General features: G+C 51.3%; 105 protein-coding genes, 2 tRNA genes, 1 other RNA gene and 4 pseudogenes. 49 read left to right on the forward strand and 63 right to left on the reverse strand.

Features of this window, described 5'->3' with window-relative positions; translation table 11 throughout:
• Nucleotides 1-40: 40 nt before the first annotated feature.
• The 3 genes from J4650_RS07615 to actS all read right to left on the reverse strand — a co-directional run bounded on the left by J4650_RS07615 (nucleotide 41) and on the right by actS (nucleotide 2,220).
• On the reverse strand, nucleotides 41-1,144 hold the full coding sequence (locus J4650_RS07615) for an integrase arm-type DNA-binding domain-containing protein (protein ID WP_023993954.1): 1,104 nt from the start codon (nucleotides 1,142-1,144) through the stop codon (nucleotides 41-43).
• A gap of 164 nt (nucleotides 1,145-1,308) precedes the next feature.
• A tRNA-Gly gene (locus J4650_RS07620) sits at nucleotides 1,309-1,382 on the reverse strand.
• A gap of 79 nt (nucleotides 1,383-1,461) precedes the next feature.
• Nucleotides 1,462-2,220: an amidase activator ActS gene (gene actS / locus J4650_RS07625; RefSeq protein ID WP_000244328.1), complete on the reverse strand. Its 759-nt coding sequence runs from the start codon at nucleotides 2,218-2,220 to the stop codon at nucleotides 1,462-1,464.
• Nucleotides 2,221-2,484: 264 nt separating this feature from the next.
• Between actS and idi the strand changes: the two genes are divergently transcribed.
• Nucleotides 2,485-3,030, forward strand: coding sequence for an isopentenyl-diphosphate Delta-isomerase (gene idi / locus J4650_RS07630; RefSeq protein ID WP_023218751.1), 546 nt, complete (start codon nucleotides 2,485-2,487; stop codon nucleotides 3,028-3,030).
• Nucleotides 3,031-3,105: 75 nt separating this feature from the next.
• Here idi and lysS read toward each other — a convergent pair whose 3' ends face one another.
• The 5 genes from lysS to xerD all read right to left on the reverse strand — a co-directional run bounded on the left by lysS (nucleotide 3,106) and on the right by xerD (nucleotide 9,208).
• Nucleotides 3,106-4,623, reverse strand: a complete 1,518-nt coding sequence (lysS, locus tag J4650_RS07635) for a lysine--tRNA ligase (protein ID WP_124234960.1) — start codon at nucleotides 4,621-4,623, stop codon at nucleotides 3,106-3,108.
• A 9-nt stretch (nucleotides 4,624-4,632) separates the two neighbouring features.
• A protein-coding gene (gene prfB, locus J4650_RS07640) for a peptide chain release factor 2 (RefSeq protein ID WP_010989230.1) occupies nucleotides 4,633-5,731 on the reverse strand; the annotation gives its coding sequence in 2 pieces (ribosomal slippage) (nucleotides 4,633-5,655 and nucleotides 5,657-5,731; 1,098 coding nt in all).
• A 104-nt stretch (nucleotides 5,732-5,835) separates the two neighbouring features.
• Complete coding sequence (gene recJ, locus J4650_RS07645) at nucleotides 5,836-7,569, reverse strand: single-stranded-DNA-specific exonuclease RecJ (RefSeq protein ID WP_000813387.1); 1,734 nt, start codon at nucleotides 7,567-7,569, stop codon at nucleotides 5,836-5,838.
• 5 nt (nucleotides 7,570-7,574) lie between these two features.
• The gene (gene dsbC / locus J4650_RS07650; RefSeq protein ID WP_000745614.1) at nucleotides 7,575-8,288 is read right to left on the reverse strand and encodes a bifunctional protein-disulfide isomerase/oxidoreductase DsbC; all 714 of its coding nucleotides are present in this window, start codon (nucleotides 8,286-8,288) and stop codon (nucleotides 7,575-7,577) included.
• Nucleotides 8,289-8,311: 23 nt separating this feature from the next.
• Complete coding sequence (gene xerD / locus J4650_RS07655) at nucleotides 8,312-9,208, reverse strand: site-specific tyrosine recombinase XerD (protein ID WP_000434302.1); 897 nt, start codon at nucleotides 9,206-9,208, stop codon at nucleotides 8,312-8,314.
• A gap of 112 nt (nucleotides 9,209-9,320) precedes the next feature.
• Here xerD and fldB point away from each other — a divergent pair, with 112 nt between their 5' ends.
• A complete protein-coding gene (gene fldB, locus J4650_RS07660; RefSeq protein WP_001055885.1) occupies nucleotides 9,321-9,842 on the forward strand; it encodes a flavodoxin FldB in 522 nt (173 codons plus the stop codon).
• Nucleotides 9,843-9,894: 52 nt separating this feature from the next.
• Here the strand turns inward: fldB and J4650_RS07665 are convergent, their stop codons facing one another.
• Together J4650_RS07665 and sdhE are read right to left on the reverse strand one after the other, a co-directional pair.
• Complete coding sequence (locus J4650_RS07665) at nucleotides 9,895-10,308, reverse strand: protein YgfX (RefSeq protein WP_000244761.1); 414 nt, start codon at nucleotides 10,306-10,308, stop codon at nucleotides 9,895-9,897.
• Nucleotides 10,289-10,555: an FAD assembly factor SdhE gene (sdhE, locus tag J4650_RS07670; RefSeq protein WP_000351186.1), complete on the reverse strand. Its 267-nt coding sequence runs from the start codon at nucleotides 10,553-10,555 to the stop codon at nucleotides 10,289-10,291. Before sdhE ends, J4650_RS07665 begins: the two co-directional genes overlap by 20 nt.
• A gap of 249 nt (nucleotides 10,556-10,804) precedes the next feature.
• Between sdhE and ygfZ the strand changes: the two genes are divergently transcribed.
• Nucleotides 10,805-11,785, forward strand: coding sequence for a tRNA-modifying protein YgfZ (ygfZ, locus tag J4650_RS07675; RefSeq protein ID WP_023260866.1), 981 nt, complete (start codon nucleotides 10,805-10,807; stop codon nucleotides 11,783-11,785).
• Nucleotides 11,786-11,900: 115 nt separating this feature from the next.
• Here the strand turns inward: ygfZ and J4650_RS07680 are convergent, their stop codons facing one another.
• Together J4650_RS07680 and yqfB are read right to left on the reverse strand one after the other, a co-directional pair.
• On the reverse strand, nucleotides 11,901-12,560 hold the full coding sequence (locus J4650_RS07680; protein WP_000250289.1) for a hemolysin III family protein: 660 nt from the start codon (nucleotides 12,558-12,560) through the stop codon (nucleotides 11,901-11,903).
• A 163-nt stretch (nucleotides 12,561-12,723) separates the two neighbouring features.
• Entirely contained in the window at nucleotides 12,724-13,035 is a 312-nt protein-coding gene (gene yqfB / locus J4650_RS07685; protein WP_001182976.1) for a N(4)-acetylcytidine aminohydrolase, read from the reverse strand.
• A 157-nt stretch (nucleotides 13,036-13,192) separates the two neighbouring features.
• On the opposite strand from yqfB, the gene bglA reads away from it, so the two are divergent.
• Nucleotides 13,193-14,626 carry a 6-phospho-beta-glucosidase BglA gene (gene bglA / locus J4650_RS07690; RefSeq protein ID WP_001230139.1) on the forward strand — a complete coding sequence of 478 codons (1,434 nt, stop codon included), beginning with the start codon at nucleotides 13,193-13,195 and terminating at the stop codon, nucleotides 14,624-14,626.
• Nucleotides 14,627-14,673: 47 nt separating this feature from the next.
• Here bglA and J4650_RS07695 read toward each other — a convergent pair whose 3' ends face one another.
• The 8 genes from J4650_RS07695 to J4650_RS07730 form a co-directional block, all read right to left on the reverse strand.
• Nucleotides 14,674-15,567, reverse strand: coding sequence for a transporter (locus tag J4650_RS07695; protein WP_000819375.1), 894 nt, complete (start codon nucleotides 15,565-15,567; stop codon nucleotides 14,674-14,676).
• 455 nt (nucleotides 15,568-16,022) lie between these two features.
• Entirely contained in the window at nucleotides 16,023-18,896 is a 2,874-nt protein-coding gene (gene gcvP, locus J4650_RS07700) for an aminomethyl-transferring glycine dehydrogenase (protein WP_023993953.1), read from the reverse strand.
• Nucleotides 18,897-19,058: 162 nt separating this feature from the next.
• Nucleotides 19,059-19,448, reverse strand: a complete 390-nt coding sequence (gene gcvH, locus J4650_RS07705; protein ID WP_001295377.1) for a glycine cleavage system protein GcvH — start codon at nucleotides 19,446-19,448, stop codon at nucleotides 19,059-19,061.
• A gap of 25 nt (nucleotides 19,449-19,473) precedes the next feature.
• Nucleotides 19,474-20,568 carry a glycine cleavage system aminomethyltransferase GcvT gene (gene gcvT, locus J4650_RS07710; RefSeq protein ID WP_000068733.1) on the reverse strand — a complete coding sequence of 365 codons (1,095 nt, stop codon included), beginning with the start codon at nucleotides 20,566-20,568 and terminating at the stop codon, nucleotides 19,474-19,476.
• 454 nt (nucleotides 20,569-21,022) lie between these two features.
• Entirely contained in the window at nucleotides 21,023-22,225 is a 1,203-nt protein-coding gene (gene ubiI / locus J4650_RS07715; RefSeq protein ID WP_001192144.1) for an FAD-dependent 2-octaprenylphenol hydroxylase, read from the reverse strand.
• A gap of 125 nt (nucleotides 22,226-22,350) precedes the next feature.
• Nucleotides 22,351-23,529 (reverse strand): 2-octaprenyl-6-methoxyphenyl hydroxylase, encoded by a 1,179-nt coding sequence (ubiH, locus tag J4650_RS07720; RefSeq protein WP_023993952.1) that lies wholly within the window; start codon nucleotides 23,527-23,529, stop codon nucleotides 22,351-22,353.
• Nucleotides 23,526-24,842, reverse strand: a complete 1,317-nt coding sequence (pepP, locus tag J4650_RS07725) for a Xaa-Pro aminopeptidase (RefSeq protein ID WP_000193682.1) — start codon at nucleotides 24,840-24,842, stop codon at nucleotides 23,526-23,528. The genes ubiH and pepP overlap by 4 nt, the downstream gene beginning before the upstream one ends.
• Before the next feature lie 25 nt (nucleotides 24,843-24,867).
• The gene (locus J4650_RS07730) at nucleotides 24,868-25,446 is read right to left on the reverse strand and encodes a YecA family protein (RefSeq protein WP_023993951.1); all 579 of its coding nucleotides are present in this window, start codon (nucleotides 25,444-25,446) and stop codon (nucleotides 24,868-24,870) included.
• Nucleotides 25,447-25,612: 166 nt separating this feature from the next.
• On the opposite strand from J4650_RS07730, the gene zapA reads away from it, so the two are divergent.
• From zapA to J4650_RS07745, 3 genes are all read left to right on the forward strand, one after another.
• Nucleotides 25,613-25,942 (forward strand): cell division protein ZapA, encoded by a 330-nt coding sequence (zapA, locus tag J4650_RS07735; RefSeq protein ID WP_001276011.1) that lies wholly within the window; start codon nucleotides 25,613-25,615, stop codon nucleotides 25,940-25,942.
• A 41-nt stretch (nucleotides 25,943-25,983) separates the two neighbouring features.
• A non-coding RNA gene (ssrS, locus tag J4650_RS07740) (6S RNA) lies at nucleotides 25,984-26,167 on the forward strand.
• 20 nt (nucleotides 26,168-26,187) lie between these two features.
• Nucleotides 26,188-26,784 carry a 5-formyltetrahydrofolate cyclo-ligase gene (locus J4650_RS07745; RefSeq protein WP_001524863.1) on the forward strand — a complete coding sequence of 199 codons (597 nt, stop codon included), beginning with the start codon at nucleotides 26,188-26,190 and terminating at the stop codon, nucleotides 26,782-26,784.
• Between the two features lie 380 nt (nucleotides 26,785-27,164).
• Here J4650_RS07745 and serA read toward each other — a convergent pair whose 3' ends face one another.
• Complete coding sequence (gene serA, locus J4650_RS07750) at nucleotides 27,165-28,397, reverse strand: phosphoglycerate dehydrogenase (RefSeq protein WP_001151627.1); 1,233 nt, start codon at nucleotides 28,395-28,397, stop codon at nucleotides 27,165-27,167.
• 266 nt (nucleotides 28,398-28,663) lie between these two features.
• On the reverse strand, nucleotides 28,664-29,323 hold the full coding sequence (rpiA, locus tag J4650_RS07755) for a ribose-5-phosphate isomerase RpiA (protein ID WP_000189741.1): 660 nt from the start codon (nucleotides 29,321-29,323) through the stop codon (nucleotides 28,664-28,666).
• Between the two features lie 153 nt (nucleotides 29,324-29,476).
• Between rpiA and argP the strand changes: the two genes are divergently transcribed.
• The gene (gene argP / locus J4650_RS07760; RefSeq protein WP_000828348.1) at nucleotides 29,477-30,370 is read left to right on the forward strand and encodes a DNA-binding transcriptional regulator ArgP; all 894 of its coding nucleotides are present in this window, start codon (nucleotides 29,477-29,479) and stop codon (nucleotides 30,368-30,370) included.
• 265 nt (nucleotides 30,371-30,635) lie between these two features.
• Here argP and J4650_RS07765 read toward each other — a convergent pair whose 3' ends face one another.
• The 6 genes from J4650_RS07765 to epd all read right to left on the reverse strand — a co-directional run bounded on the left by J4650_RS07765 (nucleotide 30,636) and on the right by epd (nucleotide 36,804).
• Nucleotides 30,636-31,382, reverse strand: coding sequence for an oxidative stress defense protein (locus J4650_RS07765; protein WP_000669854.1), 747 nt, complete (start codon nucleotides 31,380-31,382; stop codon nucleotides 30,636-30,638).
• Between the two features lie 93 nt (nucleotides 31,383-31,475).
• Entirely contained in the window at nucleotides 31,476-32,111 is a 636-nt protein-coding gene (argO, locus tag J4650_RS07770; protein ID WP_000626863.1) for an arginine exporter ArgO, read from the reverse strand.
• Nucleotides 32,112-32,298: 187 nt separating this feature from the next.
• Nucleotides 32,299-33,159, reverse strand: coding sequence for a small-conductance mechanosensitive channel MscS (locus J4650_RS07775; RefSeq protein ID WP_000389833.1), 861 nt, complete (start codon nucleotides 33,157-33,159; stop codon nucleotides 32,299-32,301).
• 232 nt (nucleotides 33,160-33,391) lie between these two features.
• Nucleotides 33,392-34,471 carry a class II fructose-bisphosphate aldolase gene (fbaA, locus tag J4650_RS07780; RefSeq protein ID WP_000034386.1) on the reverse strand — a complete coding sequence of 360 codons (1,080 nt, stop codon included), beginning with the start codon at nucleotides 34,469-34,471 and terminating at the stop codon, nucleotides 33,392-33,394.
• Between the two features lie 101 nt (nucleotides 34,472-34,572).
• Nucleotides 34,573-35,736: a phosphoglycerate kinase gene (gene pgk, locus J4650_RS07785; RefSeq protein WP_000111274.1), complete on the reverse strand. Its 1,164-nt coding sequence runs from the start codon at nucleotides 35,734-35,736 to the stop codon at nucleotides 34,573-34,575.
• 21 nt (nucleotides 35,737-35,757) lie between these two features.
• Nucleotides 35,758-36,804: an erythrose-4-phosphate dehydrogenase gene (gene epd / locus J4650_RS07790; protein WP_000218338.1), complete on the reverse strand. Its 1,047-nt coding sequence runs from the start codon at nucleotides 36,802-36,804 to the stop codon at nucleotides 35,758-35,760.
• A gap of 373 nt (nucleotides 36,805-37,177) precedes the next feature.
• Here epd and J4650_RS07795 point away from each other — a divergent pair, with 373 nt between their 5' ends.
• Genes J4650_RS07795 through J4650_RS07815 form a run of 5 tightly spaced genes read left to right on the forward strand, consistent with a single transcriptional unit; the run spans nucleotide 37,178 to nucleotide 40,230 of the window.
• Nucleotides 37,178-37,603 (forward strand): PPC domain-containing DNA-binding protein, encoded by a 426-nt coding sequence (locus tag J4650_RS07795; protein WP_000218564.1) that lies wholly within the window; start codon nucleotides 37,178-37,180, stop codon nucleotides 37,601-37,603.
• 25 nt (nucleotides 37,604-37,628) lie between these two features.
• The gene (locus J4650_RS07800; RefSeq protein WP_000124001.1) at nucleotides 37,629-38,207 is read left to right on the forward strand and encodes an ECF transporter S component; all 579 of its coding nucleotides are present in this window, start codon (nucleotides 37,629-37,631) and stop codon (nucleotides 38,205-38,207) included.
• On the forward strand, nucleotides 38,208-38,915 hold the full coding sequence (locus J4650_RS07805) for an energy-coupling factor transporter transmembrane component T (protein ID WP_020839035.1): 708 nt from the start codon (nucleotides 38,208-38,210) through the stop codon (nucleotides 38,913-38,915).
• The gene (locus J4650_RS07810; protein WP_001524843.1) at nucleotides 38,903-39,580 is read left to right on the forward strand and encodes an energy-coupling factor ABC transporter ATP-binding protein; all 678 of its coding nucleotides are present in this window, start codon (nucleotides 38,903-38,905) and stop codon (nucleotides 39,578-39,580) included. The genes J4650_RS07805 and J4650_RS07810 overlap by 13 nt, the downstream gene beginning before the upstream one ends.
• A complete protein-coding gene (locus tag J4650_RS07815; RefSeq protein ID WP_023993950.1) occupies nucleotides 39,574-40,230 on the forward strand; it encodes an ATP-binding cassette domain-containing protein in 657 nt (218 codons plus the stop codon). Before J4650_RS07810 ends, J4650_RS07815 begins: the two co-directional genes overlap by 7 nt.
• Nucleotides 40,231-40,273: 43 nt before the next feature.
• Here the strand turns inward: J4650_RS07815 and tkt are convergent, their stop codons facing one another.
• Nucleotides 40,274-42,265: a transketolase gene (gene tkt, locus J4650_RS07820; RefSeq protein WP_000098651.1), complete on the reverse strand. Its 1,992-nt coding sequence runs from the start codon at nucleotides 42,263-42,265 to the stop codon at nucleotides 40,274-40,276.
• A gap of 275 nt (nucleotides 42,266-42,540) precedes the next feature.
• Between tkt and J4650_RS07825 the strand changes: the two genes are divergently transcribed.
• Nucleotides 42,541-43,299 (forward strand): M48 family metallopeptidase, encoded by a 759-nt coding sequence (locus J4650_RS07825; RefSeq protein WP_000701824.1) that lies wholly within the window; start codon nucleotides 42,541-42,543, stop codon nucleotides 43,297-43,299.
• A gap of 100 nt (nucleotides 43,300-43,399) precedes the next feature.
• Here J4650_RS07825 and speB read toward each other — a convergent pair whose 3' ends face one another.
• The 6 genes and pseudogenes from speB to J4650_RS07855 form a co-directional block, all read right to left on the reverse strand.
• Nucleotides 43,400-44,320 (reverse strand): agmatinase, encoded by a 921-nt coding sequence (speB, locus tag J4650_RS07830; RefSeq protein ID WP_000105550.1) that lies wholly within the window; start codon nucleotides 44,318-44,320, stop codon nucleotides 43,400-43,402.
• 204 nt (nucleotides 44,321-44,524) lie between these two features.
• Nucleotides 44,525-45,216 (reverse strand): annotated as a pseudogene (locus J4650_RS07835) (alpha/beta hydrolase).
• A gap of 213 nt (nucleotides 45,217-45,429) precedes the next feature.
• The gene (locus J4650_RS07840; RefSeq protein WP_000965536.1) at nucleotides 45,430-45,903 is read right to left on the reverse strand and encodes a YhcH/YjgK/YiaL family protein; all 474 of its coding nucleotides are present in this window, start codon (nucleotides 45,901-45,903) and stop codon (nucleotides 45,430-45,432) included.
• A gap of 38 nt (nucleotides 45,904-45,941) precedes the next feature.
• The gene (locus J4650_RS07845; RefSeq protein ID WP_000104231.1) at nucleotides 45,942-46,949 is read right to left on the reverse strand and encodes an Ldh family oxidoreductase; all 1,008 of its coding nucleotides are present in this window, start codon (nucleotides 46,947-46,949) and stop codon (nucleotides 45,942-45,944) included.
• Between the two features lie 13 nt (nucleotides 46,950-46,962).
• Nucleotides 46,963-47,979, reverse strand: coding sequence for a zinc-binding alcohol dehydrogenase family protein (locus J4650_RS07850; RefSeq protein ID WP_000853911.1), 1,017 nt, complete (start codon nucleotides 47,977-47,979; stop codon nucleotides 46,963-46,965).
• A 2-nt stretch (nucleotides 47,980-47,981) separates the two neighbouring features.
• Entirely contained in the window at nucleotides 47,982-49,454 is a 1,473-nt protein-coding gene (locus J4650_RS07855; protein ID WP_023993948.1) for a mannitol dehydrogenase family protein, read from the reverse strand.
• 649 nt (nucleotides 49,455-50,103) lie between these two features.
• Here J4650_RS07855 and J4650_RS22935 point away from each other — a divergent pair.
• Nucleotides 50,104-50,373: pseudogene (locus J4650_RS22935) on the forward strand (hypothetical protein).
• Nucleotides 50,374-50,687: 314 nt separating this feature from the next.
• Here J4650_RS22935 and J4650_RS07865 read toward each other — a convergent pair.
• The 6 genes from J4650_RS07865 to J4650_RS07890 all read right to left on the reverse strand — a co-directional run bounded on the left by J4650_RS07865 (nucleotide 50,688) and on the right by J4650_RS07890 (nucleotide 55,228).
• Entirely contained in the window at nucleotides 50,688-51,488 is an 801-nt protein-coding gene (locus tag J4650_RS07865; RefSeq protein ID WP_001576357.1) for a FadR/GntR family transcriptional regulator, read from the reverse strand.
• Nucleotides 51,489-51,642: 154 nt separating this feature from the next.
• Nucleotides 51,643-52,374, reverse strand: coding sequence for a hypothetical protein (locus tag J4650_RS07870; RefSeq protein WP_000032796.1), 732 nt, complete (start codon nucleotides 52,372-52,374; stop codon nucleotides 51,643-51,645).
• A gap of 143 nt (nucleotides 52,375-52,517) precedes the next feature.
• Entirely contained in the window at nucleotides 52,518-54,494 is a 1,977-nt protein-coding gene (gene speA, locus J4650_RS07875; RefSeq protein ID WP_001278580.1) for a biosynthetic arginine decarboxylase, read from the reverse strand.
• Between the two features lie 8 nt (nucleotides 54,495-54,502).
• Nucleotides 54,503-54,634, reverse strand: coding sequence for an acid stress response protein YqgB (yqgB, locus tag J4650_RS07880; protein WP_000729109.1), 132 nt, complete (start codon nucleotides 54,632-54,634; stop codon nucleotides 54,503-54,505).
• Between the two features lie 85 nt (nucleotides 54,635-54,719).
• A complete protein-coding gene (locus tag J4650_RS22940) occupies nucleotides 54,720-54,869 on the reverse strand; it encodes a hypothetical protein (protein ID WP_001751809.1) in 150 nt (49 codons plus the stop codon).
• A gap of 59 nt (nucleotides 54,870-54,928) precedes the next feature.
• Nucleotides 54,929-55,228 carry a hypothetical protein gene (locus J4650_RS07890; protein WP_001540882.1) on the reverse strand — a complete coding sequence of 100 codons (300 nt, stop codon included), beginning with the start codon at nucleotides 55,226-55,228 and terminating at the stop codon, nucleotides 54,929-54,931.
• Between the two features lie 55 nt (nucleotides 55,229-55,283).
• Between J4650_RS07890 and metK the strand changes: the two genes are divergently transcribed.
• From metK to ruvX, 8 genes are all read left to right on the forward strand, one after another.
• Nucleotides 55,284-56,438, forward strand: a complete 1,155-nt coding sequence (gene metK, locus J4650_RS07895) for a methionine adenosyltransferase (RefSeq protein ID WP_001062140.1) — start codon at nucleotides 55,284-55,286, stop codon at nucleotides 56,436-56,438.
• Between the two features lie 492 nt (nucleotides 56,439-56,930).
• On the forward strand, nucleotides 56,931-58,325 hold the full coding sequence (gene galP / locus J4650_RS07900) for a galactose/proton symporter (protein ID WP_001113171.1): 1,395 nt from the start codon (nucleotides 56,931-56,933) through the stop codon (nucleotides 58,323-58,325).
• A 78-nt stretch (nucleotides 58,326-58,403) separates the two neighbouring features.
• Nucleotides 58,404-58,901, forward strand: a complete 498-nt coding sequence (locus J4650_RS07905) for a SprT family zinc-dependent metalloprotease (protein WP_000856775.1) — start codon at nucleotides 58,404-58,406, stop codon at nucleotides 58,899-58,901.
• Between the two features lie 95 nt (nucleotides 58,902-58,996).
• On the forward strand, nucleotides 58,997-59,704 hold the full coding sequence (gene endA / locus J4650_RS07910) for a deoxyribonuclease I (protein ID WP_023993947.1): 708 nt from the start codon (nucleotides 58,997-58,999) through the stop codon (nucleotides 59,702-59,704).
• A 76-nt stretch (nucleotides 59,705-59,780) separates the two neighbouring features.
• Complete coding sequence (gene rsmE / locus J4650_RS07915) at nucleotides 59,781-60,512, forward strand: 16S rRNA (uracil(1498)-N(3))-methyltransferase (protein ID WP_023993946.1); 732 nt, start codon at nucleotides 59,781-59,783, stop codon at nucleotides 60,510-60,512.
• A gap of 19 nt (nucleotides 60,513-60,531) precedes the next feature.
• Nucleotides 60,532-61,479, forward strand: coding sequence for a glutathione synthase (gshB, locus tag J4650_RS07920; RefSeq protein ID WP_023232636.1), 948 nt, complete (start codon nucleotides 60,532-60,534; stop codon nucleotides 61,477-61,479).
• A gap of 215 nt (nucleotides 61,480-61,694) precedes the next feature.
• Nucleotides 61,695-62,258, forward strand: a complete 564-nt coding sequence (locus tag J4650_RS07925; protein WP_001053173.1) for a YqgE/AlgH family protein — start codon at nucleotides 61,695-61,697, stop codon at nucleotides 62,256-62,258.
• A complete protein-coding gene (ruvX, locus tag J4650_RS07930; protein ID WP_000017096.1) occupies nucleotides 62,258-62,674 on the forward strand; it encodes a Holliday junction resolvase RuvX in 417 nt (138 codons plus the stop codon). Before J4650_RS07925 ends, ruvX begins: the two co-directional genes overlap by 1 nt.
• Nucleotides 62,675-62,720: 46 nt before the next feature.
• Here the strand turns inward: ruvX and J4650_RS07935 are convergent, their stop codons facing one another.
• Together J4650_RS07935 and J4650_RS07940 are read right to left on the reverse strand one after the other, a co-directional pair.
• Complete coding sequence (locus J4650_RS07935) at nucleotides 62,721-63,407, reverse strand: IclR family transcriptional regulator (RefSeq protein WP_023993945.1); 687 nt, start codon at nucleotides 63,405-63,407, stop codon at nucleotides 62,721-62,723.
• Between the two features lie 131 nt (nucleotides 63,408-63,538).
• Complete coding sequence (locus tag J4650_RS07940) at nucleotides 63,539-64,519, reverse strand: type IV pilus twitching motility protein PilT (RefSeq protein WP_001055658.1); 981 nt, start codon at nucleotides 64,517-64,519, stop codon at nucleotides 63,539-63,541.
• A gap of 17 nt (nucleotides 64,520-64,536) precedes the next feature.
• Here J4650_RS07940 and J4650_RS07945 point away from each other — a divergent pair, with 17 nt between their 5' ends.
• Genes J4650_RS07945 through hemW form a run of 5 tightly spaced genes read left to right on the forward strand, consistent with a single transcriptional unit; the run spans nucleotide 64,537 to nucleotide 67,843 of the window.
• Complete coding sequence (locus J4650_RS07945) at nucleotides 64,537-65,241, forward strand: YggS family pyridoxal phosphate-dependent enzyme (RefSeq protein ID WP_000997790.1); 705 nt, start codon at nucleotides 64,537-64,539, stop codon at nucleotides 65,239-65,241.
• A gap of 18 nt (nucleotides 65,242-65,259) precedes the next feature.
• Complete coding sequence (locus tag J4650_RS07950) at nucleotides 65,260-65,826, forward strand: YggT family protein (protein WP_001094848.1); 567 nt, start codon at nucleotides 65,260-65,262, stop codon at nucleotides 65,824-65,826.
• Nucleotides 65,823-66,113, forward strand: a complete 291-nt coding sequence (gene yggU / locus J4650_RS07955; protein WP_001277205.1) for a DUF167 family protein YggU — start codon at nucleotides 65,823-65,825, stop codon at nucleotides 66,111-66,113. Before J4650_RS07950 ends, yggU begins: the two co-directional genes overlap by 4 nt.
• 7 nt (nucleotides 66,114-66,120) lie before the next feature.
• Entirely contained in the window at nucleotides 66,121-66,714 is a 594-nt protein-coding gene (locus J4650_RS07960; RefSeq protein WP_001174769.1) for an XTP/dITP diphosphatase, read from the forward strand.
• Nucleotides 66,707-67,843 (forward strand): radical SAM family heme chaperone HemW, encoded by a 1,137-nt coding sequence (hemW, locus tag J4650_RS07965; RefSeq protein ID WP_023993944.1) that lies wholly within the window; start codon nucleotides 66,707-66,709, stop codon nucleotides 67,841-67,843. Before J4650_RS07960 ends, hemW begins: the two co-directional genes overlap by 8 nt.
• Before the next feature lie 91 nt (nucleotides 67,844-67,934).
• Here hemW and J4650_RS07970 read toward each other — a convergent pair whose 3' ends face one another.
• The 5 genes from J4650_RS07970 to trmB form a co-directional block, all read right to left on the reverse strand.
• Nucleotides 67,935-68,942, reverse strand: a complete 1,008-nt coding sequence (locus tag J4650_RS07970; RefSeq protein WP_000252197.1) for a DUF1202 domain-containing protein — start codon at nucleotides 68,940-68,942, stop codon at nucleotides 67,935-67,937.
• A 132-nt stretch (nucleotides 68,943-69,074) separates the two neighbouring features.
• Complete coding sequence (ansB, locus tag J4650_RS07975) at nucleotides 69,075-70,121, reverse strand: L-asparaginase 2 (protein WP_000394188.1); 1,047 nt, start codon at nucleotides 70,119-70,121, stop codon at nucleotides 69,075-69,077.
• Between the two features lie 188 nt (nucleotides 70,122-70,309).
• A complete protein-coding gene (locus tag J4650_RS07980; protein WP_000984827.1) occupies nucleotides 70,310-71,029 on the reverse strand; it encodes a DUF2884 domain-containing protein in 720 nt (239 codons plus the stop codon).
• 49 nt (nucleotides 71,030-71,078) lie between these two features.
• The gene (locus tag J4650_RS07985; protein ID WP_001107574.1) at nucleotides 71,079-71,405 is read right to left on the reverse strand and encodes a YggL family protein; all 327 of its coding nucleotides are present in this window, start codon (nucleotides 71,403-71,405) and stop codon (nucleotides 71,079-71,081) included.
• Nucleotides 71,405-72,124, reverse strand: coding sequence for a tRNA (guanosine(46)-N7)-methyltransferase TrmB (gene trmB / locus J4650_RS07990; protein ID WP_000786895.1), 720 nt, complete (start codon nucleotides 72,122-72,124; stop codon nucleotides 71,405-71,407). Before trmB ends, J4650_RS07985 begins: the two co-directional genes overlap by 1 nt.
• Before the next feature lie 154 nt (nucleotides 72,125-72,278).
• Between trmB and mutY the strand changes: the two genes are divergently transcribed.
• The 4 genes from mutY to J4650_RS08010 all read left to right on the forward strand — a co-directional run bounded on the left by mutY (nucleotide 72,279) and on the right by J4650_RS08010 (nucleotide 76,305).
• Nucleotides 72,279-73,331, forward strand: a complete 1,053-nt coding sequence (gene mutY, locus J4650_RS07995) for an A/G-specific adenine glycosylase (RefSeq protein ID WP_023993943.1) — start codon at nucleotides 72,279-72,281, stop codon at nucleotides 73,329-73,331.
• Nucleotides 73,332-73,358: 27 nt separating this feature from the next.
• Nucleotides 73,359-73,634, forward strand: coding sequence for an oxidative damage protection protein (locus J4650_RS08000; RefSeq protein ID WP_000091706.1), 276 nt, complete (start codon nucleotides 73,359-73,361; stop codon nucleotides 73,632-73,634).
• A gap of 112 nt (nucleotides 73,635-73,746) precedes the next feature.
• On the forward strand, nucleotides 73,747-74,832 hold the full coding sequence (gene mltC, locus J4650_RS08005; protein WP_000976289.1) for a membrane-bound lytic murein transglycosylase MltC: 1,086 nt from the start codon (nucleotides 73,747-73,749) through the stop codon (nucleotides 74,830-74,832).
• Between the two features lie 216 nt (nucleotides 74,833-75,048).
• Nucleotides 75,049-76,305 carry a nucleoside permease gene (locus J4650_RS08010; protein ID WP_001049804.1) on the forward strand — a complete coding sequence of 419 codons (1,257 nt, stop codon included), beginning with the start codon at nucleotides 75,049-75,051 and terminating at the stop codon, nucleotides 76,303-76,305.
• A 61-nt stretch (nucleotides 76,306-76,366) separates the two neighbouring features.
• Here the strand turns inward: J4650_RS08010 and J4650_RS08015 are convergent, their stop codons facing one another.
• Nucleotides 76,367-78,502: an ornithine decarboxylase gene (locus J4650_RS08015; RefSeq protein WP_000839737.1), complete on the reverse strand. Its 2,136-nt coding sequence runs from the start codon at nucleotides 78,500-78,502 to the stop codon at nucleotides 76,367-76,369.
• Between the two features lie 424 nt (nucleotides 78,503-78,926).
• Here J4650_RS08015 and J4650_RS08020 point away from each other — a divergent pair, with 424 nt between their 5' ends.
• The 3 genes and pseudogenes from J4650_RS08020 to J4650_RS22785 form a co-directional block, all read left to right on the forward strand.
• A complete protein-coding gene (locus tag J4650_RS08020) occupies nucleotides 78,927-79,634 on the forward strand; it encodes a DUF554 domain-containing protein (RefSeq protein WP_124234961.1) in 708 nt (235 codons plus the stop codon).
• 105 nt (nucleotides 79,635-79,739) lie between these two features.
• Nucleotides 79,740-79,815: transfer RNA gene (locus J4650_RS08025), tRNA-Phe, on the forward strand.
• Nucleotides 79,816-79,974: 159 nt separating this feature from the next.
• Nucleotides 79,975-80,205, forward strand: a pseudogene (locus tag J4650_RS22785) (Arm DNA-binding domain-containing protein); the annotation flags it as partial.
• A 293-nt stretch (nucleotides 80,206-80,498) separates the two neighbouring features.
• On the opposite strand, the gene J4650_RS08035 reads toward J4650_RS22785, so the two are convergent.
• Entirely contained in the window at nucleotides 80,499-81,404 is a 906-nt protein-coding gene (locus J4650_RS08035; RefSeq protein ID WP_001650656.1) for a LysR family transcriptional regulator, read from the reverse strand.
• Nucleotides 81,405-81,504: 100 nt separating this feature from the next.
• Between J4650_RS08035 and J4650_RS08040 the strand changes: the two genes are divergently transcribed.
• The 4 genes and pseudogenes from J4650_RS08040 to J4650_RS22790 all read left to right on the forward strand — a co-directional run.
• Nucleotides 81,505-82,128: an NAD(P)H-dependent oxidoreductase gene (locus tag J4650_RS08040; protein ID WP_023232633.1), complete on the forward strand. Its 624-nt coding sequence runs from the start codon at nucleotides 81,505-81,507 to the stop codon at nucleotides 82,126-82,128.
• A 25-nt stretch (nucleotides 82,129-82,153) separates the two neighbouring features.
• Nucleotides 82,154-82,417 (forward strand): YdgH/BhsA/McbA-like domain containing protein, encoded by a 264-nt coding sequence (locus tag J4650_RS08045; RefSeq protein WP_023994396.1) that lies wholly within the window; start codon nucleotides 82,154-82,156, stop codon nucleotides 82,415-82,417.
• Nucleotides 82,418-82,492: 75 nt separating this feature from the next.
• Complete coding sequence (locus tag J4650_RS08050; protein WP_023994395.1) at nucleotides 82,493-83,812, forward strand: ferric reductase-like transmembrane domain-containing protein; 1,320 nt, start codon at nucleotides 82,493-82,495, stop codon at nucleotides 83,810-83,812.
• A 383-nt stretch (nucleotides 83,813-84,195) separates the two neighbouring features.
• Nucleotides 84,196-84,300, forward strand: a pseudogene (locus J4650_RS22790) (IS5/IS1182 family transposase); the annotation flags it as partial.
• A 95-nt stretch (nucleotides 84,301-84,395) separates the two neighbouring features.
• Here J4650_RS22790 and J4650_RS08055 read toward each other — a convergent pair.
• Complete coding sequence (locus J4650_RS08055; RefSeq protein WP_023993940.1) at nucleotides 84,396-84,848, reverse strand: AAA family ATPase; 453 nt, start codon at nucleotides 84,846-84,848, stop codon at nucleotides 84,396-84,398.
• Between the two features lie 198 nt (nucleotides 84,849-85,046).
• Here J4650_RS08055 and J4650_RS08060 point away from each other — a divergent pair, with 198 nt between their 5' ends.
• The 7 genes from J4650_RS08060 (at nucleotide 85,047) to J4650_RS08090 (ending at nucleotide 99,691) form a co-directional block, all read left to right on the forward strand.
• On the forward strand, nucleotides 85,047-85,664 hold the full coding sequence (locus J4650_RS08060; RefSeq protein WP_023202708.1) for a DUF6088 family protein: 618 nt from the start codon (nucleotides 85,047-85,049) through the stop codon (nucleotides 85,662-85,664).
• Nucleotides 85,664-86,731, forward strand: a complete 1,068-nt coding sequence (locus tag J4650_RS08065) for a nucleotidyl transferase AbiEii/AbiGii toxin family protein (protein WP_023993939.1) — start codon at nucleotides 85,664-85,666, stop codon at nucleotides 86,729-86,731. The genes J4650_RS08060 and J4650_RS08065 overlap by 1 nt, the downstream gene beginning before the upstream one ends.
• A 183-nt stretch (nucleotides 86,732-86,914) precedes the next feature.
• Nucleotides 86,915-89,242 carry a TerB N-terminal domain-containing protein gene (locus J4650_RS08070; RefSeq protein ID WP_023994392.1) on the forward strand — a complete coding sequence of 776 codons (2,328 nt, stop codon included), beginning with the start codon at nucleotides 86,915-86,917 and terminating at the stop codon, nucleotides 89,240-89,242.
• 3 nt (nucleotides 89,243-89,245) lie between these two features.
• Nucleotides 89,246-90,562, forward strand: a complete 1,317-nt coding sequence (locus J4650_RS08075; protein ID WP_023993937.1) for an ATP-binding protein — start codon at nucleotides 89,246-89,248, stop codon at nucleotides 90,560-90,562.
• Nucleotides 90,559-92,757 (forward strand): DEAD/DEAH box helicase, encoded by a 2,199-nt coding sequence (locus J4650_RS08080; RefSeq protein WP_023993936.1) that lies wholly within the window; start codon nucleotides 90,559-90,561, stop codon nucleotides 92,755-92,757. The genes J4650_RS08075 and J4650_RS08080 overlap by 4 nt, the downstream gene beginning before the upstream one ends.
• A gap of 11 nt (nucleotides 92,758-92,768) precedes the next feature.
• Complete coding sequence (locus J4650_RS08085) at nucleotides 92,769-97,463, forward strand: hypothetical protein (RefSeq protein ID WP_023993935.1); 4,695 nt, start codon at nucleotides 92,769-92,771, stop codon at nucleotides 97,461-97,463.
• Nucleotides 97,460-99,691 (forward strand): hypothetical protein, encoded by a 2,232-nt coding sequence (locus J4650_RS08090; RefSeq protein ID WP_023993934.1) that lies wholly within the window; start codon nucleotides 97,460-97,462, stop codon nucleotides 99,689-99,691. The genes J4650_RS08085 and J4650_RS08090 overlap by 4 nt, the downstream gene beginning before the upstream one ends.
• A 372-nt stretch (nucleotides 99,692-100,063) precedes the next feature.
• Here J4650_RS08090 and J4650_RS08095 read toward each other — a convergent pair whose 3' ends face one another.
• The 4 genes from J4650_RS08095 to ripC all read right to left on the reverse strand — a co-directional run bounded on the left by J4650_RS08095 (nucleotide 100,064) and on the right by ripC (nucleotide 103,252).
• Nucleotides 100,064-100,444: a VOC family protein gene (locus J4650_RS08095; RefSeq protein ID WP_023993933.1), complete on the reverse strand. Its 381-nt coding sequence runs from the start codon at nucleotides 100,442-100,444 to the stop codon at nucleotides 100,064-100,066.
• A 64-nt stretch (nucleotides 100,445-100,508) separates the two neighbouring features.
• On the reverse strand, nucleotides 100,509-101,834 hold the full coding sequence (gene ripA, locus J4650_RS08100; protein ID WP_000982337.1) for an itaconate CoA-transferase RipA/Ict: 1,326 nt from the start codon (nucleotides 101,832-101,834) through the stop codon (nucleotides 100,509-100,511).
• Nucleotides 101,835-101,858: 24 nt separating this feature from the next.
• The gene (ripB, locus tag J4650_RS08105) at nucleotides 101,859-102,386 is read right to left on the reverse strand and encodes a (R)-specific enoyl-CoA hydratase RipB/Ich (RefSeq protein WP_001094308.1); all 528 of its coding nucleotides are present in this window, start codon (nucleotides 102,384-102,386) and stop codon (nucleotides 101,859-101,861) included.
• Between the two features lie 23 nt (nucleotides 102,387-102,409).
• A complete protein-coding gene (gene ripC, locus J4650_RS08110) occupies nucleotides 102,410-103,252 on the reverse strand; it encodes an itaconate degradation C-C-lyase RipC (RefSeq protein ID WP_001112897.1) in 843 nt (280 codons plus the stop codon).
• Nucleotides 103,253-103,343: 91 nt separating this feature from the next.
• Between ripC and ripR the strand changes: the two genes are divergently transcribed.
• The gene (gene ripR, locus J4650_RS08115) at nucleotides 103,344-104,222 is read left to right on the forward strand and encodes an itaconate degradation transcriptional regulator RipR (protein ID WP_000423170.1); all 879 of its coding nucleotides are present in this window, start codon (nucleotides 103,344-103,346) and stop codon (nucleotides 104,220-104,222) included.
• Nucleotides 104,223-104,269: 47 nt separating this feature from the next.
• Here ripR and J4650_RS08120 read toward each other — a convergent pair whose 3' ends face one another.
• Nucleotides 104,270-106,009: an arylsulfatase gene (locus tag J4650_RS08120; RefSeq protein WP_023993932.1), complete on the reverse strand. Its 1,740-nt coding sequence runs from the start codon at nucleotides 106,007-106,009 to the stop codon at nucleotides 104,270-104,272.
• A 68-nt stretch (nucleotides 106,010-106,077) separates the two neighbouring features.
• Nucleotides 106,078-107,262 (reverse strand): anaerobic sulfatase maturase, encoded by a 1,185-nt coding sequence (locus J4650_RS08125; protein WP_023203802.1) that lies wholly within the window; start codon nucleotides 107,260-107,262, stop codon nucleotides 106,078-106,080.
• 511 nt (nucleotides 107,263-107,773) lie between these two features.
• On the opposite strand from J4650_RS08125, the gene J4650_RS08130 reads away from it, so the two are divergent.
• Complete coding sequence (locus tag J4650_RS08130) at nucleotides 107,774-108,457, forward strand: LuxR family transcriptional regulator (protein ID WP_001275356.1); 684 nt, start codon at nucleotides 107,774-107,776, stop codon at nucleotides 108,455-108,457.
• A 103-nt stretch (nucleotides 108,458-108,560) separates the two neighbouring features.
• Here the strand turns inward: J4650_RS08130 and J4650_RS08135 are convergent, their stop codons facing one another.
• The 4 genes from J4650_RS08135 to J4650_RS08150 all read right to left on the reverse strand — a co-directional run bounded on the left by J4650_RS08135 (nucleotide 108,561) and on the right by J4650_RS08150 (nucleotide 112,494).
• Nucleotides 108,561-109,118: a DUF3156 family protein gene (locus J4650_RS08135; RefSeq protein ID WP_023993931.1), complete on the reverse strand. Its 558-nt coding sequence runs from the start codon at nucleotides 109,116-109,118 to the stop codon at nucleotides 108,561-108,563.
• Nucleotides 109,096-110,595 carry an APC family permease gene (locus J4650_RS08140; RefSeq protein ID WP_023993930.1) on the reverse strand — a complete coding sequence of 500 codons (1,500 nt, stop codon included), beginning with the start codon at nucleotides 110,593-110,595 and terminating at the stop codon, nucleotides 109,096-109,098. Before J4650_RS08140 ends, J4650_RS08135 begins: the two co-directional genes overlap by 23 nt.
• 208 nt (nucleotides 110,596-110,803) lie before the next feature.
• On the reverse strand, nucleotides 110,804-111,178 hold the full coding sequence (locus tag J4650_RS08145) for a cupin domain-containing protein (RefSeq protein ID WP_000542983.1): 375 nt from the start codon (nucleotides 111,176-111,178) through the stop codon (nucleotides 110,804-110,806).
• A 14-nt stretch (nucleotides 111,179-111,192) separates the two neighbouring features.
• Nucleotides 111,193-112,494: an FAD-binding oxidoreductase gene (locus tag J4650_RS08150; protein WP_001092825.1), complete on the reverse strand. Its 1,302-nt coding sequence runs from the start codon at nucleotides 112,492-112,494 to the stop codon at nucleotides 111,193-111,195.
• 161 nt (nucleotides 112,495-112,655) lie between these two features.
• On the opposite strand from J4650_RS08150, the gene J4650_RS08155 reads away from it, so the two are divergent.
• Nucleotides 112,656-114,140, forward strand: coding sequence for an NAD-dependent phenylacetaldehyde dehydrogenase (locus tag J4650_RS08155; RefSeq protein WP_023993929.1), 1,485 nt, complete (start codon nucleotides 112,656-112,658; stop codon nucleotides 114,138-114,140).
• Nucleotides 114,141-114,275: 135 nt separating this feature from the next.
• Here the strand turns inward: J4650_RS08155 and iraD are convergent, their stop codons facing one another.
• Nucleotides 114,276-114,656 (reverse strand): anti-adapter protein IraD, encoded by a 381-nt coding sequence (iraD, locus tag J4650_RS08160; RefSeq protein WP_026037004.1) that lies wholly within the window; start codon nucleotides 114,654-114,656, stop codon nucleotides 114,276-114,278.
• Nucleotides 114,656-115,141: an Hcp family type VI secretion system effector gene (locus J4650_RS08165; RefSeq protein WP_000338758.1), complete on the reverse strand. Its 486-nt coding sequence runs from the start codon at nucleotides 115,139-115,141 to the stop codon at nucleotides 114,656-114,658. The genes iraD and J4650_RS08165 overlap by 1 nt, the downstream gene beginning before the upstream one ends.
• Between the last annotated feature and the right edge of the window lie 202 nt (nucleotides 115,142-115,343).

Consider the following 115,343-nt stretch of genomic DNA (forward strand, 5'->3'; position numbering starts at 1 on the left):
CTTGGTTAACTTATTGATATTCATATTTTTATACATTTCCCTAAAGGGTGTAACTCCCATTCTGAATGCAAATAAACTGAGCCAGTTGTATCTCAATCCAGGCCGAATTAAATCCCTGCTCATGCAAAATGGTACTCATCGTGTGGCGGAATCCATGCCCCGTAACACGCCCAGCGTAGCCGATACGCCTGACCAACACAGTCAATGCCATATCACTCATCGGTTTCTTAGGATTATTACGTCCTGGGAACAGCAACGCTCCTGCTCCCGTCATGGGTTTAAGCTGATTAAGTAGGTCAATTGCCTGGCTTGATAACGGAACCAGATGAGGGCGGCGCATTTTCATGCGTTCCGCTGGTACATTCCAAACCTTTTTCTCAAAATCAAATTCCTGCCACTCCGCTTGCCTCAACTCCCCAGGCCTTACGCCCGTTAAAATAAGCAATTGCATCGCAATCTTAACAAGTACACTACCAGCATAGGTGTTGAGAGTCCGAAGAAACTCAGGCAATTCATCTTGGGTTAAAAAAGCATAGTGCTCTTTCTCATGAGGAATCACGGCGCTGGCTAGATCTGGTGCTGGATTGTACTCGGCCCTGCCAGTCACAACAGCATACTTCCAGACCTCTCCACAGCGCTGGCGAACCTTACGGACCTTCTCAGTTGCCCTTCTTGCTTCTATCTTTGAAAGAACTGCAAGCAACTCCATCGGCTTGATATCTTTGATTGGCCGGTGACCGATATAAGGGAACACATCCTTTTCAAAGGTTCTCAGCATCTCTTCGCGGCAGGAGACAGACCAGCGGTCATAGCGACGCTGATACCACTCCCGCGTGATAGCCTCAAAAGAGTTTTCTGCATCTTGTTGACGACTTAGTTTCTCAATTTTCCGTTCAAGAGAAGGATCGTTGCCAGCCGCTAATGTCCTTTTAGCATCCTCTCGCTTGCTTCTGGCTTCAGCTAAAGAAACATCGGGGTAAACGCCAATAGCGAGCAGTTTCTCTTTACCTAGTGAACGGTATTTGAGACGCCAGTATCTTTTGCCATTGGGATTAACCAGCAGGTAAAGACCACCACCATCAGCCAGTTTGTAGGGCTTCTCTTTAGGTTTTGCAGTTTCAACCTGACGAGCTGTCAGCTTCATTGGGGGTACCTCTCAGCAGCGGGTACAATTATACCCTCATCCATACCCCCACATTGAGCTTGACCCTGGGGGAGTACAATTGAGTTCAATAGACTAATAGAATGCTATAACTACTGATTTATCAAGGGGAAATTGAGTTTGGTAGACTTCAGGAGACTTGAGTCTGGAGCGGGCGAAGGGAATCGAACCCTCGTATAGAGCTTGGGAAGCTCTCGTTCTACCATTGAACTACGCCCGCTTTGAGATGCGTAAGGCATTATAAACCTTACGCTCTGGTTGGCAAGAGACTTACTGGCTGACTGGCGATTAATTCGCCGTCAGCACTTCGGTTTACTCCCCTGCGGCGGCAGATAACGCAGCGGATCGATGGCCGTCGCCCGGTAGCGAATCTGGAAGTGTAGTCTTACGGATGCGGCATCCGTGCTGCCCATCGTAGCGATTTTTTGCCCCGCTTTAACGCTTTGTCCATTATTAACCAGCATGGTGTCATTATGAGCGTAAGCCGTAATGTAATCTTCATTGTGCTTAATCATGATGAGATTGCCGTAACCGCGCAGCTGGTTCCCGACATAGACAACTTTACCCGCTCCCGCCGCATAAACAGGCGTTCCGCGCGCGCCCGCAATATCGATCCCCTTATTTCCGCCCTCCGCGGTGGAATAAGGTAAAATCACTTTACCGTTAGCAGGCCATACCCAACAACGCTGCCCCACCGGCGGCCAGGAGGATTTTGGCACCGAAGATGACGGTCTGACCGCAGCAGTTTTTGTTGCTGTTTTATTGCTGGTTTTGCGTGTTGAACTGCTACTCTTTGCGCTGCCGCGCACTTTAATTCGCTGCCCCACCTCAATAGTATAAGGCGGAGAAATGCCATTCAGGCGGGCCAGTTCTTTCACGCTGGTTCCCGTGGCGCGCGATATACGATACAACGTATCGCCGCGCTTAACGGTATAGACGGAGCCGGAATACGTTCCTGAGCCGGAATTACTGGAACACCCCGCCAGCAGCAGCCCTGTGCATAACAGCACCGCAATACCCAGGCTATTTTTGTTCAGGCGTCCTGCGCTCAAAACCATTCCTCACTCTATTGACAGACGCCTTATGATAGCAGCCAAATGCCGTATGCCCAATCCATTGACGCCGGAAAGGGGCCGCGTGGATGATGATGCCGCGAATATCCGATATGCCAGCATAATATCGACTCACGGCATGATGGCGCTCGTCTGCGTTCTGTCAGGGCCTGTTTTGGTAATGCCTTTCTTTCTGTTATGCGCTACGCTGATCGTCTGAGTATATGGCCTGGCCATGCTGCCGGGTCATTTTAATTTTCAGGAGCTTTCATGACTGAGGAACATGTCGTTTTATTGGATGAGCAGGATAAGCCTTCCGGCACACTGGAAAAGTATGCGGCTCATACGCTTAATACGCCTTTGCATCTGGCTTTCTCCTGCTGGCTATTTAACGAAGATGGCCAGTTGCTGGTAACACGACGGTCGCTGAACAAGAAAGCCTGGCCAGGCGTGTGGACGAATTCGGTTTGCGGTCATCCGCAACAAGGCGAAACCACCGAAGAGGCGATCATCCGCCGTTGTCGGTTCGAACTCGGCGTGGAAATTACCGATCTCACCCCCGTCTATCCGCACTTCAGCTATCGAGCGACAGATCCAAACGGTATTGTGGAAAATGAAGTCTGTCCGGTATTTGCCGCGCGGGCAACCAGTGTGTTACAGGTTAACAGCGAAGAGGTGATGGACTATCAGTGGAGCGAATTTAAAAGCGTATGGAAAAGCCTTCTCGCTACGCCGTGGGCATTTAGCCCGTGGATGGTCATGCAAGCGTCAGACGAACAAGCGCGTGAACGACTGCTCAATTACTGCCAGCGTTAAAAATTGCCTGATGACGCTACGTCTGAACGAAGAGATGCCGGATGGCGGCTAATGCCCCATCCGGCAATTTACATCTTATTTCACCGGACGCATCGCCGGGAACAGAATAACGTCGCGAATCGTGTGGCTGTTAGTAAACAGCATCACCATACGGTCGATACCAATTCCCAGACCCGCTGTCGGCGGTAAACCGTGTTCCAGCGCCGTCACGTAGTCTTCGTCGTAGAACATGGCTTCGTCATCGCCCGCCGCTTTTGCATTAACCTGATCCAGGAAACGCTGCGCCTGGTCTTCCGCATCGTTCAACTCGCTAAAGCCATTGCCGATTTCACGACCGCCGATAAAGAACTCGAAGCGGTCAGTGATTTCCGGGTTCACATCATTACGACGCGCCAGCGGAGACACTTCAGCCGGATATTCGGTGATGAAGGTCGGCTGAATCAGATGCGCTTCAGCGACTTCGTCAAAGATCTCGGTGACGATACGGCCCAGACCCCAGCTTTTCTCGACGTGAATGCCGATGCTTTCAGCAATCGCCTTCGCGGAATCGAAGTTGTCCAGATCAGCCATATCCGTTTCCGGGCGATATTTCTTGATCGCTTCACGCATGGTCAGTTTTTCGAACGGCTTACCGAAGTCAAACACTTCATCACCGTACGGAACCTGGGTGGTGCCCAGAACATCCTGCGCCAGCGTACGGAACAGAGACTCCGTCAGCTCGATCAGGTCTTTGTAGTCCGCATACGCCATATAGAGTTCCATCATGGTGAACTCAGGATTATGGCGCACGGAGATGCCTTCGTTACGGAAGTTACGGTTAATTTCGAATACGCGTTCGAAGCCGCCAACCACCAGACGCTTGAGGTACAGTTCCGGCGCGATACGCAGGTACATGTCCAGATCCAGCGCGTTGTGATGGGTGATAAACGGACGGGCAGACGCGCCGCCTGGGATCACCTGCATCATCGGGGTTTCGACTTCCATAAAGCCGCGAGCAACCATAAACTGGCGAATACCGGCCAGGATCTTCGAACGGGTTTTGAAGGTGTTACGGGATTCATCGTTAGAGATGAGATCCAGATAACGCTGGCGATAGCGCGCTTCCTGGTTCTGCAGGCCGTGGAATTTATCCGGCAACGGACGCAGCGCTTTCGTCAGCAGGCGCAGTTCGGTGCAGTGGATAGACAGCTCGCCGGTTTTGGTTTTGAACAGCTTACCTTTCGCGCCGAGGATATCGCCAAGATCCCACTTCTTGAACTGCTCGTTGTAAACGCCTTCCGGCAGATCATCGCGCGCCACATACAGCTGAATGCGGCCGCCTACGTCTTGCAGGGTAACAAAAGAGGCTTTACCCATAATACGGCGAGTCATCATACGGCCCGCGACGGACACTTCAATATTCAGCGCTTCCAGTTCTTCAGCTTCTTTCGCGTCAAACTCTGCGTGCAGTTGGTCTGAGGTACGGTCACGACGGAAATCGTTCGGGAACGGGATACCCTGCTCACGCAGTGCAGCCAGCTTCTCGCGACGTGCCTTCATTTCATTGTTAAGATCGACTACCTCGTCAGCGCCCTGTGCGTTTTGTTCAGACATGTTGATTCCTCATAGCCCTGCTTTCAAACTTGCTTCGATAAATTGATCCAGACTACCGTCCAGTACCGCCTGTGTATTGCGGGTTTCCACCCCAGTACGCAGGTCTTTAATGCGGGAATCGTCCAGGACATAGGAACGAATCTGGCTTCCCCAGCCGATATCGGACTTAGTGTCTTCCATCGCCTGTTTTTCAGCGTTCTTTTTCTGCATCTCCAGTTCATAAAGCTTCGCTTTCATCTGCTTCATGGCCTGGTCTTTGTTTTTGTGCTGCGAACGGTCGTTCTGGCACTGCGTCACGATCCCGGTGGGAATATGGGTGATACGCACGGCGGATTCCGTACGGTTAACGTGCTGACCGCCTGCGCCAGACGCGCGATAGACGTCGATACGCAGATCCGCCGGGTTAATGTCGATATCGATATCGTCGTCCACTTCCGGATACACAAATGCGGAGCTAAACGAGGTATGACGGCGACCGCCGGAGTCGAACGGGCTTTTACGCACCAGACGATGTACGCCGGTTTCAGTGCGCAGCCAGCCATAGGCATATTCGCCGGAGATTTTGATAGTCGCGGACTTAATGCCGGCGACTTCCCCTTCCGACTCTTCAATGACTTCTGTCTTGAAGCCGCGCGCTTCCGCCCAACGCAGATACATACGCAGCAACATGCTGGCCCAGTCCTGCGCTTCAGTACCACCGGAACCGGCCTGAATATCGAGATAGCAATCGGCGCTATCGTACTCGCCGGAGAACATCCGACGGAATTCCAACTGCGCCAGCTTCTCTTCCAGCGTATTCAGTTCCGCGACGGCTTCGTTAAACGTCTCTTCGTCGTCAGCTTCTACCGCCAGTTCCAGCAGCCCGGAAACGTCGTCCAGCCCCTGAGTCATTTGATCAAGCGTATCGACGATCGCTTCGAGCGATGAACGCTCTTTTCCCAGCGCCTGCGCGCGCTCAGGTTCGTTCCAGACATCCGGCTGTTCCAGCTCGGCGTTTACTTCTTCCAGACGCTCTTTCTTAGCATCGTAGTCAAAGATACCCCCTAAGAACGTTGGTGCGTTCCGTGAGGTCCTGAATGCGGTTATTCACCGGGTTAATTTCAAACATGGTCTGATTTCTTTTATTTGACTTGTCAAAATGCGGTTATAAGGGCGAAATATTAGCGGATTTCGCCCCTTAATTACAGCGAAAGTGTTATTAAATCGCCCCGATCATAGCGGCCAAATATCATCGATAATAATCTGTAAACTACGGTTGCCGCGAAACTCGTTAATGTCCAGTTTATAAGCCAGTTCTACCTCCCGCACGCCGTTATCCGGCCAACAGGTCGTATCAATATTAAATGCGATGCCATCCAACAGCGGGCCGCCGCCGACAGGCTCCACCATCACCTTGAGGTGACGCTCGCCCACCAGACGCTGCTGTAGCAGACGGAAACGACCATCGAATAACGGTTCCGGGAACATTTGCCCCCACGGTCCGGCATCCCGCAACAGTTGCGCCACTTCCATAGACATCTCCGCCGCGCTTAATGGACCATCGGAGATCACCTCGCCTTGCAACAGGGCAGGATCGAGCCATTCCGTCACCAGCTCGCCAAAACGTTGCTGAAACTGCTCGAATTTATGCTCTTCCAGCGACAATCCCGCCGCCATCGCATGACCGCCGAACTTGATCATCAGATCAGGGTAAAGCGTATCCAGCCTTTCCAGCGCATCGCGCATATGCAACCCCTGAATCGATCGGCCTGAGCCTTTTAGCGTGCCGTCGCCCGCAGGCGCAAAGGCGATCACCGGGCGGTGAAAACGCTCTTTAATGCGCGACGCCAGAATTCCGACCACGCCCTGGTGCCATTCAGGATGATACATCGCCAGACCGCCCGGAAGCGTTTCACTACTGCGCTCAAGCTTTTCGCACAGGATAAGCGCTTCCGCCTGCATCCCCTGCTCTATTTCTTTGCGCGTCTGGTTAAGCGCATCCAGCTCGCTGGCCAGAACACGCGCTTCGCCGAGGTTGTCGCACAACAGTAACGCCACGCCAACGGACATATCATCCAGCCTGCCGGCGGCATTCAGGCGAGGCCCCAACGCGAAGCCTAAATCACTGGCGGCAAGCTGCTGCGGATCGCGATTCGATATCTCCAGCAACGCTTTAATTCCCGGACGGCATTTCCCGGCACGAATACGACTTAGCCCTTGCCAGGTCAGAATACGGTTGTTAGCGTCCAGCGGCACAACGTCTGCTACCGTACCCAACGCCACTAAATCCAGCAGCTCCGCCAAATTCGGCGGCGCAATGTTGCGCTCGTCGAACCATCCTTTGTCGCGCAAAAATGTTCGCAACGCCAGCATCAGGTAAAACGCCACGCCGACGCCCGCCAGCGACTTAGACGGGAATTCGCAGTCGCGCAGATTGGGATTAATAATCGCTTCGGCATCCGGCAACGTGTCGCCTGGCAGGTGGTGATCGGTCACGATCACCGGAATCCCCAACGTCTTTGCATGCGCTACGCCGGCGTGGGATGAAATGCCGTTGTCTACGGTGACGATAAGCTGCGCGCCGCGCGCCTTCGCCTGATCGACCACTTCCGGGCTTAAACCGTAGCCGTCCTCAAAGCGATTAGGCACCAGATAACTGATGTTGTCACATCCCAACGCACGCATTCCCAATACGCTTAGTGCAGTACTGGTCGCGCCGTCGGCGTCAAAATCGCCAACAACAATAATGCGGATACCTTCGCGAAAGGCGTTGTAGAGGATCTCCACCGCGTTATCTATGCCGCTAAGCTGTTGCCAGGGCAGCATTCCTTTCACGCTGCGCTCCAGTTCGCGGGCGCTACGAACGCCCCGGCTGGCATATAAACGTCGTAGTAATGGAGGAAGATCGGCGGGGAGTTCCGCCGTCTCATCAGCCTCGCGCCGACGAAGTTGTCTCTGTTGTTTCACGCGTATTATTTACCACTGGTCTGTTTTTGATGCTCATCAAGAAACGCTTTCATCTCTTTCGGTCCCTGATAGCCAGGCACCACATAGCCGTTACTCAATACAATGGCTGGCGTACCGCTAACGCCCAACTGCACGCCCAACGCATAATGATCAGCAATGTTCACGTCACAGCTTGCCGGTTTCACGCCCTTACCTGCCATGGCGTCATCAAACGCTTTGTTTTTGTCTTTGGCGCACCAGATAGATTTCATATCCTGCTCCGCCTGGCTTTCCAGCCCCTGGCGCGGGAAGGCCAGATAACGTACCGTAATCCCCAGCGCGTTATAATCTTTCATCTCTTCATGTAGCTTATGACAATAGCCGCAGGTGATATCGGTAAAAACAGTAATGACATGTTTCTCATCCGGCGCTTTATAGACGATCATCTCTTTTTCCAGCGCATTTAGCTGGCTCATCAGCAGTTTGTTCGTCACGTTTACCGGATGCGCGCCGCTCACGTCATACATCGGCCCTTGAATAATATGTTTGCCATCGTCAGTGACGTACAGTACGCCGCTGTGAGTGAGGACGGTTTTCATCCCTGCCACTGGCGAGGCCTGAATTTCCGTACTCTGAACGCCCAGCTTAGCCAGCGACTGACGGATAGCCGCATCATCCGCATGGGCCACGCCTGAAAACGCCGCCGCCAGTAAAGTGAACATCATAAAACGCTTTTTCATAAACTATCCTTTCCTGTCAGCACTCATGCCCGCGGATGGTGCTGTTGATGAAGTTGACGCAAACGCTCCGTTGCGACATGCGTATAAATTTGTGTCGTCGAAAGATCGCTATGCCCAAGTAGCATTTGTACAACGCGCAAGTCGGCGCCGTGATTCAGCAAATGCGTGGCGAAAGCGTGACGTAAAACATGCGGCGATAGTTTTTCGCTATCGATTCCAGCCAGTACCGCATAATGTTTAATACGGTGCCAGAAGGTCTGCCGCGTCATCTGCTGCGCACGCTGACTGGGGAATAATACGTCAATCGATACGCCATTGAGTAACCAGGGACGCCCATGCTCCAGATACGTTTCCAGCCAATATACCGCCTCTTCACCTAACGGCACCAACCGCTCTTTATTGCCTTTACCGATAACCCGCACCACGCCCTGCCGCAGACTGATATCGCTCATTGTCAGCCCCACCAGTTCCGACACGCGCAAACCGGTGGCATACAGCACTTCCAACATAGCTTTATCGCGCAACTCCAAAGGTTGATCAATAAGCGGCGCCTGCAAGAGCCGCTCAACCTGCGCCTCGCTAAGGTCTTTCGGTAAACGCTGCGGAAGCTTAGGCGAGGCCAACTGCGCGCTCGGATCATCCTCACGATACTTTTCACGGTACAGATGCTGGAAAAAGCGCCGCATAGCGCTTAACAGGCGTGCGGAGCTGGTCGCTTTGTATCCGCCCTCCACCCGTTCAGCCAGCAGCGTTTGTAAATCATCAGCCTGCGCCGTCGCAAGCGTTTTTCCGCGATGATGCAACCACGCAACGACCATCGATAAATCGCGACGATACGCGCTTAATGTATTTTCCGCCAGATTTCGTTCCAGCCACAGGGCATCCAGAAACTGCTCAATACGCGCTAAATCCTGTTCCATTCGCGCTCCCCACTTCACGCTGACTTTGGGTGCATTATGCCTCATTGTGCCGTGAATGCAGCGATTCTGTTACACTACCCGCAACGCTATAGCAGAATCGAGATGTAACGTAATGAACATGGGTCTTTTTTACGGTTCCAGCACGTGCTACACCGAGATGGCCGCAGAGAAAATTCGCGATATCCTCGGCCCGGAGCTGGTGACATTACATAACCTCAAGGATGACGCCCCCGCCTTAATGGAGCAGTACGACGTGCTCATTTTAGGCATCCCCACCTGGGATTTTGGTGAAATTCAGGAGGACTGGGAAGCCGTCTGGGAGCAACTGGACGATCTCAATCTGGAAGGCAAAATCGTTGCGCTTTACGGTATGGGCGACCAGCTCGGCTACGGTGAGTGGTTCCTGGATGCGCTGGGTATGTTGCATGACAAACTTGCCCTCAAAGGCGTTAAATTTGTCGGCTACTGGCCCACAGAAGGCTACGAATTTACCAGCAATAAACCGGTCATTGCGGATGGGCAACTGTTTGTCGGCCTGGCGCTGGATGAAACGAACCAGTACGATCTCAGCGATGAGCGTATACAGACCTGGTGTGAACAAATTCTCGGCGAAATGGCCGAACACTACGCCTGAAACCTTACTCGCTGTACTTCCCTCTCGACGGAACCGCGTTTACGCCGTTCCGTCAGTGTTGGCCTGATATCGGCTGCTGTAACAGTATCCGACGCAACTCACGCCATTCCGCTTCTTCCATGCTATCCGCCGCCAGCCATAAATGCTGATGACGTCCAGACTCTGCGCGTAAACGCAACACCATCCCGCTCTTCAGTAACCAGGGCGGACGCAAGAGCGTCCAGTCCTGCCCCTGCCAGCGTAAGCGCCCGTCCATGAGTAGCTTGATCTCTCCCTGGCAGGTATTAATCCTGCGCTGGCTACGTACACAGTCAAACACGACCAGCGACAGTAGTATCATCCATAACGGGGTATAACTCAGCGGCCAGGGCATCAATAAAATCACCGCAGAAACCAGCCCATGAATGAGCAATGAGATCCACTGAGCGCGCCATGAGACGCGTAAATCAGATTGCCACAGGACCACGTTCCCGATTCCGTGTCTGAATGAGTCGGACCATCTGTTCCAGTTCAGCGTCAGCCGGTTTACCGTGATTCATTAACCAGTTAAATAAATCCGGGTCATCACTCTGCAACAAACGGACAAAAATACGCTTTTCTTCATCACTTAAACTATCGTACTCATGTTCAAAAAACGGCATGATGGAAATATCAAGTTCGCGCATACCGCGACGACATGCCCAGTGAATACGTGCTTTATTGTGAATATCCATGTTCTTCCTGCCTCGCGAAAATGAAGTACCGGGCTATTGTAACGTGTTTTTGGCGTTGTTTTACGGGAATCTCAGTAATCTGGAACGCGATCGCGAAATAAAAGGCTGGGAATCAATATGTTCATCCGTTTTGGATACCGCCTCGCAAAACGATCAATCCGCTCTCAATGGGCTATTTAAAGCACTTGCAATGACCGATGGCTCTTTTACCATTAACCATTATTGTTGCAGCTAACCAGGACATTATTTATGGCTTTTATCTCCTTTCCACCACGTCATCCTTCATCGTCAGCCCGCCTGCCGCTGACGCTGATCGCGCTTGACGACTGGGCGCTGTCGTCCATTACCGGCGTAGACAGTGAAAAGTATATTCAGGGCCAGGTCACCGCTGACGTAAGCCAGATGACTGAACAGCAACACCTTCTCGCCGCCCACTGCGATGCTAAAGGTAAGATGTGGAGCACTCTGCGCCTGTTCCGTGAGCGCGACGGTTTCGCCTGGATTGAACGCCGTAGCGTGCGTGAAGCGCAATTAACGGAGCTGAAAAAGTACGCCGTATTTTCCAAAGTGGTCATCGCGCCGGATGACGAACGCGTATTGCTTGGCGTGGCAGGTTTTCAGGCCCGCGCGGCGCTGGCTAATGTCTTTAGCGTACTGCCCAATAGCGAAAATCAGGTGGTCAGAGACGGCGCCTCCACGCTGCTATGGTTTGAACATCCTGCGGAACGATTCCTGCTTGTCACCGATGTCGCGACGGCCAACATGTTAACAGAGAAGTTGCATGGCGAAGCCGAACTGAATAACAGTCAACAGTGGCTGGCGTTGGATATTGAAGCAGGCATTCCGGTGATTGACGCGGCGAACAGCGGTCAGTTTATCCCCCAGGCGACTAACCTACAGGCGCTGGGCGGCATCAGCTTCAAGAAAGGCTGCTACACCGGACAGGAGATGGTCGCACGGGCAAAATTCCGCGGCGCCAATAAACGCGCGCTTTGGTTGCTGGCGGGCAAAGCCAGCCGGGTACCGGAAGCAGGAGAAGATCTGGAGCTACAGATGGGCGAGAACTGGCGTCGTACCGGCGCTATTCTGGCGGCGACGCAGTTGGACGATGGTCAGTTACTGGTTCAGGCCGTCATGAATAACGATTTAGAAGCCGAAAGCGTCTTCCGTGTTCGCGACGATGCCAACACCCTGCATATCGTCCCGCTGCCTTACTCGCTAGAAGAGTGATATCACGTTAAAAGCCGGATAGCCTGATAGCGCAACGCCATCAGGCTCGCACGTGCTGCTCTCGTAGGCCGGATAAGGTACGACAGCGCCGCCATCCGGCACGGGCATCCGGGAATTACGCCTGTCCCACATACAAATAGATGGCCAGGAAGTGGCACACGCTGCCGCCCAGCACAAAGCCATGCCAGATGGCGTGGTTATAAGGTATGCGTTTGCAAACATAGAAAATTACGCCCAGCGAGTAAACGACGCCGCCTACCGCCAGCAGCGTCACGCCGCCTATCGCCAGCTTAATCGCCAACTGATAAACCACTATCAGCGACAGCCAGCCCATTGCCAGATACGTAACCAGTGAAAGCACTTTAAATCGGTGCGCAATCGTCAACTTGAAGAGGATACCGAATAGCGCCAGGCTCCAGATCACAATCATTAGTCCGCGCGCCAGCGGCGAATCCAGACCTACCAGCAGAAATGGCGTATAGGTTCCGGCAATGAGCAGATAGATAGCGCAGTGATCAAATTTCTTTAACCAGATTTTTGCCCGCTGATGAGGAATGGCATGATAAAGCGTTGAGGCAAGAAAAAGCAGGATCATGCTCCCGCCATATAAACTGTAGCTGGCGATAGCCGTCATACCCGCATTCGCCTCTACCGCCTGAACCAACAACAGCACCAGGCCGACAATACCAAATACCAATCCAATGCCGTGGCTAATACTGTTGGCGATTTCCTCAGCCAGCGAATATCCCTGCGTCATTAATGGTTTTTGCACCATAACTTACTCCGGAGAAACGTTCATAACGATGAACTGCGCCTCTAGCGTAACTGAGAATGGTTCCAGTGAACACATGTTAGCTAAAATAAATTCGCAAAATTAAATTTTGTTTATTATTCAATAAGTTAATTACAAAAACTCAACTAACACGCGTTCATATTTATCAAAGGCATTTAAAATCAATCACATAAAATTGCGTCTGGTTGGGATAGATTTCAGCAATGACCCGTTTCAGCTCATCAAGCGACATATTTTCCTGTTGCGCATGTTTTTCGTTCAGCGTATCCAGCGTCACAGTTGACGTTCCTGTCACTTCGATTGTGCAAAAATAGCCATCATCTTCGAACCGTCCCACGCGTAGCACATCGCCTGCTTTAAAGTGGGACTCGGAGGCATCACGAATAGTGATGGTTTTACGCCCTGCCAGAATGTCATTCTGGAAACGTTGAAAGAAAGTAATGTCGTTTGGCTGCATGTGGTTATCCCCTGAATATGGCCCCTTGAAGTGGATGTTACGATCTGAATGTGTTCTTGTCCCGACACGCGAGCATCCTGGAATTTTGCGTACGCTTTACATGCCATTTGGTGCAGAATGAATGATAACAGACTAAATAAATTGAGATTATGCAACAATGAGAAAACTCACCCTGCCAAAAGATTTTTTATGGGGCGGCGCGGTTGCCGCACACCAGGTTGAAGGCGGCTGGAATAAAGACGGTAAAGGCCCCAGCATCTGCGACGTGCTAACCGGCGGCGCACACGGCGTGCCACGCGAAATCACCCAGAATGTCGTTGCTGGCAAATACTATCCGAACCACGAGGCGGTGGATTTTTACGGACATTACAAAGAAGACATCCGTCTTTTCGCCGAAATGGGGTTCAAATGCTTCCGTACCTCTATTGCCTGGACGCGTATCTTCCCGAATGGCGACGAATCCCAGCCAAACGAGGCCGGTCTGAAATTCTACGACGACATGTTTGATGAATTACTCAAATACAACATCGAACCGGTCATCACCCTTTCCCACTTTGAAATGCCATTACATCTGGTACAGCACTACGGCGGCTGGACCAATCGTAAGGTCGTTGATTTCTTTGTCCGTTTTGCTGAAGTCGTGTTTGAACGCTACAAACATAAGGTCAAATACTGGATGACCTTCAACGAAATTAACAACCAGCGAAACTGGCGCGCGCCGCTGTTTGGCTACTGCTGTTCCGGCGTGGTGTATACCGAGCATGAGAATCCAGAAGAAACCATGTATCAGGTCTTACATCATCAGTTTGTCGCCAGCGCGCTGGCGGTAAAAGCGGCACGTCGTATTAATCCACAGATGAAAGTGGGTTGTATGCTGGCGATGGTCGCGCTGTATCCTTTCTCCTGTAAACCAGAAGATGTGATGTTTGCTCAGGAGTCGATGCGTGAACGCTACGTCTTTACCGATGTGCAGCTGCGCGGCTATTACCCGTCCTATGTGTTGAACGAGTGGGAGCGCCGCGGATTTAACATCAAAATGGACGATGGCGATCTTGAAGTGCTGCGCGAAGGCACCTGCGATTATCTTGGTTTCAGTTATTACATGACCAACGCGGTCAAAGCCGAAGGCGGTAGCGGCGATGCGATTTCCGGTTTTGAAGGCAGCGTACCGAACCCCTATGTTAAAGCCTCTGACTGGGGCTGGCAGATTGACCCGGTGGGCCTGCGTTATTCATTGTGTGAACTGTACGAACGCTATCAAAAGCCGCTGTTTATTGTCGAAAACGGTTTTGGTGCTTACGACAAAGTAGAAGAAGATGGCGGCATCAACGACGACTACCGAATTGACTACCTGCGCGCCCATATTGAAGAGATGAAAAAAGCGGTGACTTACGATGGTGTCGACCTGATGGGCTACACGCCGTGGGGCTGCATCGACTGCGTCTCGTTCACCACCGGTCAGTACAGCAAGCGCTACGGCTTCATCTACGTGAACAAGCACGATGACGGTACGGGCGATATGTCGCGTTCGCGTAAGAAAAGCTTCAACTGGTACAAAGAGGTGATTGCCAGCAACGGCGAGAAGCTTTAACTCCTGCACGTTACCCGCCAGTCGGCGGGTAACACTTTGAACGAGTCTTACCAGGTCTTACCTATTTTAAATTCCCAGCGTACATCTTCCATTTTGGTTGGCGACTTCGCTTCCTGCATTACCGGGAAGAAGGCTCCGGCACCAAACCATAATTTCAGTGAATCGACGGCAATATTAAATGACGGACCAACAACCCATTCGGTAGTTCCAGAATGGTTATTAATTACGCTGCCATTAGACAGTTTTTTCGTTCCAGAGGCATTATTGCTGTAGGCACTTTCCAGACCAAGATCCAACGGTAAATCGCTAAACATATACCGCACCTGGGTATTCCACTGGAATTCGTTACCTCGTTTCACGTCCTGGTTACCGCGCTCAAATGGTCCCTGATAGACAAAACCCATATCCCCTTTAATGTTAGGAGTAAATAATTTTGTTAAAGTGAGTGTTACTCTTCCTCCCCAGGCGCTATTCCCAGGCAAATGATTATCTCCATCTTGCCCGGTGGGTAGTAATACTGCCCCACCTACCGTAACCCAAAACGGATCACCTCTTCGCTGGCTCATTAAAGCATAATTGACCCCCACTGATTGGTCGCCCATTCCCTCTATGTGCTCAGGAGACAGATTGTCTCGTTTGTTATTGATATAGGAACCCACAGTTGATAATTCCAGTCTGTCGGTCAAACCGTAACGAATCTTCAATAACCATATCTGGGAGTAAACATCCGGACTTCCGTGCCCCTCGATTTGATGATCTTTATCGCGAAATGAGCTATTCACGGCGGTTAATAACTTTCCTTCCGGCAATACTGAACCACCAGAAATAGCGGTATTAACTGGTGCACCTAATAGATTACTGGGATTATTTTCTCCGTTAGCTGCCATTGCATTCATTAATAGAAAATATGTCATTAATGGCAGAAATATAAATCGTTTCATTATTCCCTCCAGGTATAAAAAACAAAGCGCTAAGTTAATAAATATTTACGTTATTTATGTTTATTTTTAATTTATAATTTAAATTAATAACTTGATGAATTTAATATACGGAAATTTTTGTAACTATATTGAGAGGTAAATAACGATTCCGGAGAGAAACTATTTGTAACTACATGTAAATATACTGTGTTGTTTTGATTAAATAACAGCAAGGTAAAAATGATGCACAATGAATCATTAGGCTCTAAAAAAGCGGTAATTTAATTCTGGCTAATACACTGATACAAACGCCAGGTTGCCTGACAGGAGCCAACGATTTACTGTAATATATTGAATTAGTAACACTTTGTAGCCTGAATAAGTCACTCACACTGCATCCGACATAAACAAAACGCACTTTATTAACAAGCTGAAAAGGCGCCGAAGCGCCTTTAGAAAACAGTCGAATCAGCAAATTACTGGTAGTCGCTAATCGGTACGCAGGAGCAGAACAGGTTGCGGTCGCCATAAACATCATCCAGACGTTTCACCGTCGGCCAGTATTTGTCTGCCACGCCTGCCGGGAATACGGCAACTTCACGGCTGTACGGATGCGCCCACTCGGCGACCAGTTCGCTCTGAATGTGCGGCGCGTTCACCAGCGGGTTATCTTCCAGCGGCCAGACACCCGCTTTCACCTGGTCAATCTCTGCGCGAATAGCCAGCATCGCATCGATAAAGCGATCCAGCTCAGCCTTACCTTCAGATTCCGTCGGCTCTACCATCAGCGTGCCCGCCACCGGGAACGACATGGTTGGCGCATGGAAACCGTAGTCGATCAGACGCTTGGCAATATCCAGCTCGCTGATGCCGGTTTCTTCTTTCAATGGGCGAATATCAAGAATACATTCGTGCGCCACACGGCCATCGCGACCAGTATACAGTACCGGATAGGCATCTTTCAGACGGCTGGCAATGTAGTTAGCGTTAAGAATCGCGACCTGACTTGCCTGCTTCAGGCCTTCTCCGCCCATCATGCGGATGTACATCCAGCTGATTGGCAGGATAGAGGCACTACCGAACGGCGCCGCAGAAACCGCGCCCTGACGGGTTAACATGCCTTCGATTTGCACCACGCTATGACCCGGTACGAACGGTGCCAGATGCGCTTTCACGCCGATCGGTCCCATGCCTGGGCCACCGCCGCCGTGCGGAATGCAGAAAGTTTTATGCAGGTTAAGATGCGAAACGTCCGCGCCAATAAAGCCCGGTGAGGTAATGCCGACCTGAGCGTTCATGTTCGCGCCGTCAAGGTAAACCTGACCGCCGAACTGGTGCACAACTTCACACACCTCACGGATCGTTTCTTCATACACGCCGTGGGTGGACGGATAGGTCACCATGATGCAAGAGAGGTTCGCAGCATGTTGTTCTGCTTTTGCCCGCAGATCGTCCAGGTCGATGTTGCCGTTCTTATCACACGCCACAACCACCACCTGCATTCCTGCCATATGTGCAGAAGCAGGGTTAGTGCCGTGAGCAGAGGCCGGGATCAGGCAGATATCGCGATGCCCTTCGTTGCGGCTTTCGTGATAGTGACGAATCGCCAGCAGCCCCGCGTATTCCCCCTGTGCGCCGGAGTTAGGCTGCATACAGACGGCGTCGTACCCGGTGAGTTTCACCAGCCAGTCAGAAAGCTGGCTAATCATCTGATGATATCCTTCCGCCTGTTCCGGCGGGCAGAACGGATGCAGTTCAGCGAATTCCGGCCAGGTGATAGGGATCATCTCGGCGGCGGCGTTCAGCTTCATGGTACAGGAACCCAGCGGGATCATCGCCTGATTCAGCGCCAGATCTTTACGCTCCAGCGAGTGCATATAGCGCATCATCTCGGTTTCGCTGTGGTAACGGTTAAATACCGGATGCGTCAGAATCGCATCGTCACGCAGCATACTTTGCTGAATGGAACGGCTATCAAGCGCCACGTCTTTATCCAGTGTTTCAATGTTCAGGCCGTGGCTGTCGCCCAGCAAAACATTGAACAACTGCGCCACATTCTCACGGGTGGTGGTTTCATCGAGCGTAATACCCACCGCGTTATGAATATCGCTGCGCAGGTTGATCTCTGCCGCTTCCGCACGCGCCAGTACCGCAGCTTTATCAGCTACTTCCACACACAGCGTGTCAAAGTAGTGCGCATGACGCAGCTTTAAGCCTTTCTGTTGCAGACCGGCCGCCAGAATATCGGTCAGGCGGTGGATACGATTCGCAATGCGTTTCAGTCCAACCGGTCCATGATAAACGGCATACAGACTGGCGATGTTAGCCAGCAGTACCTGCGAGGTACAAATGTTGGAGTTCGCTTTCTCACGACGGATATGCTGTTCGCGAGTCTGCATCGCCATGCGCAGTGCGGTATTGCCCGCCGCATCTTTTGAGACGCCGATAATACGGCCTGGCATGGAGCGTTTAAATTCGTCTTTGGCGGCAAAGAACGCCGCATGCGGGCCACCGTACCCCATCGGTACGCCGAAGCGTTGCGCAGAGCCGAAAACAATGTCCGCGCCCTGTTTACCCGGCGCGGTAAGCAGCACCAGCGCCATAAAGTCGGCGGCGACGCTGACAATCACTTTACGGGCTTTGAGTTCGCTAATCAGCGCGCTGTAATCGTGAATTTCGCCCGTGGAGCCAACCTGCTGCAACAGCACGCCAAACACATCCTGGTGATCCAGTGCTTTCGCCGCGTCATCCACAATGACGTCAAAGCCAAAGGTTTCGGCGCGAGTACGCACGACGTCCAGAGTTTGCGGATGGACATCAGAGGCGACAAAGAACCGGTTGGCATTTTTCAGTTTGCTGACGCGCTTTGCCATCGCCATCGCTTCAGCGGCGGCGGTCGCTTCATCCAGCAGCGAGGCGGAAGCCATGTCCAGCCCCGTCAGGTCCAGCGTCACCTGTTGGAAGTTGAGCAGCGCTTCCAGACGCCCCTGAGAGACTTCCGGTTGATACGGGGTATAAGCGGTGTACCAGCCTGGATTTTCCAGCATGTTGCGCAGGATAACCGGCGGTAGCTGCACGGCGGTGTAGCCCATGCCAATGTACGACGTGAAGCGCTTGTTACGCCCGGCGATGGCTTTTAATTCCGCCAGTGCGGCATATTCGGTTGCCGCCTCGCCAACCTGCGGCGGAGTCGCGAGCTGAATGTCTTTCGGCACAATCTGACCTGTCAGCGCGTTTAACGACTCGGCGCCAACCGCATTCAGCATCTCTTGCTGCTGCGCGGCGTCCGGTCCGATGTGGCGTTCAATGAAAGCGCCGCGGTTTTCAAGCTGGCTTAACGTCTGTGTCATGGGCGATGGTTCCTGAAACGTGCAGTGAATCGTGATTGTCTCTAACTCAGTTGCCCGGTGGCGCTGACGCTTACCGGGCCTACGCGTGCGAAAACGAATACGCAAAATCATTCGCGTTGCAGTGAGTAGGCCGGATAAGCATTAGCGCCATCCGGCACAACATTATTCGTCTTCTAACAATGCCTCGTACGCGGTGGCATCCAGCAGCGATTCAAGTTCGCTTTCATCGCTGGCTTTGATTTTAAAGATCCAGCCACCGGCATACGGTTCGCTGTTCACCAGCTCCGGGGAGTCGCTCAGCGCATCGTTTACCGCCACGATCTCGCCGCTTACCGGCGCATAAATGTCGGACGCCGCTTTTACGGACTCCGCCACGGCGCAGTCGTCGCCCGCGCTTACGGTCGCGCCGACTTCCGGCAGATCAACAAAAACCATATCGCCCAACAGCTCCTGAGCGTGTTCAGTAATGCCAACGGTGTAAGTGCCATCCGCTTCTTTACGCAGCCATTCGTGTTCTTTGCTGTATTTCAGTTCTGCGGGTACGTTGCTCATCAATTAATCTCCAAAAAAGGATGAATCACGCGACGGCTTTGCCGTTACGCACAAAAACAGGTTTAGTCACTTTTACCGGCATTTCACGGTTACGAATTTGTACAATCGCCGTCTCGCCGATGCCCGCCGGAACGCGCGCCAGCGCAATGCTGTAGCCCAACGTTGGGGAAAACGTCCCGCTGGTGATAATGCCTTCTTGCTGATTGCCCTGCGCATCGGTAAAACGCACCGGCAGTTCATTACGCAATACGCCTTTCTCGGTCATCACCAGACCGACAAGCTGCTCATGGCCTTTTTCACGCTGCATCTCCAGCGCCTCACGGCCAATAAAGTCGCGGTCAGCAGGTTCCCAGGCGATAGTCCATCCCATATTAGCCGCCAGCGGAGAGATACCTTCATCCATCTCCTGACCGTACAGGTTCATGCCTGCTTCCAGACGCAGCGTGTCGCGCGCGCCAAGACCGCACGGCTTCACGCCCGCCTCCACCAGCGCACGCCAGAAATCCGCCGCTTTTTCATTCGGCATGGCGATTTCATAGCCCGCTTCGCCGGTATAACCGGTGGTGGCGATAAACAGATCGCCCGCCTGAACGCCGAAGAACGGCTTCATACCTTCTACTGCATGGCGCTGTTCGTCAGTAAACAGAGTCGCCGCTTTTTCCTGCGCATTCGGCCCCTGTACCGCAATCAGCGACAGGTCGTCACGAACGGTAATGTCGATGGCATAAGGTTCAGCGTGTTGGGTAATCCAGGAGAGGTCTTTTTCGCGGGTGGCGGAGTTAACAACGAGACGGAAGAAATCTTCAGTGAAGTAGTAGACGATAAGGTCATCAATCACGCCGCCCGATGCGTTAAGCATACCGGAGTAGAGGGCTTTACCCGTCTTCGTTAGCTTCGCGACGTCGTTGGCCAGCAGATAACGTAGAAACTCTCGTGTGCGGCTGCCATGAAGATCGACAATGGTCATATGCGATACATCAAACATCCCGGCATCGGTGCGCACAGCGTGGTGTTCATCAAGCTGAGAGCCGTAATGCAGGGGCATCATCCAGCCATGAAAATCGACCATGCGGGCGCCGCATAGCGTGTGTTGTTCGTACAAAGGCGTCTGTTGGGCCATCTTTTCCTCGTTGAATTAGCGGGGGCTAACAACCATTTTCATGGGAAATCTTCGCCACGAAACCTGGCATCGACGCCCTTTTTCCTGCGCCGACGCAAACGTTCTCTTGCTCCTGAACTTACCACCGAACCAGGCGCTAAACCATAAGGCTGAATTTACCATCACATTAGCTTATGACTAAAAAACGCTAAAATCCCATCAGCACAAAAAACCACTATTACGCTAAATAACCGTCATAAAAAGGAAGCTGATACGATTTACCACAACATAAATTAATATTAAATGCGGAAAAAATGTCGAAAATCGCGTTCGCCAAAAATAGTGGCATTAGAAAATATAATGCGAAATAAGCGGTGAAATTAGATTATTTCAAACGAGGAAAGCCCCCCGGCGCGATAGCCGGGAAAGCAAAGTGTGACGGGTTTCAAACTCTTGCTGGCGTGCAGTCAGACGCTTAACGAAGCCATTGCGGAAGGTCGTTTAGCCCCATTGCCTGGCGAAGCAGTTGGGGTTTGACGCCGGGGAGCGTGTCCGCCAGTTTCAGTCCGATGTCGCGCAGCAATTTTTTTGCCGGGTTTTCGCCGGCAAACAGGTCACGAAAACCTTGCATCCCGGCAAGCATCATCGCCGCACTATGTTTACGGCTACGCTCATAACGACGGAGATAAAGATGTTGGCCAATGTCTTTGCCCTGGCGCTGAAGCCGGCGCAGATCGTCCACCAGTTCGGCCGCGTCCATAAAGCCGAGGTTGACGCCTTGCCCTGCCAGCGGATGGATGGTGTGCGCGGCATCACCGACCAACGCCAGACGATGCGCGGCAAACTGGCGAGCATAGCGGCCCGTCAGCGGAAAAACCTGCCGTTCGCTTTCCAGGCGGCATAAGCCCAGCCGATTATCGAAGGCGATAGTCAACGCCTGGTTAAACGCCTCGTCGCCGCTCTGTTGCATACGCTCCGCATCCTGCGGAGAAAGCGACCAGACAATGGAACACAGATGCGGATCGCTTAACGGCAAAAACGCCAGAATACCTTCACCATGAAACACCTGGCGAGCAACCGCGCCGTGCGGCTCTTCGGTGCGGATAGTCGCTACCAGCGCATGGTGACGGTAGTCCCAGAAAGTTAAGGGAATATCCGCTTTGTTACGCAGCCAGGAGTTGGCGCCATCCGCGGCAATCACCAGACGCGCGGTTAACATCGCGCCGTCTTTTAAAGTCAGGAAGGCGTCGTTCTCCCCCCAGGCGACCTGCTGTAACTCCGCTGGCGCCATTAAGGTGATATCCGCCGCTTGCTGCGCTTTTTGCCACAATGCGTAGTGAATGACGCTGTTTTCAACAATATGCCCCAGATGGCTATATCCCATGCTTGCGTCATCAAACGTAATACGGCCAAAGCTGTCTTTATCCCAGACTTCCATACCGTGGTAGCAACTTGCCCGTCGCGCCACAATGTTTGACCATACGCCAAGACGGGTAAGCAGTTTTTCGCTGGCGGCATTAATCGCCGACACCCGAAGCTGAGGCGGCGCATCGTTCGCCAACGGCTGGGGGACAACGTGATCCAGTACCGCAACGCGCAAACCGCTCCCCTGCAAGCCGCAGGCGACAGCCAGTCCCACCATGCCTCCGCCAACTATTGCTACATCAACACTTTGCACTATTTACTCCTGGAAACCGGAACAATCAAAACCGTAGGCCGGATAAGGCGAGGCTGCCATCCGGCATTTTTACGAACACGATGCCGGATGGCGGCGTAAATGCCTTATCCGGCCTACAGATCTGCTTAACGCGCAACCCAACCTAAGGTCCGCTGTGCCAGCGCATCGCGCGCAGGCGGTAATAATTCCATCGCCATTAAACCGATATTGCGCCCAATAACCAGCGGCGCCCAACGATTTGCAAACAGATGGACCAGACCGTTCGTTACGCCAATCGTCGTATCCCGGTCAACCTGACGACGCTGCTGATAGCGCGATAACACGTGCCAGGCGCCAATATCCTCGCCCGCGTCCTGTGCCGTGACCAGCGTTTCCGCCAGGCTCATGACATCGCGCAGACCGAGATTAAACCCTTGTCCGGCGATAGGATGCAACGTCTGCGCCGCATTGCCGACCACGACAGTCCGGTGAGTAAACACTTTCGCCGCCGTAGTAAGGGCAAGCGGATACGCGCTGCGCTTACCCGCCTGAGTAATTCGCCCCAGCCGCCAGCCGAACGCGGCCTGCAACGCATGACAAAACTGCGCGTCGGACCAGCTCAGCACCTCATCGCGCTGGTCGAGCGGGTGACACCAAACCAGCGAACATCGGCCATGCGACATCGGCAACATCGCCAGCGGGCCATTGGGGGTAAAACGTTCAAAGGCGCGTCCCTGATGCGGGATAGCGGTCGCGACATTCGCTATCACCGCTAACTGTTCGTAAGGCTCCTGATGCCAGTCAACGCCGCAGGCTGACGCCAGCGCGGAGTGGGTACCGTTAGCCGCCACCAGCACGCTGCCAGCTATCACATTGCCGTTTTCCAGAGTGACGTTAACCTGCTGTTGGGTACGCGACACGCTGGCTACGCGCTCCGGGCAGTGCAGCGTAACGCCTGGCGCTTTACGCAAGAGCGCAAACAGACGCAGCCCGATATCATGCAGCTCCGCAACGTGCCCCAACGCTGCCAGACTGTAGTCCTGCGCGTCGAGAGTCACAAATCCGGCATGGCCGCGATCGCTGACGTGTACGGTGTTGATTGCCGTTGCGCAATCGGAAATCGCCTGCCAGACGCCAATTCGCGCCAGTTGCTGGCAAGTGCCCGCCGCCAGCGCAATCGCTCTGGCGTCAAAGCCGGGATGATCGTCGGCTTCAGGCGCTTTCGCTTCAATCAGGTGTACCGGCAACGTCCCATGACTGAACTGAGAGATGGCCAGCGCCAGCGTCGCGCCTGCCATGCCGCCGCCAACGATAATGACGCTCATTGCTGCCGCGCCGCCGCCATTAATGCTTCAATGTCATCCGCCTTCTTCACAACGCCAGCGGTCAGGTTTTCATTACCGGTTTCGGTAATGACAATGTCATCTTCAATTCGAACGCCAATGCCGCGATACGCTTCCGGCACGTCGGCATCCGGCGCGATATAGAGGCCTGGCTCTACGGTCAGCACCATGCCCGGCTCCAGGGTACGGGAGCGATCCGGCCCATAAACGCCGACATCATGAACATCCAGCCCCAGCCAGTGGCTCAAGCCATGCATAAAGAAAGGACGATGCGCATTTTCGGCAATCAGTTGATCAACCTCTCCTTGCAAAATCCCCAGCTTCACCAGCCCGGTTATCATGATGCGCACGACTTCGCCGGTCACCTCCTGAATAGAGGTACCAGGACGGAACAGTCGCAGGCTGGTCTCCAGCGATTCCAGAACGATGTCATAAATTTCACGCTGAGCTGGCGTAAATTTCCCGTTCACCGGGAAAGTACGCGTGATGTCGCCCGCGTAACCTTTATATTCACAGCCCGCGTCGATAAGCACTAAATCGCCGTCGCGCATTTCACTTTCGTTTTCAGTGTAATGCAGGATACAGCCATTTTCGCCGCTGCCGACAATGGTGTTATAGGAGGGATAGCGCGCGCCGTGGCGATTAAATTCGTGGTGAATTTCTCCTTCCAGCTGATACTCAAACATCCCCGGACGGCATTTTTCCATCGCGCGGATATGCGCCAGCGCGCTAATTTCCCCGGCGCGGCGCAGGACAGCAATCTCTTCCGGCGATTTGAACAGGCGCATCTCATGGACGATCGGTCGCCAGTCAGTCATGGTGGCCGGCGCGGTCAGATTCTGGCGGGAGCCTTTACGCAGCTTCTCCAGCGCAGCCAGAACAATCTCGTCGGCATACGCATATTCGCCCTGCGCGTGGTACACCACATCCAGACCATTAAGCAACTGAAAGAGTTGCTGGTTGATTTCGCTAAACGCCAGCGCCCGGTCAACGCCCAGTTTTTCCGGCGCGGCATCCTGTCCTAAACGGCGACCAAACCAGATTTCCGCCGTCAGGTCGCGAACGCGGTTGAACAAAACGCTGTGGTTGTGGGTGTCATCACTCTTAATCAGTACCAGCACGGCTTCCGGTTCGTTAAAACCGGTGAAATACCAGAAGTCGCTACTCTGGCGATACGGATATTCACTGTCTGCGCTGCGCGTCGCCTCCGGCGCGGCAAAGATCAGCGCGGCGCTGCCGGGCTGCATTTGCGCCAGTAATGCCTGGCGACGGCGTTGGTATTCCTGCTGAGTCATGACATGGCCTCCATTTCGTTTTTTCTTAGTGTAGCGTCGGTTTACGCACTTCCGGCGCGGTCGGCTGTTGGCGCGTGAAAGTGTCATGACATAACAGCGCCGCAACACGGACATATTCGATGATCTCTTCGAGCGACATCTCCAGCTCTTCCTGATCTTCGCCCTCATCATAACCAAGCTGCGCAATATTACGCAGGTCGTCAATCGCTTCACCCGTTTCGCCGGTGACTTTATCAAGTTTAGGCTGCGTTACGCCGAGGCCAAGCAAAAAGTGGTTAACCCACCCGGCTAAGGCATCTGCGCGATCGAATACGCTGACATCGTCGCCTTCAGGCAGATAAAGCTGAAAAAGAAAGCCGTCGTCTTCCAGCGCGTCGCTGGTCGCCGCGTGCATTTTGCGCAGCGCCTGAGCAAGCTCATGCCCGAAGGCCAGACCTTCGTTCGTCAGGTCGTGCAACAGCGGCTGCCATGAGCTGTCGTTGTTGCCGCCGCAAATCATCCCGCTGATTAAACCATGCATTTCAGCCGGGGTCAGACCGGCCCCTTGTTGATTCAAAAACCGGTTCATTTCGTTGTAACCAGGCATTTCGTTCTGTATAGACATAAGCATTCGTCATCAAAGGGAGGATATTCATGATATGCTACCACTTTGGACCCTGGTGAACCAGAAAAGGGCTTGTATCTTCACACCAGGGTAGCTATAGTGTCGCCCCTTCGCGGACCCTGGGTCTGGAGACGAAGGCAGCGCAGTCAATCAGCAGGAAGGTGGCATGTCTGCACAACCCGTCGATATCCAAATATTTGGCCGTTCACTGCGAGTGAATTGCCCGCCTGACCAAAGGGATGCGTTGAATCAGGCTGCGGACGATCTGAATCAGCGGTTGCAAGATCTGAAAGTTCGCACTAGAGTCACAAATACTGAGCAGTTGGTTTTCATTGCCGCATTGAATATCAGCTATGAGTTAACTCAGGAAAAAGCGAAGACCCGCGATTACGCGGCGAGCATGGAACAACGTATTCGGATGCTACAACAGACCATCGAACAGGCGTTGCTTGATCAAGGTCGCATAACCGAAAAAACGGGCCAAAACTTTGAATAACACTTTTCGCTTTACTATGGTAAAGTGATTGTGAAAACAGAATTTCTCTGAGATGTTTGCAAGCGGGCCAGTCCCCTGAGCCGATATTTCATACCACAAGAATGTGGCGCTCCGCGGTTGGTGAGCATGCTCGGTTCGTCCGAGAAGCCTTAAAACTGTGACGACACATTCACCTTGAACCAAGGGTTCAAGGGTTACAGCCTGCGGCGGCATCTCGGAGATTCCCCTTCTGACTGGCGACAGCCATGACGCAACTTCCCGAACTCTCTTTATCACGACAAGAAATCCGCCGGATGATTCGGCAACGTCGCCGTGCGCTAACGCCAGAGCAGCAACGCCGTTTTGGTCAACAGGCCGCCGCCCGAATGCTCAGCTTTCCTCCCGTCGTGATGGCGCACACTGTCGCCGTGTTTCTCTCCTTTGATGGCGAACTCGACACCCAGCCGCTGATTGAACAGCTATGGCGAGCGGGCAAGCGCGTCTACCTTCCGGTTCTTCATCCCTTCAGCCCTGGCAACCTCCTGTTCCTGCACTATCATCCGCAGAGTGCGCTGGTGACCAACCGCTTAAAGATCCAGGAGCCACGGCTTGATGTCCGCGACGTATTGCCGCTGGCAAAGCTGGATGTGCTGGTAACGCCGTTAGTCGCGTTTGACGAAGGCGGGCAGCGTTTAGGCATGGGCGGCGGTTTTTATGACCGCACGCTACAAAACTGGCAGCAGCATAAGATCCAGCCCGTGGGCTACGCGCATGATTGCCAGTTAGTGGAAAAGCTGCCGGTTGAAGAGTGGGATATCCCTCTGCCTGCGGTGGTGACGCCGTCCAAAATTTGGGAGTGGTAGCCGTGTTTTGTCGATTGACAGCGTCGCTTTTTTGACCTAAATTTCTCGGTGAAGGGTGAGGGAGGCGAACCTCCCTCCTGCATACTCTCTGTTAATATGCTGGCGTAGCGATGATTAACAGGATCAGCAGCATGATGACGTATCTCATCATCGTCCCTTTCCTTTTTAGAGCCCCTGCTTCGCCAGGGGCTTTCCCGTTTCAGCGCTATGCTGAGCCCTTATCGTAAATTCCTTTGATTGCTGTACAACACGCAACGCTGCCTTTAATTACCAATTGCGGCAAGGCTCGAAAACAGAATGTATGCGTTACACGAAGAGATGTTGAGGCAGGGAAACCAGAGAAAGGATGGGCAGGTCATCTCCTGCCCATTTAGAGGAAATCAGTACAGCAGACGGGCGCGAATGGTGCCCGGAATCGCCTTCATCGCCAGCAGCGCTTTCTCCGCCACATCGCCATCGGCTTCTATATCAATTACCACATACCCCATTCGGGCGGAGGTTTGCAGATACTGCGCGGCAATGTTAACGCCCTGCTCGGCAAAAATCTGGTTAAGCGCGGTCAATACGCCTGGGCGGTTTTCGTGGATGTGCATCAGGCGACGACCACCGTGCAGCGGCAGCGACACTTCCGGGAAGTTCACGGCGGACAGCGTCGAGCCGTTATCCGAGTACTTAATCAGTTTTCCTGCGACTTCCAGACCGATGTTTTCTTGCGCCTCCTGCGTCGAGCCGCCGATATGCGGCGTCAGGATCACGTTATCGAATTCGCACAGCGGAGAGGTAAACGGATCGCTATTAGTGGCCGGTTCCGTCGGGAAGACGTCGATAGCCGCCCCCGCCAGATGTTTCGTCGCCAGCGCGTCGCACAAAGCCGGGATATCTACCACCGTACCGCGCGCGGCGTTAATCAGCAGCGAACCCGGCTTCATCAGGGCAATCTCTTTTGCGCCCATCATGTTTTTGGTGGAGGCGTTTTCAGGTACGTGCAGACTGACCACATCGCTCATATTCAGCAATTCAGACAGGTGCTGCACCTGAGTTGCGTTACCGAGCGGCAGTTTATTTTCAATATCATAGAAATAGACATGCATCCCCAGCGATTCCGCCAGAATGCCCAACTGCGTTCCGATATGGCCGTAACCGATAATGCCAAGCTTTTTACCGCGCGCTTCGAACGATCCCGCCGCCAGTTTATTCCATACGCCGCGGTGCGCTTTGGCGTTCGCTTCCGGCACGCCGCGCAGCAGCAGCAATAGCTCGCCAATCACCAGCTCCGCCACGGAACGGGTATTCGAGAATGGCGCGTTAAAGACCGGAATACCGCGTTTTGCCGCCGCATTTAAATCCACCTGGTTGGTGCCGATGCAAAAACAGCCAATCGCCACCAGCTTCTCTGCGGCGTTAATCACTTCTTCTGTCAGATGAGTACGGGATCGCAGACCGATGAAGTGGGCATCGCGGATGGACGCTTTCAACTGTTCAGCGTCCAGCGCGCCCTTGTGATATTCAATGTTGGTGTAACCTGCCGCACGAAGGCTTTCCAGCGCCTTTTGATGCACCCCTTCAACCAGCAGAAATTTAATTTTATCTTTCTCCAGCGATACCTTTGCCATTTCCCCGATCCTGTCTTTTTTTGCCATCTGATGTTGTGTGTGGATTTGCATCCGTCCTTCAACATATCAAAAAAAATTATCACGGCAATATGAACGTTTTCGCCAGCGTCGTGAAGGAATCGCATACAGCGGGAAATAGCAGATGAAAATACCGGGAATAACTTTTTCTTTGGAGGGATCGGCAGGGCAAACGATTAAACGTGATACATGTCACCAAATTTGCCCCGACCGAATTTTTTACGCGGCAGGAAATACGCCTGGCGGAATCATTTTACGATGGTTTTCACCCCGTCCGGCGTGCCGATCAGTGCGACATCGGCGCCACGATTGGCGAACAACCCTACGGTCACGACGCCCGGAATCGCGTTAATGGCGTTTTCCAGCGCGATGGGATCAAGGATTTCCATACCATAAACATCCAGAATCACGTTGCCGTTATCCGTGACCACGTTCTGACGGTACTCCGGACGCCCGCCCAGCTTCACCAGTTGACGAGCGACCGCGCTGCGCGCCATCGGAATCACTTCGACCGGCAACGGGAATTTGCCAAGAATATCCACCTGTTTAGAGGCATCCGCAATACAGATAAATTTCTCCGCCACGGAAGCAATAATTTTCTCACGGGTTAATGCCGCGCCGCCGCCTTTGATCATCTGCATATGACCGTTGATTTCGTCCGCGCCATCGACATAGATACCCAGGCTATCCACTTCGTTGAGATCAAACACATGAATACCGAGGCCTTTGAGTTTTTCAGTCGAGGCGTCCGAGCTGGAGACCGCGCCTTCAATCTGGCCTTTCATTGTGCCCAGCGCATCAATAAAGTGTGCGGCCGTTGAGCCTGTACCAACGCCCACAATGGTGCCGGGCTGTACATACTGAAGTGCCGCCCATCCTACCGCTTTTTTCAGTTCATCCTGCGTCATAGATCGTTTCGCCTGTGGTGTGAAAATACAGCCGCATTATAGAACATTGTCGGGAAAAATCTCCGTGTCCGTACACAGGCTACGGATTTCATCTGTACCGACGGCAAATTTATGTCATAGTGCGGAAAAAAATAACAGGAGCATGACACAACAATGAAACGTCCGGACTACAGAACACTACAGGCGCTGGATGCCGTTATACGTGAACGAGGATTCGAGCGCGCCGCCCAGAAGCTGTGCATCACGCAATCCGCCGTCTCACAGCGCATAAAACAGCTTGAGAATATGTTCGGACAACCTTTGTTGGTGCGTACCGTTCCTCCTCGCCCCACGGAGCAAGGGCAAAAATTACTGGCTCTGCTGCGTCAGGTTGAACTGCTGGAAGAAGAGTGGCTGGGCGATGAACAAACCGGCTCTACGCCGCTGCTGCTGTCGCTGGCGGTTAACGCCGATAGTCTGGCGACCTGGCTGCTTCCGGCGCTGGCGCCGGTGCTGGCGGACTCCCCTATCCGTCTCAATTTACAGGTGGAAGATGAAACGCGCACGCAAGAACGTCTGCGGCGCGGCGAGGTGGTGGGCGCGGTGAGTATTCAGCATCAGGCGCTGCCCAGTTGCCTGGTAGACAAACTGGGCGCGCTCGACTATCTGTTTGTCGCGTCAAGGCCGTTTGCCGAGCGCTATTTCCCCAATGGCGTTACCCGGTCGTCGCTGCTGAAAGCGCCCGCCGTCGCGTTCGACCATCTGGATGATATGCATCAGGCCTTTTTGCAACAGAATTTCGATCTACCGCCCGGCAGCGTGCCGTGCCATATCGTTAATTCATCCGAAGCGTTTGTACAGCTTGCGCGTCAGGGCACGACCTGCTGCATGATCCCTCACCTGCAGATTGAGAAAGAGCTGGAAAGCGGCGAGTTGATCAACTTAACGCCTGGTTTGCTACAACGCCGGATGCTTTACTGGCACCGCTTTGCCCCGGAAAGCCGGATGATGCGCAAAGTGACCGACGCGCTGCTGGAGTACGGGCACAAGGTGCTGCGTCAGGATTAGCCTCTCTATGAATGCCGGATGGCGGCGTGAACGTCTTATCCGGCCTGCATGACCCATTATTCCCTCGTCACTTCTTTGAAGTTCATCACAAAATCATTGCGTTCAGGCGGCAAAAAACGACGCGCCATTGGCTATTTTTTGCTGGCGACAAGGCGATTCAAAACGCTCACCGTATTAGCAAATCTTCATTTCAATGCGTAATACGGAGCAAAAAACGAGAACACCGGGAGAAAACGCGGCCTGGAAGCGCCCAGGCCGGGTGAGATTACTGCGTGCTGGCGGCCGTTGTCGACGTCTGCCCTGTTCCAGGTTCAAGCTGGAATACCACATCGACCTGATCGTCGAACTGAATGGTCGGCTGCTCGTAAGTTTCCTGCGCGGATACCGGCGCAGCATCTGCGGCTTTCATCATTCGCACCACCGGACTCGGCTGATAATTAGAGACATGGTAACGAACGCTGTAAACCGGCCCCAATTTGCTGTTAAAACCGGCTGCCAGCGCTTGCGCCTGATGAATCGCGTCATCAATGGCGGCTTTGCGGGCCTTGTCTTTATAGGCGTCCGGTTGCGCCACGCCCAGCGATACCGAACGAATCTCGTTCAGACCCGCCTTCAGCGCGCCGTCCAGCAGAGAATTAAGTTTATCTAACTGACGCAGTGTCACCTCAACGGTTCGCACCGCGCGATACCCTTTCAGAATGCTTTTACCGTTTTGGTAATCATAATCCGGCTGCGTGCGCAGATTCGCCGCGCTAATGTCTTTTTTCGCAATCTGATTTTGCTCAAGGAAGGAAAGATATTGCGCCACGCGCTCATCGGCCTGCTTCTTCGCCGTCGCCGCGTCCTTCGCCGCGACGTTCACTTCAATCGCTAAGGTGGCGATATCAGGCACAGCATCGACGCTTGCCGTACCGGAAGTCACGATGTGCGGGCCTTCCGGCAGTTCGCTTGCCTGCGCCGACATTGCACTTAAACCCACTAATGCCGCCAGGGCCATCACTTTGAACTTCACAGTCTCTCCTCCATATTGCAGTCATTGCCCTGATATACAGGGCGCATGCAGGCAAGCTTAGCGGATATCGGCCTGTTGTCCATCAGACAACGCTTAGTTGAAAAGCGCGTGCATATGCGCGACGCCTTCCCGCGCCAGTTGGAAGGCGATAAGCCACATCACCACCCCAACCAGAATGTTGATAATGCGTTGAGCTTTCGCCGTACGCAGTCGAGGCGCAAGCCAGGCCGCCAGTAGCGCTAACCCAAAAAACCATAAGAACGACGCGCTAATCGTGCCGAGGGCGAACCAGCGCTTTGGCTCCATAGCCAGTTGTCCGCCGAGACTGCCCAACACGACAAACGTATCCAGATAAACGTGCGGGTTCAGCCACGTTACCGCCAGCATCGTAGCAATAATTTTCCAGCGCCCCTGCTTCATAACCTCGGCGCTGGCCAGCTCCAGATTACTGCTCATTGCCGTTTTCAGCGCGCCAAAACCGTACCATAACAAGAACGCAACCCCGCCCCATGTGACCAGCGCCAGCAGCCACGGCGACTGCATCAGCAACGCGCTACCGCCAAAAATACCGGCGCTAATCAGGACTAAATCACTTAACGCGCAAAGCAGCGCTATCATGAGGTGGTACTGGCGACGAATTCCCTGATTCATCACAAACGCATTTTGCGGGCCAAGCGGAAGGATCATGGCGGCGCCAAGGGCAAACCCTTGAAAATAATAAGATATCACGTTAACTACCCTGAGCTGTTTTTCTTAAAGGCAGACTATAGCGCGGGAATATTATTAGCGGAAATTGATAATTTTAATCACTAATAAGAAAAGCTAATGAAGAGACTGAATAACGGATGGCGGCTACGCTTATCCGCTCAATAACCAGAGAATACTGGAGGCGGATAAGCGCAGCGCGGGAGAAAAATTACTCCGCGGCGTTATCTTTCACGCGTTTAAAATTGACGTCCATCTGCGGGTACGGGAAGCTAATACCAGCGGCGTCGAATTCACGTTTAATACGTTCCAGCACGTCCCAGTAGACATTTTGCAGGTCGCTGCTTTTACTCCAGACACGCACCACAAAATTAATTGATGAGGCGCCCAGCTCATTCAAACGCACCGTCATTTCGCGATCTTTTAAAATACGATCGTCGGACTCGATAATCGTCGTGAGCAGCTGTTTCACCTGATCGATATCCGAATCGTAAGCCACCCCAATAATGAATTCGTTGCGGCGAACCGGCTCACGAGAATAGTTGATGATATTTCCCGCGATAATTTTGCCATTCGGAATCACAATAATTTTGCCGTCTACCGCGCGCATTGTCGTGGAAAAGATTTGCACGTTAAGTACCGTACCGGCAACGCCGCCTAAATCGACATACTCACCGGCGCGGAACGGACGGAACATAACCAGCAATACCCCAGCCGCAAGGTTAGAAAGCGATCCCTGTAATGCCAGGCCAACGGCTAAACCAGCGGCGCCCAGTACGGCAATAACCGAGGCGGTTTGAACCCCCACGCGACCCAGAGCCGCAATCAGCGTAAAAGCGATAACCCCATAGCGCACCAGCGCAGAAAGAAAGTCGGCCACTGTCGCATCAATATGACGCGCACGCATCAGACGATTTACCGTATTGGAGATCACGCGCGCTACAATCAAGCCGATGATGATAATAGCGATAGCCGCAACAATATTCACAGCATAGCTGAGCAATAACGCCTGGTTGCGTACCAGCCAGGTGCCCGCACCATTTATGCTGTCGACAACATTCAAATCTTCCATTCAATATTCCTTGGTCATAGCAAAACAAGCAAATGAGATCATTCTCACGAAAAGAACTTTTTAAAGGTAAACAAAAACAGAGGAATATGCCATTTTTCGGCATCATCCCAAAACCAAAAAAGGCAGGTACACTGTGAGTTGGCCGGATGAAAGCGCTAACTAACGCCGCTCTCCGGAAATAACGATAAAAAAATGGCTTCCCGAGGGAAGCCATTTCAATCAGCAGACTATATTACAGAACGTCAATCGCGTTCAGTTCTTTAAATGCTTTTTCCAGACGAGCGATCATCGAAGTCTGGCCAGCACGCAGCCATACGCGCGGGTCATAGTATTTCTTGTTCGGCTGATCTTCGCCTTTCGGGTTGCCCAGCTGACCTTGCAGATACGCTTCGTTTTCTTTGTAGTAGTTCAGAACACCTTCCCAGGTTGCCCATTGGGTATCGGTATCGATGTTCATTTTCACTACGCCGTAGCTTACGGAGTCTTTGATTTCCTGAGCAGTAGAACCGGAACCACCGTGGAAAACGAAGTTCAGGCTGTTGTGCGGCAGGTTATGTTTCTTAGAAACATAGTCCTGAGAATCACGCAGAATGGTCGGGGTCAGAACCACGTTACCCGGCTTGTAAACGCCGTGTACGTTACCGAAGGAAGCGGCAATGGTGAAACGCGGGCTGATTTTGCTCAGCTCAGTGTACGCGTAATCAACGTCTTCCGGCTGGGTGTACAGGGCAGAAGCGTCCATGTGGCTGTTGTCCACGCCGTCTTCTTCGCCACCGGTGCAACCCAGTTCGATTTCCAGAGTCATGCCAATTTTGGACATGCGCGCCAGGTATTTGGAGCAGATTTCGATGTTTTCGTGCAGAGACTCTTCAGACAGGTCAATCATGTGAGAAGAGAACAGCGGTTTACCGGTAGCCGCGAAGTGTTTTTCACCCGCGTCCAGCAGACCGTCGATCCACGGCAGCAGTTTCTTCGCGCAGTGGTCAGTGTGCAGGATAACCGGCACGCCGTAGTGTTCAGCCATCTGGTGAACGTGATGCGCGCCAGAGATAGCGCCCAGGATTGCCGCGCCCTGAGGTACGTCAGTTTTCACGCCTTTACCCGCGATGAAGGACGCGCCGCCGTTGGAAAACTGAACGATGACCGGTGCTTTAACTTTTGCAGCGGTTTCCAGAACAGCGTTGATGGAATCAGTGCCCACGCAGTTAACTGCCGGCAGAGCAAAATTGTTTTCTTTTGCTACCTGGAACACTTTCTGTACGTCATCACCAGTGATCACGCCTGGTTTTACGAAATCAAAAATTTTAGACATGTTTCGTTGTCCTGTATCGTCGGGCTTTGGGGAAAAACACGGGCCGCCCTGAATGTCAGATCGGCGATAAATCAACGGGCAGGAATCCCTGCCCGTAACGATTACTTCTTAGCGCGCTCTTCGAGCATCGCTACGGCTGGCAGAACTTTACCTTCCACGAATTCGAGGAATGCGCCGCCGCCAGTAGAAATGTAGGAAATTTTGTCAGCAATGCCGAACAGGTCGATTGCCGCCAGGGTGTCGCCGCCGCCAGCGATGGAAAACGCTTCGCTATCAGCGATGGCATTCGCCACGATTTCAGTCCCTTTACGGAAGTTCGGGAACTCAAACACGCCAACCGGGCCGTTCCACAGAATGGTTTTGGCATTCTTGAGGATTTCAGCCAGCTGCTGAGCGGAAGCATCGCCGATATCCAGGATCTGCTCGTCTTCTTTCACGTCGTTAACGGATTTCAGAGTCGCTGGTGCGGTTTCGGAGAACTCGGTGGCAACGCGAACATCGGTCGGAACCGGGATATCGCAAGTGGTCAGCAGACGTTTTGCTTCGTCAACCAGGTCAGCTTCGTACAGGGATTTACCGACGCTGTGGCCCTGAGCGGCAACGAAGGTGTTGGCGATACCGCCGCCGACAATCAGCTGGTCAGCGATTTTAGACAGGGAATCCAGAACAGTCAGTTTGGTAGATACTTTAGAACCACCAACGATAGCCACCATCGGACGAGCCGGCTCTTTCAGCGCTTTACCCAGCGCATCCAGTTCAGCGGCCAGCAGCGGGCCTGCGCACGCAACATCAGCAAATTTGCCGATACCGTGGGTAGAAGCCTGCGCGCGGTGCGCGGTACCAAAGGCGTCCATCACGAATACGTCACACAGGGCGGCATATTTTTTAGACAGCGCTTCGTCGTCTTTCTTTTCGCCTTTGTTAAAGCGAACGTTTTCCAGAACCACCAGCTCACCTTCGGCCACGTCAACGCCGTCCAGGTAATCTTTGACCAGGCGAACCGGGTTAGACAGTTTGTCTTTCAGGTAGTTAACAACCGGCAGCAGAGAGAATTCTTCGTTGTACTCGCCTTCGGTAGGACGACCCAGGTGGGAAGTTACCATCACTTTCGCGCCCTGTTTCAGAGCCAGTTCGATGGTCGGCAGAGAAGCGCGGATACGCGCGTCGCTGGTCACTTTCCCTTCTTTAACAGGTACGTTCAGATCCGCACGGATAAAAACGCGTTTCCCGGCCAGATCCAGATCGGTCATCTTAATTACAGACATGGTGAATCCTCTCAATGATGCTTAAAGTTTTGTCGACGCTGACGCGTCGAGCCTGAAACCAACTGCGGCCATCGCTAACGTGGTGTCGAGCATCCTGTTAGCAAAGCCCCATTCATTATCGCACCAGACCAGCGTCTTGATCAGGTGGGCGCCACTGACCCGGGTTTGCGTGCCATCAACAATGGCGCTGTGCGGGTCGTGGTTAAAATCTATCGAGACCAACGGTGATTCCGTATAGTCAACTATACCATGAAATGCACCTTGTGCTGCTTTTTGCAGCAACTGGTTGACTTCACTGGCTTTTACTGGTTTTTTCACCGTTACGCTTAAATCGATCGCCGTCACATTAATGGTTGGAACGCGCACCGCAATCGCCTCAAAACGGTCGTTAAACTGCGGGAATATACGCGTAATGCCTGCCGCCAGTTTTGTATCTACCGGGATAATCGACTGGCTGGCCGCGCGCGTGCGCCGCAGATCGGAGTGATACGCGTCGATCACCTGCTGATCGTTCATCGCGGAGTGGATCGTCGTGACGGTACCAGACTCGATGCCGTAAGCATCATCCAACAATTTAATGACGGGAATTATGCAATTCGTGGTACAGGACGCGTTTGAGACAATACGATGTTCCGCACGCAGTTGGTTCTGGTTCACACCAAAAACGACGGTGGCGTCAAGATCGTTGCTGCCCGGATGAGAAAAGAGCACTTTCTTCGCGCCTGCGGCAATATGCGCCTCGCCATGCTCCCGGTTGCCATATACGCCCGTACAATCCAACACGACATCCACGCCCAGTTCGCGCCACGGCAGATCCGCCAGCGTTCTTTCATGCAGAATACGAATGACATCGTCGCCGACAAAAAGCTGCTCGCGCTCGTGGCGAACCTCCCATGCAAAACGCCCGTGGCTGGTATCGTATTTCAACAAATGCGCCATGCCTGCGGCATCCGCCAGCTCGTTGATGGCCACCACGGTAATTTCCGCCCGACGTCCGGATTCATACAAAGCACGAACCACGTTACGCCCGATGCGACCAAAGCCATTAATCGCTATGCGTACGGTCATAGGTCTCCTGCAAGGCTATCCCGATTCAGATGAGGCTGACAGAGTAATGCAGCTCATCGTCGAGTAAAACCTCACCTGTCGCAAACTGCGACTGATTGGTTAATTGTCGAACATTTAATTAACTGAAACGCTTCAGCTAGAATAAGCGAAACGGGGAATAAAAGGAATGTTTGTCCAGTCGAAGAAGACAGTTATCTGACCTGCATCACATTTCATGGCCGCTTACGCTGCAATTTATTCCATATTTAAGAATCACCAGTACATCCGTCAGATCTTTTCATCGTCGCGTCACAAATACTGATTTATATCAGAAAGCGCTGTCGCCAGCGTCTATATTATCAGCGCCACGTCCGAGTCTCGGAGTCCTGTAACGATGACTGTATCTCACCACAATGCCTCTACAGCGCGCTTTTACGCGCTTCGTCTGCTTCCCGGCCAGGAAGTGTTTTCCCAATTACACGCCTTTGTGCAACAGAACCAATTACATGCCGCCTGGATTGCAGGGTGTACCGGCAGTCTGACCGACGTTGCGCTGCGTTATGCCGGGCAAGAAGCGACCACATCGCTCACCGGCACGTTTGAAGTTATCTCGCTAAACGGCACGCTTGAATTGACCGGCGAGCATCTGCATCTCGCGGTATCGGATCCCTACGGGGCCATGCTCGGCGGCCATATGATGCCAGGGTGTACCGTGCGTACCACGCTGGAGCTGGTTATCGGCGAGCTGCCAGCGCTGACGTTCAGCCGTCAACCGTGCGCCATTTCCGGTTATGACGAACTGCATATTTCTTCCCGTTAATTGACGACTCTTTAAGAGGTACTTTATGGCGCGTCGCCCGTTTTCCAGCCAGTCTCTGGTGCTGATTGTCATCGCTATTGCCATCAATATGATTGGCGGACAGCTTATTAGCATGTTGAAGCTGCCTATTTTTCTCGACTCGATCGGCACCTTAATTAGTGCGGTACTGTTAGGGCCGTTCATCGGCATGTTGACTGGGCTTCTGACCAACTTGCTGTGGGGGCTGCTTACCGATCCTATCGCTGCCGCGTTTGCCCCGGTAGCGATGGTTATCGGTCTGGTCGCCGGGTGGCTGGCGCGCGCAGGCTGGTTTCGTACCCTGCCCAAAGTGATCGTCAGCGGGGTCGTCATTACGTTAGCGGTGACGCTGGTCGCCGTACCGCTTCGTACCGCACTTTTTGGCGGCGTTACCGGCAGCGGCGCTGATTTGTTCGTCGCCTGGATGCATTCAATGGGCCAAAACCTGGTGGAGTCAGTCGCGATTACCGTCATAGGCGCTAATCTGGTCGATAAAATTCTGACGGCGATCATCGTTTGGGTGCTGCTGCGTCAGCTACCGTTACGTACGACACGGCATTTTCCTGCGATGTCAGCCGTACGCTAAATGCATCCGTTTACCTCGTTAACCTTATGGGCGCTGGCGGCCTGCACCACGCTGCTACTCCCTGCGCAGACCGTGCTCCCGGTTTATAGCGCGGCGGCCTTCCTCTGTCTGCTGGCGCTGAAATCAACGCGGCGGCGGGCGAAGTATGTCGCCTGGCTGATGCTGTCTTTAGGATTTGGGCTATGGCTGGTACATGGCGGTTGGCTAACGGAATGGATAAGCGGGCAGCCTCGCGATCCGCAGCGCTGGATATATGCCGTTACGCTATGGCTACGTCTGCTGGCGATCGTGTCGACGTCGCAGCTATGGATGCAGTATGTGCCGGTTCAGCGGTTTATTCGCGCCCTGTTCGCTTCACGTCTGCCGCCCGGCATCGCTTACCTGTTCGCTGGCCCTCTGCTGGTCGTCGAACAGCTCAAACGACAACTGACGATCGTTCATGAAGCCCAGCGCGCGCGTGGCGTACCGCTGGATGAAGGCTGGTATCAGCGGCTACGGGCAATGCCTGCGCTGATCGTGCCGCTTACGCAAAATGCGCTTAACGATCTGACAATACGCGGCGCGGCGTTGGATATGCGGGGGTTTCGGCTGCATCGAGCCCGAACCACGCTGTGGGCGCCGAAAGATAGCATGTTACAACGGGTTGCGCGGTATGGCATGGTACTGCTAATACTGGCGGAAGCGGGAGTGTGGATATGGTTACGTTAGAGCAGTTTCGTTATCTTCCGTCCGATGCGACACGCCCGCCGGCATGTTTTGATTTCCACTATTCAACACCCGGAATAGTGGCGATAGTCGGCGATAACGGCAGCGGAAAAAGTACGCTGGCGCAACTGATGGCTGGCTGGTATCCGGATTATCTTCCCGGTGATATTGACGGCACAGGCTTACTGCTTGGCGTCCCTATCGGGCAGCTCCCGCTGGTAGAACAGTCGCCCACCATCCAGTTGGTGCAGCAATCGCCTTATTTACAGCTTTCCGGCTGTACCTTTAGCGTAGAGGAAGAGGTGGCGTTTGGCCCGGAGAATCTCGGCCTCCATGAAGCGGAGATTCTACGGCGCATTGACGAGGCGCTGACTCTGACAAACTGCCAGTCGTTACGCCATCGCCATCCCGGCACGCTCTCCGGCGGCGAAACGCAGCGGGTAGTAATTGCCAGCGCGCTTGCCATGCAGCCCAGACTGTTAATTCTTGATGAAGCCTTCAGTCGGCTGACGTCAGCGGCCACCGGGATGCTGCTGGAACGGCTACAACAGTGGGCGCTGGAACGTCATTCTCTCATTGTGCTTTTTGAGCGTAACCATTTTCCTTTTCTGACGCGATGCCAGCGGGTATGGCAATTGCGCGACGGAGCGCTAACCCCATTATGTTGACGTTAAATCAGGTCGCTTATCGCTGGCCGGATGCCGCAGCCGACTGTTTGCACGCTATCTCGCTTGAACTTCGTGACGGCGAATGGCTGGCGTTGACCGGCGATAACGGCGCGGGAAAATCAACGCTGTTACGGATTATGGCCGGCCTGCTTTCCCCCACTTCCGGCTCGGTAACGCTTAATGGAGGGCCGATTGCGCAGCTTAAAAATCGTCAACGCGCCGCCGCTATCGGCGTACTCTTTCAGGAAGCGGAAAACCAGATTTTCCACAGCAATGTCGCGCAAGAGGTCGCTTTTGGGCTGAAACTACAACGCTTATCGGCAGAGGAAATTTCACGGCGCACGCAGGCCGCGCTGCGGTTATGCCAGCTAACGGACGTCGCCGAGGCGCACCCGCTTGATCTGCACGCCGCGCAGCGCCGGATGGTGGCGGTCGCCAGTCTGGAGGCGATGGCGCCGCCGGTGTTATTGCTGGATGAACCCAGCCGGGATTTTGACGCCCACTGGCTAACCGTATTTGAACACTGGCTGGCGACATGCCGGGCACGGGGAACCAGCGTCGTGGCGATTAGCCATGACGCTGCGTTTACCCGGCGTCATTTTTCACGGGTGGTACGGCTGGAAAATGGCAGGTTGTCAAAGGGGGAATAAAAAACGGGTCGCCGAAGCGCCCCGTTTTATGCCGTATTAAGGATTACAGCAGTGCTTTCGCTTTGGCGATCACGTTGTCCACCGTGAAGCCAAACTCTTCAAACAACAGCTCTGCCGGGGCGGATTCACCGAAGGTGGTCATCCCGACAATAGCGCCGTTCAGGCCGACGTATTTGAACCAGTAGTCAGCGATACCCGCTTCAATCGCCACACGCGCAGAGACCGCCTTCGGCAGCACGGATTCACGGTAAGCCGCATCCTGCTTGTCGAACGCGTCGGTGGACGGCATGGAAACCACGCGCGCCTTCACGCCTTCGGCAGTCAGTTTTTCGTAAGCGGCAACCGCCAGCTCAACCTCTGAACCGGTCGCAATGAAGATAATCTGCGGCTGGCCCGCACAATCTTTCAGTACGTAACCACCGCGGGCGATATTCGCCAGTTGCTCTTCAGTACGTTCCTGCTGCGCCAGGTTCTGACGGGAGAGGATCAGCGCGGTTGGGCCATCCTGACGCTCTACGCCATATTTCCACGCCACCGCGGATTCCACCTGGTCGCACGGACGCCATGTGGACATGTTCGGCGTTACGCGCAGGCTTGCCACCTGCTCGACCGGCTGGTGCGTCGGGCCATCTTCGCCCAGACCGATGGAGTCGTGGGTGTAAACCATCACCTGACGTTGTTTCATCAACGCTGCCATACGCACTGCGTTACGGGCATATTCGACGAACATCAGGAAGGTGGAGGTGTACGGCAGGAAACCGCCGTGCAGGGCGATACCGTTGGCGATAGCGGTCATACCGAATTCGCGCACACCGTAATGAATGTAGTTACCTGCGGCATCTTCGTTAATCGCTTTCGAACCGGACCACAGGGTCAGGTTAGACGGTGCCAGGTCAGCGGAGCCGCCGAGGAATTCCGGCAACAGCGGACCGAAGGCTTCGATGGCATTCTGGGACGCTTTACGGCTGGCGATTTTGGATGGATTCGCCTGCAGTTTAGCGATGAACTCATTCGCTTTCGCATCGAAGTCAGCCGGCATGTCGCCTTTCATACGACGAGTGAATTCAGCAGCTTCCTGCGGGAAGGCTTTCTCATAAGCCGCGAATTTCTCATTCCATGCAGACTCTTTCGCCTGGCCGGCTTCTTTCGCATCCCACTGGGCGTAGATTTCAGACGGGATTTCGAACGGCGCGTACTTCCAGCCCAACTGTTCGCGGGTCAGCGCGATTTCCGCGTCGCCCAGCGGCGCGCCGTGGGAATCGTGGGTACCCTGTTTGTTCGGCGAACCGAAACCGATGATGGTTTTGCACATCAACAGGGACGGTTTGTCAGTCACGGCGCGAGCTTCTTCCGTGGCGCGTTTAATGGCGTCGGCATCGTGACCGTCAATGCCACGGATAACGTGCCAGCCGTAGGCTTCAAAACGTTTCGCGGTGTCATCGGTGAACCAGCCTTCAACGTGACCATCGATAGAGATACCGTTGTCATCATAGAACGCGATCAGTTTGCCCAGTTTCAGAGTACCAGCCAGAGAGCACACTTCGTGAGAAATGCCTTCCATCATGCAGCCGTCGCCCATAAAGACGTAGGTGAAGTGGTCAACGATGTCGTGGCCAGGACGGTTAAACTGCGCCGCCAGAGTTTTCTCGGCAATCGCCATCCCGACGGCGTTGGCAATACCCTGCCCCAGCGGGCCAGTAGTGGTTTCAACGCCAGCGGTGTAGCCCACTTCCGGGTGACCCGGGGTTTTTGAATGTAGCTGACGGAAATTCTGCAGTTCGGACATCGGCAGGTCATAGCCGGTGAGGTGCAGCAGGCTGTAAATCAGCATTGAGCCGTGGCCATTGGACAGCACAAAGCGGTCGCGGTCGGCCCAGGACGGGTTGGTCGGGTTGTGGTTCAGGAAATCACGCCACAGGACTTCGGCAATGTCAGCCATACCCATCGGGGCACCCGGGTGACCGGACTTGGCTTTCTGTACTGCGTCCATGCTCAGCGCACGAATAGCATTGGCAAGCTCTTTACGTGAGGACATTTTGACTCCAGATCGGATGTTGAAAGGCCATGCCCGTAACGACTTGACGACAGCGCGTTTTGGGCTACGCCGGAAAATTTGCCAACAATTTACCCCAAGCCGCGCGTCATGTACATGGAACATCCTTTTACCGCTTCAGAAATCTCCGGATCGTGCTCGCATGTTGCGCAATTAGCTAACTTGCCTGCCACGCTTTTCTTTATACTTAACCCAGGCGCTAATTCATCTGCAACGAGCGCATTTCAAAATAATATTAATTCGTATGGAAGAGAAAAATGAAAATTCGCGCTTTACTGCTTGCTTTGGGCATGGCGACGGTGCTGACCGGTTGCCAGAATATGGACTCTAATGGACTGCTTTCTTCGGGCGCTGAAGCTTTTCAGGCCTATACGTTAAGCGATGCGCAGGTAAAAGCGTTGAGCGATCAATCCTGTCAAGAGCTCGACAGCAAAGCGAAAATCGCGCCGGCGAGCAGCGAATACGCTAAACGACTGGCAAAAATTGCCGCTGCGCTGGGGGATAACATTAACGGCCAGCCGGTGAACTATAAGGTTTACGAGACGAAAGACGTCAACGCGTTTGCCATGGCGAACGGTTGTATCCGCGTCTACAGCGGACTGATGGATATGATGACCGACAACGAAGTTGAAGCCGTGATCGGCCACGAAATGGGCCATGTCGCGCTGGGTCATGTAAAGAAAGGGATGCAGGTCGCGCTGGGCACTAACGCCGTTCGTGTTGCGGCGGCATCGGCAGGAGGCGTTGTCGGCAGCCTGTCGCAATCACAGCTTGGCGATCTTGGCGAAAAACTGGTGAACTCGCAGTTCTCTCAGCGTCAGGAGTCCGAAGCGGATGATTATTCTTACGATCTGTTGCGCAAACGCGGTATCAGTCCGGCAGGACTCGCCACCAGCTTTGAGAAACTGGCAAAACTGGAAGCGGGTCGTCAAAGCTCGATGTTCGACGATCACCCGGCGTCCGCCGCACGCGCACAGCATGTGCGCGATCGTATGAGCGCGGACGGGATCAAATAATCCCCGAACAGTGCCGGATGGCGGCGTGAACGCCTTATCCGGCCTACAAGCATCAATCAGCTGTAGGCCGGATAAGCGCAGCGCCATCCGGCAAAACAACTTACTCGCCTTTCTTCGCCGCCTGGATATAGAGCATTTCTAATGCCAGCGTCGCGGCCGCCAGAGCGGTGATCTCCGACTGATCGTAAGCCGGCGCGACTTCCACTACATCCATACCGACAATGTTCAGATCTTTCAGACCGCGTACCAGTTTAATGGCGCGATCGGAGGTCAGGCCGCCGATCACCGGCGTACCGGTACCAGGCGCAAACGCCGGGTCCAGACAGTCGATATCAAAGGTCAGATAGACCGGCATATCGCCGACGATCTGTTTCACCTGAGCGAGAATATCATCCACGCCGCGATCGTTGACCTGGCAGGCATCCAGCACGGTAAAGCCATTGTCTTTGTCAAACTCAGTGCGAATACCGATCTGTACCGAATGATGCGGATCGATCAGGCCTTCTTTCGGCGCGGTGTAGAACATCGTGCCGTGATCGAATTCGCAGCCGTTAGCGTAGGTATCGGTATGCGCGTCAAAATGTACCAGCGCCATTTTGCCAAAATGTTTCGCGTGGGCGCGCAGCAGCGGCAGCGTGACGAAGTGGTCGCCGCCGAAAGAGAGCATACGCTTGCCTGCAGACAGCAGTTTTTCAGCGTGCGCCTGTAATTTTTCGCTCATTTCACGGGCATCGCCAAACGCATACACCAAATCGCCGCAGTCCACGACGTTCAGGCGCTCGCGCATGTCAAAATTCCACGGGAAACGGTGATGTTCCCAGGCGAGGTTGGTCGACACCTGACGGATCGCCGCCGGGCCATGACGGCCGCCAGCGCGACCGGACGTTGCCATATCAAACGGTACGCCAGTGATCACCCAGTCGGCATCGCTGTCATACGGCTGGAAGTTCATTGGCAGACGTAAAAAACCAAACGCATTAGAAACCAGTGAGTTATCGTACTGATGACCTAAGGTGCTCATGGCAAAAACCTCTTCTTAGTCAATATAAAAAAACCCTCCCGCGTCGTTAGGCCCGACGAGGAAGGGTTTGAATTTGTTTACGGCTCAAAGTTTACTCTGACAGACCGCATTATTGAAGTCAGTTTAGCCAGGTACAGTAGACAACGCCCGAAAAAAATATATATCCAGCGCAAATCAGTAGGCTCATACGTCCATCGCGGTCAGTTAAGAAGCCTTAGGGATTTGCCGCTGTAAAAACTCAAGCACTAATGCGTAAAACAGCGGTGTTTTTCCTGGCGTCTGGAAAATGGCGTGACCGCTACCGGGAATGAGGGTCATCTCCGCCTGAGGCATTCCTTTACCATAAAAATTTCCATCCCCTGCATGTAATGGGTCGTAGCAAAGCGATGCGTTGCGCCGCCGACGATAGCAGCGCGCGCTAGATCCGGGTATCGGCTGGTTAACTTCAGAACGACCATGCCGCCATCGCTGTAACCCATCACCAGCGGTTTTTCCAGCTTTAGCGCTTTAACAAAAGCCGCCGTATCTTCCGCCATCAGATCATAGCTAAACGTTCCTTGCGGGTTATTGGTTAATCCATGTCCACGACTGTCCGGCATGATGACGCGAAAGTAGCGGGATGCCTCTTTCGCTAATCCCTGCCAGCTTTTCGCCGTCAGACCACCACCGTGAATCAACAGCAGCGGAGGCCCCTCGCCCTCTTCAACGTAATGAATTTTGATACCATTCACTTCCACAAATTTATCTTTGTCCATCGTTGTTGCTGAAGCATTTATTAAAAATATAATATTGATAATAAAAATAAATGCTAATTTAAAAATATGATTCATAACACCTCGCCAATCACTTTCCGTGTAAAAGACCATATTATTCAGATTGAACAAAAATAACATCAAAATCGATTTGTATCATTTTCACTTATTTACCGGGGAGACCCCGCATCCTCTTTTTACAGAACGTAAAAAGCCTTTCCGCGATTAGCCCCAACGCGAAAAGGCTCTGAAGTCAGAAAAGTGCCACCTTATTCATTCTGGCTGTAATTCAGGATGACTTGAAGGTCTCTTCCTGAATTGCATTTAGCGCTTTCTTTATTCCTTCGCCTGACAAGACTAGCTTGACTCGCTAAATGCCGTGGCCGGAATTTTCACAATCGCTTTTTTAACCGGCGCAGGTTTACCACGCGTACAAAGCGGACGGTGGATCTGGTTGGGATAAAAAAGCGCGAAATCGCCAGGATTTAATGTAACGAACTGCTCATTAGCGACACATTCAGGAAAGATGATGTCATCAGGAAGATGCTCAAGCTCCTTTATCCTGGTATCAATTTTGTTGGAATAGCCAATCTCCTCATAACCGCTTAGTAAAATCTGAACATCGATATATTTTTTATGAAGTTCAGCTTTGCGGTTTAACGAAGAGTGTGTTTCTCCTTCGCTTATCATAAGAAATGACTCCGGGAAAGAAAGTTCATATCTACCAGCAGGCTGATCTTCAGCTATCTTCACCGCTTCGATGATAAGTTTTTTAATAATGTGGTTAACGTAAGGTAATAAAGTAAGCTGCTCTATATTTCCATATAGCATACTATAGTTATCCTAAATAATGGTCGTGATTATAATTATCAGCCAATCAGGTACTGGTAAATACCTTCAGCCACAGGAATACCTTCTTTTAAACATTTTTCTTTATAGGCGATTTGCGGATCGTTTGGCGCCAGCACCTTATCAACACCGGGCATCGGTTTTACAGCCCTTAGCTCATTGACCATTGTGCTCATTATTGAGGAAAACAGCGGATTGCCCAACATCTGCGGATCAATAACGATAACCAGACTCGCTAACTTGCGCATCTTGTCATAGTCGCCATACATCCGAACAATATGGTTGCTAAAGTTTGCCCCCATCAGGACGCCCGTGAGCGCATCAATCGCCAGGGCAATACCAGAACCTTTGTGTCCGCCAAAGGGCAGCAGATTTTCAATTTTATGCGGATCGGTAGTGATATGTCCCTCTTTATCCAGCGCCAGACCATGACCTATTGGTTTCCCGGTTTCTTTGGCGTGCAGAATTTTACCAAACGCAATGGCGCTGGTCGCCATATCGACGATCATCGGATGGCTGTCTTTAACGGGGAAGCCGAAGGCGATTGGGTTAGTCCCCAGAAAGCGCTCCGCGCCGCCATACGGCGCAACGCAGGTATCCGTTTGCGTCATGGCGATAGCCACCATTCCCTGGCTTGTCGCCTGCTCAATAAACCACGAGAGCGCGCCGCAGTGGGACGTATTTTTGACGCTGACGAAGCCCAGCCCCGTCTCTCTTGCCAGACTAATAGCGTGGTCTGTCGCCTTTATCAGCGCGCAGTGTCCCATTCCATCATCAGAGTCCAGAATAGCGACAGAAGGCGAAATCTGTTCAATGCTGAATGTTGCTTTTGGATTGAGCCCGCCTGCGTTCAGGCGGGTACAATAGTGCTCTACGCGAATAACGCCGTGGGAGTGAACGCCGGTAATATCGGCATGAACCAAAACGTCGGCTACCTGCTGCGCCGTTTGCGCGTCAAGGCCCGCCTGGGTGAGTTTATTAAACGCCAGCGCTTTCAATTCATTTTCTTTGACTAATATTGTTGACATAACTATCCCGCTATTAAAATTTGATAACGCCTTTAACCAATTTTTTGTTTTCTACCACGTTCTTCTGGTACTGGTTGCCGAACGTATAGAAATCGAATTCCTGGTTTTTCATCATTGTTTCGCTAATAGCGCCCTGAGCCATTAGCTCAATGACACATTCGAAGTCTTCCCGCGTCGCGTTACGACTGCTCAATAGCGTGGTCTCTTTTTTATGGAAGGTCGGATCGTCAATGACGAGCTCGCCGATATATAGCCCGATGAAGACGATTTTTCCGCCGTGACGAATCAGATCGACAGCGCGGCTCATGGAGGATTTATTGCCGGTGGCATCAAGCACAGTGCCGGCTAATTCACCGGAGAAACAGGCTTTCAGCGCATCAATATAGTCGTCTGACGACGGATCGAGCGTTGCAACGCCTACCTTTTCGGCTACCAGACGACGGCGTTCGGCGTCAATATCAGCTACCGCGACGCGAGCGCCTTTGGCTTTTGCTATCGCGGCGGCGGCCAGCCCAATCGGCCCGGCGCCGACCACCAAAATGTTTTGCTGCGGCTTCACGTCAGCGCGGCGTACTGCATGGGCGCTGATGGCGAAACACTCAACCAGCGCGCCCGCGCTGTCGGTGAGGTTATCCGACAGTTCAACCAGATTTTGTTCACGAACGGCCAGATATTCGCTAAAGCCGCCGTCCTGGTGAACGCCATACAGCGAGACGTTCTCACAGCAGTTGGTTTTTCCTTCCCGGCAGGCTGCGCAAGCGCCGCAAGGAATACAGGGAATAACGCTATAGCGTTGGCCGACCTTCGCCGTGCTGCACGATTTACCCAACATTTCCGCCACGCCGCAAATTTCATGACCCAGCACGCGCGGATAGGCAAAAAAGGGCTGGCGACCGGCAAACGCATGGATATCGGTGCCGCAAATACCAACCGCTTTAATTTTTAACAGTACTTCATCGTCTTTTAAATGAGGAATATCTCTTTCAATGTATTCAATATTTCCCGGATTATTACAAATAAGCGTTTTCATACTTAACCCTTTGAAGATAAACGGTGAATGGTGGCCGTGACGCCATGTAATTCAATATGGTTAAAGGCCTGCTGAATGTCGTTTAAAAAGTCTGCGTTGTCGCTGGCCAGCGTTCCAAAGATGCTATTTATCTGCAGCAAAGACAGCGCTTGTTCCCATCGCGTGTTTTTATTTTTAATAGCCGCATTGAAGGTATCATTGAGCGGGTCGGCCACACTCAGCCCCTGAGAGAGCGTATTAATGACGTAATGGAGCCAGCCCGCAATCAGCGTCGCTAACGCCCTGCCCTTAACGCCGCGCGCCTGGAGCGTCAGATAAGGATCGACGGCCCGCTGAGGCAGCTTCTGAGAACCGTCCATCGCAATCTGTCCGGTCTTATGTTTAATGTTCGGGTTGCTGAATCGCTCAATGAGCAACTGCGCATATTGATGTACATCTACCGCCAAATTCGGGCGCAGCGATTTTGCCTGCTCTTCCGTCATTAAATGATGTACGGCGGTTTTAAAAGCGTCGTCTTCCATGCACTGATAGATAAACTCATATCCAGCCAGGCTGCCGTTATAGGCGAGAAACGAATGGCTGCCATTCAGCATACGAAGTTTCATTTCTTCATAGGGAAGCACGTCCGAGACGAACATCGCCCCTGCTTTATCCCAGTCAGGACGACCGGCAACGAAATTATCTTCGATAACCCACTGACGGAAATCCTCGCATACGATGCCGCAGGGATCGGCAAAACCGATCTGGTCTTTAATCATGTCAAATTGCTCTGGCGTCATTGCCGGCACGATGCGATCGACCATGGTGCCAGGAAAGGTGACATGCTTCGCTATCCAGGCCGCCAGCTGCGGATCGAGATTATCGGCAAACGTAACGATCGCCGTTTTGGTCAAATGACCGTTTTCCGGAATGTTATCGCACGACAGTACACTAAACGGGGGAAGCCCTTGCTGGCGGCGTATCCGTAGCGCTTCGACGATCAGTCCGAGTGCTGACCGGGGATGTTCAGGATCGGCAAGATCGTGTTTGATGAGCGGATGGCTGAGATCGAGCGTTCTGGACCGCGGATCGGTGCAGTAACCTTTTTCCGTTATCGTCAACGAAACAATTTTTACCTGCGGCTCAGTTAGCTTCTCGATCGCCGCCTGAATACCTGACTTCGGCGTATGCAACGCGCCGGTGACGGTACGAACCAGGCGACTATTGATGGCGCTGGCTGACGTTTCCACCACTGAAAACAGCCCCTGTTGCGCATTTAGCGCATCCACCAGCTCCGCATCGCCGAACAGATTCAGTTCAAAAATCCCCCAGCGGTTGCCGGTTATCTCATTCGTGAGATCGTTATAAACAGCCTGATGACCACGGTGAAAGGCGCCAAATCCAATATGTACGATGTTGGCTTCCATTCCCTGACGTGAATAAGTCGTTTTGAATTGGTGCCTTGCGGCGTCTAACTGGCGAGCTATGGTGTCCATGAATTTTTCCCACTCCTGTTTTGTTTACCAATTCTGCTTAAACACCATACCAAAATCCGTGAATATGATCACACTCATGGCACCAGATTCTTTACCCTGGTATGCTGACTAATAGCAGAATGAATAAAAATAATTTATTTATCAATTAGTTATAAAAATCACTTCTCAGGATAAATTTTACGATTCACAAAAGCGTGATTTTGATTAGAAAAATCGGCCACGAATTGGCATACCACCCATACAACCAGCAATCATTAAACCCCATTAAAAACAATATCTTATTGAATAACACCCCGCTGCAAGCGTATATGTCACGCATGATTGGTTCAATAATCACCCGAAATACAGCAAACCAAACCGGATAATTTGTCTAGTGAATTAATGAGCTCAATTTATTATCAGCATCAACGTTAACCTAAGAACATCAGTTACGGTTTTGATCATCCGGGTCGCTGCTAAAGCGATGAGGAGTAAGCCGCCTTTAGACGTAATTGGCAAATTAATCCATTGATTGAACACAGGAAAAAATTGATGAAGACGCAGATTAGGTACGTTGAAACAAAGCTTTCAAAGCCCCTCTGGCCGAGGTCTTAGTTGACGCGAAACATGGCATAATAGCCATTTCGAACTGGTAACCACGACGATTACGCTGGAAGACGGTTCAACTGGCACCGGATATTCCTATACCGGCGGAAAGGGAGGGTATGCAATTAAAGCGATGATCGATCACGATCTTGCCCCGGTACTGTCAGGGAAAGAGGGCGCTGCGATTGACGATATCTATGACTTTATGGAATAGCATATTCACTATATGGGTTGCGGAGGCATCGCGTCGTTTGCGATGTCTGCGGTGGATATCGCCCTTTGGGATTTGAAAGGCAAACGTGAAAAACTGCCGCTGTGGAAAATGGTTGGTTGAAGGCGGCGCGTCTGTCGACGAATGGCGGTCGTTTGGTATGCTCGCTCGGTATGCAGGAATTACACGTCAGACTGGTTTCCGCATTCGAGACTGGCTGACTGGAGGTTCACAGTTTCCCGATCGATCAATATACCAAACATCCGCTGGTGGTCGACAATTATCGCGCCGTGGCACCGGACACCTACGGCATTGGCGTAGAGTTTGACTGGGATAAGCTGAGCGTTTACGAAGCCTGATTCCCTCTCTCCGGGCTTGTTTTTGGCGGCAGGCCCGGTTAATCGCTGACAAAAATGTCATCCGCCTGAAAATAGCCGTCAGGTGGCGAAGAAAAAATCATCAAAATCTTCCAGCGAATCATCCTGTTGGAAGATTTTTACCAGCTCATTTTTACTGTTTTCAAGATGGGTCCACGAGGCCTGTCTGGCCTGCTCAGCATCGCGTTTTTGCAATGCAAGGAAGATACTACGGTGATCTTCCACCCATTTCATTCTTAACTCTTTCTTATGTAAATACTTATAGTTTAACTGCTTCCAGCGCGGATTTTCGGTCCTGACAGCCCGCCACAGCTCGGCAGATTGTTTCATTAATACACGATTTTGCGTGGATTCCGCGATGATATTGTGGAACTGGCGATCCAGTTCTTCAAATTTGTCGCTGTCGCCGCCAATCTGCTTTTCCTGCTGCTCAATAATACGTTTAAGCTGCTTAAGTTCATTAAATCTTATTTGCGTAGCGGCAAAACCGGTGATGTTGCTTTCGATGACCTGCCGGGCCTGTAGCAATTCAAAGGGGCCAATGTCTGAGTAAGGCAAGAGCGCTTTTTGATTGATTTTCTCCAGACTATCAATAAAGTAAGTGCCTGCGCCTTGCTTAACCTCTACCACTCCCTTCAGCTCAAGCATAATAATCGCCTCACGAATCGTCGTGCGGCTGGTTTGAAAACGCTCGCTGAGTTCTCTCTCCGCCGGAAGTCGCTCGCCAGCTTTAAATACCCCTGAATAGAGTAGTTCTTCTATTTGCAGCCCTATATCAAAATAGCGCCGCTTGGTTAAAATTTGTTCCATGCACATACCTATGTAGACAGCAATTGCTCCACTTGAGGGTAGTGTAAACAAATCCTAATGTTTATGGTAAACAATTTCCCTGCCAGAGAGTGGTCGTTTCTTTCCCGCAACCTACGGCTATGCGCGTCATACAGTCCTTCCCCACCAGACTCGGCAGGAAAGGCGCTGATTCCCATAGCACGTATTTGACGTCCTGACGCCGGGTTTATTTGCGGCAGGGCGGCGGCGCATACCCGTTGTTGTCCGCCGGGAAAGCCTGCGAGGAACAAGGCGGTAGCGTATTTGTTGCTTTACCCTGCAATGCAAAAGCGGCAAAGCCGATGACGCCGATGTTGCGTACATCGCCCTGCGCGGAGTGGGCCGCATAAGCGTCAGCTACGTCGGCGAACTGGAATGCCGCCTCAGTGTGTTTATCTTTGCGAAACCCTTTAATCGCCAGTGAATCGCCGGCGTTAACAATATAGCCATGATGATTCAGCGAGCCTGCTTTTCCGTTCAACACGTCCAGGCCATCAACCGTTGCGACGATTTCGTAATTGGTATCATGACTGTAATTACGAATATATAACTGATAGTTCATCCCTGATCTTGCAGGAATACTATATTGCCATTGTCCCATTGATGCGTTGTAGCGACGAGTAATTGGAATTGAATTAAAATTAGCGTCGCGCACAGCATATTCAAGATCGCTGATACGTATACTATAAACTTTATCGTAACCTGACGGATATTGAGTGGAGTAATTTATTACCACCATTTCGGCAGGTTCTCGATCGGCACGTTCTACCGAAACGCTTTGTACCGATGAATGCACGTCGCCGCCCCAGGCGGTGCCGACGTCGGATGAAGAGCCATTATTAGATTGCATTCCGCTGGAACAGCCGCCTAACAGCAAAAACAAGCCAACAATGACGGCATTAAATTTAAATTTGCTCATACTCACACCCCTTTTTAATTATTAGGGGGATTGTAGGCCCATAAGATTACATAGAGAAGCGACGCGCTGATAATTAAGAATTTATAAAATATAAAAGGGTCGATTTAAATAATTAAATCGACCCACAAGTGGAATACTCTTAATTACTCATCTTCAAGATAAGTATAACCGTACAGTCCCGCTTCAAATTCCTCAAGGAACTGCTGCTGCAACGCATCGTCCAGATCCGTCTGTTTTACCTGGTCGCGGAAATGCGTTAACAACGTTTTTGGATCCAGTTGCACATATTGCAGCATATCCGCAACGGTATCGCCTTCGTCCGACAGTTCAACCTCGACGCTACCATCCGGGAAGACAAACACGTCAACCGCTTCAGTATCGCCAAACAGGTTGTGCATGTTACCGAGGATCTCCTGATAGGCGCCGACCATAAAGAAGCCGAGCATCGGCGGATTCTCTGGATCGTATTCCGGCATCGGCATCGTCGTGGCGATACCGTCGCCATCGATATAGTGGTCAATAGCGCCATCGGAATCACAGGTTATATCCAGCAGCACGGCACGACGTTCCGGTACCTGATCTAACCCTTCCAGCGGCAGCACCGGGAAGAGCTGATCGATTCCCCACGCGTCCGGCATTGACTGGAACAGCGAGAAGTTGACGTACATTTTGTCCGCCATCCGCTCTTGCAGTTCGTCGATAATCGGACGATGCGCACGGTTTTGCGGGTCCAGTTGCTTCTGCACTTCATGGCACATGCTGAGATAAAGTTGCTCCGCCCAGGCGCGCTCCTGCAAACTAAACGCGCCGGAAGAGTAGCCGATATGAATATCGTGCAGATCCATTTGGCTATCATGCAGCCATTCACGCAGCGAGCGGCGAGTGCCAGGCTTATGCATCTCCTGCCAGGTTTCCCACAGATTTTGCAGCGCGCGCGGCGCATCTTCAGCAGGGGCAGTCGGATCCGTGTATTCGTTACGCTCCACGCCGATAATGTTAGAGACCAGTACCGTATGGTGCGCAGTGACGGCGCGGCCAGACTCGGTAATCACCGTCGGATGCGGTAAACCATGCTCTTCGCAGGCATCGCCAATCGCCCAGATGATGTTATTGGCATATTCGTTCAGGCCATAGTTCACCGAACAGTCGGACTGCGAGCGGGTACCTTCATAATCCACGCCCAGACCGCCGCCCACGTCGAAGCACTGAATATTGACGCCCAGCTTGTGTAGTTCAACGTAAAAACGCGCGGATTCACGCACACCTGTCGCGATATCGCGAATGTTCGCCATCTGCGATCCCAGGTGGAAGTGCAACAGTTGCAGACTGTCCAGACGCCCGGCGTCACGCAGGGTCTCCACCAGTTGCAGCACCTGGGTCGCCGCCAGACCGAATTTTGATTTTTCGCCGCCGGAGGATTGCCACTTACCGGACCCCTGAGAGGCCAGACGCGCACGCACGCCCAGGCGAGGAACCACGTTCAGGCGCTCGGCCTCTTCCAGCACAATCGCGATTTCAGACATCTTTTCGATGACCAGATAAACCTTATGGCCCATCTTCTCGCCAATCAGCGCCAGCCGAATATATTCACGGTCTTTATAACCATTACAGACGATCACGCTACGGGTCATGCCGGCATGCGCCAGCACCGCCATCAATTCCGCTTTCGACCCCGCTTCCAGCCCCAACGGTTCACCGGAATGGATAAGGGACTCGATCACGCGGCGATGCTGATTGACCTTAATCGGATAAACGAGGAAGTAGTCGCCGTTATAACCGTAAGATTCACGCGCACGCTTAAACGCCGCGTTAATTGAACGCAAACGGTGTTGCAGGATCTGTGGGAAGCAGAACAGCGCCGGCAGACGCTGACCTTGCGCTTCGCGCGCTTTCACCAGTTTGGCAAGATCGACACGCGCTTCCGGTACGTCGGGATCGGGGCATACACTAATATGGCCCAGCTCGTTGACGTCGTAGTAGTTATTGCCCCACCAGGCAATATTGTAAGTGCGCAGCATCTTGCTGGCTTCCTGGGAGCTCATTGCAACCTCCTGCATGGAGCGTAGTACACCCTGTTCGCCTGCTGACGAAGGCGAACCCATAGACATGTCGTCAGACATAGCGAACCTCAATTTTTATTAGCAAGTGTAAAACAGTTGACTACTATCGCAATCCGAAGACGCGATAACAACCCATAGACAAGCGGATTTTCCAGCAGATAGCGCTGATGCTCCGCCTGCGCGACCGGTTTCTTTTTCATATCATTGTAAACACGTAACCGAACTCACAGATAACGGTTCGGCGAAACCACGAGAAAACTCTTGCGTTAACAAGAGCGCCCTTGTTCAGTCTTCAGCTCCATTGCCGGCTCTGGAATCCTGAGAAGCGCCGAGATGGGTATAACATCGGCAGGTATGCAAAGCAGAGATGCAGATTGCGGGGGACATGCGCGCACCAGAACGATGCGACAGATTCAGCAGAATACAACGGTTCATTATCTCGTATCACCTCCACGGCCGCCTCGTAAGACGAACCCACAAGCCAAAGCAACGTTTTAACCCGGCTGGAAGTGGCGACACGAAGAAAACGTCGTGTGCTTTTGTATGAGCCGCGCGTCGCGTTTTATACCCAGAACGCAGAAAAAAAGCAAAGCATAAATGCGCATAATGTCAGCATTATCAGAAACGTTTACCGCCTGATTTTGACCGACATTGCGACGGCCTTCAAAAAAAGCTGGAAATTGGGCGAAGAAGTGACCTAAAATAGCCGTCCAGATGTTAATCCATCCATACTGATTAACACTCAGACTGCCAGTGTCAGCGACCTTCAGACTCATGGTAGAATCTTCTGTCATGACTATTCCGCACAACAGTTTGAGCTAACTAAATTCTCCTTAGGTGAAATTAAATATGGCAAAACACCTTTTTACGTCTGAGTCCGTATCAGAAGGGCATCCTGACAAAATCGCAGACCAAATCTCTGATGCCGTGTTGGACGCTATCCTGCAACAGGATCCGAAAGCACGCGTCGCCTGTGAAACCTACGTTAAAACCGGCATGGTTTTAGTTGGCGGTGAGATCACCACCAGCGCCTGGGTCGATATCGAAGAGATTACCCGTAATACGGTGCGCGAAATTGGCTATGTGCATTCCGACATGGGCTTTGACGCCAACTCTTGCGCGGTACTGAGCGCAATTGGCAAACAGTCTCCGGATATCAACCAGGGCGTTGACCGCGCAGACCCGCTGGAACAAGGCGCGGGCGACCAGGGTCTGATGTTTGGCTACGCGACAAATGAAACCGACGTACTGATGCCTGCGCCAATCACCTACGCGCACCGTCTGGTACAGCGTCAGGCTGAAGTGCGTAAAAATGGCACCCTGCCATGGTTGCGTCCGGATGCAAAAAGCCAGGTCACTTTCCAGTATGACGACGGCAAAATCGTCGGTATCGACGCCGTGGTTCTCTCTACGCAGCACGCAGAAGATATCGACCAAAAATCGCTGCAAGAAGCGGTGATGGAAGAGATCATCAAACCCATTCTGCCGTCTGAATGGTTAAATACGTCCACTAAGTTTTTTATCAACCCAACCGGTCGTTTTGTTATCGGCGGCCCGATGGGCGATTGTGGTCTGACCGGTCGTAAGATCATTGTTGATACCTACGGCGGTATGGCGCGTCACGGCGGCGGCGCCTTCTCCGGTAAAGATCCGTCTAAAGTTGACCGTTCTGCAGCTTACGCTGCGCGTTATGTCGCGAAAAACATCGTGGCGGCAGGTCTGGCGGATCGCTGTGAAATCCAGGTCTCCTACGCTATCGGCGTAGCGGAGCCGACGTCCATCATGGTGGAAACGTTCGGTACTGAAAAAGTGCCTGCTGAACAGTTGATTCTGCTGGTGCGCGAATTCTTCGACCTGCGCCCGTACGGCTTGATTCAGATGCTGGATCTGCTGCACCCGATCTACAAAGAAACTGCGGCTTACGGCCACTTCGGTCGCGAAAACTTCCCATGGGAAAAAACCGACAAAGCGCAACTGCTGCGCGATGCTGCCGGTCTGAAATAATCGCCCGCGCCTGACGCTGTTTTTCAGTCAGGTAAACCATACCGTACTTATCAAGGCCAGCGCCCTGCTGGCCTTTATCATTGCTGATACACGCAACGTTATCAGATATTCCAGCGTGAATTTATACTGACCTTTTTGTGATGCGCAGCACAATCCACTCTCCCCTTTCGTTTCTTCGACTACACTTTTTATCATTCAGTTTCAGTCATCATGAAAGCGGTTACATTCATTTTCATTAAGAACTGACTACATCACTATCGGTATGCTAATTCTGCGATGAAAATATTACATAATTTTTCAACTTTGTCTGAATACCAGGCGATTGATATGGTTATAAGATTATTAAAACTATTATTTTTCAGATAATTAAATAATCACCGAGATAAATAGTAGTGTAAACGATTACACCATTGTGATTAGCCTCACATCTTTTTACGGCGTACTCACCTACTCTTAACATCGATAAAATTGCTAACCCAACCGGAGGGCATAATGCCTGACAATAAAAAACAAGGGCGTTCCAACAAGGCCATGACATTTTTTGTCTGCTTTCTTGCAGCCCTGGCAGGATTACTTTTTGGCCTGGATATCGGCGTTATCGCCGGTGCTTTACCCTTCATTACCGACGAGTTTCAGATTACCGCACACACTCAGGAATGGGTGGTCAGCTCCATGATGTTTGGCGCGGCCGTCGGCGCTGTCGGCAGCGGCTGGCTCTCCTTTAAGCTGGGTCGTAAAAAAAGCCTGATGATCGGCGCTATCCTGTTCGTCGCCGGTTCGCTGTTCTCCGCTGCGGCGCCTAACGTTGAAGTCCTGATTATTTCTCGCGTGCTGCTGGGTCTGGCCGTCGGCGTCGCTTCCTACACTGCACCGTTGTACCTGTCAGAGATCGCGCCGGAAAAAATTCGCGGCAGTATGATCTCAATGTACCAGCTCATGATCACCATCGGGATTCTGGGCGCTTATCTGTCCGACACCGCGTTCAGCTACAGCGGCGCATGGCGCTGGATGCTCGGCGTGATCATCATCCCAGCCATTCTGCTGCTGATCGGCGTCTTCTTCCTGCCGGACAGCCCGCGCTGGTTTGCGGCGAAACGCCGCTTCCATGATGCTGAACGCGTCCTGTTGCGCCTGCGTGACACCAGTGCGGAAGCAAAACGTGAGCTTGATGAAATTCGCGAAAGTTTGCAGGTTAAACAGAGCGGTTGGGCGCTGTTCAAAGAGAACAGCAACTTCCGCCGCGCCGTGTTTCTTGGCATTTTGTTGCAGGTCATGCAGCAATTTACCGGGATGAACGTCATCATGTATTACGCGCCGAAAATCTTCGAACTGGCGGGGTACACGAATACCACGGAGCAGATGTGGGGTACCGTTATTGTTGGTCTGACTAACGTGCTGGCAACCTTCATCGCTATCGGCCTGGTTGACCGCTGGGGCCGCAAACCTACCCTGACGCTGGGCTTCCTGGTCATGGCGATTGGTATGGGGATTCTGGGTACGATGATGCACATCGGCATCCATTCGCCGTCTGCGCAATACTTCGCTATCGCTATGCTGCTGATGTTCATCATTGGATTTGCGATGAGCGCTGGTCCGCTGATTTGGGTACTGTGCTCCGAAATCCAACCGCTGAAAGGCCGCGATTTCGGCATCACCTGCTCCACCGCGACCAACTGGATCGCCAATATGATCGTCGGCGCAACGTTCCTGACCATGCTGAACAATCTGGGTAACGCCAACACCTTCTGGGTCTACGCTGGCCTGAACGTGCTGTTTATCCTGCTGACCCTGTGGCTGGTGCCGGAAACCAAACACGTTTCGCTGGAACACATTGAACGTAACCTGATGAAAGGTCGTAAACTGCGCGAAATCGGCGCCCACGACTAATCCCTCCACGCTTCCTCCTGCCACAGGGGGAAGCGTTTTTCTTGCAGTCCCTCTTCCGTCGCACTATTCTCTGCCGCTATGAAAACCCCTCGTCTCCCTATCGCTATTCAGCAGGCCGTAATGCGCCGCCTGCGGGAAAATCTCGCCCAGGCGAACCTCAAGCTCGATAGACATTATCCGGAGCCGAAACTGGTGTATACGCAACGCGGCACCTCGGCGGGCACCGCCTGGCTGGAGAGCTACGAAATCCGCCTCAACCCGGTGTTACTGCTGGAAAACATCGACACCTTTATAGCAGAGGTCGTGCCGCATGAACTGGCGCATCTGTTGGTGTGGAAGCACTTCGGACGCAAGGCTCCGCATGGCAAGGAATGGAAGTGGATGATGGAAAGCGTGCTGGGCGTTCCGGCCAGACGTACTCATCAATTTGCGCTGCAATCCGTACGGCGCAATACCTTTCCCTACCATTGCCAATGCCAGCAACATCAACTCACCGTCCGCCGTCATAACCGCGTAGTACGCGGCGAAGCGGTTTATCGTTGCGTTCACTGCGGCGAACCACTGGTCGCCGGGTAGTTTCCCGAAACGTCCGGGAACTTTCCTGAGCGGACTGATTGCATACAGACACAACTTTCGTTACGTTGCGGGCTCGTTTTGCTATGGAGTGTGCAATGTACCGTAATTTCTCTTTTGCCGCTGTGTTGCTGGCCGCAGCGTTTTCAGGCCAGACCCTGGCCGATGGCATTAACAATTTTTCTCAGGCCAAAGCGGCGAGCGTCAAAGTCAATGCCGACGCGCCCGGCAGCTTTTACTGCGGGTGCCAAATCCGCTGGCAGGGTAAAAAAGGCGTCGTAGACCTGGAGTCCTGCGGCTATAAGGTGCGTAAAAACGAGAATCGCGCCAGACGCATTGAGTGGGAGCACGTTGTCCCCGCCTGGCAATTCGGTCATCAGCGCCAGTGCTGGCAGGACGGCGGGCGAAAAAACTGCGCTAAAGACCCGGTCTACCGCAAAATGGAAAGCGATATGCATAACCTGCAACCCGCGATTGGCGAAGTGAATGGCGATCGCGGCAACTTTATGTATAGCCAGTGGAACGGCGGCGAAGGTCAGTACGGGCAGTGCGCCATGAAAGTGGATTTCAAAGTGAAGCTCGCCGAGCCGCCCGCCCGCGCCCGTGGCGCAATCGCCCGCACTTATTTTTATATGCGCGACCAATACCAACTGAAACTTTCCCGCCAACAAACGCAGCTTTTTAACGTCTGGGATAAGCAGTACCCCGTTACCGCCTGGGAGTGCGAGCGCGATGCGCGTATCGCGAAGGTCCAGGGTAATCATAATCCCTATGTGCAACGCGCTTGCCAGGCGCGAAAGAGCTAACCTACACTAGCGGGATTCTTGTTAACCCATGCCCTGGATAGCCAAACGCCGGGGCCATGACGCGGATTTTTTTATTATGCGTATTCCCCGCATTTATCACCCTGAATTGTTGACGTCCGGTACGCAGATTTCGTTATGCGAAGATGCGGCCAACCATATTGGTCGTGTACTGCGCATGGGACCGGGACAAGCGTTACAGCTGTTTGACGGCAGTAATCAGGTATTCGATGCTGAAATCATTAGCGCCAGTAAGAAAAGCGTTGAAGTGCAAGTGATGAAAGGCGAAATCGACGATCGTGAATCGCCGCTACATATCCATCTGGGCCAGGTGATGTCGCGCGGTGAAAAAATGGAATTTACTATCCAGAAATCGATCGAACTAGGTGTAAGCCTCATTACGCCACTGTTCTCTGAGCGCTGTGGCGTTAAACTGGATAATGAACGTCTGAACAAAAAGCGCCAGCAGTGGCAAAAGATCGCCATCGCCGCCTGCGAACAATGCGGGCGTAACCGGGTGCCGGAAATTCGCCCGCCGATGGCGCTGGAAGCCTGGTGCGCCGAGCAAGATTCCGGGCTGAGGCTCAATCTTCATCCGCGCGCCCATGCCAGCATCAACACTCTGCCGCTGCCGGTTGAACGCGTCCGACTGCTGATCGGCCCGGAAGGCGGGCTGTCGGCGGACGAAATCGCGATGACCGCGCGCTATCAGTTTACTGATATTCTGTTAGGACCTCGCGTTCTGCGTACTGAGACAACCGCGCTCACCGCCATTACCGCGCTACAGGTGCGTTTTGGCGACTTAGGATGAAGCGTTAACGGAGAAAATAATGATCAAGCTCGGCATCGTGATGGACCCCATCGCACACATCAACATCAAGAAAGACACCAGTTTCGCTATGCTGCTGGAAGCCCAACGTCGTGGTTATGAACTTCATTATATGGAGATGGCCGACCTTTATCTGATTAACGGCGAAGCCCGCGCCCGCACGCGAACGTTGAGCGTGGAGCAAAATTACGATAAATGGTACGAGTTCGGCAGCGAGCAGGAGATTAAACTCGCCGATCTGGACGTCATTTTGATGCGCAAAGATCCGCCGTTTGATACCGAGTTTATTTATGCGACCTATATTCTGGAACGCGCTGAAGAGGAAGGGACGCTGATCGTCAACAAACCGCAAAGCCTGCGCGACTGTAATGAAAAACTGTATACTGCCTGGTTTTCCGACCTGACGCCGGAAACGCTGGTAACGCGCAATAAAGCGCAGCTCAAAGCGTTTTGGGAAAAGCACGGCGATATCATTATGAAACCGCTGGACGGTATGGGCGGCGCGTCCATTTTCCGCGTTAAGGAAGGCGATCCTAACATAGGCGTTATTGCCGAAACGCTGACCGAGCTGGGCAACCGCTACTGCATGGCGCAGAACTATCTGCCCGCGATCAAAGATGGCGATAAGCGCGTCCTGGTCGTCGACGGCGAGCCGGTGCCTTACTGCCTGGCGCGTATTCCGCAGGGCGGCGAAACCCGCGGCAACCTGGCGGCTGGTGGTCGCGGCGAACCCCGTCCGTTGAGCGAAAGCGACTGGGAAATCGCCCGCCGCGTTGGGCCGACGCTTAAAGCCAAAGGGCTTATTTTCGTCGGTCTGGATATTATCGGCGACCGCTTAACGGAAATTAACGTGACCAGCCCAACCTGCGTGCGTGAAATTGAAGCGGAATACCCGATCTCTATCACCGGGATGTTGATGGACGCCATCGAAGCGCGTCTGGCGAAGTAAACGTTTATTGCCCGGTGGCGTGCGCTTACCGGGCCTGAGCAATCACGCCGCCCCGGTCGGATAAGGCGGCGCATCAGCATCGCCATCCGGCAATCTATTGCCCGATAAGGCCGCCGTCCTTTGGCAAGAGACGGCTTATATGAGTGACAACCGTCCGCTTTCCCCACATACTGAACGCTGTCGTTTTTTTGAACCAGGAAACAGAACCTCTGACAATGAATTTACAGCATCACTTTCTTATTGCCATGCCTGCGCTCCAGGACCCGATTTTCCGCCGTTCCGTGGTGTATATTTGCGAGCACAACCAGGACGGCGCTATGGGGATTATTGTTAATAAGCCTTTGGAAAATCTGCAAATTGAAGGGATTCTGGAAAAACTAAAAATTACGCCGGAACCGCGCGATTCGTCAATTCGTCTTGATAAAGCCGTGATGCTCGGCGGCCCGCTGGCGGAAGATCGCGGATTTATTCTCCATACTCCGCCGTCACGTTTCGCCTCCAGCATTCGTATCTCAGACAATACCGTGATTACCACCTCCCGCGATGTGCTGGAAACGTTAGGTACCCAACAACAGCCTTCCGATGTACTGGTCGCGCTGGGCTACGCCTCCTGGGATAAAGGCCAGCTTGAACAAGAGTTGCTTGATAACGCCTGGCTTACCGCGCCCGCCGATCTCAATATTTTGTTCAAAACGCCCATTGCCGAGCGCTGGCGCGAAGCGGCAAAACTTATTGGCATTGATATTCTGACCATGCCTGGCGTTGCGGGGCACGCCTGATGAGCGGCACCTTACTGGCCTTTGACTTCGGCACAAAAAGCATCGGCGTTGCAATAGGACAACGCATTACCGGCACCGCCCGTCCGCTTCCGGCAATCAAAGCACAGGACGGCACGCCCGACTGGACGCTCATTGAACGTTTGCTGAAAGAGTGGCAGCCAGACGAAATTATTGTCGGGCTACCGCTTAATATGGATGGCACTGAACAACCGCTGACGGCGCGCGCACGTAAATTCGCCAACCGTATTCATGGGCGTTTCGGGGTAACTGTCACGCTGCACGATGAACGACTCAGCACCGTTGAAGCACGCTCCGGTCTGTTTGAACGAGGTGGGTATCGCGCGCTGAACAAAGGCAAAGTGGACTCGGCCTCCGCCGTGATTATCCTCGAAAGCTATTTTGAACAGGGGTATTAAAGCCGTTTTTGTCAGCAGGCGGATAACGCGGTCACGGTTGCCAGGCTTACAGGGCAATACGCTGGTTTAATGCCTTCAACGCCTGTAAACGCGCAGCCGCCTCCGCCTCATCAATCCGCCACATTCCCGCAAAGGCCAGCGCTGCGGCGTGCTTGTCTAGCGGTTGCGCCATAGAAACTTCACCATCAGCGTGATGCCACAGCACGTATCCCCGCTGGCGCTGCTGCGCCACATGCGGCGCCAGATTACGCCACTGCTCCGGAGTAAAACGCTGCATTAGCGCCTCGTCGCTTTCTGCCGCCAGTAACGCCACTCCTGTTACCGACTGCCAGGCCGGGCACATGCGAAACCCCGCCAGCGCCTGACTTCCCTGCGAACCCGGCCTGGAGTGATAAATATAGATAATCTGGTCTTCCCATAGCACGCCTAATGCCACCACGATGTCTCTGGGCGCATGGCGCTCAAGGATAGGCAACGCATGGGAGAACAGCGCTGAACCGCGAATCGCCTGCGCCGCCAAAGCATGAATGCCTGGCCCGGGTAAATAGCGTCGGTGCTCATCCTGCATCGTGAGTCCAATAGAGGCCATCGTCATTAACAGGCGATTAACGCGCGTGGTATTAATATCCATCAACCGGGCAAGCTCGCGACATCCGATAGCACGGTCGCTGGAGACCAGATATTGCAGACAGCGAATGCCATCTATCAGGCTTTGATTCGGTTGTGATGACATCGTTAAATGGCTTCGCTGTGGTTTTAACAAAGCTGCGATTTTAACGCCGGTTCGCCAGGATACAAGCCTGTATACCGTTCAATCCACCGCGCCAGTCAACACTTTACAACCCCCCTACGCCACCATGTTCGCTACAGCCGTCCCTGCGCCTGACGCCATTGCGCGCTCTGGGCGAATGTCATCATCCCCTGCTGCTGCCCGGTTTGTATCACGTGGGCCAACTGATGGAGTTTGCCTTCACGGATCAAATTCCCTGTGGCTGGCGTATTAATCAGTAATTCAAACAACGCCACGCGCCCATCCTGTCTGTCGACCTCCAGTTTTTGTGATAGTACGGCGCGCAGACTACCCGCCAGTTGGCTGCGTACCGGTTCTTTTTCCTGCGCCGGAAAACTATCCACTAATCTTTCCACCGCCTGCGCCGCACCGCGAGTATGCAGGGTTGCCAGTACCAGATGCCCCGTTTCCGCCGCCGTCAGCGCCAGGCGAATGGTCTCGCTGTCACGCAGCTCTCCCAGTAAAATGACATCGGGATCTTCACGTAACGCCGCGCGCAGCCCGGCGGCAAAAGTGGCGCAATGCTGGCCGATTTCCCGCTGCTGTATCAGGCAACGCTTGCTGGTGTAACGGTACTCAATAGGATCTTCCAGCGTCAGGATGTGTTTATCGGCATGTTGATTAAGATGTCCCACCATCGCCGCCAGCGTAGTGGATTTCCCGCAGCCAGTAGCGCCAGTGACCAGAATCAGTCCGTTCTCGCTGGCAAGCAGTGCGGGTACTATCGGCGGCGTCTGGATTTCCGCCAGATCAGGACAACGCTCGGGCAATAGCCGTAGCGCCAGCGACGTTCCCTGTTGATGTGTGAACGCACTGGCGCGCAGGCGCCGCGTGCCAGACAGCGAGACGGCGAAATCAAGCTGACCGTGCGTTCGCCACTGATATTGTTGCGCGTCATTAAGCCAATCAAGCAGAAGCCTGTCGACATCTGGCGCGGTAAAAGGCGCGGTCTCCATGCGTCCTTGTTTGCGCCATCGCGCAGGCCAGGCGTTACACAGGTGTAGATCCGAGACGTTATGCTTTACACTAAGCGTCACAATTTCTTCCATATTCATATAAACATCCTCGGAAAATGAACGATATCGCGCATAACCTGGCACACATCCGGGACAAAATCTCCGCCGCGGCGACGCGTTGCGGCCGCTCTTCAGAAGAAGTTACGTTGCTTGCAGTGAGTAAAACCAAACCTGCGAGCGACATCGCAGAAGCCATTGCCGCCGGACAACGGGCATTTGGTGAAAATTATGTACAAGAGGGGGTGGAAAAAATCCGCCACTTTCAGGAAGCGAAAGTGGAAGGCCTGCACTGGCACTTTATAGGCCCTTTACAGTCCAACAAAAGTCGGCTGGTGGCCGAGCATTTTGACTGGTGTCATACCATCGATCGCCTGCGTATCGCCTCGCGTCTGAGCGAACAGCGTCCGGATAATCTGCCGGCGCTAAATGTTCTGATCCAAATTAATATCAGCGATGAAAACAGCAAATCAGGCATTCCGCTGGCGGAACTGGATGAGCTGGCCGCGGCGGTGGCAACACTGCCGCGTCTGCGGCTTCGCGGACTGATGGCGATCCCGGCGCCAGAGTCAGATTATGTAAGGCAGTTTGAAGTCGCACGTCAAATGGCTGTAGCATTTGCCGGGCTGAAAGCGCGCTACCCTGACGTTGATACCTTATCTCTGGGTATGAGCGACGATATGGAAGCCGCGATTGCGGCAGGTAGCACAATGGTGCGCATCGGCACCGCTATCTTTGGTGCTCGTGATTACACAAAAAATTAAGGAAAACTGAGGAACGCCATGAATACGTTGACCTTCCTGCTCTCAACGGTAATTGAGCTGTATACCATGGTGCTATTATTGCGCGTGTGGATGCAGTGGGCCCGCTGTGACTTTTACAACCCTTTCTCCCAGTTCGTGGTGAAAATTACGCAGCCCATCATCGGACCGCTGCGTCGTATTATCCCGCCAATGGGGCCGATTGACAGCGCTTCCCTGCTGGTGGCGTTTATTCTTAGCGTTATTAAGGCGATAGTGCTGTTTAAGGTAATTACGTTTCAGGCGATTATCTGGATTGCCGCGGTGCTTATCTTGCTTAAAACAATCGGCCTGCTGATCTTCTGGGTGCTGCTGGTCATGGCTATCATGAGCTGGGTGAGCCAGGGTCGTAGCCCAATTGAATATGTATTGATTCAGCTTGCCGAGCCGCTGCTCAGCCCGATTCGCCGTATACTGCCTGCGATGGGCGGCATCGACTTCTCGCCGATGGTTCTGGTGCTGCTGCTGTATGTCGTTAATATGGGGATCGCTGAAGTCTTACAAGCGACAGGCAACATGTTGCTGCCGGGGCTATGGATGGCGCTATGAGTGCTGTGACTCGCTGCGAAGACGGTCTGGTGTTACGGCTTTATATTCAGCCGAAAGCCAGCCGCGACAGTATTGTGGGCTTACATGGCGACGAGGTGAAAGTCGCCATTACTGCCCCGCCGGTTGACGGTCAGGCAAACAGCCATCTGACCAAGTTTCTTGGTAAACAGTTTCGCGTGGCGAAAAGTCAGATCGTCATCGAAAAAGGCGAGCTGGGCCGTCACAAACAGGTAAAAATTATTCACCCGCAACAGATCCCGCCGGAAATTGCGGCGTTAACTGAGTAGGTATTCCATGCAAAAAGTTGTTCTCGCAACCGGCAACGCCGGTAAAGTGCGCGAGCTCGCGTCGCTGTTAAGCGATTTTGGGCTTGATGTGGTAGCGCAAACGGAACTGGGCGTTGACTCCGCGGAAGAAACCGGCCTGACGTTTATTGAAAACGCGATTCTCAAAGCGCGCCATGCCGCTAAAATGACCGGTCTGCCCGCCATTGCCGATGACTCCGGTCTGGCCGTTGACGTTTTAGGCGGCGCGCCGGGTATCTATTCCGCGCGCTATTCTGGCGAAAACGCGACAGATCAGCAAAATCTGGAAAAACTGCTGCATACTCTACGAGATGTTCCGGACGACAAACGCCAGGCGCGATTCCATTGTGTACTGGTTTATTTGCGTCATGCCGAAGATCCCACACCGATAGTCTGTCACGGTAGCTGGCCTGGCGTCATTACTCGCCAGGCGGCCGGAAATGGCGGATTTGGCTATGATCCCATTTTCTTCGTACCGTCTGAAGGCAAAACCGCCGCAGAACTGACCCGTGAAGAAAAAAGCGCGATTTCCCACCGTGGACAAGCGCTCAAGCTGCTGCTGGATGCGTTACGCAATGGCTAAACTACCGCCGCTCAGTCTTTATATTCATATTCCCTGGTGTGTACAAAAATGTCCATATTGTGACTTCAATTCCCATGCGTTGAAGGGCGAGGTGCCGTATGACGACTACGTCCAGCATCTGTTAAACGATCTGGATGCCGACGTCGCCTGGGCGCAAGGGCGTGAAGTAAAGACCATTTTTATTGGCGGCGGTACGCCAAGCCTGCTTTCCGGGCCGGCGATGCAAACGCTGCTGGACGGCGTGCGCGCGCGCCTGAATCTGGCGGCGGATGCGGAAATTACCATGGAAGCGAACCCCGGCACGGTCGAAGCCGACCGCTTCATCGACTATCAGCGCGCCGGCGTAAACCGGATCTCCATTGGCGTGCAGAGCTTTAGTGAGCCTAAGCTGAAACGTCTTGGCCGTATTCACGGTCCACAAGAGGCGATGCGGGCAGCAAGACTGGCAAATGGACTTGGGCTACGCAGCTTTAACCTCGACTTGATGCATGGATTGCCGGATCAAACGCTGGAAGAGGCGCTGAATGATTTGCGACAGGCGATTGCGCTTAATCCGCCGCATCTCTCATGGTATCAATTGACGATTGAACCCAACACTCTGTTCGGTTCGCGTCCGCCGGTTTTACCGGACGATGACGCTCTGTGGGATATCTTTGAGCAGGGCCACCAGTTATTAACCGCTGCTGGCTATCAGCAATACGAAACGTCGGCCTATGCCAAACCCGGTTATCAGTGCCAGCATAATCTGAACTACTGGCGCTTTGGCGACTATCTGGGTATTGGCTGCGGCGCCCACGGTAAAGTCACCTTCCCGGGCGGCAGGATCCTGCGCACCACCAAAACCCGTCACCCACGCGGTTATATGCAGGGACGTTACCTGGAAAGCCAGCGTGACGTGAGTGATGACGATAAACCCTTTGAGTTCTTTATGAATCGTTTTCGGTTGCTGGAGCGCGCGCCTCGCGCCGAATTTGTCGATTATACCGGGCTTACGGAAGCGGTTATTCGTCAGCCAATCGACGAGGCTATTGCCCAGGGCTACCTGACCGAATGCGAGCAATACTGGCAGATTACCCGGCACGGTAAACTGTTTTTAAACTCTCTTCTTGAGTTGTTTCTCGCGGAATAACAAGGAATAAGCCTGTAGCGCCAGCGGGTAAAATATCTGATGGCGCGACGCTTACCGACCTGTGGCGGTTAATGCGCCGCCGGCAAGCGCATTATTTAATAACCCCTTTACGACGCAAATCGTCCGTATCTTTTTTCCAGCGCTCGTAACCGTCATTAATATCCATAATTTTCACACGGATATCACTCTGTTGCATCTGAAGTTTCTGTACCGCTATATTCAGCGGATATTGCCCTTTCTCTAACGTTATCCAGTCATTCTGCGCTTTTCGACGCAGCTCTTCTGATTTCAAAAATACCTGCCGCCGTTGCTCGTGTATGTCTAAATCTCTTTTCTGCTGAATAGCCGCTTCATTGCACGGCTCACTCTGCTTACGACACGCGTCTAATGCCGGTTGATAGACCTCTTTTTCGTATTTCTCGGCATATACGCTGCTATCGTTGGCTTTTACATAATCATCGCGCTCTTTTAACGTCTTTTTAAACGCCTCTGCGCGGGTCAACGGTTTCCCATCAGCGCCTTTTCCCCAATACGCGTCCGCTTCTTTTTTAGCTACCGCTATTTTCTTATCCAGGGCAGAGAGTTGTTCTTCAAGACCGGGGATCGATGCTTTCTGCGCACGCCAGGAGGCTTCAATGTTGCCAAACCGATAGTTAAAGTCATCACTGTTGACGATCAGGTATTTATCATTCGTTTTAATGTCGTCAATAGCCCGGCCCTGATCGCTGGCTGCCATTTGTAATGAGTAATAGTTCACCGTCCAGCCAGAGGCTGGCGTCCCTTTACTGGTTAACATGGCAGAAAATTTAACGGGACGATCTTTGGTCCAGGTTTTTTCAACAAAATAATAATCCGCCGCCATACCAACGCCGGTATACATATCTTCACGGGAAGAAATATCCCCTTCGGCAGACCAGGTGGCCTGATTGCCCGTCGAATCAAGATTTTTTAAGGTAATGGAATCCAGTTTAAGTATGCCGTGGTACTGCTTACTAAACTGTTCTTTTAAGATGTTATCGGAGGGTTGAGCAACCTCTGCCCAACTATAGCCTGAAATCAGGGCAAACAGCGCTGCGCCAGCAATCCATTGTCGAACCACTTGTGGATCTCCCGTCCAGAGACATGACGCCCACAATTATCATAACCATGATGATAATTAGCAAGATAATAGTGTTGGTTGTGCGAGAGGTCTTCCAAAGATAGCCCCGGCCTTCCGACCGGGGCATTATCTTTAATACTGATTGAACATCGACTGGATCTGTTTTGGATCTTTAGTCTGGGTTAACGCCAGTTGCAGTAAGACACGCGCTTTTTGCGGGTTCAGCGTGCCGGAAGCGACAAAGCCGTATTTTGCATCGTCAACTTCCGCATCCTGCGTGGTTGCGCCAGTCGGCACACGTGAAGAACGCACCACTACCGTACCGTTGTGCGCGGCGGTCGCCAGGGTATCAAAGACCGTTTTATACAGGTTGCCGTTACCCACACCTGCGCTCACGATCCCGTCATAACCCGCGTCTACCAGCGCTTTTGCCGGCAGATCGGACGCATTCGCATAGTTATAAACGATACCGACTTTCGGCAACGCGGTCAGCTTCGACACGTCGAACGGGGTGGAAGTGGTATGTTTACGCTCTGGCGTACGCTGGTAGTCAATTTTACCGTTGTGGATATAACCCAGCGGGCCGTAATTAACCGCTTTAAACGTCGCCACGTCAGTCGTATTGGTCTTAGTGACGTCGCGTCCGTCCATGACGGTATCATTCATTACCACTAGCACGCCGCGGTTGGCAGACTGTTTATCAGCCGCTGTTACTACCGCATTATAGAGGTTGAACGGGCCATCTGCGCTCATTGACGTGGAAGGACGCATCGCGCCGACCAGTACCACCGGTTTATTGCATTTCACGGTCAGATCGAGGAAATAAGCGGTCTCTTCCATCGTATCAGTACCGTGGGTGATCACGAAACCGTCGGTGCTGTCGCACTCGGTATTGATTTTTTTCGCCAGCGTGAGCCAGACTTCATCGTTCATATCCTGCGAGCCAATGTTAACGACCTGCTCGCCTTTCACTACCGCAATGTCCTTCAATTGAGGAACGGCATCCACCAGATTTTCGACGCCGACTTTACCTGCCGTATAATTTGATTTTGTTGCTGAATCACCACCGCCAGCGATCGTTCCGCCGGTCGCTAAGATGGTGATATTCGGTAAAGCGAACGCTGCGCCGCTGAAACCCATTACCAGAGCAGCTAATGCCGTTTTCCTGAAAAACTCCATGTTATATCTCCAGTTATGTCAACTGGTCGCATTATCTCTATATTGCAGACGAATAATGTGACGCCATACGATTAACCAGCGATATATATCCGACAGAGAGTATTTTTTAGAGATGGATAACAAAATGCAGGAAAAAACAGAATAAAAAGGCGCAGATACGATCTGCGCCATTGTTTAAAAAGGAAAGATTACTTCAGGCTGCCAACCAGCGCTTTGCGGCTATCTTCTAAGGTCACTACGCGGCTACAGACATCTTTGCCAAACTGCTGGAAATCTTTCTCCTGATTTTTCCATTCGTTCTGGATAGCGGTTTGCAAACCACCGAGGCTGCCCATCACGCCCTGTAAAGGATTGCCGCCGCCTTTAAGCACCGCTTTGGCGCCCATTTCGTTAATGCTGTCCTGCAAAATACCGCCCATCGCCTGATTCACCAACTGCTGACCGTCGGCACGCACCTGGTCGATAGCCTTATAGTGGAACGTCAGGCCGTCCGTACGATGTTCGATAATGCGGTTCATTTGCGCTTTTAATTGCGCATCAAGCTTCGTCAGACGGCTACGCATGTTGCTGCTTTCGCCCACCTCTTTAGCGATGATTTTATCCAGCGCCACGCGGCCTTTTTCGACGCGCGATCGGGCGCCCTCATCAATCCACGGCAGCGCGCTTCGCAGTTCCGCCTGGTAATCTTTCGCTTGCTCGCGCTGCGCGGCGCTAAGGGTGTACTGCTTACCGTTGTACATCACATTGCCGTCCGGCGTGATCACCAGGTTGCCATTTTCACCTTTCACCTGCACCGTTTGTGGACTCAGGATCACATCGTCACGCGGCGTGACGCTGCATTTGTAATCTGCATGAGCGGCCATCGCCGTAAACGTTAGCACTGCCGCCAGCAGCGTTTTGCGCATCATAACTTTCCCTCAAGACAAAGCGGGCCGGCATTTGCCGACCCTGTACTTATTAGTCCCACCAAACGTCGAAAAGTTCGCTGGTTCGGACTTCTTCAAGGTTGCGCGCTTCCAGCCACTTACGCACAATCGCCTGATGTTCTTCGGTACATTTACCGATTTCCTGCATACAAATCAGCCCTTCCCAGGCCAGGTAGCCGCTGCCGTCAAACGCCAGTTTATTAGGCTCAATAACGTCATTAATAAAGTCATCGACAGTCTTATCGACCTGCTCTTCAGATGTACCTTCCGGAAAACGCCATGCCACCGAAAATCCTAATTCCTGGAATTCGTCAATGTGCATTTTTTTACGCAGACGACGACTACGGTTCTTTGCCATTATTTCACCCTCTCGAACATTAAGTCCCATACGCCATGACCAAGACGATGGCCACGTTGTTCAAATTTCGTTACCGGGCGCGATTCCGGGCGCGGTACATAATCATTGCTCTCTGACAGATTTTTGTACCCGTCGATAGAAGACATGACTTCAAGCATGTGTTCCGCATACGCTTCCCAGTCGGTCGCCATATGGAAAACGCCGCCCAATTTCAGCTTGCTCAATACCAGTTCAGCAAACGGCACCTGAACGATACGGCGTTTATTATGACGCGCTTTATGCCACGGGTCAGGGAAAAAGAGCTGAACCATCGATAAAGAATTGTCAGGAATCATTTTATGCAACACTTCTACCGCGTCATGGCACATGACGCGCAGGTTTTCAACGCCCTCTTCATTAGCGGACGCCAGACACGCGCCGACACCGGGTGAATGCACTTCAATGCCGAGGAAATTCTGCTCCGGGCGCGCTTTCGCCATCGCCACGAGAGACGCCCCCATGCCAAAACCAATCTCCAGCGTCACCGGCGCTTCGCGACCAAACAACGTGGCGAAATCTACCGGCGCTTCGCTGAACTCGACGCCCATCACCGGCCAGTAGTTTTCCAGCGCGTGCTCTTGCCCCTTTGTCAGTCGCCCCTGGCGACGAACAAAACTACGAATACGGCGCAGCGGGCGACCGTTTTCATCAAATTCCGGTGAAATGACGTCGTTTTTCATAAAAGTGTAGTCTGCTGTGTTTGAGTTCTGAAAACGGGCATTATCCAAAGTTAGTTGCCGGATGCAAGCATGAAGCGCACTGCGGAAAGTTCCGGTTTACACCCTGCGGCCTCTGTGCTGCAATCTTGCCCCCGGCAATAATGAATGAGTTTCCATGCAAGCGTCTCAATTTTCAGCCCAGGTTCTGGACTGGTACGACAAATACGGGCGGAAAACGCTGCCCTGGCAAATTAACAAGACGCCTTACAAAGTATGGCTCTCGGAAGTCATGTTGCAACAAACGCAGGTGACGACGGTGATTCCTTACTTTGAGCGATTTATGGCGCGCTTTCCGACAGTGACGGATTTAGCGAATGCGCCGCTGGATGAAGTGCTCCATTTATGGACCGGGCTCGGCTATTACGCCCGCGCGCGTAATTTGCATAAAGCGGCGCAACAGGTGGCGACGCTTCACGGTGGAGAATTCCCGCAAACTTTTGCCGAAATCGCCGCGCTACCCGGCGTCGGGCGCTCAACCGCCGGCGCGATTATCTCCCTCGCGTTAGGTAAACATTATCCGATTCTTGATGGAAACGTTAAACGTGTGCTGGCTCGCTGTTATGCTGTTAGCGGCTGGCCTGGAAAAAAAGAGGTGGAGAATACGCTGTGGACGTTGAGCGAGCAAGTGACGCCCGCACGCGGCGTGGAGCGTTTTAATCAGGCGATGATGGATCTGGGCGCGATGGTTTGTACGCGTTCAAAACCAAAGTGCACCCTGTGTCCGCTGCAAAACGGTTGTATCGCCGCTGCGCATGAAAGCTGGTCATGCTATCCGGGTAAGAAACCGAAACAGACGTTGCCGGAGCGGACGGGTTACTTTTTATTGTTACAGCATAATCAGGAGATTTTCCTGGCGCAGCGTCCTCCCAGCGGTTTATGGGGCGGACTCTACTGCTTCCCGCAGTTCGCCAGCGAAGATGAATTGCGTGAATGGCTGGCGCAACGGCATGTTAACGCTGATAATTTGACCCAGCTTAACGCGTTTCGCCACACATTTAGCCATTTCCATCTGGATATTGTGCCTATGTGGCTTCCCGTGTCGTCACTGGACGCCTGCATGGATGAAGGCAGCGCGCTCTGGTATAACTTAGCGCAACCGCCGTCAGTCGGACTGGCGGCCCCCGTGGAGCGCTTGTTACAGCAGTTACGTACCGGAGCGCCAGTTTAACGCCCCGGTCGATGAAGAGGATGACTTATGAGCAGAACGATTTTTTGTACTTACCTGCAACGCGACGCTGAAGGGCAAGATTTTCAGCTCTACCCTGGCGAACTGGGAAAACGTATCTATAACGAGATCTCTAAGGACGCGTGGGCGCAGTGGCAGCATAAGCAGACCATGTTGATTAACGAGAAAAAGCTCAACATGATGAACGCCGAGCACCGTAAGCTGCTGGAACAGGAGATGGTGAGCTTCCTGTTCGAAGGCAAAGACGTTCATATCGAAGGTTATACGCCGGAAGATAAAAAATAGGCCCGTTGCTGAATGACGCTGCGCTTATTCGGCCTGTGAGTTATGCCGGATAAGCCCTTAGCGCCGCTGCCCGGCAACATGGCATAACGACAACACAACATGCACTCCCGGAATGATGAAAAAATTACTCGCGCTTGCTGTTATTGCGCCGTTGCTCATCTCCTGCTCCAGTTCGACCAAAAAAGGCGAGACGTATAATGAAGCCTGGGTCAAGGATACCAACGGCTTTGATATTTTGATGGGGCAATTTGCCAACAATATTGAAAATCTGTGGGGATATAAGGAAGTCCTGATCGCCGGGCCGAAAGACTACGTCAAATATACCGATCAGTTCCAGACCCGTAGCCACATCAACTTTGATGATGGGACCATTACCGTTGAAACCATCGCCGGGACGGAACCTACCGCACATCTGCGCCGGGCCATTATTAAAACGTTGCTCATGGGTGACGACCCAACCTCCGTCGATCTTTACTCCGATGTCGATGACATAAAAATTTCTAAAGAACCCTTCCTGTATGGTCAGGTCCTCGACAATACCGGCCAGCCTATTCGCTGGGAAGGCCGCGCCACGACATTCGCGGATTACTTGCTGAAAACGCGGCTCAAAAGCCGCAGTAACGGCCTGCGTATTATTTACAGCGTCACCATTAATCTGGTGCCGAACCACCTTGATAAACGCGCGCATAAATACATTGGCATGGTACGCCAGGCCTCCCGTAAATACGGCGTTGACGAGTCGCTGATTCTGGCGATTATGCAAACGGAGTCCTCGTTTAACCCGTATGCGGTCAGCCACGCGGATGCGCTGGGCCTGATGCAGGTAGTGCAACACAGCGCCGGGAAAGATGTTTTCCGTTCTCAGGGTAAGTCCGGCACGCCAAGCCGTAACTTCCTGTTCGACCCCGCCAGCAATATCGATACCGGCACAGCGTATCTGGCGATGTTGAATAATGTCTATCTGAGCGGTATCGAAAATCCGACGTCGCGGCGCTATGCGGTCATTACCGCCTACAATGGCGGCGCAGGCAGCGTATTACGCGTATTCTCGAACGATAAGATTCAGGCCGCGAATATGATTAACCGCATGTCGCCGGGGGATGTGTACCAGATATTAACCACCCGACATCCATCTGCGGAGTCGCGCCGCTATCTGTATAAGGTGAATTCCGCCCAGCGATCGTATCGCCGCCGATAAACCATCGCATCCCGCCTCTGGTTGGCAAATGACAGAGGCGGGAAAGGTAAAAGTGTTAACTCCGTCACCCTTTTGCTTTGCAATCAGAAATTGTTTGCAAATATTTGTCACAGGTAACAAAAAAAGCCCGCCTCTCATTGATAGAATCACACCAAATCACAACGGCAAATGTGCCTTTTAAAACATTCATCCGCTCTCAGGTGTGAGGAAATTAACATGAATCTTAAGCTGCAGCTTAAAATACTCTCTTTTCTGCAGTTCTGTCTGTGGGGAAGCTGGCTCACTACCCTGGGCTCGTATATGTTCGTCACCTTAAAATTTGACGGCGCATCTATTGGCGCAGTTTATAGTTCACTGGGGATTGCTGCCGTCTTTATGCCGACTTTGCTAGGCATTGTGGCTGACAAATGGCTGAGCGCGAAATGGGTCTATGCCCTGTGTCATGTCGTCGGCGCCATCACGCTATTCATGGCCGCGGAAGTCACTACGCCTGGGGCGATGTTCTTTGTGATCCTGCTTAACTCGTTGGCCTATATGCCGACGTTGGGCTTGATCAATACCATATCGTATTACCGCCTGCAGTCTGCCGGCATGGATATTGTGACTGACTTCCCGCCTATCCGTATCTGGGGCACCATTGGCTTTATTCTGGCGATGTGGGGCGTGAGTTTCTCCGGTTTCGAGCTGAGCCATATGCAGCTTTATATCGGCGCGACGCTTTCCGTTCTGCTGGTACTGTTTACCTTTACCCTGCCGCACATTCCGGTGGCGAACCAACAGAAAAACCAGAGCTGGACATCAATGCTGGGCCTTGACGCTTTTGCGCTGTTTAAAAATAAGCGGATGGCGATTTTCTTCATCTTCTCCATGATGCTGGGCGCGGAACTGCAGATCACCAACATGTTTGGCAACACCTTCCTGCATAGCTTTGATAAAGATCCGCTATTCGCCAGTAGCTTTATCGTGCAGCACGCCTCGGTGATGATGTCGATTTCGCAGATTTCTGAAACGTTATTCATCCTGACCATTCCGTTCTTCCTGAGCCGTTATGGTATTAAGAACGTTATGCTTATCAGTATTGTGGCGTGGATGCTGCGTTTCGGCCTGTTCGCTTATGGCGACCCGACGCCGTTCGGTACCGTTCTGCTGGTATTGTCGATGATTGTGTACGGCTGCGCCTTCGACTTCTTCAACATTTCTGGCTCGGTGTTTGTCGAAAAAGAAGTACGCCCGGAAATCCGCGCCAGCGCGCAGGGGATGTTCCTGATGATGACCAATGGCTTCGGCTGTATCCTGGGCGGCATTGTGAGCGGTAAAGTGGTGGAGTATTACACTCAAAACGGCATTACCGACTGGCAGACCGTGTGGCTCATCTTCGCAGGCTACTCGCTGGTGCTGGCCTTCGCGTTCGTAGCCTTGTTCAAATACAAACACGTTCGCGTTCCGGCAAGTTCGCAACCCGTTGCACATTAATCCTTGCCCTGTTTCGCAGGCCGGATAAGGTGTAAATGCCTTATCCGGCCTGCAGGCAACGTTACTTTAAAACATATCCGTACAAACGTTGAATTCCATCGGCATCGGTCTCGCTATATACCCCCTGCAATTCCGGCGAAAAACCAGGCAACAGATTGATGCCCTCTTCCAGCGCCAAAAAATAACGCTGCGCCGCGCCGCCCCAAATCTCCCCGGGCACCACGCACAGTACGCCCGGCGGGTATGGCAATGCCCCCTCGGCAGCAATACGCCCGCCCGCCTCGCTGATACGCACCAGTTCTACATCGCCGCGAATAAAGGCGCTGTTGGCGTCCTGTGGGTTCATCGCCACATGCGGCAGGCTTTCTTTGCGGAACATCGCTTTTTGCAGATCCTTAACGTCAAAGCTAACGTACAGATTGTGCATCTCCTGACATAGCTCACGCAGGGTGTAATCGCGGTAGCGCACCGGGTATTTCTGAAAAACCGTCGGCAATACATCCGCAAGCGGCGTATCGTCTTCAATGTGTCGTTCAAATTGCGCTAGCATCGCGACCAGTCGCGCCAGTTTCTCTTCGCTCTCGGCAGGTGTCAGCAAGAACAGAATCGAGTTGAGATCGCACTTCTCAGGCACAATACCGTTCTCACGCAGATAGTGGGCGAGAATGGTCGCCGGGATGCCGAATTCGGTGTACCGCCCACTATCGGCATCAATACCTGGCGTGGTCAGTAACAGTTTACAGGGGTCGACAAAATACTGGTCATCCGCATAACCCTCAAAGCCATGCCATTTCGCCCCGGGCTCAAAACTGAAGAAACGACGATTGCTGGCAATGGTCTCCGTCGGATATGCCTGCCACGGCTTGCCGTCAACCACCAGTGGGATAAAGGGCTGAAGCAGTTTGCAACGGGCGAGAATGGCTTTACGCGCGTCAATGCCCAGCGCAACGCACTCCGCCCACAGGCGGCGACCGCTCTCCCCTTCGTGGATTTTGGCATTGATATCCAGCGCCGCAAACAGCGGGTAGAACGGGCTGGTCGAGGCGTGCAACATGAAGGCGTTGTTCAGGCGTTTGTGCGGGCAAAAACGCGCCTGGCCGCGAATATGGTTATCTTTTTTGTGGATCTGCGAGGTTTGTGAGAACCCCGCCTGTTGCTTATGTACCGATTGGGTCACAAAGATCCCTGGGTCGTTTTCATTAAGCTCCAGCCGCAACGGCGAGGTATCCGCCATCATATTGATAAACTGCTCATAGCCTACCCACGCGGAGTCAAACAGAATGTAATCGCAGAGATGCCCGATTTTATCCACCACCTGACGGGCGTTGTAAATAGTGCCGTCATAGGTACCCAGCTGAATGATCGCCAGGCGGAACGGACGCGACGCATCGGCGCTTTCCGGCATCACGTCACGAATCTGGTCGCGCAGGTACGTTTCATCAAAACAGTGCGCATCAATACCACCGATAAAACCAAACGGGTTGCGCGCCGCTTCAAGATAGACCGGCGTCGCCCCGGCCTGAATCAGGGCGCCGTGGTGGTTGGATTTGTGATTATTACGATCAAACAGCACCAGATCGCCGCGCGTCAGCAGGGCGTTGGTGACCACTTTATTCGCCGCCGAAGTTCCATTCAGCACAAAGTAGGTTTTATCCGCATTAAACACTTTTGCCGCAAATTTCTGCGCGTGTTTGGCAGAACCTTCATGTATTAGCAGATCGCCAAGTTTCACATCGGCGTTACACATATCCGCACGAAACAGGTTTTCACCAAAAAAGTCATAAAAATGGCGGCCTGCGGGATGTTTTCTAAAAAATTCGCCATGCTGGTGCCCCGGGCAAGCAAAAGTACTATTCCCCATGTCGACATACTGGGTCAGGGTGCCATAAAAGGGCGGCAGAAGTTCCGCTTCGTAGCGACAGGCAGCGTTTTCCAGCTCCAGCCATTCCTGCGCGTTCCCGACTATTACCGCTGTAACGCCGACAGGCGCGCTGACGGGTTCATCCGCAAGCATAAACACCGGCAGGTGAAAACCGGTGCGTTTAAGCAACGCCAGAATACCGCTACGGCTGTCGGCAGTAGTAATGACGACTGCGGCCACATCGGTAAAGTCGGTACTGTCCAGCGCCACTACGTTTCGGTGGGTGGAGAGACGGGGGATGAGTTCACCGCTGGCGGCAATATTCATTGATTTCATAAGCGCAAATACCCGTTTCGGGAGTAGAGTAACCCCGGACAAGGCCCGATGCCTTGCCCAACGAGATGCCGGGTCAAACTGGATACCAGCTCCGACCGCCAGACATCAGTAAAAACAGACTGTTTCTGATTTTACTGTTGTCCTGCAGTGAGCGTGCGCTGCCCTCACCGCATAGCGGGGATGACAAAAAAAGGAAAGAAAGGGGCAAACCTCGCGCAGTCAGGCGACAGTGAAGACAATATAAAGGCGCTATGTTCATCCCGGCGAGCCCCATGCTGGCAGGAGAAATTTCGCGCAATCATGGCACCTTTCACCAGACGGCGCAAGGTAAAATCAGCGCTCTATACGTCACAGATAATCAAGCTATTAACAGCTTAATCGCGTGATAATAAGGCAATTTGAAAGACAAATAACAGGAGTCATTGTGGTAATTGGATCTTTTATTAACGCTGGCGCAATTTTATTCGGCGGCGTTATTGGCGCGCTGTTAAGTCAGCGTCTGCCAGAACGGATTCGCGTCTCAATGACGTCTATTTTTGGTCTGTGCTCTCTGGGTATTGGCATTCTGCTGGTGATGAAGTGCGCTAATCTTCCGGTGATGGTGCTGGCGACGCTGGTCGGCGCGCTTATCGGCGAGTTTTGTTTGCTGGAAAAAGGCATTAATGGCGCAGTCGCGAAAATCCAACAATTATTTATGGCATCGGGTAAGAAGCCGACACACGACTCATTTATTCAAAGTTACGTCGCTATCATTGTACTTTTTTGCGCCAGCGGCACCGGTATTTTCGGTGCGATGCATGAAGGGATGACCGGCGATCCAAACATTTTGATCGCTAAATCTTTTCTGGATTTTTTCACTGCCATTATTTTCGCCTGTTCGCTTGGCATCGCCGTTTCGGCGATTTGCGCGCCGATGTTGATTATCCAGTTAACGCTTGCCGCCTGCGCCACCCTTATTCTTCCGCTGACCACGCCGGCAATGATGGGCGACTTTAGCGCTGTAGGCGGACTGCTGCTGGTGGCGACCGGCTTGCGTGTATGTGGAATCAAAATGTTTCCGGTAGTGAATATGCTCCCGGCGCTGTTGCTGGCGATGCCGATTTCCGCCGCATGGGCGATGTTTTTTGCCTGACTCTGCGTGCAATAACAACAAAGTGGTGATAGATTGTGCAGTCTACGTTGATTTGAAGAAATTTCGTTGACGAAGCGAGGCGATTACGGTTTAATGCGCCTCGTTGCCCGGATAGCTCAGTCGGTAGAGCAGGGGATTGAAAATCCCCGTGTCCTTGGTTCGATTCCGAGTCCGGGCACCACCTTCCCTTTTTTATGCTTCCTTAAAAATCCCCATGTGTTTTTAATTCAATGAGTTAGCGTGAAAATCTTTTCAGGTGCGTTTTGATTTATCCCTACGTATCCGGAAAATTGTGGGTCAGATTAAGGGTTCATTCAGTTCGATGAACGGAGAGACCCTCATGTTAACTGATAGCAAGATCTGCGCCGCGCCCCTCGAAAAACCCTACAAAAATCACCGATTCACAAATTCTGTACCTGACGGCTCTAAGCTATGGTATTTCCGCTATCGCTTCGGCGGTAAAGAAAATCGTCTGACTTTCGGCCCCTATCCGCAGGTTACGCTGGCAAAAGCCCGCGAAAAGCGCAATGCCGCGCGTAAGCTGCTGGTATCGGGTATCTGCCCTTCTCTGATGCCAGTGAGCGTCAAGGAGCGCAACGGCGTGCGGGCGGCGTATGTACATGGAGGCGCGTATGGAGATGATGCAGTGGTGGTCAGATTATCTGGACGTGAGCCGCGAGGGGGACGTTGCGCCCTATATTTATGCCCGGCAACATAGCGTATATTTAAGACTTATGAACTGACTGCAGAATGTCTAAGCCGGGATTATCTGCCACAATCATGTCTGGTCATTTGTTACAACAACACGGCGACAGTTTTCTGCCGCTATGAATTAACATTTTTAGAGCCTATCCCATTAGGCTCTTAATGTCCTGAATTTAGTTTCTCCTGCCGCATGGTTAACTCGTCCATAAAATAGCGTGCAACTGCGGGCATTCCTTTGTTCGCTGGGAATAGTGCATAAATCTGTCTTGGCTGGCCAGACCACTCGGGGAAAAGTTGTACCAGTCCCCCATTTTGCAATTCTTCCTTGCAGGCCGGAAACGGTAACAAAGCCACACCATTGCCGCCAGCAACTGCCTGTAACAGAACCCGCAGATTATTGGAATACAAACGGGGGGAAAGTGACAGGGTGATTTCCTGACTCCCATTGATTAAATGCCACGGTTGCATACGGCCGTCGGCCAGTCTCACCATTGCCGGAGCCCTGTGAAGATCTCCAATGGTCTTTAAATCAGGATATTGCTCGACCCACTGGGGGCTGGCAACCAGAATATCGTATAGCGTATTGATTTTTTTATAGTGCAACGAAGAATCAGGCAATGCCCCTGAACTTACTGATAGCGCAATATCAATACCTTCTGCAATCATATCCACCGGGCGATTGACAGCAAGGAGCTGCACATTTGCCAGCGGCCAACGGGCAATAAATTCGTTGATGAGTGCTCCCAGCCACGTTTCTGCCATGAATACCGGCGCACTGATCCGTAATGTCCCCTGTGGATACTCCTGTACCGCCTGAACAACAGCGCGGGCTCGCTCACTTTGATTTACCAGCGTCTGACACTCCTGCGCAAATTGCTCGCCGACTTTGGTCAGCGCAAGGCGTCGGGTTGTCCGCTGAATCAGATGTACACCAAGCTGTTCCTCTAATGCCGACATCCGCCGACTTAGCACCGATTTGGACACTTTCGCACGTATTGCCGCCCGGCTGTAGCTTCCTTCTTCTGCAATCAGGGCAAAATACCAGTAATCATTCCAGTCAATCATGATTGTTCTTTTATCGCAACAATGAAGTTCAATTTCGTCTATTTAAACATCATTTTAAGAACGGTTAAACTAGCCACACGTTTTAAATGAGACGAACACCATGAAGATCCTCCACATTGACAGCAGCCCTATGCTCTGCAACTCCAGCTCACGAAAGCTGAGCCTGGCGCTGACAAAAGCTATCTGCCAGCGCTTTCCGAATGCCAGCGTGACATACCGCGATCTCGGACGGACACCGCCACCCCACTTACGCGAAGAGACATTTCTGGTGCTTGGGGGAAAGTTAATGTCTACAGACGCACAAACGCAAAGTGAAGTGGAGGGTATCAGAAACGCGATCGCGGAGTTGAGCCTCTGCGATATATTAGTAATAGGTGCACCGATGATTAACCACTCTGTCTCTTCGGGTCTGAAAACCTGGATAGATCAGGTTTGCCAGGCTGGTCTGACATTTCGTTTTACCTCTACGGGTGCAACGGGGTTACTGGCCGACAGGCCAGCATTTATTGTCTCCACGCGTGGTGGAATTTATTCAGATACCAGGCATCGGGAATTGGATCATCAGGAAAGCTATCTGCGGTCAACGTTAAATTTGATGGGGATCACTAACGTCCATATATTGCCCACCGAAGGAGTGGATAAAACCATACCAGGCAGATCTCTGGCAGAAAAAAACTCGCTGGCGCAAATTCCCTGTATGCTGGCTCATGCTTTTAATCGATAAGTTTATTAATATGAAAGGAATTCTTATGAATATCAGTAAAAAAATTGTCACCTCTTTTTTCTTACTCTCTTTATTTGGGCAGACATCCGTTGCTGCAACAGAAATTAGTCATCCAGAAACAGACATGAAAGAAGTTGCTCATGTTAGTGTATCATCCATAAATACAAATCCTGAAAGCATCATACAACTCCTTCAGAATAAAACTGAAGCGTCAGGTGCTCATTATTATCGAATCACTTCATTTCATATCGATAATCAATCACACGCCACCGCTATTCTTTATAAATAATCACAATTACAATCAATCGTAATTATTATCCAGGACACGGGTAATTGCCCGTGCCTGCTAAAAAAACAGGCCATTATGAAAATAACGTATTTTGTGAGTAGCTTAACATTACTCACAGCAAGTCTTATTTTTGTCTTATCAGGTGAAATATTCCACGCCGAAACATCTAAAATCTTTTGGCTGTTTCGGCAAAACTTTCTCTTTTTTAGTGGGTGCGTCGCATGGTGTTTTATGACATTAGCTATGTGTCTGATTTTGCGTTCACCCTGGTTGAATCGGATTCTGAAAGGTCTGGATAAATCGTGGGGTTTACACAAACAAGCTGGTATTATCGCGACAGTCTTTACGCTGGCGCACTGGCTGGACGAAAAAATACCTCACTGGCTGGTGCAAAATGGCTGGCTTGCTCATCCAGGATCACTGGGAAGTGTTCAGATAAGCTCATGGCAATCTCAACTGATCTATGCAGGATTGTTAGCTGCTGAATGGTCTACATACCTGATGATAGGGTTGGTGCTGGTTTCTCTTGTAAAAAAAATCCCTTATAACATTTTCCATTTTATACATCGTCTGTTTCCTGTTTTTTACCTGGCTACTGCTTTCCATATTTTTACCGTTCTATTTAAAACATTTTGGTGGAATTCACCTGCGGGCATTCTGCTGGTAATTGTGAGTATTCCAGGTATTTACGCTGCCGTCCTTTCACTATTTAATATGATTGGTTATAAAAACAAACGCGTTGCGATCATCACAAACATCGACTATTACCCAAATGATATTATAGAAATAACTCTACATACTGACACTCCTCTATTGCATACACCTGGGCAGTTTTCATTTTTAACATTTCAACATGATGCAGAGGCACACCCATTCACTATAGCCTCTTATTACCAGGATAAAAAACACTTGCGTTTTGCCATTAAAGCATTAGGGGATCATACACATTCACTAAAGAAAGAATTAAAAACTGGACAGGACGTGATTGTTGAGGGCCCCTGGGGTTATTTAGACTTTAATATTCAATCTGAGCGTCAGGTCTGGGTTGCGGGAGGGATCGGTATCACTCCTTTTATATCTCAGCTGGAATATTTAAAAAACTCAGACCACCAACTATGCCCTATTGATTTATGGTATTGCGTTGGTCAGCATGATGATTTGCAGTACCCTGTAAATCTCGATTTATTATGTACAGCAGCAGGTGTGACTTTACACCGTATCGATGCCGGGAAGAAACTGGAAGCCAAACATATTATGATGGAAAGCGATAATAGCCAAAACGTTCACGTCTGGTTTTGCGGGCCAGCAGGTTTTGCGAAAAGTCTACTATCCGGACTACAAAAGTACGGGATATCAGAGAAAGCCTTCCATTATGATCGTTTTAATATGCGTTAATTATTGATGAGAAAATTCATATACATATTTTTCTCAGGCTACCTCGGTATTGGTTTACAACAAATCGAAGAAACCTAATCTCAGAAATAGCTCTGTAATTTACTTTTCGGACTACTGGCACAATGCGATCCGGATGCTGAGATAAGTAAAGAAGCTCATGAGTGGGTTAATACTCCTCTGGTCAGAAAAGGGATTATGTAAATAATTAAGGGACGCCACTGCGGCGTCCCTTAGATATGAAAAAGAGGTGCGCCCCTCCACACCGTTTCCATTACTACGTAATGATCGATAAATACGGATTATCTTCGGCTTTGTTGAATAAATCGAACTTTTGATGAGTTGAAGGATCAGTTCACACATCATCCGGCAACACAGCTCGTCCCATGGCAAAGCAGAAGTTCAGAACCACCAACTGGCGCAACTACAATAAAGCCCTTATCCACCGCGACGCCATCGCTTTCTGGCTGGACGACGAGGCAATTCAGGCGTGTGCTGCTTGCGTGCCTTTTTGGTGGTTGATGCTGGTTTTGTCATGTGAGTCACCTCTGGTTGAGAGTTTACCCACTTAGTTGCGGGTCCACTATTACTGGGTAAGATCATGATTCCAGCCATCAAATCCCATAAATATGTCTCGCAGAACCATTTTTAATGTTTTCTTCCATACCATCAACGCCGCGTTTTTGCACGTCCAAAGCATCACGCCGGGCGAAAAAACTTTACTCTCCGCTTCCAGATCATCTATTTCCGTTTTTATTTCTGCATTTTCACTATGTAAAGTGAAAATGCCCGGCTGAGAAGGTTGACTGAAAATATCGTCTACATACTGCTGGTTAAACACCAGGTAGTTCATATCCAATGGAGGTTGCAGGCTGCACCGGCTGTAATCTGGTCGACCATGCTTATAAAAGTAGCCAGAAACGGTTGATTTCTCAGAACCGTTTTGTCCATAGATAAGAGTGACATACTTACTCAAGTCGAACTCTACTGGCTTTTCACCCTGATAACTGCGAACGCCGTGGATGGAGAGAATGGCCATGCTATATCATTGTCACCGCCTTCTGTATGTGGATATTTTATCGCCGGCATTCCCTACAGCAAGCAACCTCACTGATAACTGCCATTTTATACATTGTTCTATAATGAACGTTACTGACATTTTTTATGTTAGACTCCTTGATACACAAGGGATATAATGAAATCACATATCAATTAAAATGTCAGTACAGGAGAATCAATGTCTGTTGCCGCTCTGGCCCGCCAGCGGGTTCACCGCATGAAGCGGGGCGTTCCCTTTTCCATCAGCGGATTTTACTCGCTGGGAAGTCGCGCGTCGGTACAACAGGCAATGAGTCGTCTGGTCAAAGAAGGCCTGCTGGTCCGGGTTGAACGCGGTTTCTACTCCCGGCCAAAACCGTTAAAAAACCTTCCATCCGTAAACGTTGTCGCCAGCGCCAATGCCGTTGCCGCCGCATGGGCAAAGGAACGCGGTTACAAAATCACCCTTCAGGGGCTGGAAGCCGCTTACCGGCTAGGGCTGCAAACGCAGGCGCCGGTTAAACGCATCTACTGGTCAAACGGCCCTACGCGAGAGTTCCGTGTCGGCAATGAGTTGGTCCGGATCCAGCATAAATCAGCAAGCCGGTTACGTTGGCTGAACCGACCTGAAGGAGAGCTGATGCGCGGTTTGCTGAGTCTGGATCAGCAACATACCCCACCGGAAACGCTGAAGAATGCTTTTCATCGGCTGAGCATCCCGTCCGCTGAAGCGCGGCAGATTGCCGGAAAGTTAATGAATGAGCCTGCGCTTCACGCGTGGCGCTCGCACCTGATGACGTTGCAAAAGGCGCTCTGATGGACATTTTTGATTACTACCGGAGCGCATCACAACGTCTTGAGCTTCAGGAAATCCTCTCTTACGCGGCACAGCAGCATCCCTCCGGGCTGGGAGCCAGCTTTCTGGAAAAGGATCTTTGGGTAACGGAGATCCTTCGGCTGCTTTTTAATGAGGATCTGCTGGGAGATTTATCTGTCGCGTTTAAAGGTGGAACGGCGTTAAGCAAATGCTGGAACGTGATTGAGCGTTTTTCTGAAGATATCGATCTTTCTGTTCACTGGGCCGATCTGGCAGGTCACTCTGAAGAGGAAGAACAGCAGGCATGGGAGCAAAGCACGCTAAATAACAGCCAGAATCGCCGGTTCAGAGAGCAGCAGCAAGAGCGCCTAACAGAATGGACAAACGTGCTGGCAGAACGGTTAAACCAACGCTTTCAGGCTTATGAAATTCCGGGCCTTGAAGCAAAAATGGAACCCGACAGCGGTGGCGAAAAAATCGATATCTATTTCCCACGGGTGAAAGAAGACAGTATGGCCTATCAGCGCGATCATATTCTGCTGGAATTTGGCGGACGAAATCGTGGCAAGCCAACCGAGCTAATGCCTGTTGTGAGCTATCTGTCCGGGATTGCTGGAATGGATGTACTTCTGTTACCCGCCGCGACCGTAAACGCTTATGACACCGGTTATATTCTTTGGGAAAAGCTGACGGCGCTGCACCAGTTCTGCACGCAAACCAAAGCGCCAAATCCGGCCCGACTGGCACGCCACTGGTATGATGTGGATTGTCTGCTGCGTAATCATTTTGCCAGCCCCTATGAAACGCTGGAAGCCATGCGCAATGTGGTCGAGATGAAGCAACGTCGCTGGTCCGTGCCGGGCGTTGATTTTACTCAGGTCATTGTCGGAAACCTGCAACTGTTGCCTGACGATGCTGAACGATTCGCCGCGATCGCCGGGGATCATCAAACGGCAGTGGAAGGGGGAATGTTCTTTAGTGAGCCTGATGGATTTGCTGACATTGCCGATCGCCTTCGTCATTCGCAAGATGAAATCAATCGTTTTATGCGTGATTCACAGGTATAGCCTGACCCTGCCAATTTATCCCCCAGCCATATGGCATAATCCTTTTGAATAACAGGGTTTTTATGCTTGTACTCCAGCCCATTCGCGGTATCATTTTACGATCTCTCTTCCAGTTTTATGCTTACCGCCTTTGCCGCTCGTAGAACAATGCCGGGAAGCATTATCAGCGATTAAGGGCACGGAATGGGCTTCTGGATATTCGTTATTGCACTGGCTGTTATCTGGCTTCTGTTTTCCAAAAAGAAAAAGTCGCCGCCTCCCAAAGTAAATAGCAAAATCATCACCAAAATAAATCATTCATCTCAACACAAATCTCTCAATCAACCAGCCAGCAGCGTGACAAATATGCATTCTCAGTCATCCGAGGATGACGAACTGGCAACCTTTACCTTCGTTAATGGGCTGACGGTTGAATACAGCACAAGCCGCCAGCCATCGCGAGAAAGCGCCGCCCGTAGCAATACCACGCCAGCGCGATGGGTCAAACCGGGAGAAAGTATCACCATTCAAAACGTCGTCATTAATCACGGTTATTTTTATTTCGGCGGGCGGTTAAAAACACATTCATCAGGAGAATATGGCTATCTTTATAACGATGGCTCTGACGCTTCGCTGGTTAATGACGCTTTTCCCATCGAGCCTGGTTCACGGCATTATTATGATGAATCGCTGGGATACTGGCCCAGCTTTGCCACACTCACCCCTCGCTGCCGTGGTGCCTATCTTGACTGGCTGGCAAGCGATCGCAGCGATGCGAACTGCCCCGTTGGCTATGTTTTTATCTATTTTTACGGTCTGGAACGCCGCGTACTGGCAGATGGCACACAAGAGGCTATTTCTGACGATGAATTCAAAGCATTATTCGAAGAGATATCACGCCTGAGAACCGTATTTCAGGCCAGCGGTTCCTTCCGGCATTATGCAACGCAGTTGCTGGAAATGATGATCATTCTCAGACCGATGTTACTTTCTATACATACCGAAAACGAATATTTCTCGTCAAGGAGTTCATTACTGTTCAGACTGAATCTGGCGACGGTGGTTGAGAAAGGACAACCTGTTTGTGCCGATCTGGCACTGGCATGGATACACTATTTTCCTGATTACACCCTGCGTACGCCTGCCCGTCGATGTCATGCTGAATTTTCCGCGTTATTCAAACAGCGTTATACCCAAAAATACGGTGACGGTATTGTCGTCAAACCCAATAAAACACGGTTGCATCTAAGCTATACCCCCGCCAGTGGTACGCTTCGGGAACTTCAGGTAAAAAAACAGATGGATCTTCCCGATCCCAGCGTTTTAAAAGCCCCAGTTCAGAAATTAATTTCTGTTGCAGAATCCTGTATCAACGCGCTGGATGCCTACAGTCGCTATCTCGGTAAAAAAGATGCCTCAGCAAGCGATGTCGCCGCCATCATGCTGCTTCCCGATGAAATACTGACCGAAGACGCAGAACACCTGTTTGCTGAATTTAAACATTGGGCAGATGATAAAATCCGTGACTATTCAGGACTGGCGACAGTAGCTGATTTCTGGGCCAGACTGGGTATGCCTGTACCGGATAAGATTAATAAGAAAGAAGCCGAGCTGATGCAAAATTTCGCCAGGCGAGCAGGCTACGGCATTGCGCCGGATATGCGCTATCACCTTGTCCGGCCAGAACCAGAAGGACATATTGTTTTATTTCCCGAAGGACATGCGGAATTCTACGTACCGTCGGCGGAATTTACATCAGTCTCTGTGGCGCTTCGGCTGGGCGCCATGATTGCACAAATGGACAAGCGTGTGGATGTTGCTGAACAGGCTACGCTGGAAAAAATCATTGATCACAATGATACGTTGTCGCCAACAGAAAAACGTTCGCTGCACGCCTACCTCACCTGGAGGCTCAATACGCCTGCAAATCAGGCAGGCCTGAAAGCTAAAATTGAACAACTCAGCGATAAAGAAAAATCCGCTATTAGCAACGTTATTATCAGCGTCGCCTGCGCAGATGGAAAAATCGATCCGGCGGAAATTAAGCAACTGGAAAAAATCTATACCAGCCTCGGCCTGGACAGCAGTACCGTCACCAGCGATATCCACCGCCTGTCAACCGCAGAAACAACGCCGACGGCTACGTTACAAACCCCATCAGCGACGAGCGGCGCGTTTTCTCTTGATGAACGGATCCTTGCCCGTCATGAGTCTGATACCACGGACGTACGCCAGTTACTGAACACCATCTTCACCGAAGATGAACCCGCAGATGAATCCCCGGCGGAGATCCCGCCACACGCTGGCGCAGGTCTTGATGAAGCACATCACCAGCTTTACCAACGTTTGCTGGAAAAAGAGCGCTGGGCGCGAAACGAAGTCGCTGAGCTATGCCAGCAATTTAATTTGATGCTAAGCGGCGCGATTGAAGCAATTAATGACTGGTCTTTCGAACAGGTTGACGCCCCGGTGCTTGATGATGACGATGATATTTACGTTGACCTGGAAATTGCACAAGAACTCAAAGGATAATTTATGTCTGGCATTCGTATTCGTCTCAAAGAAAGAGACGCCATTATTCAGTCACTGAAGTCAGGCGTTACGCCTAAAATTGGCATTCAGCATATTCAGGTTGGTCGGGTCAACGAGATAAAAGCGCTGTATCAGGATATTGAGCGTATCGCTGATGGCGGTGCTGGATTCCGGTTGGTTATCGGGGAATACGGTTCTGGTAAGACATTCTTTTTAAGCGTTGTGCGCTCAATCGCACTAGAGAAAAAGCTGGTGACAATCAGTGCCGATTTATCCCCGGACAGGCGTATCCACGCGACGGGTGGACAGGCGCGTAACCTCTATTCTGAGCTAATGAAAAATCTGTCCACACGCAATAAGCCGGACGGAAATGCATTATTAAGCGTGGTTGAGCGCTTTATTACGGAAGCCAGAAAAGAAGCAGAAAGTACAAACATGACGGTTCCGACGATTATTCACCAAAAGCTCGCTGACCTGTCTGATATGGTTGGCGGTTACGATTTCGCCAAAGTCATTGAATGTTACTGGCAGGGCCACGAGCAGGATAATGAGACACTGAAATCAAATGCCATCCGCTGGCTAAGAGGTGAATACACCACGAAAACCGACGCCCGTAACGATCTGGGTGTGCGCACCATTATCTCTGATGCCTCTTTCTACGATTCGCTAAAGCTGATGAGCCTGTTTGTCCGTCAGGCTGGATACGCGGGTCTATTGGTGAATCTGGATGAGATGGTCAATCTGTACAAACTGAGCAATACGCAGGCCAGGGTTGCAAACTATGAACAGATACTGCGTATTCTGAATGATTGTCTGCAAGGAACGGCTGAGTATATTGGCTTTTTACTTGGCGGTACGCCAGAGTTCCTATTCGATCCGCGCAAGGGGCTATACAGCTACGAAGCGCTCCAGTCACGACTGGCGGAAAACAGCTTCGCCCAGCGTGCCGGGGTGATTGATTATTCGTCCCCTTCCCTGCATTTAGCCAGCCTGACGCCAGAAGAGCTCTATATTCTGTTGAAAAACCTTCGTCACGTTTATTCCGGCGGCGATGCGGATAAGTATCTGGTTCCTGATGATGCGCTGACGGCATTTTTACGCCACTGTAGCAACACTATTGGCGATGCCTGGTTCCGTACACCACGAAACACGATTAAAGCCTTCCTGGATATGCTGGCCGTGCTGGAACAAAACCCGTCCATTCAGTGGTCACAGTTAATCGCTGGTGTCGCGATCGCGGAAGAAAAGCCCAGCGATATGGATGAAATAACGTCGGCAGAAGATGCCGATGAGGATGGTCTGGCCGACTTCAGATTATGATGAACGAATACCAGCGGCTGGATCCACGGATACAGAAGTGGATATACCGGCAGGGATGGGCCGATCTCCGGGAACTGCAAAAAAAAGCCGTTCCACCGATATTAGCGGGCGATCGGGATGTCCTGATCAGCGCCGCGACTGCCGCGGGTAAAACGGAAGCTTTTTTCCTGCCCGCCTGTTCTGCCATTGCGGATATTCAGGGCGGTTTTGGCATTCTATATATTAGCCCACTTAAGGCCCTGATTAACGATCAGTATCGACGGCTGGAAAGCCTCGGCGATGCGCTGGAGATACCGGTCACGCCCTGGCATGGTGACGTTGCGCAGAGCAAAAAACTGAAAGCGAAGAAAAACCCTGCCGGTATTTTGCTTATCACCCCGGAGTCGCTGGAAGCGATGCTGATCCGCAATGCGGGATGGTTAAAGCAGGCTTTCGCGCCACTGACATATATCGCCATTGATGAATTCCATGCTTTCATCGGTTCTGAGCGGGGTATGCAGCTTCTCTCTCTGTTAAATCGAATCGATCACCTGCTCGGAAGAATCGACAATCCAGTTCCTCGGGTCGCACTCAGCGCAACGCTGGGGGAACTGGAGCGTGTACCGTTATCTCTGCGGCCAAATCAACGTCTACCCTGCAACATTATTACCGACAGTCAGACTCACGCTACGCTAAAAGTACAGGTGAAAGGTTATCTGGAACCGCTAACCACCTCGGGCCAACAACCGCCGCCGTCGGCAGAGACGCAAATCTGTCATGATATCTTTCGCCTCTGTCGCGGTGACTCCCATCTGGTGTTCGCTAACAGTCGCAAACGGACCGAAAGCATTGCCGCTACGCTTAGCGATCTGAGTGAAGCGAGCATCGTTCCCAATGAGTTCTTCCCCCATCACGGCTCGCTGTCCAGAGATCTGCGTGAAACGCTGGAACAGAGGCTTCAACAAGGCAACTTACCCACCACCGCCATCTGTACGATGACGTTAGAGCTTGGCATCGACATCGGTAAAGTCAGCTCCGTTGTGCAAGTTACCGCCCCCCATTCCGTAGCCAGCCTGCGCCAGCGAATGGGACGCTCCGGTCGGCGCGACTCGCCTGCCGTATTGAGAATGCTGATTGCCGAACATGAACTGACACCAACATCAGGCATTGTCGACCAGCTCAGGCTTCAGCTTGTTCAGTCGCTGGCCATGATCCGCTTACTTATCGGCAGCAAATGGTTTGAGCCAGCTGATACCCGGCAGATGCACTATTCCACCCTGTTCCATCAGATTCTGGCGATCGTGGCACAGTGGGGAGGCGTGCGTGCGGATCAGATCTGGTCACAGCTATGTCAACAAGGGCCATTTCAGAAAGTCCGAATCGATGGCTTCAAAACGTTATTGAAGCATATGGGAGAGCACCAGTTTCTGACCCAGCTATCAAGCGGCGAACTGGTTCTGGGCGTCGAGGGCGAACGTCAGGTAAATCAATACACCTTCTACGCCGTGTTCAGCACACCGGAAGAATTTCGCATTGTGGCGGGGAGCAAAACACTGGGCTCCATTCCCGTTGATTCCCCACTGATGCCTGACCAACACATTATTTTCGGCGGTCGACGCTGGAAGGTAACCGATATCGATAGTGATAAAAAAGTTATTTATGTCGAGGCGACAAAGGGTGGGCAGCCGCCGTTATTTGGCGGACAAGGGATGTCCATTCATGATGTCGTCCGCCAGGAAATGCTCACTATTTATCGGGAAGGCGACTACCGCATCACCGTTGGCGATCGCAAGGCCGATTTTGCCGATACCACGGCCAAAAACCTGTTTGATGAAGGGCTGCACTGTTTTCGCAACAATAATCTGGCTTCGGAATGTTTTATTCAGCAGGGACAGCATGTCTACATTCTTCCCTGGCTAGGCGATCAAACCGTAAACACGTTGTCGGCATTACTTATCCAACGCGGTTTCAAGGCGGGTTCATTTGCTGGTGTGGTTGAAGTAGAAAAAACTACGGTCTCGGAGGTTAAACAGGCGTTATTCAGCGCACTTCAGGAAGGGCTACCTTCCGAATCCCGTCTTGCCGAAAGCATCGCTGAAAAGTGCCTCGAAAAATATGATGAGTATTTACCGGAGGTGTTGCTGACGCAGGAGTATGGGTTACGTGCTTTTAATGTTGAGCGCGTGGAGGAGTGGTTGCAGAGGCATTTATATTAAAGGGAAGAAGAATGAGAAAAAGCTGGACTATAGAGGAAGATTGTAAGCTGCTAACCTTGGTGCGTCAGCACTTTTCCGCGCTGGTCAGCCATAACCGGCTGAATGCCACAATGCCATTTAGCCAGCTGCTCCACGATGCATTTGACTCACCTGACCGCGATGCCCCAGCATTGCTTTATCGCCTCGAACAGGCAAAAATCTTGGGATTTGCCAGCCGTCCTGGTGGCGATCCCACTAAACAACCGTTTCGCTGCCTGATAAGCAATGATTTGGCGCTATACGATTACAGCCTCACCTTTCCCACCCTCAGAAAAGCATTGCATCCAGATACCGTTGCGGCAGCACTAAACCACTTCACGATTAGCAATCCACACGAACCACTGTCCAATACTATAAATGAAATCGCGACAGCCTTGCATCTTGCCCCCATGCAGGTGGAAAAGATTCTGATCGAAAGTGACCAAATAACCATCAATAGTTACCGTGAGTGTGAGCGTGTTGGAGAGAAAACTATCAATAATAATCTGCAAGATCTCATTTCCAGGCAAATTCCTGACATAACGCTGATTAAAGAGATTAACGCCTGTCGCGCCCAAGTCTCTCAACTTTACCACGTGCATGAACGTGATGGCGCTGAGGTTATTTTCAGTTCCGACGGCACGGGGTTCGGCAAAAGCTATGGCGTGATTCAAGGGTATGTTGAATATCTGGAACGTTTCGCCAAAGCCCAGCAGCCAAATTACCTGTTTCCCGAAGGCGGCTTTACCAACCTGTTGTTCATGTCGCCGCAAAAATCACAAATCGATCTGGACAGCAACCAGAAAGAGAAAATTCTGGCCGCTGGTGGCGAGTTCATTTGCGTTCTCTCCCGTAATGATATTGCCGACCTTGATTTTATGGACTGGGCCTCTGGCCTGAAAAACCGCGACCGCTATACCCGTTGGTATAAAAATGCCAATAACAACTCCCTTATCAGTGCTGCGATGCGTTCACTTAATCACCTGGTTTCGCAGATTGATCGTTGTGAAGAACAACTGGCAACATTCAATAGTCAGCATACGGATTTTGATATAGAAATAATCAAAGACCAGCTAAAGAACTACCGTCATAGCCTTCGCAACACCATTGTATCGGCATGCAAGTCATTATTTGAACGGGGTAATGGTGAAACGTCGATTCAAGAATATATTCGCTGCGGGCTGCTTGCTCGCAGAAAGCGAGAGCTTAACGCAATGCTGGGAAAGCCTGCGTCAAAAATGAGCGTACACGAAGTCTACTTCGAGCTTATCAAGCAGGTATTGCCTTTCGAAGTGTGTCAGTACCGCCCATCGGTGCTGTTAATGACCACCAAAAAATTCGATACATCAACTTATCGCCTGACACCTCGTAAACGAGGCGAAGGTGTGAATTTTGAGCCCGTAGGTTTTGACCTGCTCCTTGGCGGCAAGCTGAGCCCCAAAGATCCACAGATCAGCACCGTTGCGGCAGCCGGTCATACCGGGCAGGTTGCCTATCTTCGCGACGAACACTTCAAACGTAATCCAGACTGCCCTTTTCGCCAGAAAAATATCCGCTTCACGGTGATAATCGATGAACTGCATGAAGCTTACACCCGCCTTGAAGAAACGTGCCATGTAAAGCTAATCACACAGGAAAATAACCTGGCGCACGTTATTTCCGTCGCAGGACGTATTCACAACGCGGTACTCAGCTTAGAGCGCCGAAACAAGCCCAAAGAAGCGCAAACGACCTTTGAGCAAGAGATGGTCAAATTCATCACTACTCTGCGCAATTTACTGGCAGAAAAGTGCGAACTATCCCCAGGTACAACGCTGGGATCGATCCTGGAGATGTTTCGCGACCAGTTAGGGGCATTCGAAGTCAATGGCGACGCCGCCGAACGCATCATTTCCATCACCCGCAATGTGTTCAGCTTTAACCCCAAAATGTACGTTAATGAAGAGGGGCTAAAACGCATTCGTATGCGAAACAGCGAAGGCGACATAACGCGCACTGAGCTGTATTACGAAGTCGAAAATGATGCCAATGACACCAACCCCACCCTGCACGATCTGTTCCAGTTGGTCTCCGTCATCCTCTCCGCCTGTTCTGATATCACCAACCGACACTTTAAGCGCTGGGTAAAGAATGGCGGCCAGGATAACTCCAGCAGCCAGAATACGCCTTTGGGCCAGTTTGTTGACGCAGCCAATAACGTAGCCGGCGTGGTGCGCCACATCTTCGATCGCACCACCGATAAAAACTTGTTGATTGATCATTTCTACACTTACCTGCAACCCAAAACCGTATTCACGATGACGCCGATAGCTGAACTCAATTACGTGAACAGGGGAGCCGAGCGCACAATTATTCTGGCGTTCGAAATGGATCTGGTACAAGAGTTGCCCGAAGCCATGCTGCTGCGTTTATTAACCGGTACGCACAATAAAGTAATAGGGCTTAGCGCCACCAGCGGTTTTAGCCACACCAAAAACGGTAACTTCAATCGTCGCTTCCTGGCACGCTATAGCCGCGACCTTGGCTACCGAATCGTTGAACGCGAAAAGGCAGATATCGACACGCTTAAAGCATTACGTGGGTTGAGGGCCAGTATCCGCAAAGTCGACTTCAGAGTGTTTGATGATGAACAGATGGAATTGACCGATATCTGCCAGAACAGCGAAACCTTTCGAAAGGTATATAACGATTTATTCAAAGCGCTAAAAGAACCGCTGGAATACGCCCTGAAAAATAACTATAAACGACGCCAGTACTGCCGGGAGCTGGAAGCGTTATTGCTTGCCGCCTACGAGGGTAAAAACAGCCTGATTTTGTCACTTTCAGGGACGTTTAAGCGGGCCTTTATCAGCGCCTGGCGCACGCATAAGACAACCTGGCGCAAGCAGTACGGTATGCACTCCCGGTGCGATGAAAAAACAGATAACGATAAGAAACATGACCAGATCCTGACCTTTACCCCATTCAAAGGGCGTCACACCGTCCATTTGGTCTTTTTCGATTCACCACTGGCTAATGTCGAAGATATCAGGCAAGAAACCTATCTCCAGAACAGCAATACCGTACTGGTATTTATGAGCAGCTACAAAAGTGCAGGCACCGGCCTCAACTACTTTGTTAAATACCATGACGGCGATATTAATGATGTCAATGCACCACGTCTGGATGTCGATTTTGAGCGCTTAGTGCTCATCAACTCCTCGTTTTACAGCGAAGTAAAGGACAACAGCGGCAACCTCAATACATTACCTAACTACGTTACCGTGCTTAAACACTACGCCGATGACGATATTACCGTCCACAAGTTGGCCGATATCAACGTTAATTTCGCCCACGGCGAAAACTATCGCCTGTTAATGGCCGAACATGATATGAGCTTATTCAAAGTCGTCGTGCAGGCCGTAGGGCGAGTCGAGCGTCGCGACACTCTATTGAAAACAGAAATCTTTTTACCCCGCGATGTGTTCCGTAATGTTGCATTCCAGTTCGCCGCCCTCAGTGAAGATGGCGCTAACGAGGTCATATCAGAAAGCATGTCCTTGCTTAACCACCGCCTCATGAAGGAGTGCGAAAAGCTGAGTCAGAGCCAGTCATTTAGTGATGCTGAACAGCGGCATGCGTTTGAACAGGCTATCTTAGAAAATGGTCGCCGCATTGATGCTGTTCATAAGCGAGTCCTGAAAACCGACTGGATAAATCAGGTACGCGCCGGCAACCTTGAATATCTCGAATTGTGTAATTTATTCCGTGATTCTGACTCCTTTACCGATCCCCTGCGTTGGCTGGAAAAACTTCAGGCTAATTCCTTGTATGTCGCCAATCGGCAAATGCAATCTATCCACCACGCCCTGTTTATCGATCGCCAACAGGGCAACCAAACTATTTTACTTTGCCACAAACGCGACCCGGATGGACTTGTCCACAGAGATTATTCCGCCCTGTCGGATTTCGCTGGCGGCGCAAGAGAGTACCGGCCAGAGCTCACCCTCTTTCCGCAGTATAGAAACGATGTCGATTTTACCCCCGGCAACCTGGTCGGCGAGTTGATTCGTGAATGTGACAACATCCAGGAAACGGCATTCAAAAAATGGGTGCCCAACCCCAGGCTAGTTCCATTGCTCAAAGGCAATGTTGGTGAATATCTCTTCGATAAAGTGCTAAAAAGTTATGGCGTTACCCCACTCTCCGACCAACAGGTGTTTGAACGCCTTGAACCGCTGGTATATGAGTTTTTTGACCGCTTTATTGAAGTGGGTGACGACCTGCTCTGCATCGACGTTAAACGCTGGGCGACACAGTTGGACGATTTAACGCGGGCAGAAGAAACGCTTGAGAAAAGTAACAACAAGATTCGCCAGATCCGTAATATCACCAGCCAAAAGGCAGACACAGAGGGGCAGAAACAGCTTCAGGCTGTGCTGGCAGGCCGTTACGAACGCATTCGATTTGTCTATCTGAACGTCGCCTACAGCCAGAACCCCAATAATCTGATGTGGCAAGATAACGTGGATCACACGATCCACTACCTTAACCTGTTGCAAACCGACTACCAGTACTATCAGCCCAAAAATAGAGAGAGCGGACGAGCTCAGGAAAACTCGAAACTAAGCATGACATTGGACATTAACCCAATGTTACTAACCCTGCTGGGTGTAGAAAAGTTGCCGACTAAAGGAAAAGTCTCATGATCCCTAATCTGAATGAACTGACGGATACTCCGATTGCCCGAACCAATTTGATCAAGCTTGAAGAAGATCAGCTGACGACCATCCAGCGTCTATTGGCCCCTGTATCTAATATCTATACGATAGACTTTATGGTTCAGCGCTTTACTAAAGAGCGAAAAGAAAAATCCGCTGATTACTATGCGCGAATTCATCAGGAGGTAAAATCTTGCGTGCGGCAGAAACTTGGGCTGGAGGCCGGGCAGGAGGTAAAATATGAGCTGCATTGCTTACCAAATTACCATCACGTCTTTTTTTTCCTGGCGCCTGCAACTAACCCGAACAGTCAGGTTCATAGGACGTTGGCAGAACGTATTGAAACGCTTTGTCAGCAACTCGCCGCTGAAAATCATGACCTATCTCGCCTGATTCAGGGATTATTTAGCCTGCATTTGAAAATGGTAATGCTGGAAAAAGCCAGTGAGCGCTTTTCGGTATCGCCAGCTTACTTCAACTCAACGCTTTACCTTAACGCTCGCCTGAGTCAGCCCGTCACGCAGAAAAGCGGCACTGGAGTTATGGAGGCATTCGAACTCGACATTTATGCATCAGAATATAACGAACTCGCCTTTACCCTGCACAAACGAAAATTTCTGGTCGAACCGGAGGATGAATTGCATCTCTCTCTGGACGATACCTGCGTATGGTTTAACATCGATAATCGTCGACTCAAAGCCCGGCGCAAACTCGATGCCCGGGATAGCAAACTGGACTTTTTTCGTGAGCGCAGCGGCTATGGTGAATGCCAGGCCTATACCTATAACGTGGTCATGAATGCCGCCTGCGAGCGGCTCAGTGAACTAGAGATCCCGCATCAGCCTATCCCATTTCAGGCCACCCACGAGGTCAATCAGTTCGCTACCGACCTCGATCAACAGCTGACTAATACGCTGTTGGTGGTTAATAACGGCGTCGAATTTAGCGCCACGCAAGAAGCTTATTTCTTTGACACATTAGCCATCCAGTTCCCCGGGTATCAACTCTGGCCTCTGGCGTCACTTAAACATTCTCAGCAAACCGGCTTTTCTGATCTGCCTGCCAGTACATCTATTCTGGTACTCAATGCGGTAGATGAAGAGCGGAGCAACAGCATCCGCCAGCAAGATAATGAATCTGTTGAGTACAATGATTTCTATGCGGCCTTTGCCGACGCCCGAAAACAACCCGAACTCAATTGGGATACTTATACCCAGATTAAACTAGATCGTTTGCAAGGGTGGCTAAATCAGCAACCTCTGCCCGTAGTCTTACAGGGTATGAATATTGATCACAAGTTGCTGGATGCGATTGATTTTATTAATGAACAATTGACAAGCAACCCTACTCAATACGAAATTGATCTTACGAAGCCTCACAGTCGTCTCAAGTCAGCAGTTACCTTACTTAACAGTAAGGTTCGCCGAACGAAAACCGAACTATGGTTCAAAGAAAGCTTACTCAATCAGCATCACATCCCTCTACCAGATTTGGCGGACGGGCACTATACCGCCTATGCGGTACGCAAAACGAAAAACAATCTCTCTCTCCTTGGGCATGTTGAACTAAAAATTGAGCACGGCCAACTTAGGGTGGTTGATACCGGGATCTCTGAAGGTAAATTAGGCTATCTATCCGTTGATCATCCCTCTCTGGGACGATTAAAGAAATTATTCGACAAAAGCTTCTATCTCTACGACCACGCCGCAGATGTCCTGCTTACCACCTACAACAGCTCCCGCGTGCCGCGCCTGATTGGCCCGGCGCAATTTAATATTGTCGATTCATACGCTTATCAGGAACAAGAAAAAGCGCTGGCAGAGCGTAAAGGAGATAAATTTAACGGGTACGCCATCACCCGCTCAGCAAAACCGGATCAAAACGTACTGCCCTATCTGATATCACCAGGCCGCTCGAAATACGACTCGCTGACCAAAACGCAAAAGATGAAGCACCACCATATTTATCTGCAACCGCATGAGAATGGCGTGTTTGTTCTGGTAAGCGATGCCCAGCCTACAAATCCTACTATTGCACGGCCTAACCTGGTGGAAAATCTGCTGATATGGGATGCCCGGGGCAAAGCCGTCGATGTATTTAGCCACCCGTTAGCTGGTGTTTACCTCAATAGCTTCACCTTGGATATGCTCAGGAGCGGCGAAAGTAGTAAGAGTTCGATTTTTGCCAAGCTTGCCCGGTTGATGGTGGAGAACTAGTGGAAATTTAGGGCGGTGTTTCTAGAACTCGTTATATGTGGAGTTGACGCTACATATAACGAAGCCCTACCTTTAAACACCTATTTTCGTGATAACTCTCACAAAAACAAAGCGATTTTTTATGGGGCCTTCGTGGGGGCGCTGTTTACGAGAAATACCAACAAAACCAATAACAAACAACACGTTAATCGTGGATATGATTCCGAGTCCGCCACCTTTCCTTTTTTATGCTTTCTTATGAATACCTCGATGTCTTCAAGTCAATAAGTTTGAACATAGACTCTTTCCAGAAATTATTGCCATATGATCTCCATTAGACCAATATAAACGGATGCGTGATCATAATAAAGGCAGTAATAGTAAGTTTTAACATTAAACATACTGCGAAATTTCAATTAAGTTTCCATCAGGGTCCCTGATGTAGATAGACATTATCTCGCCTGTGGCTCCAGTTCTCTCAACCGGGCCTTCAATAATGGAAATGCCTGCCTGTAAGATCTCAGACACAACATCATTTATCGGTGTCGATGTAATAAAACATAAATCGGCAGATCCCGGCGTTGGTCTACTCGCTTTTGGTTCGAACTCCATTTCTTGCTGATGGAGGTTAATTTTTTGCGCTCCAAATATTAACGCTTTTCTGTTTTGTTTAAATGTTACCGCAGAAAAACCAAGTACCTCTTCGTAGAATCTTATTGTGGTTGATATATCAGATACCGTTAATACAAGGTGATCAATTCTGTCAATTATCATTTGAATAGACTCATGATGTTTATATTTTAGGGATGCTACATTAAAAAATAGCATTAACCTACTTTTAAATCAGATGCATTTTTTTTGCATCTACTCTAAGTTGCTGCCGAAAATTGGGATGTGCCAATTCAATGATGCTGAGCGCACGCTCGGTTGAAGAGAGCCCCTTCAGGTTTACGGAGCCAAATTCAGTGACTATCCAGTGCGTATCCGTTCGTGGGGTTGTTACAGGCCCCTCAAGGCGGGGAACAATACGAGAAATCGTATCATTCGCGGCCGTTGAGCGGGTCGTAATAATGGAACGACCTCCTTTAGATGCATATGCGCCTCTGACAAAATCCAATTGCCCTCCTGAAGCGCTGTACTGGTGTCCAAGCAAATATTCAGAGTTACAGGCACCAGTGAGATCGATTTGTAAGGTAGCGTTAATGGAGACAACATTCTCATTTTGCGCAATGATCCCCGGATCGTTAACATAATCGACAGGCCGACTAAAAAAAGAGGGGTTGTCGTTGAGATAGTCATACATATCCTTTTGTCCCATAGCAAAAGTAAATACAGACATTCCCCGGTCGATATTTTTACGCTGATTGGTAACGACGCCTTGTTGAATCAAACTTACCAACCCCGGATTCAGCGCCTCTGTATGGACCCCCAGATCATTATGTTCCTTGAGCGCATTACAGATGAGCTCCGGTAATGCGCCGACCCCCATCTGGAGACAAGCGCCATCTGGCACAAGAGAAGCGATAATCTGACTGATAGCAATATCTTCGGCTACGGCAGTACGTATTGGTAGTTCAATTAAAGGGACATGGTTTTCAACAATGGCGTCAATTTCTGAAATATGGATTGCAGCACCTTCTCCATGAACGCGCGGCATATATTTGTTAACTTCGACAATAAGCTTTTTAGCTGTCCTCGCAATCCGGGTGGAATAATCGTTTCCAGTTCCAAAATTAAAATAGCCATACTTATCCATAGGGGACACGGTGTGAATAAAGGTATCAATACCAATATCATCAGCCAGTAATCGCGTCGCCTGATGAAAATTTGAAGGTACATAGTTAACTATTTTTCGCCCGGAACTCTCAATCCCCTGACGTATTAAAGCCCGTTCAATACCGGTAATAAACATACTGTAGAGATGAATATAGTCACTTAGCTCATAACGGAAAATAGTGTTCCCGGCAATGCTGGCTGTTTCATAACAGTAAACCCGCAGATCGTTGATTTCTCCCCTTTTCGCTCGCTTTGCCAGCGCATTCAGCAAAGCTGGAGGCTCTGCTGCAAACATTCCCATAGAGAGGTGACTGCCGGAGGTAATTAAAGTAACCGCCTCGTCAGGCGTCACGCATTTTTCGGCATACACTGCATTAACATTCATCATGACTCTAAACCTCAGGGCGATTTCTCAATAAGCGGCGTCTTCTTCAGGCGAACATCCACAGCAATAAACTAACATTGTTCGTTCGAAGCGCATGACCTCTACACCATTCTGGTTAATACCACATGTCCGAACGGTAACGATGCCTTGTCCCGGGCGACTATTTGACAGGCGTTTGCTGAGTACAGTGCTTTCAGCATAAAGTGTATCCCCTGCGAAAACCGGATGGACGGCTTGTACCTTATCCCAGCCAAGATTGGCCACGACCCTGGCGCTGACAGTGCGCACGCTCATACCGGTTAAAAGCGCCAGAGTGAACGTTGAATCAACCAGTAACTTTTTCCATTCCGTTTTGCTGGCGTAAGCCGCATCGAAATGGACCGGCTGCACATTGAGAGTGAGCAGGGTAAACCACACATTATCGGCGTCCAGAACCGTCCGGCCGGGACGATGTTCAAAAACATCACCGGGATGAAAATCCTCCCAGTAAAGACCCGAAATTTCTCGGTAGCGCCCCTCGCTAATGGTTTTATAAGCGGGTAATAACGTGTTCATAATCAATTCCTCTGTTAATAAAATCAGGAAAAGATCCCTGCCCGGGCGAGTAATCTCCGGGCCTGACGGGCAACGGCTGCATCTATCATCATGCCGCTAACGATCCCGACGCCTTTGGCATTCTCTGTCAGTACTGCACGAGCATGATTAATTTCTGCCGTTGTAGGAGTAAATGCGGCGTTGATTACACTAATCTGAGCGGGGTGAATAGCCGATTTTGCAGAAAAACCAAAACTGAGCGCCTGCAGCGTTTCCTCTTTCAGACCTGAAAAATCGCCTATATCAAAGAAGGGAGCATCTATTGCAAGAAGCCCTTTCATAGCGCAGGCAGCCACTATTCTGGCCCGCGCCAGCGCAAGAGGCTCCCAGGCGGGTGTGGCGCCAATGTCAGCCGCCATATCTGCGGCGCCAAACATCAACCCGCAGAGTCTGGGGGTGGCGTCCGCAATAGATTCTACGGCATTAAGCCCAACAACTGACTCAATAATGCCAATAAGGCGAGTATCAGAACCAGCCATCATGATAAGACTATCCACGATTTGCAGGTGCGCGGCTGACTCTGTTTTTGGAAGAATAATGTAATCAGGAAAAAAACGGCATTCCAGTAACATATGCAGGTCTTCAATGCCAGCATGAGTATTCATTCCATTAATTCTTAATGCTATTTTCAGCGATGAGTTTGGTCGGGATGAAAGGAACTGCATCGCAATTTTCCGGGCCTGCGCCTTGTCATTCGGGGTGACGGAATCTTCAAGATCGATAATAGAAATGTCCGCCGCACTTTCAACTGCTTTTATGAAACGTTCTGGTCGAATTGCTGGGGTAAAAAGCCAGCTACGTGTCGGTGTATGAGAAATATCGGGCATATTGCACCTCCTGTTAACCTCACTATGCGCTCGCTGGTTTCATTCTTCCAATATATGATGGTGCCATTCTTAATTGCTTTTGGAGATGAGGATGGAACTGCGCCATATTCGCTATTTTCTCGCCGTCGCTGAAGAGCGGCATTTCACGCGGGCTGCGACAAAATTAGGCATAGGTCAGCCGCCGCTAAGCCAACAGATTAAGGATCTGGAAAGAGAGCTGGGAGCGCAGCTATTCCGGAGAGTGCCTCATGGCGCGGAATTAACCGAGGCTGGAAAAGCATTTTATGATGTTGTTAAAGGGATGCCTGCTACCGCGACAAGAGCCGTGCTGGCGGCGCAGCGTGTCGCCAGGGGGGAGTCGGGCGTGTTAAGGGTGGGTTTTACTGCCTCTGCGGCATTTAACAGTGTGGTGCCCGGCGCAATCCGTACTTTCAAGCGGGCTTATCCTGACGTTCGTTTGCAGCTTGAGGAAGGAAATACAACCCAACTGGCTGATGAATTGAATGAAGGATCGCTGGATGTTGCCTTTCTGAGACCCGGTTTTACAGGCAATGAACGGTTCCAGCTCAGGTTACTGTCTGAAGAGCCAATGGTTATTGTGCTGGCAGAAACGCATCCTGCTGCGGCGTGTAAACAGATTGCACTCTCGATTCTCAAAGATGAGTTTTTTTTACTCTTCCCACGTGAAATCGGCCTGTCGCTTTATGACGCAGTGATCAAGGCCTGCGGTAAAGCGGGCTTTGAACCGAAAATTGGTCAACTCGTGCCGCAAATTTCGTCAGTCATTAACCTTGTGTCGGCAGAGATGGGCGTGTCGATGGTTCCAGATTCAATGAGACAGGTTAATGTCAAGGGAGTAGTATACCGCCCCGTTGCAGACCAGATGCCCGTCGCAAAGCTGGCTCTGGCATACCGGCGCGGCGATACATCGCCAACGCTGAGAAACTTCATCCTGAAAGTCACTGGCTGAATGCGGTTATGTGAGCGTTGAATAATCATTTGAAACGTAACCAATAATTATTGGTCCGATTTTGTGTCTAAAGGAATCGCTAACGGAGCAGGAACTGGCTGCAATGTCTGTGGATCGACAGCCAGATAACGCCCGGTTTTACTGTCGATACCCACATAATCGATAAGCTTGCCTTTGGCATAAAGCACCATTGTCTGTTTTGCAAATGCCTCATATGCACTGCTCAGTATTTTCACTTTATCCACATAATCTGCTGCGAGATTATGCGTTTCCAGGGGGTCACGTTGCAGGTTGAATAATTCCCATGGAGCATTACCCGCCTGTGGGAATACTGTGACAAGACGACGCAATTTCCATTCCCCATCTATCCAGGCCGCCTGATTATGGAGTTCAACACCATATTGTGTGCGAGGCGCGTGCAGACTTTCACCGGTCAGATAGCGTTTAAAACTCACGCCGATCATTGGCAGTGTCGGTCTTTCAGATAATGATTTACTGGCATCAATACCTGCAAATTCATAGAGCGTGGGCGCAACATCATACGCCGCCATCGTGGCGTTATCTATGGCGCCATGATGGATGATACCAGGACCGGAAATCATAAAACTGGTATTAATTCCCCCCTGACCGCTGGTCGTTTTGTGATAGCGACCATAAGGCGCATTGCTGACATCAGCCCAGTGGGGGCCATAAGAGATAAATGAATTTTTACGACCAATATTTTCGTAACGATTATCGAATTGCTTCCAAAAATCCGGTTCAGATTCATAGTGAAAGCCCTCCGCCGGATTCACACCATTATCACTTAAGAAGACCAGAATCGTGTTTTTATCGCGCCCGGTCTTTTTTAACGTCTCAATAACGGTGCCGATCTGTGCATCCATATTGGCGATCATAGCAGCGTAAACCTGCATCACCTTCGCCGTATATTTCTGCTGTTCCGGGGTCATCGCCTGCCATTCTTTATCAAGTTCCAGTCCTGGCAGAGGTATGTCATCACGCAGGAAACCCAGTTTCTTCAAACGAGCAATACGCTGACGATAGACGTCTGCATAGCCCTGTTCATACTGACTTTTAAAACGACTAATCCATTCATCCGGCGCCTGCAGAGGATCATGTGGCGCAGTAAAGGCCAACCACGCGAAGATAGGTTGTTCCCGTGGCGTCTCGCTGATCCAGCGATTAATCTGTCTGGCATAGGCTTCGCTGGAGTAAAAACTGGAGGGCAGTGAAATGCGCTGATTGTCACGGGTATAATAGGTATGAAATATTTCCACGGTTCCCAGCGGCACGGCATCATCAAAGTGACTGGCGCCTCCCCCCATCAAGGCGAAAGAATGACGAAAGCCCCGATCTTTTGGCGTCGAGCCTGGCGTAAAACCAAGATGCCATTTACCCGCCATCAGCGTATTGTAACCAGCATCTTTAAAGCGTTCAGCCATGGTCGTCACCCGATCAGTCAGGCGCAATTCATAGCCTTCCTTACCTATGGTATTTTCATACCACCACATACCGCCTATACCCGCTTGCTGACTGGTGTTCCCGGTTAATAGCATCGCACGGGCGGGAGCAGACATGGGAGACGTGTAATATTGACTCATCCGCACGCCGTTCTCAGCCATCGCCTGCAAATTAGGCGTTGGGATTTCCCCACCGAAGGGAGTGATATCAGAATATCCCATATCATCAGCGATAATCACGATAATATCAGGACGTTCGTTTTGCGTACTGTGTGCCGTACCGGAGAAGATAATGCTGAGTGTGGCAAGTGTTACTTGTTTTTTCACGGCTTATTCTCCATTTCAGACTACGGATGTTGTACAAGAGCGGCGGGCAAATGCGGCAAGAGGGACCATCAGCCCGAAAATCTGCCCATAACGTCAGCACGCCAGGCCTTCAGTCCATTCAGATTCCGGGGCCAGGCGCGTAGCGGAGCCAGAATCTCCGTGAAAAAAGAGTAATAGCCGCTACAAAGTCGGTTGTAGCCGGCACTGTTGATATGTGCGGGGCAGCCTCCCTGGCAGACTATTTTCACAGAACACCGTTGACACTCCCGGCGCTGGCTTTTCTTAATACCAAAGGGAAGCCGGGTTGCGGAATCTACGGCTGGCGCTAACGTATTATTAGCAAGCTGTCCCAGGTAATGCTGGCTATTAATCAGATGATCGCAAGCATAGAGTTTGCCGTCCGGCTCCATGACCAGATTCGTGCCGCAGCGGGCGGAATGGACACAGGTGGCGCTGATATGCGTAAAATATTGTGCCCATGCCTGTTCAATGTTGATCACAAAAACCCGTCCCATATCACCGCGTTTGCGCCATTGACGCCAGATATCAATCATGAAACGTCCCCAGTTATCCGCACTCAATTGGTAACGTTGCTGTAGGGCGTTGCCTTCGTTCATCAGTGGCTGAAATTGCAGATAACGAACGCCAAGGCTAACAACATGATCGTAGATGGCTGCCGCATGGCGAGCCATGTCATCATGCACGACAATCAGTACATTAAAATCGACTCGATAGTGTTGTAACAATGTGATTCCCCGCAACACCGCCGGATAGCTGGCCTCGCCGCGTTTGCCCGGACGATGATGATTTTGCAAGTCTTCACTGCCCTCAAGACTGATGCCAATAGTAAAATTATTGTCGCGAAACAGACGGCACCAGGCATCGTTTAACAACGTCGCATTCGTTTGCAGACTATTACTGATCGTCACGCCGTCAGGCGCATATCGTTGTTGAAGCGCTATTACCTTTTTATAAAAACCGATTCCGGCTAAAAGCGGTTCACCGCCTTGCCAGACAAAATTAATTTCACGCGCACTGGCAGGTTGCGCCGCAATATAGCGACAAATAAAAATCTCCAGCGTTGATTCATTCATTTTTTCTACGGGCGTTTCGCCCTGTGGATAATAACAATAGCGGCAGGCCAGATTACATGCAGGGCCTATGGGCTTTGCCAGAATATGAAAGGGTATCTGCGCGCGATATTCCGTCATTACGGGGATTTGTTGTTGCCGTAATGTGTTGAGATTCAACATTATTCTGTCCTGTAGTTATCATTTCTGATGCGGAGACATGACTCACATTTCGCAATAGCGTTCGTCTGGCGCTGCGGGCAGAATGCCGAGAGCAGGCTGTATCTATTGATACGCCGGTTTTCTGCATAGCGCATGACGCTATTGAAACGTTATTTAGCAAATCCTGTCTGAGCCAGAAATTAAGTCTCTGTTAACCTGCGCTATTACAGAAAATCATAGAACAGTCGTCTCAAAAGAATATCGTCCTGAAGGACGAGAACTCACGGCATTTTCAGGAGATGAGTCAACCGCGACAGAAAAAAATCATATTAATAATTTTAAATTATTTTTTAGAAAACCAGACAGGATTTAAATTAAAATCATTTATTTTCAAGATGTTATAAAAAATACCGCAACATGCGTCACATTATTAACATGTGAATGATTGTGTTAACCGAATGTAAATTGTATGTTTCAGCATACCACTATTTTACTGCGCCCCGACGCGCTCATCCGGATGGAAGGAGATAACATGTCAGCCTTATCAACTACTGGCCATAATGACGGGATCACTCTCCATTGCTTACAGAGCATTGCGCAACTCATTCCTCTGTCGTCGGCGGTTTTTTATCGTGTTAATGCTTATTTAAAGCCGGAAGCCTATGTTTTACATAATATTTCTAATAGCACACACCAACAATATCTGGAGCATTTTCAACCATTAGACCCGCTATCGCCTTCCCGATTCGGCCAACAGGTTATTACAGTAGCGACGATGACGCCCGGCATCTGTGCTCGTCATCGCCATTATTATCATGAATTTATGCTACCTAATCATGTGTGCGACATGATTGAGATCTTTATTCGTCGGGGCCATCGTATTATCGCGGGCATTTCATTAATGCGCGATATACCTTTTTCCAGCGAAGAGCGTTTGCGAGCCCAGGCAGTACAACCATTACTGGGGCTGGCAATTCATGATTCTCTTCAGGAAGACAACAATCTGGCGTCAATATTGACCGCAAAAGAGCGTGAAATTGTGGGAATGGTCTGCGAAGGGGCCAGCAACAAATTGATTGCCCGTCAGTTGAATATTTCTCTCTCAACAGTGAAAACGCATTTACGTAATATTTTTGCTAAAACAGAAGTGATAAATCGCACGGAACTGGTTTCCCGAACCAGAATGTCTTCGGTACAACATTCACAGCATATGTGAAAGCGTGCTTTTTAACCCGCGTCAATTGCGGGTCTTTTCCCCATTGTCATATATGCCTGAATTAATACCACTCTCTGAGCTGATGCCGCAATAAAATGTCATATTATCTGGCGTCGGTATCCTGTTGCAGCCATTGATTCATGGCCTGATTGATCATATTTATCACACTAAGCAGAAGAACACGCTGGTGCCGCTCAAGCCGCAGATAACGGCGCAGCGGCGGCATTTTACAAACCACTTCGCTAGCAGCCCATAGCTCAATGCTGCAATACCATTCCTTATGATGTAAAACCAGCGTAAACCGACGATAATCCAGTTCACTTAGTGCCTGTTGTAAATTGGGGAAACGATTAAGATAGCTAATCAGCCCGGCGGTACTTTTACTGCCAGTAAAAATGACGGGATAACGTTTCAGCCATCCGGGCTGATTAGCGCGAATTTTGCCCTGCAAAGGATAATTGATTGTGCCTTTCACCCTGAATTCACAACTGTGAATACTGGCCATGAATAACCGTTTTTGCTGAACATGGCAGATAACCTGGGTAAATGCATTCAGATGCAGCACGGCGCTATGTTCGGTCAATTTTTCACAACGCCAGCCGCTCAAATCACGTAACACCATATTCATTAATGCGTTCTTAAACCAGGGGGCGGAGGACATCTGGCGTCATCTCTTCATTGTTTCGCTTTTCATAATTGCCCATCGCCCGCTCCACGACCTCTTCTACCGGAAGCGGGAGGAAAGGATTAACCCGTTGCACACATAATGTCCAGAATAAGGCATAGGCGGCAGTCAATCCAAGCATAATACCGAATGGTATAAGTACATCCCGACTGTTCATTCCTGGAGGCGCGATATTAATAATGGCGATAATAATACCCACGCTCGAAATAATCTGAGGTAAGGGAAACCAGGGGGCCCGGTAAGCGCGGGGCAAATCGGGGCGCCGAATACGTAAGATAACGACCGATAACGTTACCAGCAGATAAGCTACTCCCCAGGCGCAGACCGCAGCGAGGATCAGCGGAACAATGCGGTCGATATCACCGTTCAGATACCAGGCATGTAAACAGGGAATCGCAACACCGAAAGCGATGGCGATGACCGGTGTTTTAAAGCGGGGATGCAACCAGGTCAGAAACCTCGGCAAAGCGCCGTCCAGCGCCATGCCGTATATAATACGCGGTACTGCCGCCATCAGCGTATTAATTGTCGCACATCCCGCTAACAGCAACCCCACGCCCAGCCAGTATTGCCCGACATGTCCCATGACACGATTGGCAAAGGCGGGAATAGCCATCGGCGTATCCAGTAAAAAGATATGGTTTGCCGCATCGACAACCACATTATTTACCTGCCGGTTAATCGCAGCGCCATAGAGGAACATACAACCTGCCACCGCTAAAAGGCCAAGCGCCATCGCTCTGGGAATCGTACGATGCGCTTTTTTAATTTCCGGCGCCATTGGCGTTACCAGTTCACAACCGACGAACATAAACATCGCCATGCCAATATAACCAAACAGACCAGAAAGATTACTGACATCAAGCGGTGCGCCAAACCACCCGGAATGATGAGTGACCGGGGATAACAGGATCCCGCATAAACCGAAGATGGTCAGGGTCGTCCACATACCGAAGGTAAGAAATACCTCCACCTTGCCAAATACTTCAACACCAATGGCATTCAGTATCCCGAAAACCACTACCATACCGACGCCAACCATCCAGGTATTGTGCTGCATGGCCACGTGTTCGCTAACAGACTCAAAGTTCACCAGCGCCATGACGCCAGCGAGAATCGTTTCTGCCGTGCCGGCAAAAATGTGTACGATCAGATAAGCGCAAAGCGCACCGGTGATAGCGAAAAAACGCCCCATCCCGCAGGAAATATAGTCGTAGACGGAGCCAGTCGTGGGAATGAGCGTTGCCGCTTCGGCAAAGGTGGTAATCTGCGCTTGCATCATAATAAATGCCAGTAATACCGCAAGGGCAAAGGTATCTCCCCCTGAGCCAAAACCACTGGTCACGGTCAGGATCACCGGGCTTGCCATAATCAGCCCGACGGAGCTGGCAAGCGTCGTGGGGAAACCAATAACGCCACGTTCAAGATGGCTGGCAAGTCTGTTTTTAAACATGGTCAACCTCTTCACTATTATTACAACAATAAATTACCGCTCCGGAATAACGCTTATTTATGGCAGGCAGCGCATCTAACAGGTATCGTCCTGAAGAGGGATAACGGTAAATAAATTTGTGACGCCGTCCCCGCACGCGCTAATAGCAAGTGGGGAGCGCGTTATTCTCCCCAGTAATGCCAACGCTACTGACGAACAATTAAAGGATTCAGTCCTGCTTGTGGCTTTCAACGTTTGCCAGATAATGTTTTACAAAACGGGGCGTTAAAACTTTCCATGCCACTTCGGTTCCCTGTTCAACAAACCAACTATCGCCCGGTGAAAAACGTATCGGTTCCTGACCCGCGACAGTGAGTTCCACTTCCCCTTCCAGCACGGTTGCGTGCTCGGTAAAGGGATAAATCATCGTGAAACCGCCTCGGGTCGATGAAAACAGTCCACAGGTAAATACGTCCTCAGGTTTACCGTAAATCATCGCAACGGCGACCTGGGGATCGCCTTCTGTTGGCAACGCCCCCAACAGGCTGACACTCCCGACTGGCTGTAATTCAGGAACAGGTTGATTGAGTTTAAAAGCGTGCATTAATGTTCTCCTGGTTAATTCCGGCCTTTCCAGAAACCGGCTGTTTGATGTATCAGTTTTCCCGCACTGACCAGCAATAGACGTAGACTGTCGCGACCATAAATTGTCGCGTGGGGAATGCTACTCATCAGACGATACCGCTCGGAACCGCCATTTATTCCTTCGGCCAGGATTTTGCATACAATATGGGAAGGCGTGACGCCAAATCCGGAATAACCCTGAACATAAAAAACATTATTGTGCTCACGAAGCGTGCCAATCTGCGGAAACAGATTCGCGCTACAGGCCATCGGTCCGCCCCAGGCAAAATCGATTTTAACGTCTTTCAAATAAGGAAAGACCTCAGTCAACAGGGTGCGGTTCCAGGCAGCAAAATCGTGCGGGGTATATTCAAGAAACCTTGTGGCGCTGCCAAACAGCAGACGGTTTTCTTTTGTGAGACGGTAGTAATTTATAACCGGGCGGATATCACTAAAAGCCCCGCGCAAGGGACTGATCCGCTCAACAAGCTCACTGGAGAGAGGTTCTGTAGAGACCTGATAAGAATAAGTAACCAGCGTTTTCTTATAAATTTCTGGTTCCAGATTATTGAGAAAACTATCACAGGCCCACAGCAATTTGGCCGCTTTTACGCTGCCCATCGCAGTACGTACCCGCACAGTTTTACCGTAACTGACCTCAACCACAGGTGAATATTCGAATATCTTCACCCCCAGCGAATTCGCAGCCTGAGCGGAGCCCAGCAATAAATTCAGCGAGTGGACATGCCCTCCCCCCATATGCTTGAGAACACCGCAGTAGACGTCGGAACCGATAACCTGCTGCACGTCTTTACCGGTATAGAGTTCAATATCGTCTTCCGGCGTAGCGGCTTTGAATTCTTTTTCCCATTGTTGCAGCGTTTTTAACTGCCGCTGGTTGTAGGCCAGATAACCATATCCGGGGACAAAATCAGCATCAATATGGTATTTACGAATTCGCTCCCGAATAATACCCGCGCCGAGGTTCGAGATTTTAAACAGCGTCTCCATTCCCGCTGCGCCTACATATTTTTTAACGGCTTCGATGTCGTGACCTATACCGGCCATTACCTGACCGCCGTTTCGTCCGGTGCCGCCATACCCAAGATGACGGGCTTCCAGAACGACAACATTAGTGATCCCCTGCTCCGCCAGTTCCAGCGCGGTATTGATGCCTGAAAAGCCACCGCCAATGATCACCACATCGGCATCAATATCCTCTTGCAGAGCAGGAAAATGCAACGGGTATTTTTTCGTCGCGCCGTAGTAATTCAACGCATCGATTTTTGTATTCATCGCGTTACCTTGTCATCACGCTTGACTAAGACCGCTATCACAGCACGGTAACGTTTTACAAAATATCGTCCGGAAGAATGACGTTCTTTGGAACGATATTCAGTTCCGAAAAAGTATGTTGGGATGGAAAAACGTACATTCCTGACCTACAGGCACTTCTGATGAGCGATGTGACATTACTTGCCGAAGTAACGACTTTTTTACGCCAACGACACGGACAATTTATTGCAGGTGAACGTCAGGCCGGAAACGGCACGAACTTCTCGGTCACTAACCCAGCCACCGGCAAAATCATCGCCGACGTTGTGTCGGCAACCCCTGCGCAGGCAGAACAGGCCATGCAGAGCGCCAGACGGGCGTTTGATGTCTGGCGTAAAATGCCAACGTTACAACGCGGCGCATTACTGCTGAAACTGGCTGATACTCTTGCCGCTCATCGTGAAGAGTTAGCTCAACTGGAAAGCGTCTGTTCAGGTAAAACGATTATGCTATCGCGCGGTCTTGAACTCGATCAGTCAGTGGCCTTCCTGCGTTACTTTGCCGGTTGGGCAGGAAAAATAACCGGTGAAACGCTGAATGTCTCCCTGCCATCAATGGGAGAAGAGAGATACACAGCGTTTACCCAACGCCAACCCATTGGTGTGGTCGTCGGTATTGTGCCGTGGAATTTCTCCATTATGATTGCTATCTGGAAGCTGGCCGCAGCGCTGGTATGTGGCTGCACCATCGTCATTAAACCAAGTGAATATACCCCGCTGACACTGCTGCGAGTCGCTGAACTGGCTAAAGAGGCAGGTTTCCCTGATGGCGTAATTAACGTGGTAAACGGTGCTGGCGGTGAGATAGCGCAACAGCTGATCGCGCATCCAGATTGCGCCAAAGTGAGTTTCACCGGGTCAGTCGCGACAGGTGAGAAAGTCCGGCGTTCGGCAACATCGTCAGGAAAACGCGTTACCCTCGAACTGGGAGGGAAAAATGCGGCGCTGTTTCTCAATGATCTCACGGCACAAGCCATGGTCAACGGTATTCTTGAAGCCGGTTATCTGAATCAAGGACAGATTTGTGCTGCCGCAGAGCGTTTTTATCTGCCCCAGGAAAAACTGGATACGGTCATGACGCTCCTCAGGCAACGGTTATCGGAGATCGTGCCCGGCTCGCCTTTAGATGAAAAAACGGTGATGGGCCCGCTGGCGAATCAGGTTCAGCTTGAAAAAGTGCTGCATCTGATTCAACGCGCACGGGAAGAAGGGGATACTATTGTTTACGGCGGTGAAACTTTACCCGGCGAAGGGTACTTTTTACAGCCGACGGCGGTAAAAGTGCGTAGTAAAAACAGTACGCTGATGCACGAGGAGACCTTTGGCCCTGTCTGTAGTTTTATCGGTTATCAGAATGAAAAAGAGGCGCTTTCGCATATCAACGCTTCGCCATTCGGCCTTGCTGCAAGTGTGTGGTCGGAAAATATGTCTAAGGCATTACGCTACGCTGAAGATATTGATGCTGGCATGGTGTGGGTCAATATGCATACCTTCCTCGATCCCGCGGTACCCTTTGGAGGGATGAAAGGATCGGGTAGTGGTCGTGAATTTGGCAGCGCGTTTATTGATGACTATACCGAACTTAAATCTGTCATGGTCCGTTATTAACCATCCTGAAAATGATGCAGGCAGATCAACCATACCGAAAGGTGGACTGTCTGCCTGATTATCAGGTTCGCTCGCTGCGTTTTTTTGCTTTTGGGATAATGTTAAACGCCCGGCCCGGCGTTCCTTCCTGCATTACTAGCGCCATCTACCGTTAGAGTAGGCTATCTCCAGCCTTAACGGTTCAGACTCATCCTGTAACATCGCTTCCAAAGACAACGCCAGCGTCTGATGATGGGCATCTTTTACACTGACTTTCAGCATGTTGATGCTCGGTTCATAACGTAAAATAGCAGCGCGAAGCTCACGGCAAAACCAGTTGAGAACCCGTTTGTCACCCACATTCACCTCGTGCCATTCCGGCATACCCCGAGTGAGCAGCGGCGGTAATGTCTCGCCACCTGCCACAGCGCAAGAGTTGAATAAACACATTAACTTGCGGCGTACCAATTCATGTGGGCTTATCCCCTCAACCAAGAGCCTGTCGAATAGCGCGACCGGAATGGCTGGCGTCATCATCATTTCCCTATCTGGTCCATCGCCAGATCCCATACTGACGTTCTGGACTCCTGTTGAGCGCCGTCTGATTTCTCGGCAGTGATTTGCCATTCGATTTTCGTGAAGTTCAGCGACATCGTTTCCACCGGCTTACCGCCGGCGCCGCCGCTAACACTGAGTTGTGATATCAGCGCGTTTGTCAGGGTATAAACGATAAGCGACCGCATTTTGCCGCCGTCATTGCGGCACAACGTCAGCACCGCGGTTCTAATTAGCCTCCCGCTACAGCAGTACTCATTGAGCACAGGCGTGGCGAGGTCGACAAATTTGGTGAGCGACATTTCACCAACATGCGCACGCCCGGAAGTCCGCTCGGTGAGGCTAACATCGTTATTTACCTGCATTGCCACATTGTGGCTATAAGACATGATCTCTATCTGATCTTCAAAGCCTTCAACCTGGCTTTCGCCTTTGATATTGTCGAGCTTTAAAAAAATCGCATCCATGATTTATCTCCTTGTTGATCAGGTGGCAGTTCAGCAGCCAGACGAATACCGGCGGCCAACGCTTGTGACTCTTATTAAAAGCGCAACTACCAAAAAACACAGCGTGAAAAGCGCCAGGTTTGCAGGGATTTTGCCAACGTTTACCCACGTCTGATGAACGTTATTCCGCTGGTTGCAATGCAATAGAAGGTTTTGGCCCGCT

This window comes from Salmonella sp. 32120201201600049SM (genome assembly GCF_017572835.1).
Taxonomy (GTDB): Bacteria; Pseudomonadota; Gammaproteobacteria; order Enterobacterales; family Enterobacteriaceae; genus Salmonella; species Salmonella enterica.

Bases quoted from the DNA above. Each gene is read 5' to 3' on its own strand.
- J4650_RS08140 (WP_023993930.1), bottom strand. From the start codon at position 110,595: ATGTTTAAAAACAGACTTGCCAGCCATCTTGAACGTGGCGTTATTGGT.
- dsbC (WP_000745614.1), bottom strand. From the start codon at position 8,288: ATGAAAAAGCGTTTTATGATGTTCACTTTACTGGCGGCGGCGTTTTCA.
- xerD (WP_000434302.1), bottom strand. From the start codon at position 9,208: ATGGAACAGGATTTAGCGCGTATTGAGCAGTTTCTGGATGCCCTGTGG.
- J4650_RS07950 (WP_001094848.1), top strand. From the start codon at position 65,260: ATGAATACGTTGACCTTCCTGCTCTCAACGGTAATTGAGCTGTATACC.
- rpiA (WP_000189741.1), bottom strand. From the start codon at position 29,323: ATGACGCAGGATGAACTGAAAAAAGCGGTAGGATGGGCGGCACTTCAG.
- serA (WP_001151627.1), bottom strand. From the start codon at position 28,397: ATGGCAAAGGTATCGCTGGAGAAAGATAAAATTAAATTTCTGCTGGTT.
- J4650_RS22940 (WP_001751809.1), bottom strand. From the start codon at position 54,869: ATGAACCGTTGTATTCTGCTGAATCTGTCGCATCGTTCTGGTGCGCGC.
- argP (WP_000828348.1), top strand. From the start codon at position 29,477: ATGAAACGTCCGGACTACAGAACACTACAGGCGCTGGATGCCGTTATA.
- hemW (WP_023993944.1), top strand. From the start codon at position 66,707: ATGGCTAAACTACCGCCGCTCAGTCTTTATATTCATATTCCCTGGTGT.
- J4650_RS08125 (WP_023203802.1), bottom strand. From the start codon at position 107,262: ATGTTGAATCTCAACACATTACGGCAACAACAAATCCCCGTAATGACG.
- J4650_RS07745 (WP_001524863.1), top strand. From the start codon at position 26,188: ATGACGCAACTTCCCGAACTCTCTTTATCACGACAAGAAATCCGCCGG.
- J4650_RS07795 (WP_000218564.1), top strand. From the start codon at position 37,178: ATGACTGTATCTCACCACAATGCCTCTACAGCGCGCTTTTACGCGCTT.
- lysS (WP_124234960.1), bottom strand. From the start codon at position 4,623: ATGTCTGAACAAAACGCACAGGGCGCTGACGAGGTAGTCGATCTTAAC.
- J4650_RS08040 (WP_023232633.1), top strand. From the start codon at position 81,505: ATGAAGATCCTCCACATTGACAGCAGCCCTATGCTCTGCAACTCCAGC.
- speB (WP_000105550.1), bottom strand. From the start codon at position 44,320: ATGAGCACCTTAGGTCATCAGTACGATAACTCACTGGTTTCTAATGCG.
- J4650_RS07870 (WP_000032796.1), bottom strand. From the start codon at position 52,374: ATGAGCAAATTTAAATTTAATGCCGTCATTGTTGGCTTGTTTTTGCTG.
- mutY (WP_023993943.1), top strand. From the start codon at position 72,279: ATGCAAGCGTCTCAATTTTCAGCCCAGGTTCTGGACTGGTACGACAAA.
- ripB (WP_001094308.1), bottom strand. From the start codon at position 102,386: ATGAACACGTTATTACCCGCTTATAAAACCATTAGCGAGGGGCGCTAC.
- J4650_RS08145 (WP_000542983.1), bottom strand. From the start codon at position 111,178: ATGCACGCTTTTAAACTCAATCAACCTGTTCCTGAATTACAGCCAGTC.
- bglA (WP_001230139.1), top strand. From the start codon at position 13,193: ATGAGAAAACTCACCCTGCCAAAAGATTTTTTATGGGGCGGCGCGGTT.
- iraD (WP_026037004.1), bottom strand. From the start codon at position 114,656: ATGATGACGCCAGCCATTCCGGTCGCGCTATTCGACAGGCTCTTGGTT.
- J4650_RS08085 (WP_023993935.1), top strand. From the start codon at position 92,769: ATGAGAAAAAGCTGGACTATAGAGGAAGATTGTAAGCTGCTAACCTTG.
- J4650_RS08010 (WP_001049804.1), top strand. From the start codon at position 75,049: ATGAATCTTAAGCTGCAGCTTAAAATACTCTCTTTTCTGCAGTTCTGT.
- J4650_RS07890 (WP_001540882.1), bottom strand. From the start codon at position 55,228: ATGACAGAAGATTCTACCATGAGTCTGAAGGTCGCTGACACTGGCAGT.
- J4650_RS07680 (WP_000250289.1), bottom strand. From the start codon at position 12,560: ATGGTGCAAAAACCATTAATGACGCAGGGATATTCGCTGGCTGAGGAA.
- metK (WP_001062140.1), top strand. From the start codon at position 55,284: ATGGCAAAACACCTTTTTACGTCTGAGTCCGTATCAGAAGGGCATCCT.
- J4650_RS08080 (WP_023993936.1), top strand. From the start codon at position 90,559: ATGATGAACGAATACCAGCGGCTGGATCCACGGATACAGAAGTGGATA.
- J4650_RS08050 (WP_023994395.1), top strand. From the start codon at position 82,493: ATGAAAATAACGTATTTTGTGAGTAGCTTAACATTACTCACAGCAAGT.
- gcvH (WP_001295377.1), bottom strand. From the start codon at position 19,448: ATGAGCAACGTACCCGCAGAACTGAAATACAGCAAAGAACACGAATGG.
- ripA (WP_000982337.1), bottom strand. From the start codon at position 101,834: ATGATGAATGTTAATGCAGTGTATGCCGAAAAATGCGTGACGCCTGAC.
- rsmE (WP_023993946.1), top strand. From the start codon at position 59,781: ATGCGTATTCCCCGCATTTATCACCCTGAATTGTTGACGTCCGGTACG.
- ruvX (WP_000017096.1), top strand. From the start codon at position 62,258: ATGAGCGGCACCTTACTGGCCTTTGACTTCGGCACAAAAAGCATCGGC.
- J4650_RS07845 (WP_000104231.1), bottom strand. From the start codon at position 46,949: ATGTCAACAATATTAGTCAAAGAAAATGAATTGAAAGCGCTGGCGTTT.
- J4650_RS07855 (WP_023993948.1), bottom strand. From the start codon at position 49,454: ATGGACACCATAGCTCGCCAGTTAGACGCCGCAAGGCACCAATTCAAA.
- actS (WP_000244328.1), bottom strand. From the start codon at position 2,220: ATGGTTTTGAGCGCAGGACGCCTGAACAAAAATAGCCTGGGTATTGCG.
- J4650_RS08095 (WP_023993933.1), bottom strand. From the start codon at position 100,444: ATGATAATTGACAGAATTGATCACCTTGTATTAACGGTATCTGATATA.
- J4650_RS07945 (WP_000997790.1), top strand. From the start codon at position 64,537: ATGAACGATATCGCGCATAACCTGGCACACATCCGGGACAAAATCTCC.
- mltC (WP_000976289.1), top strand. From the start codon at position 73,747: ATGATGAAAAAATTACTCGCGCTTGCTGTTATTGCGCCGTTGCTCATC.
- J4650_RS08000 (WP_000091706.1), top strand. From the start codon at position 73,359: ATGAGCAGAACGATTTTTTGTACTTACCTGCAACGCGACGCTGAAGGG.
- J4650_RS07800 (WP_000124001.1), top strand. From the start codon at position 37,629: ATGGCGCGTCGCCCGTTTTCCAGCCAGTCTCTGGTGCTGATTGTCATC.
- ygfZ (WP_023260866.1), top strand. From the start codon at position 10,805: ATGGCTTTTATCTCCTTTCCACCACGTCATCCTTCATCGTCAGCCCGC.
- J4650_RS08060 (WP_023202708.1), top strand. From the start codon at position 85,047: ATGTCTGTTGCCGCTCTGGCCCGCCAGCGGGTTCACCGCATGAAGCGG.
- J4650_RS07815 (WP_023993950.1), top strand. From the start codon at position 39,574: ATGTTGACGTTAAATCAGGTCGCTTATCGCTGGCCGGATGCCGCAGCC.
- J4650_RS07805 (WP_020839035.1), top strand. From the start codon at position 38,208: ATGCATCCGTTTACCTCGTTAACCTTATGGGCGCTGGCGGCCTGCACC.
- J4650_RS07615 (WP_023993954.1), bottom strand. From the start codon at position 1,144: ATGAAGCTGACAGCTCGTCAGGTTGAAACTGCAAAACCTAAAGAGAAG.
- gcvT (WP_000068733.1), bottom strand. From the start codon at position 20,568: ATGGCCCAACAGACGCCTTTGTACGAACAACACACGCTATGCGGCGCC.
- pepP (WP_000193682.1), bottom strand. From the start codon at position 24,842: ATGACTCAGCAGGAATACCAACGCCGTCGCCAGGCATTACTGGCGCAA.
- J4650_RS07940 (WP_001055658.1), bottom strand. From the start codon at position 64,519: ATGAATATGGAAGAAATTGTGACGCTTAGTGTAAAGCATAACGTCTCG.
- J4650_RS08155 (WP_023993929.1), top strand. From the start codon at position 112,656: ATGAGCGATGTGACATTACTTGCCGAAGTAACGACTTTTTTACGCCAA.
- J4650_RS08075 (WP_023993937.1), top strand. From the start codon at position 89,246: ATGTCTGGCATTCGTATTCGTCTCAAAGAAAGAGACGCCATTATTCAG.
- J4650_RS07960 (WP_001174769.1), top strand. From the start codon at position 66,121: ATGCAAAAAGTTGTTCTCGCAACCGGCAACGCCGGTAAAGTGCGCGAG.
- fldB (WP_001055885.1), top strand. From the start codon at position 9,321: ATGAACATGGGTCTTTTTTACGGTTCCAGCACGTGCTACACCGAGATG.
- J4650_RS08070 (WP_023994392.1), top strand. From the start codon at position 86,915: ATGGGCTTCTGGATATTCGTTATTGCACTGGCTGTTATCTGGCTTCTG.
- tkt (WP_000098651.1), bottom strand. From the start codon at position 42,265: ATGTCCTCACGTAAAGAGCTTGCCAATGCTATTCGTGCGCTGAGCATG.
- ripR (WP_000423170.1), top strand. From the start codon at position 103,344: ATGGAACTGCGCCATATTCGCTATTTTCTCGCCGTCGCTGAAGAGCGG.
- gshB (WP_023232636.1), top strand. From the start codon at position 60,532: ATGATCAAGCTCGGCATCGTGATGGACCCCATCGCACACATCAACATC.
- endA (WP_023993947.1), top strand. From the start codon at position 58,997: ATGTACCGTAATTTCTCTTTTGCCGCTGTGTTGCTGGCCGCAGCGTTT.
- ripC (WP_001112897.1), bottom strand. From the start codon at position 103,252: ATGCCCGATATTTCTCATACACCGACACGTAGCTGGCTTTTTACCCCA.
- J4650_RS07985 (WP_001107574.1), bottom strand. From the start codon at position 71,405: ATGGCAAAGAACCGTAGTCGTCGTCTGCGTAAAAAAATGCACATTGAC.
- J4650_RS08135 (WP_023993931.1), bottom strand. From the start codon at position 109,118: ATGTCCTCCGCCCCCTGGTTTAAGAACGCATTAATGAATATGGTGTTA.
- ansB (WP_000394188.1), bottom strand. From the start codon at position 70,121: ATGGAGTTTTTCAGGAAAACGGCATTAGCTGCTCTGGTAATGGGTTTC.
- trmB (WP_000786895.1), bottom strand. From the start codon at position 72,124: ATGAAAAACGACGTCATTTCACCGGAATTTGATGAAAACGGTCGCCCG.
- J4650_RS07775 (WP_000389833.1), bottom strand. From the start codon at position 33,159: ATGGAAGATTTGAATGTTGTCGACAGCATAAATGGTGCGGGCACCTGG.
- J4650_RS07810 (WP_001524843.1), top strand. From the start codon at position 38,903: ATGGTTACGTTAGAGCAGTTTCGTTATCTTCCGTCCGATGCGACACGC.
- J4650_RS07730 (WP_023993951.1), bottom strand. From the start codon at position 25,446: ATGTCTATACAGAACGAAATGCCTGGTTACAACGAAATGAACCGGTTT.
- yggU (WP_001277205.1), top strand. From the start codon at position 65,823: ATGAGTGCTGTGACTCGCTGCGAAGACGGTCTGGTGTTACGGCTTTAT.
- fbaA (WP_000034386.1), bottom strand. From the start codon at position 34,471: ATGTCTAAAATTTTTGATTTCGTAAAACCAGGCGTGATCACTGGTGAT.
- J4650_RS08065 (WP_023993939.1), top strand. From the start codon at position 85,664: ATGGACATTTTTGATTACTACCGGAGCGCATCACAACGTCTTGAGCTT.
- J4650_RS07850 (WP_000853911.1), bottom strand. From the start codon at position 47,979: ATGAAAACGCTTATTTGTAATAATCCGGGAAATATTGAATACATTGAA.
- J4650_RS07695 (WP_000819375.1), bottom strand. From the start codon at position 15,567: ATGAAACGATTTATATTTCTGCCATTAATGACATATTTTCTATTAATG.
- ubiH (WP_023993952.1), bottom strand. From the start codon at position 23,529: ATGAGCGTCATTATCGTTGGCGGCGGCATGGCAGGCGCGACGCTGGCG.
- J4650_RS08090 (WP_023993934.1), top strand. From the start codon at position 97,460: ATGATCCCTAATCTGAATGAACTGACGGATACTCCGATTGCCCGAACC.
- J4650_RS07840 (WP_000965536.1), bottom strand. From the start codon at position 45,903: ATGCTATATGGAAATATAGAGCAGCTTACTTTATTACCTTACGTTAAC.
- J4650_RS08130 (WP_001275356.1), top strand. From the start codon at position 107,774: ATGTCAGCCTTATCAACTACTGGCCATAATGACGGGATCACTCTCCAT.
- epd (WP_000218338.1), bottom strand. From the start codon at position 36,804: ATGACCGTACGCATAGCGATTAATGGCTTTGGTCGCATCGGGCGTAAC.
- J4650_RS08015 (WP_000839737.1), bottom strand. From the start codon at position 78,502: ATGAAATCAATGAATATTGCCGCCAGCGGTGAACTCATCCCCCGTCTC.
- J4650_RS08150 (WP_001092825.1), bottom strand. From the start codon at position 112,494: ATGAATACAAAAATCGATGCGTTGAATTACTACGGCGCGACGAAAAAA.
- speA (WP_001278580.1), bottom strand. From the start codon at position 54,494: ATGTCTGACGACATGTCTATGGGTTCGCCTTCGTCAGCAGGCGAACAG.
- J4650_RS08045 (WP_023994396.1), top strand. From the start codon at position 82,154: ATGAATATCAGTAAAAAAATTGTCACCTCTTTTTTCTTACTCTCTTTA.
- idi (WP_023218751.1), top strand. From the start codon at position 2,485: ATGACTGAGGAACATGTCGTTTTATTGGATGAGCAGGATAAGCCTTCC.
- J4650_RS08035 (WP_001650656.1), bottom strand. From the start codon at position 81,404: ATGATTGACTGGAATGATTACTGGTATTTTGCCCTGATTGCAGAAGAA.
- galP (WP_001113171.1), top strand. From the start codon at position 56,931: ATGCCTGACAATAAAAAACAAGGGCGTTCCAACAAGGCCATGACATTT.
- J4650_RS07935 (WP_023993945.1), bottom strand. From the start codon at position 63,407: ATGTCATCACAACCGAATCAAAGCCTGATAGATGGCATTCGCTGTCTG.
- yqfB (WP_001182976.1), bottom strand. From the start codon at position 13,035: ATGCAGCCAAACGACATTACTTTCTTTCAACGTTTCCAGAATGACATT.
- J4650_RS07905 (WP_000856775.1), top strand. From the start codon at position 58,404: ATGAAAACCCCTCGTCTCCCTATCGCTATTCAGCAGGCCGTAATGCGC.
- zapA (WP_001276011.1), top strand. From the start codon at position 25,613: ATGTCTGCACAACCCGTCGATATCCAAATATTTGGCCGTTCACTGCGA.
- J4650_RS07825 (WP_000701824.1), top strand. From the start codon at position 42,541: ATGAAAATTCGCGCTTTACTGCTTGCTTTGGGCATGGCGACGGTGCTG.
- J4650_RS07925 (WP_001053173.1), top strand. From the start codon at position 61,695: ATGAATTTACAGCATCACTTTCTTATTGCCATGCCTGCGCTCCAGGAC.
- J4650_RS08055 (WP_023993940.1), bottom strand. From the start codon at position 84,848: ATGGCCATTCTCTCCATCCACGGCGTTCGCAGTTATCAGGGTGAAAAG.
- pgk (WP_000111274.1), bottom strand. From the start codon at position 35,736: ATGTCTGTAATTAAGATGACCGATCTGGATCTGGCCGGGAAACGCGTT.
- J4650_RS08165 (WP_000338758.1), bottom strand. From the start codon at position 115,141: ATGGATGCGATTTTTTTAAAGCTCGACAATATCAAAGGCGAAAGCCAG.
- gcvP (WP_023993953.1), bottom strand. From the start codon at position 18,896: ATGACACAGACGTTAAGCCAGCTTGAAAACCGCGGCGCTTTCATTGAA.
- sdhE (WP_000351186.1), bottom strand. From the start codon at position 10,555: ATGGATATTCACAATAAAGCACGTATTCACTGGGCATGTCGTCGCGGT.
- J4650_RS07980 (WP_000984827.1), bottom strand. From the start codon at position 71,029: ATGATGCGCAAAACGCTGCTGGCGGCAGTGCTAACGTTTACGGCGATG.
- yqgB (WP_000729109.1), bottom strand. From the start codon at position 54,634: ATGAAAAAGAAACCGGTCGCGCAGGCGGAGCATCAGCGCTATCTGCTG.